The sequence below is a fragment of the Leptospira fletcheri genome, from assembly GCF_004769195.1.
Lineage (GTDB): Bacteria > Spirochaetota > Leptospiria > Leptospirales > Leptospiraceae > Leptospira_B > Leptospira_B fletcheri.
Genome location: NZ_RQET01000007.1, coordinates 57,672 through 173,014 on the forward strand (window position 1 = coordinate 57,672; position 115,343 = coordinate 173,014).

102 protein-coding genes (2 of these 102 cut by a window edge) are annotated in these 115,343 nt (G+C 47.9%); 84 read left to right on the plus strand and 18 right to left on the minus strand.

All coding sequences use genetic code 11. The features are described 5' to 3' along the window. The 7 genes from EHO60_RS10135 to EHO60_RS10165 all read left to right on the plus strand — a co-directional run. Positions 1–198 carry the final stretch of a DUF3341 domain-containing protein gene (locus tag EHO60_RS10135; protein ID WP_135768083.1) on the plus strand. It extends 354 nt beyond the left edge of the window, so only the last 198 of its 552 coding nucleotides appear in the window; its start codon lies off the left edge, out of view; its stop codon occupies positions 196–198. 14 nt (positions 199–212) lie between these two features. Next, on the plus strand, positions 213–812 hold the full coding sequence (locus tag EHO60_RS10140; protein WP_425460288.1) for a c-type cytochrome: 600 nt from the start codon (positions 213–215) through the stop codon (positions 810–812). Then, a complete protein-coding gene (locus EHO60_RS10145) occupies positions 812–2,035 on the plus strand; it encodes a hypothetical protein (RefSeq protein WP_135768084.1) in 1,224 nt (407 codons plus the stop codon). The genes EHO60_RS10140 and EHO60_RS10145 overlap by 1 nt, the downstream gene beginning before the upstream one ends. A gap of 13 nt (positions 2,036–2,048) precedes the next feature. Beyond that, complete coding sequence (locus EHO60_RS10150) at positions 2,049–2,531, plus strand: Lsa16 family lipoprotein adhesin (RefSeq protein ID WP_135768085.1); 483 nt, start codon at positions 2,049–2,051, stop codon at positions 2,529–2,531. A gap of 193 nt (positions 2,532–2,724) precedes the next feature. Continuing rightward, positions 2,725–3,531, plus strand: a complete 807-nt coding sequence (locus EHO60_RS10155) for an Lp29 family lipoprotein (protein WP_135768086.1) — start codon at positions 2,725–2,727, stop codon at positions 3,529–3,531. 130 nt (positions 3,532–3,661) lie between these two features. After that, entirely contained in the window at positions 3,662–4,588 is a 927-nt protein-coding gene (locus EHO60_RS10160; RefSeq protein ID WP_135768087.1) for a hypothetical protein, read from the plus strand. 131 nt (positions 4,589–4,719) lie between these two features. Next, positions 4,720–6,036: a phospholipase C/P1 nuclease family protein gene (locus EHO60_RS10165; protein WP_135768088.1), complete on the plus strand. Its 1,317-nt coding sequence runs from the start codon at positions 4,720–4,722 to the stop codon at positions 6,034–6,036. A 21-nt stretch (positions 6,037–6,057) separates the two neighbouring features. Here EHO60_RS10165 and EHO60_RS10170 read toward each other — a convergent pair whose 3' ends face one another. The 5 genes from EHO60_RS10170 to EHO60_RS10190 all read right to left on the minus strand — a co-directional run bounded on the left by EHO60_RS10170 (position 6,058) and on the right by EHO60_RS10190 (position 10,801). Further along, positions 6,058–8,358, minus strand: coding sequence for a DNA polymerase domain-containing protein (locus EHO60_RS10170; protein ID WP_135768089.1), 2,301 nt, complete (start codon positions 8,356–8,358; stop codon positions 6,058–6,060). Continuing rightward, the gene (locus tag EHO60_RS10175) at positions 8,348–8,623 is read right to left on the minus strand and encodes a DUF8156 family protein (RefSeq protein ID WP_135768090.1); all 276 of its coding nucleotides are present in this window, start codon (positions 8,621–8,623) and stop codon (positions 8,348–8,350) included. The genes EHO60_RS10170 and EHO60_RS10175 overlap by 11 nt, the downstream gene beginning before the upstream one ends. Then, positions 8,616–9,272: a hypothetical protein gene (locus EHO60_RS10180; RefSeq protein ID WP_135768091.1), complete on the minus strand. Its 657-nt coding sequence runs from the start codon at positions 9,270–9,272 to the stop codon at positions 8,616–8,618. The genes EHO60_RS10175 and EHO60_RS10180 overlap by 8 nt, the downstream gene beginning before the upstream one ends. Positions 9,273–9,445: 173 nt before the next feature. Then, a complete protein-coding gene (locus tag EHO60_RS10185; RefSeq protein WP_135768092.1) occupies positions 9,446–9,997 on the minus strand; it encodes a TetR/AcrR family transcriptional regulator in 552 nt (183 codons plus the stop codon). Between the two features lie 3 nt (positions 9,998–10,000). After that, a complete protein-coding gene (locus EHO60_RS10190) occupies positions 10,001–10,801 on the minus strand; it encodes an aldolase/citrate lyase family protein (RefSeq protein ID WP_135768093.1) in 801 nt (266 codons plus the stop codon). An 86-nt stretch (positions 10,802–10,887) separates the two neighbouring features. On the opposite strand from EHO60_RS10190, the gene lepB reads away from it, so the two are divergent. The 14 genes from lepB (at position 10,888) to EHO60_RS10265 (ending at position 26,722) form a co-directional block, all read left to right on the plus strand. Further along, the gene (lepB, locus tag EHO60_RS10195; RefSeq protein WP_135768094.1) at positions 10,888–11,868 is read left to right on the plus strand and encodes a signal peptidase I; all 981 of its coding nucleotides are present in this window, start codon (positions 10,888–10,890) and stop codon (positions 11,866–11,868) included. A gap of 1 nt (position 11,869) precedes the next feature. After that, positions 11,870–12,103: an AtpZ/AtpI family protein gene (locus EHO60_RS10200; protein ID WP_167880203.1), complete on the plus strand. Its 234-nt coding sequence runs from the start codon at positions 11,870–11,872 to the stop codon at positions 12,101–12,103. Between the two features lie 475 nt (positions 12,104–12,578). Beyond that, complete coding sequence (gene atpB / locus EHO60_RS10210) at positions 12,579–13,643, plus strand: F0F1 ATP synthase subunit A (RefSeq protein ID WP_135768096.1); 1,065 nt, start codon at positions 12,579–12,581, stop codon at positions 13,641–13,643. A gap of 42 nt (positions 13,644–13,685) precedes the next feature. Continuing rightward, positions 13,686–13,979, plus strand: a complete 294-nt coding sequence (gene atpE / locus EHO60_RS10215) for an ATP synthase F0 subunit C (RefSeq protein ID WP_135768097.1) — start codon at positions 13,686–13,688, stop codon at positions 13,977–13,979. A 2-nt stretch (positions 13,980–13,981) separates the two neighbouring features. After that, positions 13,982–14,506, plus strand: coding sequence for a F0F1 ATP synthase subunit B (locus tag EHO60_RS10220; protein ID WP_135768098.1), 525 nt, complete (start codon positions 13,982–13,984; stop codon positions 14,504–14,506). Between the two features lies 1 nt (position 14,507). Then, positions 14,508–15,068 carry an ATP synthase F1 subunit delta gene (atpH, locus tag EHO60_RS10225; RefSeq protein WP_135768099.1) on the plus strand — a complete coding sequence of 187 codons (561 nt, stop codon included), beginning with the start codon at positions 14,508–14,510 and terminating at the stop codon, positions 15,066–15,068. Next, positions 15,058–16,572, plus strand: coding sequence for a F0F1 ATP synthase subunit alpha (atpA, locus tag EHO60_RS10230; RefSeq protein WP_135768100.1), 1,515 nt, complete (start codon positions 15,058–15,060; stop codon positions 16,570–16,572). Before atpH ends, atpA begins: the two co-directional genes overlap by 11 nt. Before the next feature lie 13 nt (positions 16,573–16,585). Then, the gene (atpG, locus tag EHO60_RS10235; protein ID WP_135768101.1) at positions 16,586–17,446 is read left to right on the plus strand and encodes an ATP synthase F1 subunit gamma; all 861 of its coding nucleotides are present in this window, start codon (positions 16,586–16,588) and stop codon (positions 17,444–17,446) included. Between the two features lie 27 nt (positions 17,447–17,473). Beyond that, a complete protein-coding gene (atpD, locus tag EHO60_RS10240) occupies positions 17,474–18,877 on the plus strand; it encodes a F0F1 ATP synthase subunit beta (protein WP_135768102.1) in 1,404 nt (467 codons plus the stop codon). Beyond that, positions 18,877–19,260 carry an ATP synthase F1 subunit epsilon gene (gene atpC, locus EHO60_RS10245; RefSeq protein WP_135768103.1) on the plus strand — a complete coding sequence of 128 codons (384 nt, stop codon included), beginning with the start codon at positions 18,877–18,879 and terminating at the stop codon, positions 19,258–19,260. Before atpD ends, atpC begins: the two co-directional genes overlap by 1 nt. A 180-nt stretch (positions 19,261–19,440) precedes the next feature. Beyond that, positions 19,441–22,026: a hypothetical protein gene (locus EHO60_RS10250; RefSeq protein ID WP_135768104.1), complete on the plus strand. Its 2,586-nt coding sequence runs from the start codon at positions 19,441–19,443 to the stop codon at positions 22,024–22,026. Between the two features lie 5 nt (positions 22,027–22,031). Beyond that, positions 22,032–24,191 (plus strand): GAF domain-containing protein, encoded by a 2,160-nt coding sequence (locus EHO60_RS10255; RefSeq protein WP_135768105.1) that lies wholly within the window; start codon positions 22,032–22,034, stop codon positions 24,189–24,191. 7 nt (positions 24,192–24,198) lie between these two features. Continuing rightward, on the plus strand, positions 24,199–25,623 hold the full coding sequence (locus tag EHO60_RS10260) for an MBOAT family O-acyltransferase (RefSeq protein WP_135768106.1): 1,425 nt from the start codon (positions 24,199–24,201) through the stop codon (positions 25,621–25,623). Then, positions 25,589–26,722, plus strand: a complete 1,134-nt coding sequence (locus tag EHO60_RS10265; protein ID WP_246028256.1) for a hypothetical protein — start codon at positions 25,589–25,591, stop codon at positions 26,720–26,722. Before EHO60_RS10260 ends, EHO60_RS10265 begins: the two co-directional genes overlap by 35 nt. A 7-nt stretch (positions 26,723–26,729) precedes the next feature. Here the strand turns inward: EHO60_RS10265 and carA are convergent, their stop codons facing one another. Next, positions 26,730–27,839 carry a glutamine-hydrolyzing carbamoyl-phosphate synthase small subunit gene (gene carA / locus EHO60_RS10270; RefSeq protein ID WP_135768108.1) on the minus strand — a complete coding sequence of 370 codons (1,110 nt, stop codon included), beginning with the start codon at positions 27,837–27,839 and terminating at the stop codon, positions 26,730–26,732. 117 nt (positions 27,840–27,956) lie between these two features. On the opposite strand from carA, the gene thrS reads away from it, so the two are divergent. The 28 genes from thrS to EHO60_RS10410 all read left to right on the plus strand — a co-directional run bounded on the left by thrS (position 27,957) and on the right by EHO60_RS10410 (position 53,497). Continuing rightward, on the plus strand, positions 27,957–29,882 hold the full coding sequence (gene thrS / locus EHO60_RS10275) for a threonine--tRNA ligase (RefSeq protein ID WP_135768109.1): 1,926 nt from the start codon (positions 27,957–27,959) through the stop codon (positions 29,880–29,882). Between the two features lie 327 nt (positions 29,883–30,209). Continuing rightward, positions 30,210–30,755, plus strand: a complete 546-nt coding sequence (infC, locus tag EHO60_RS10280; RefSeq protein WP_135768110.1) for a translation initiation factor IF-3 — start codon at positions 30,210–30,212, stop codon at positions 30,753–30,755. Positions 30,756–30,789: 34 nt separating this feature from the next. Further along, positions 30,790–30,993, plus strand: a complete 204-nt coding sequence (gene rpmI, locus EHO60_RS10285) for a 50S ribosomal protein L35 (protein ID WP_135768111.1) — start codon at positions 30,790–30,792, stop codon at positions 30,991–30,993. After that, positions 30,993–31,346, plus strand: coding sequence for a 50S ribosomal protein L20 (gene rplT, locus EHO60_RS10290; protein WP_016547697.1), 354 nt, complete (start codon positions 30,993–30,995; stop codon positions 31,344–31,346). The genes rpmI and rplT overlap by 1 nt, the downstream gene beginning before the upstream one ends. 267 nt (positions 31,347–31,613) lie before the next feature. After that, positions 31,614–32,366 (plus strand): cell division protein ZapB, encoded by a 753-nt coding sequence (locus tag EHO60_RS10295; protein WP_135768112.1) that lies wholly within the window; start codon positions 31,614–31,616, stop codon positions 32,364–32,366. Next, positions 32,363–32,665: a cell division protein ZapA gene (locus tag EHO60_RS10300; RefSeq protein ID WP_135768113.1), complete on the plus strand. Its 303-nt coding sequence runs from the start codon at positions 32,363–32,365 to the stop codon at positions 32,663–32,665. The genes EHO60_RS10295 and EHO60_RS10300 overlap by 4 nt, the downstream gene beginning before the upstream one ends. Positions 32,666–32,667: 2 nt before the next feature. Further along, positions 32,668–33,246 carry a 5-formyltetrahydrofolate cyclo-ligase gene (locus EHO60_RS10305; protein ID WP_135768114.1) on the plus strand — a complete coding sequence of 193 codons (579 nt, stop codon included), beginning with the start codon at positions 32,668–32,670 and terminating at the stop codon, positions 33,244–33,246. A gap of 114 nt (positions 33,247–33,360) precedes the next feature. Next, positions 33,361–33,855 carry a chemotaxis protein CheW gene (locus EHO60_RS10310; protein WP_135768115.1) on the plus strand — a complete coding sequence of 165 codons (495 nt, stop codon included), beginning with the start codon at positions 33,361–33,363 and terminating at the stop codon, positions 33,853–33,855. Next, positions 33,856–37,047 (plus strand): chemotaxis protein CheW, encoded by a 3,192-nt coding sequence (locus EHO60_RS10315; RefSeq protein ID WP_135768116.1) that lies wholly within the window; start codon positions 33,856–33,858, stop codon positions 37,045–37,047. A gap of 30 nt (positions 37,048–37,077) precedes the next feature. Next, positions 37,078–38,151, plus strand: a complete 1,074-nt coding sequence (locus EHO60_RS10320; protein ID WP_135768117.1) for a protein-glutamate methylesterase/protein-glutamine glutaminase — start codon at positions 37,078–37,080, stop codon at positions 38,149–38,151. A gap of 3 nt (positions 38,152–38,154) precedes the next feature. After that, the gene (locus EHO60_RS10325; protein ID WP_135768118.1) at positions 38,155–38,517 is read left to right on the plus strand and encodes a response regulator; all 363 of its coding nucleotides are present in this window, start codon (positions 38,155–38,157) and stop codon (positions 38,515–38,517) included. A gap of 12 nt (positions 38,518–38,529) precedes the next feature. After that, the gene (locus EHO60_RS10330; RefSeq protein WP_135768119.1) at positions 38,530–39,306 is read left to right on the plus strand and encodes a segregation and condensation protein A; all 777 of its coding nucleotides are present in this window, start codon (positions 38,530–38,532) and stop codon (positions 39,304–39,306) included. After that, positions 39,282–39,851, plus strand: a complete 570-nt coding sequence (scpB, locus tag EHO60_RS10335) for an SMC-Scp complex subunit ScpB (protein ID WP_135768120.1) — start codon at positions 39,282–39,284, stop codon at positions 39,849–39,851. Before EHO60_RS10330 ends, scpB begins: the two co-directional genes overlap by 25 nt. Beyond that, on the plus strand, positions 39,838–40,929 hold the full coding sequence (gene pheA, locus EHO60_RS10340) for a prephenate dehydratase (protein ID WP_135768121.1): 1,092 nt from the start codon (positions 39,838–39,840) through the stop codon (positions 40,927–40,929). Before scpB ends, pheA begins: the two co-directional genes overlap by 14 nt. Next, a complete protein-coding gene (locus EHO60_RS10345; RefSeq protein ID WP_167880204.1) occupies positions 40,926–41,843 on the plus strand; it encodes a prephenate dehydrogenase in 918 nt (305 codons plus the stop codon). Before pheA ends, EHO60_RS10345 begins: the two co-directional genes overlap by 4 nt. Further along, the gene (gene aroA / locus EHO60_RS10350) at positions 41,824–43,140 is read left to right on the plus strand and encodes a 3-phosphoshikimate 1-carboxyvinyltransferase (protein WP_135768122.1); all 1,317 of its coding nucleotides are present in this window, start codon (positions 41,824–41,826) and stop codon (positions 43,138–43,140) included. Before EHO60_RS10345 ends, aroA begins: the two co-directional genes overlap by 20 nt. Next, positions 43,137–43,835, plus strand: coding sequence for a (d)CMP kinase (gene cmk / locus EHO60_RS10355; RefSeq protein ID WP_135768123.1), 699 nt, complete (start codon positions 43,137–43,139; stop codon positions 43,833–43,835). The genes aroA and cmk overlap by 4 nt, the downstream gene beginning before the upstream one ends. Positions 43,836–43,880: 45 nt before the next feature. After that, positions 43,881–45,563, plus strand: a complete 1,683-nt coding sequence (locus EHO60_RS10360) for a 30S ribosomal protein S1 (RefSeq protein ID WP_135768124.1) — start codon at positions 43,881–43,883, stop codon at positions 45,561–45,563. 19 nt (positions 45,564–45,582) lie between these two features. After that, positions 45,583–46,326 carry a YfgM family protein gene (locus tag EHO60_RS10365; protein ID WP_135768125.1) on the plus strand — a complete coding sequence of 248 codons (744 nt, stop codon included), beginning with the start codon at positions 45,583–45,585 and terminating at the stop codon, positions 46,324–46,326. 1 nt (position 46,327) lies between these two features. Further along, positions 46,328–46,957: an ATP phosphoribosyltransferase gene (hisG, locus tag EHO60_RS10370; protein ID WP_135768126.1), complete on the plus strand. Its 630-nt coding sequence runs from the start codon at positions 46,328–46,330 to the stop codon at positions 46,955–46,957. A gap of 57 nt (positions 46,958–47,014) precedes the next feature. Beyond that, a complete protein-coding gene (gene rpmF, locus EHO60_RS10375; protein ID WP_135768127.1) occupies positions 47,015–47,215 on the plus strand; it encodes a 50S ribosomal protein L32 in 201 nt (66 codons plus the stop codon). Between the two features lie 138 nt (positions 47,216–47,353). Next, positions 47,354–48,361: a phosphate acyltransferase PlsX gene (plsX, locus tag EHO60_RS10380; RefSeq protein WP_135768128.1), complete on the plus strand. Its 1,008-nt coding sequence runs from the start codon at positions 47,354–47,356 to the stop codon at positions 48,359–48,361. 374 nt (positions 48,362–48,735) lie between these two features. After that, entirely contained in the window at positions 48,736–49,500 is a 765-nt protein-coding gene (gene fabG, locus EHO60_RS10385) for a 3-oxoacyl-[acyl-carrier-protein] reductase (protein WP_135768129.1), read from the plus strand. Between the two features lie 452 nt (positions 49,501–49,952). Further along, the gene (acpP, locus tag EHO60_RS10390; RefSeq protein WP_010412054.1) at positions 49,953–50,186 is read left to right on the plus strand and encodes an acyl carrier protein; all 234 of its coding nucleotides are present in this window, start codon (positions 49,953–49,955) and stop codon (positions 50,184–50,186) included. A 71-nt stretch (positions 50,187–50,257) separates the two neighbouring features. After that, positions 50,258–50,998, plus strand: coding sequence for a ribonuclease III (rnc, locus tag EHO60_RS10395; RefSeq protein ID WP_167880205.1), 741 nt, complete (start codon positions 50,258–50,260; stop codon positions 50,996–50,998). Between the two features lie 9 nt (positions 50,999–51,007). After that, positions 51,008–51,469 (plus strand): NUDIX domain-containing protein, encoded by a 462-nt coding sequence (locus EHO60_RS10400; protein ID WP_135768130.1) that lies wholly within the window; start codon positions 51,008–51,010, stop codon positions 51,467–51,469. Next, complete coding sequence (gene aroB, locus EHO60_RS10405) at positions 51,466–52,557, plus strand: 3-dehydroquinate synthase (RefSeq protein WP_135768131.1); 1,092 nt, start codon at positions 51,466–51,468, stop codon at positions 52,555–52,557. Before EHO60_RS10400 ends, aroB begins: the two co-directional genes overlap by 4 nt. Before the next feature lie 70 nt (positions 52,558–52,627). Continuing rightward, on the plus strand, positions 52,628–53,497 hold the full coding sequence (locus EHO60_RS10410; RefSeq protein ID WP_135768132.1) for a mechanosensitive ion channel family protein: 870 nt from the start codon (positions 52,628–52,630) through the stop codon (positions 53,495–53,497). 4 nt (positions 53,498–53,501) lie between these two features. Here EHO60_RS10410 and pyk read toward each other — a convergent pair whose 3' ends face one another. Next, positions 53,502–54,926 carry a pyruvate kinase gene (gene pyk, locus EHO60_RS10415; protein WP_135768133.1) on the minus strand — a complete coding sequence of 475 codons (1,425 nt, stop codon included), beginning with the start codon at positions 54,924–54,926 and terminating at the stop codon, positions 53,502–53,504. 152 nt (positions 54,927–55,078) lie between these two features. On the opposite strand from pyk, the gene EHO60_RS10420 reads away from it, so the two are divergent. The 3 genes from EHO60_RS10420 to EHO60_RS10430 are packed head-to-tail and all read left to right on the plus strand — an operon-like array spanning position 55,079 to position 57,857. Then, positions 55,079–55,936: a histone deacetylase family protein gene (locus EHO60_RS10420; RefSeq protein ID WP_167880208.1), complete on the plus strand. Its 858-nt coding sequence runs from the start codon at positions 55,079–55,081 to the stop codon at positions 55,934–55,936. Between the two features lie 2 nt (positions 55,937–55,938). Continuing rightward, complete coding sequence (locus EHO60_RS10425; protein ID WP_135768135.1) at positions 55,939–56,757, plus strand: hypothetical protein; 819 nt, start codon at positions 55,939–55,941, stop codon at positions 56,755–56,757. Next, positions 56,754–57,857, plus strand: a complete 1,104-nt coding sequence (locus EHO60_RS10430; protein WP_135768136.1) for a PP2C family protein-serine/threonine phosphatase — start codon at positions 56,754–56,756, stop codon at positions 57,855–57,857. Before EHO60_RS10425 ends, EHO60_RS10430 begins: the two co-directional genes overlap by 4 nt. Here EHO60_RS10430 and EHO60_RS10435 read toward each other — a convergent pair. The 3 genes from EHO60_RS10435 to EHO60_RS10445 all read right to left on the minus strand — a co-directional run bounded on the left by EHO60_RS10435 (position 57,854) and on the right by EHO60_RS10445 (position 62,244). Then, on the minus strand, positions 57,854–59,740 hold the full coding sequence (locus tag EHO60_RS10435; protein WP_135768137.1) for a hypothetical protein: 1,887 nt from the start codon (positions 59,738–59,740) through the stop codon (positions 57,854–57,856). The genes EHO60_RS10430 and EHO60_RS10435 overlap by 4 nt on opposite strands. A gap of 2 nt (positions 59,741–59,742) precedes the next feature. Continuing rightward, positions 59,743–60,216, minus strand: a complete 474-nt coding sequence (locus EHO60_RS10440; RefSeq protein WP_135768138.1) for a putative lipoprotein — start codon at positions 60,214–60,216, stop codon at positions 59,743–59,745. A 93-nt stretch (positions 60,217–60,309) separates the two neighbouring features. Further along, a complete protein-coding gene (locus EHO60_RS10445; RefSeq protein ID WP_135768139.1) occupies positions 60,310–62,244 on the minus strand; it encodes a glycoside hydrolase family 36 protein in 1,935 nt (644 codons plus the stop codon). 184 nt (positions 62,245–62,428) lie between these two features. Here EHO60_RS10445 and EHO60_RS10450 point away from each other — a divergent pair, with 184 nt between their 5' ends. From EHO60_RS10450 to greA, 8 genes are all read left to right on the plus strand, one after another. Beyond that, the gene (locus EHO60_RS10450) at positions 62,429–63,067 is read left to right on the plus strand and encodes a ribonuclease D (RefSeq protein WP_135768140.1); all 639 of its coding nucleotides are present in this window, start codon (positions 62,429–62,431) and stop codon (positions 63,065–63,067) included. Next, positions 63,064–64,428, plus strand: a complete 1,365-nt coding sequence (gene radA, locus EHO60_RS10455) for a DNA repair protein RadA (RefSeq protein WP_135768141.1) — start codon at positions 63,064–63,066, stop codon at positions 64,426–64,428. The genes EHO60_RS10450 and radA overlap by 4 nt, the downstream gene beginning before the upstream one ends. Further along, positions 64,425–65,510, plus strand: a complete 1,086-nt coding sequence (locus EHO60_RS10460) for an LIC10775 family protein (protein WP_246028257.1) — start codon at positions 64,425–64,427, stop codon at positions 65,508–65,510. The genes radA and EHO60_RS10460 overlap by 4 nt, the downstream gene beginning before the upstream one ends. A 40-nt stretch (positions 65,511–65,550) precedes the next feature. After that, positions 65,551–66,363, plus strand: coding sequence for a hypothetical protein (locus tag EHO60_RS10465; RefSeq protein WP_210409354.1), 813 nt, complete (start codon positions 65,551–65,553; stop codon positions 66,361–66,363). 313 nt (positions 66,364–66,676) lie between these two features. Next, a complete protein-coding gene (locus tag EHO60_RS10470) occupies positions 66,677–66,916 on the plus strand; it encodes a DNA-binding protein (RefSeq protein WP_135768142.1) in 240 nt (79 codons plus the stop codon). A gap of 35 nt (positions 66,917–66,951) precedes the next feature. Beyond that, on the plus strand, positions 66,952–67,671 hold the full coding sequence (flaA2, locus tag EHO60_RS10475; RefSeq protein ID WP_135768143.1) for a flagellar filament outer layer protein FlaA2: 720 nt from the start codon (positions 66,952–66,954) through the stop codon (positions 67,669–67,671). 21 nt (positions 67,672–67,692) lie between these two features. Next, positions 67,693–68,643 (plus strand): flagellar filament outer layer protein FlaA1, encoded by a 951-nt coding sequence (gene flaA1, locus EHO60_RS10480; RefSeq protein ID WP_135768144.1) that lies wholly within the window; start codon positions 67,693–67,695, stop codon positions 68,641–68,643. A gap of 447 nt (positions 68,644–69,090) precedes the next feature. Next, positions 69,091–71,871, plus strand: coding sequence for a transcription elongation factor GreA (gene greA, locus EHO60_RS10485; protein WP_135768145.1), 2,781 nt, complete (start codon positions 69,091–69,093; stop codon positions 71,869–71,871). 185 nt (positions 71,872–72,056) lie between these two features. Here the strand turns inward: greA and EHO60_RS10490 are convergent, their stop codons facing one another. The 3 genes from EHO60_RS10490 to EHO60_RS10500 form a co-directional block, all read right to left on the minus strand. Next, positions 72,057–72,350, minus strand: a complete 294-nt coding sequence (locus EHO60_RS10490) for a helix-turn-helix transcriptional regulator (protein WP_135768213.1) — start codon at positions 72,348–72,350, stop codon at positions 72,057–72,059. Next, positions 72,337–72,729 carry a type II toxin-antitoxin system RelE/ParE family toxin gene (locus tag EHO60_RS10495; protein WP_135768146.1) on the minus strand — a complete coding sequence of 131 codons (393 nt, stop codon included), beginning with the start codon at positions 72,727–72,729 and terminating at the stop codon, positions 72,337–72,339. Before EHO60_RS10495 ends, EHO60_RS10490 begins: the two co-directional genes overlap by 14 nt. Positions 72,730–72,827: 98 nt before the next feature. Further along, positions 72,828–74,633, minus strand: coding sequence for a M23 family metallopeptidase (locus EHO60_RS10500; protein ID WP_246028258.1), 1,806 nt, complete (start codon positions 74,631–74,633; stop codon positions 72,828–72,830). Between the two features lie 91 nt (positions 74,634–74,724). Between EHO60_RS10500 and lptE the strand changes: the two genes are divergently transcribed. From lptE to EHO60_RS10545, 9 genes are all read left to right on the plus strand, one after another. Then, positions 74,725–75,279 carry an LPS assembly lipoprotein LptE gene (gene lptE, locus EHO60_RS10505; protein WP_135768147.1) on the plus strand — a complete coding sequence of 185 codons (555 nt, stop codon included), beginning with the start codon at positions 74,725–74,727 and terminating at the stop codon, positions 75,277–75,279. A 482-nt stretch (positions 75,280–75,761) separates the two neighbouring features. Next, positions 75,762–76,250: a Fur family transcriptional regulator gene (locus EHO60_RS10510; RefSeq protein WP_135768148.1), complete on the plus strand. Its 489-nt coding sequence runs from the start codon at positions 75,762–75,764 to the stop codon at positions 76,248–76,250. After that, on the plus strand, positions 76,247–77,371 hold the full coding sequence (gene tgt, locus EHO60_RS10515; RefSeq protein ID WP_135768149.1) for a tRNA guanosine(34) transglycosylase Tgt: 1,125 nt from the start codon (positions 76,247–76,249) through the stop codon (positions 77,369–77,371). The genes EHO60_RS10510 and tgt overlap by 4 nt, the downstream gene beginning before the upstream one ends. Before the next feature lie 69 nt (positions 77,372–77,440). Continuing rightward, positions 77,441–77,776, plus strand: a complete 336-nt coding sequence (locus EHO60_RS10520) for an STAS domain-containing protein (RefSeq protein WP_135647720.1) — start codon at positions 77,441–77,443, stop codon at positions 77,774–77,776. Between the two features lie 48 nt (positions 77,777–77,824). Then, complete coding sequence (locus tag EHO60_RS10525; RefSeq protein WP_135768150.1) at positions 77,825–79,630, plus strand: lipoprotein LipL71; 1,806 nt, start codon at positions 77,825–77,827, stop codon at positions 79,628–79,630. 152 nt (positions 79,631–79,782) lie between these two features. Further along, positions 79,783–80,673 carry a carboxylating nicotinate-nucleotide diphosphorylase gene (gene nadC, locus EHO60_RS10530; RefSeq protein ID WP_135768151.1) on the plus strand — a complete coding sequence of 297 codons (891 nt, stop codon included), beginning with the start codon at positions 79,783–79,785 and terminating at the stop codon, positions 80,671–80,673. Then, positions 80,661–82,685 (plus strand): RelA/SpoT family protein, encoded by a 2,025-nt coding sequence (locus EHO60_RS10535; protein ID WP_135768152.1) that lies wholly within the window; start codon positions 80,661–80,663, stop codon positions 82,683–82,685. The genes nadC and EHO60_RS10535 overlap by 13 nt, the downstream gene beginning before the upstream one ends. A 122-nt stretch (positions 82,686–82,807) precedes the next feature. After that, the gene (locus EHO60_RS10540) at positions 82,808–84,616 is read left to right on the plus strand and encodes an extracellular solute-binding protein (protein WP_246028267.1); all 1,809 of its coding nucleotides are present in this window, start codon (positions 82,808–82,810) and stop codon (positions 84,614–84,616) included. Positions 84,617–84,619: 3 nt separating this feature from the next. Beyond that, positions 84,620–85,687, plus strand: coding sequence for a hypothetical protein (locus EHO60_RS10545; RefSeq protein ID WP_135768154.1), 1,068 nt, complete (start codon positions 84,620–84,622; stop codon positions 85,685–85,687). 50 nt (positions 85,688–85,737) lie between these two features. Here the strand turns inward: EHO60_RS10545 and EHO60_RS10550 are convergent, their stop codons facing one another. Further along, a complete protein-coding gene (locus tag EHO60_RS10550; RefSeq protein WP_246028259.1) occupies positions 85,738–86,391 on the minus strand; it encodes a TetR/AcrR family transcriptional regulator in 654 nt (217 codons plus the stop codon). 119 nt (positions 86,392–86,510) lie between these two features. Here EHO60_RS10550 and EHO60_RS10555 point away from each other — a divergent pair, with 119 nt between their 5' ends. From EHO60_RS10555 to EHO60_RS10575, 5 genes are all read left to right on the plus strand, one after another. Beyond that, positions 86,511–87,920 (plus strand): flavin-containing monooxygenase, encoded by a 1,410-nt coding sequence (locus EHO60_RS10555; protein WP_135768155.1) that lies wholly within the window; start codon positions 86,511–86,513, stop codon positions 87,918–87,920. Between the two features lie 191 nt (positions 87,921–88,111). Beyond that, positions 88,112–89,413, plus strand: coding sequence for an adenylosuccinate lyase (purB, locus tag EHO60_RS10560; RefSeq protein ID WP_135768156.1), 1,302 nt, complete (start codon positions 88,112–88,114; stop codon positions 89,411–89,413). Between the two features lie 5 nt (positions 89,414–89,418). Then, positions 89,419–90,180, plus strand: coding sequence for a Rossmann-fold NAD(P)-binding domain-containing protein (locus tag EHO60_RS10565; protein WP_135768157.1), 762 nt, complete (start codon positions 89,419–89,421; stop codon positions 90,178–90,180). After that, positions 90,177–91,253: a helix-turn-helix transcriptional regulator gene (locus EHO60_RS10570; protein ID WP_135768158.1), complete on the plus strand. Its 1,077-nt coding sequence runs from the start codon at positions 90,177–90,179 to the stop codon at positions 91,251–91,253. Before EHO60_RS10565 ends, EHO60_RS10570 begins: the two co-directional genes overlap by 4 nt. Before the next feature lie 119 nt (positions 91,254–91,372). Further along, positions 91,373–92,191: a sterol desaturase family protein gene (locus EHO60_RS10575; protein WP_135768159.1), complete on the plus strand. Its 819-nt coding sequence runs from the start codon at positions 91,373–91,375 to the stop codon at positions 92,189–92,191. Positions 92,192–92,200: 9 nt separating this feature from the next. On the opposite strand, the gene EHO60_RS10580 is transcribed toward EHO60_RS10575, so the two are convergent. Genes EHO60_RS10580 through EHO60_RS10590 form a run of 3 tightly spaced genes read right to left on the minus strand, consistent with a single transcriptional unit; the run spans position 92,201 to position 97,228 of the window. Then, positions 92,201–94,213, minus strand: a complete 2,013-nt coding sequence (locus tag EHO60_RS10580) for a PAS domain-containing protein (RefSeq protein ID WP_135768160.1) — start codon at positions 94,211–94,213, stop codon at positions 92,201–92,203. A gap of 41 nt (positions 94,214–94,254) precedes the next feature. Further along, a complete protein-coding gene (locus tag EHO60_RS10585) occupies positions 94,255–96,213 on the minus strand; it encodes a hypothetical protein (protein ID WP_135768161.1) in 1,959 nt (652 codons plus the stop codon). Then, positions 96,194–97,228, minus strand: coding sequence for a glycosyltransferase family 2 protein (locus EHO60_RS10590; protein WP_135768162.1), 1,035 nt, complete (start codon positions 97,226–97,228; stop codon positions 96,194–96,196). The genes EHO60_RS10585 and EHO60_RS10590 overlap by 20 nt, the downstream gene beginning before the upstream one ends. A 182-nt stretch (positions 97,229–97,410) precedes the next feature. Between EHO60_RS10590 and EHO60_RS10595 the strand changes: the two genes are divergently transcribed. The 4 genes from EHO60_RS10595 to EHO60_RS10610 are packed head-to-tail and all read left to right on the plus strand — an operon-like array spanning position 97,411 to position 109,080. After that, positions 97,411–97,752 (plus strand): STAS domain-containing protein, encoded by a 342-nt coding sequence (locus tag EHO60_RS10595; RefSeq protein WP_010411951.1) that lies wholly within the window; start codon positions 97,411–97,413, stop codon positions 97,750–97,752. Between the two features lie 16 nt (positions 97,753–97,768). Beyond that, positions 97,769–100,819: an LIC_11026 family protein gene (locus EHO60_RS10600; protein WP_135768163.1), complete on the plus strand. Its 3,051-nt coding sequence runs from the start codon at positions 97,769–97,771 to the stop codon at positions 100,817–100,819. A gap of 2 nt (positions 100,820–100,821) precedes the next feature. Beyond that, positions 100,822–101,448, plus strand: a complete 627-nt coding sequence (locus tag EHO60_RS10605) for a DUF1318 domain-containing protein (protein ID WP_135768164.1) — start codon at positions 100,822–100,824, stop codon at positions 101,446–101,448. 6 nt (positions 101,449–101,454) lie between these two features. Then, complete coding sequence (locus EHO60_RS10610; protein ID WP_135768165.1) at positions 101,455–109,080, plus strand: PD40 domain-containing protein; 7,626 nt, start codon at positions 101,455–101,457, stop codon at positions 109,078–109,080. Between the two features lie 39 nt (positions 109,081–109,119). Here the strand turns inward: EHO60_RS10610 and EHO60_RS10615 are convergent, their stop codons facing one another. Next, positions 109,120–110,205 (minus strand): aminopeptidase, encoded by a 1,086-nt coding sequence (locus EHO60_RS10615; protein WP_135768166.1) that lies wholly within the window; start codon positions 110,203–110,205, stop codon positions 109,120–109,122. On the opposite strand from EHO60_RS10615, the gene EHO60_RS10620 reads away from it, so the two are divergent. The 6 genes from EHO60_RS10620 to EHO60_RS10645 form a co-directional block, all read left to right on the plus strand. Then, the gene (locus EHO60_RS10620) at positions 110,204–111,304 is read left to right on the plus strand and encodes a S1C family serine protease (RefSeq protein ID WP_135768167.1); all 1,101 of its coding nucleotides are present in this window, start codon (positions 110,204–110,206) and stop codon (positions 111,302–111,304) included. The genes EHO60_RS10615 and EHO60_RS10620 overlap by 2 nt on opposite strands. Before the next feature lie 19 nt (positions 111,305–111,323). Beyond that, on the plus strand, positions 111,324–112,628 hold the full coding sequence (locus EHO60_RS10625) for a pyridoxal phosphate-dependent aminotransferase (protein WP_135768168.1): 1,305 nt from the start codon (positions 111,324–111,326) through the stop codon (positions 112,626–112,628). Between the two features lie 5 nt (positions 112,629–112,633). Further along, positions 112,634–113,416, plus strand: coding sequence for a glutamate racemase (locus tag EHO60_RS10630; RefSeq protein ID WP_135768169.1), 783 nt, complete (start codon positions 112,634–112,636; stop codon positions 113,414–113,416). A gap of 77 nt (positions 113,417–113,493) precedes the next feature. Next, a complete protein-coding gene (gene lsa19 / locus EHO60_RS10635; protein ID WP_135768170.1) occupies positions 113,494–114,108 on the plus strand; it encodes an adhesin Lsa19 in 615 nt (204 codons plus the stop codon). A gap of 70 nt (positions 114,109–114,178) precedes the next feature. After that, positions 114,179–115,216 (plus strand): phosphoribosylformylglycinamidine cyclo-ligase, encoded by a 1,038-nt coding sequence (gene purM, locus EHO60_RS10640; RefSeq protein WP_135768171.1) that lies wholly within the window; start codon positions 114,179–114,181, stop codon positions 115,214–115,216. An 8-nt stretch (positions 115,217–115,224) separates the two neighbouring features. Beyond that, positions 115,225–115,343, plus strand: partial view of a chloride channel protein gene (locus EHO60_RS10645; RefSeq protein ID WP_135768172.1) — the beginning only. Its footprint extends 1,138 nt past the window's final position; the window shows 119 of its 1,257 coding nt (coding positions 1–119); it begins with the start codon at positions 115,225–115,227; its stop codon lies off the right edge, out of view.

Below are 115,343 nucleotides of genomic sequence, written 5' to 3' on the forward strand. Positions count from 1 at the left end.
ATGGCGGGGGTTTCCACCGCGGTGGCTATGTTCATTCTGACCAAGCTTCCGAAAACCAATCGTAAGGTTCTGCATCCGGATATCACGACCGACAAGTTCGCGCTTTGGATTCCTTCTCATTCCGCGAATTATTCGGAAAGTTCCGTGACCGAGTTCATTAAGGGGCTCGGCTCTAAATACGTCGAGACCGTGAAATAGGAGAAATGAATTTGATTTCCCTGAAAAAGTTTTTCATCCTTTCTTTCGCAGTGCTCCTAATTTGGAACTGCGAATCTAAGACTCCTCCCATGGAATACATGCCCGATATGGCGGATTCCGTAGCACGGGAAGCGCAGGAAGAGGATTCCTTTTTTGCAAACCGCTCCGCGGTTCGTCTTCCTCCGAAAGGCGCGGTTCCGGTAGGATATTATCCGTACGAATACAGAGGATTGGATATTTCCGTGATTCCGAACAAAGGATTAGCGAATCCGTTCAAAGCGGATTTCGCCAACCTGAAACGCGGCGAAGACAAATACCAAACCTACTGTAGCCCTTGTCACGGAGTCCGTGGAGCCGGAAACGGTTTCGTAGTCGGGCCGAGTCCTAGATTGAACGCGGGACAAGGAGACGGTAGCCGTATGGCAGCCCTGATCTCCGCTTCCGCAAAGGCTTACTCCGACGGACAGATCTATCACGCAATGACGGAAGGAAAAGGACGCATGAACAGCTACGCTTCCCAAATCGCTCCCGAAGACCGTTGGAAGATCGTCCTGTACATCCGTAAGCTCCAGGATTACGACAATAAGACCAATAAGGAAACGGCTAAGAAATAATGGACGTTAAGGTAGAACAAAACCTCATCAACTATAAGCTGGATTCCAAAACCAGGACCGCTCTGATCGGAATGATCGTCGTCGGTCTCGTCAGTCTGGCGATCGCGGCATTCGGATTGGGACACGAGAATCTTCGTCACGAAGGCGGACATTCCAATCCCGCCTGGTCCGCGTATCTGGTCGGAACCTTCTTCATTTTAGGAATTTCCATTTCCGGGATCTTTTTTACGGCTCTAGGTCATATCACCGGAGCTCACTGGCCGGTAACTCTCCGTAGAATTACGGAAGGTTACGGGACATTCCTTCCCGTAGTCGGAGTTCTTTTCCTCATCCTGATCGCAGGCGCTCATGATCTGTACGAATGGACTCATGAGGAAGCCGTGGCTCACGATCATCTTTTGCAACACAAGAAACCGTTATTGAATATAGGACTCTTCAGCGGAATCCTCGTCTTTTTGGCGACGGCTTGGTCCACATTCGGATATCTTTTCTACAAAAGATCCGTCACCCAAGACAAAGATAAGGACGTAAAACATACCAAGTTCAATGCGAGACTCTCGGGCGGGTTCCTGGTTTTCTTTGCGCTTTCCTTCTCTCTGGTTTCTTTCGAGGTGATCATGTCCTTGACTCCTCACTGGTTCTCCACCATGTTCGGGGTCTATTGTTTCGCGGCTGCATATCAGGCGGGTCTTTCCTCCTTCGTCGTGGCGGCGTACTTCCTGAAAAAGAAAGGCTTTTTGGGAAATCTGGTAAACGAAAATCATATCCACGACTTGGGTAAGTTCATGCTCGGCTTCACCGTATTCTGGGCTTATGTGGGCTTCTCCCAATTCATGCTGATTTGGTACGCGAATATTCCGGAGGAAACCTTCTTCTTCGAGCAACGTTTGACCGGAGGTTGGGAATATTTGACTCTCGCCATTCCTGCGATCAAGTTCGCCGTTCCCTTCTTTCTCCTATTGAATCGCCCGAACAAACGGGACATCGACTTCCTTGTCAAGGTAGCACTTTGGATCCTGTTTACCCAAGCCACCGAAATTTTCTGGCTGGTATATCCGGCAAACTTCGTGGATTTCTCCCTGGGCGGTTATATCGTAAGTTTGGGAACCGTGATCGGAATGGTCGGCCTCTTCGGGTTGGTTCTTTTGAAACGTTTGGAAAAAGCTCCGCTGATTCCCGTCGGAGATCCGAGGCTGGAAGAATGCCTCCATCACCACCAATAGAGGAAAAGGATCTATGAAAAAAGCAGTCATCAATATCGCGATCCTAGGAACCTTGGCTCTTTCAGTGGGCGCTTGTTCCAACACGGCCCAAGTCGTAGGCAATTTGAATTGCCCGACTTTGGAAAAAGGACTCTCGCCGAGCGTAGGAATTCTTTCCGACGAAAAACAGAATCCGACGATCGTGGGAACTCTGCCGGTCGGAACCGTGGTTAGAGTGTACGATTATAGAAACCATGCGATTCATCCTAGACCTTTGGTTCGGATCAAGACCGAAAAGACGGAAGGGTGGGTGAGTCCTACCTGTCTGGTGGTGAACCAGAATCCGGAACTTTCCGTCTTTAAATGGGGATACCGTAAGGATTATAAGTATTTTTACGAACCGGAAGATTTGGATCATTATCCGAAAGGATACGAATACGAGGAATACAAGCATCTTCCTAAGGAAAAAATTCCTTTGGCGGAATTGGCTCCGGAATTGAAGGAAAAGAAAAACTAAGGTTTGGATGGCAGCGGCCGATTTTGCCGCAAGATCTTTTATCCGTTTCAAGTATTTCCAAAACCGCCCTGCCGGACGGATCGTTCGGTGGGGCTTTTTTTATTTCGAGCAGGCGCAAAGGATTTTCGTTTTCCGTTTTCTGGTAGCCGGATCCCGGGAATTCCTGTTAGATTAGTTCCGGTCCCGACAATCCATGTTGAAAAAGCTTTTACTCTTCCTCCTTGCGGTTCCGGTTTTTTCCTGTGCCTCCAGGTATTTCGTAGCCGGACCGAAAACCGCTCCGGAGATTCCCAAGGTAAGTAAGAACGTACGGGTCGCTTATTTGGGCTTTCACGTTTTCCGCGTTTCTTCCTTGCGAAATCCGGATGGAACGGTCTCTTTCGAGGTATTACAGATTCCGGAAAAACGCACCCTGAAGAATCCTTCCTTAGGAAGTTTTCCCGAGTTAGTCTGGGCTAAAGCTCCGGAGAACAGGAAGGACGTCCCCCAAGAAAGGGTTCAGTCCTTCGCTAAATTCTATCTCTCTAAGACGGGGGCTTCGGGAGTCAAAGAGCTGGAAAAATTTTTGGAAATCTCTAAGGACAAAGAAACCTATCGTTTTTCTATGAGAAGTCTTCCGTTCGATTATTACGTTGTCGGAATAAACACTCCGTTAGAAGGTTCCGGCAGAATCTTCCGGAATATGGTGACCATATTCTCCAATCTCTTTAGCGTAGTTACGATCGGAATTCTCCCCGCATACGAGTCTTTCGAGGCCTCGACGACGGTGAGGATTTACGATGGAAATCTGAATCTATTAAAGGAATTCGTCTACGATACGGATTATACGGTACTCAGGGCGCTCTGGATCTCTGCCAATCCTCCGGAATGCAAGATCGGAAACTTGGATTGCCTCGGAATGTCCGGTCCCACGATTCGTCCGAATCCTTCCATCGTATTCGAAGGATCGAGCCCGTTGATCAATCGAGACATTGCGGAAACTTTGGGATCCCTCAAATAGAATTCTTTCCGTTTTTTGAGGATGTTTTTTCTGTCTGATCTTTGCGGAGCAGGGGACCTTTTTCCCTCTGTGTTCGCGTTTTAGATCGAATGGTCTTGCCAAATTTCGAGACGGATTTAACTTTTAAAAAATGAGATTCATCCGTAGAATTCTTTCCATATTTCTAATGCTCTCTTTCTCTGCATCTTTGGCGGCCCAATCTTTATGGGATAATCTGAATTCTATGGTTCCGGACGGAAGCGGTTTTATCTACAGTTTCGATCCGAATAAGAAGACGGCGGCCTTTGACAAGACCATGTTCTTCCTTTCCGACTACTTGTATAGGGATTTGTTTTATATCACGGATCTGGATCGTAGGATCGAAGACGAATACAAGTTCAAAATCGTTTCCGCAGTGTTGCACAATCTGACCGAAGATAATCCGCAGGTCCTGATCTTTAAGAATTATCTCGAAGGAAAATCCCTGAATGTCGCGATCCGTTTAGTGACGAACAAGGAAAATCCTTCCGAAAGGGCCATACTTTTCATGACGAACCTCATGCAGGGAGGTAAGTTGGCGGCGAATTCCGCCCAATTGGACGAGTCCTTCGGCAGAATTTTCGTTCTGACTCCGATCGGTAAGTTGGTTCAACTGAACGATTTCGCGGATAAGAGAAAGGACGAAAAGTTGGATCGGAACCAGAAGGCCGACGCTTATCTGTTCGACGAAAAGCCGGAGAACGATTCCGAAATCCTACCTTTATTGACGGAGCATTTAAAGGAGGAAAAAGATCCTTACCGGTTCTTCGTCGGAAATGTGACAATGGCACAATATTATCTTTCTGTAAATCGATTCGAGGAAGCTCGGTCCTGGATCCAGAAAGCGGAAACTCTCAGGCTAAAGACGGAAGGAGCGGACGTGAGTTGGGATGTTCCGCTACGATTAGTGACCTTCAACTACAACTATTTGAACTCTTACGAACCTAATTTGAAGAGAATCTCCTCCGAGGGAAAAGCGGACTCGGGAGATTCCAAAACCGATCCTAAGACAAAGAAAAAGCAAAAGAAAACGGACTGATCGGAGACTCTCGCGCGGAGCCAATGCTCCCATAACGGAACTTCTTAACGAAAGATGTTCGTTTTCCCCTGCGAAGCGACTCTCGCAGTAAACCTACTTGCCTAAATCAGGCACTTCGTAAGTTTGGGGAGATGCGTTTTGCCTCTCTTCTACTTCTCCCGAATTTACTTTTCCTATTTTTCTCTCCTCCTTTGTCCGCCTGGGGGTCGCATTATCTGATTATCGATCGCGTTTTAGAACATCCTTCCGCTGCGTTCGCCGGTCGGGAGGTCGAGGCCGAGGAACTGGAGGATTTCGTTTCGAAGGAAGCGGGGGGACTCAAGGAAGTTTTTGACGGATATTATCGCTGGTTGGAGGCGAAAGGAGCAAAGCGTTTTCAGCCCCAAATTCTGGATCCGAACGCCGCAAAGAAGAGACCGTTGCAGGAATTTCTGAAAGCGGCTAGATTGCGTCCCGCACATAGATTTTATTCCGTGAGACGTCTTCTCCCGAAAGAAACCGCCAAATTCGGATTCGTCGATCGGTTCAAGGTGTATCCGTATTTGGAAAAGCGGGAAATGGATCGTTATTTTTTCGAAAACGTAAAAGGGAGAAAGATCAGTGTTCGTTCGATTTTGACGACGTACGTGGACGAACCGGATTGGGGAATGGACCACGAACTTTGGAGTGTACCGGAATACGGGTATGGAATCCAACCTTTCGGGAATCCGACAGGAGAAAGTAGTAAGGCCCCCTTCCATATGCTTTTTCGACACGAGAATTTTTTCGTCAAAACTTTTGCGCCGGAGATGTCCGCCGGAAGTATGTTACCGGAACGGGTGGAATTGTTCCGGAGGCTTTCAGAATTTGCGGGAAAAACCGGTCATCCGTTTTGGGAATACAGATTCGCGGCTTGGGTATGCCATTATGTACAGGACATAGGACAACCTTATCATTCTAAGGCGGTTCCTTCCGCAGGATATTATTATTATTTAAAGTTTGCCTTGAATTCCGCGCAGAACCGAGCCAAAATCAAAAAGGAAACGACCCAAATCGTAGCGAACCGTCATTTTATCTACGAGGATTTTGTCGGGTACGGACTTTACAAATCCTACACGACGAAAGATCCGATTTTTGAAAATCTGAAAGCGTTTCTGAGTTCCGGGGATCCCTTTTTGACCGGAGTAAATTCCGTGGACGATCTGTTATCGAAAGAAGGGGAACTTGCCGCCGAACATTCTTCTCGGATCGATTCCACCATCGTCAAAGTGTTCGGGAAAAAACGGACCACGGATCCGACGTACGATCTGGAACGGGATCCCGAATACGAAATTTCCGGAGTGATCCGCGGGATCGATTCTGAAAAAGGGGACGAACTTGCTAGGGAAACCGGAAGGGACTTTCGGATCACGGCTCAATCCACTCGAACGGTTTTGATGTTGATCGGAGTGTACGGGAAAAAGAAGTGAATACGGAGTTCCGCATCCGCTTTAGAACGGAAGCATTCCTTGGTCGTCGGTCAAGGAATCGAAATGATCGAAAGAGGCGAACTCGGACCACACTTCCTTGAATGCGGAAACCAATAATTTTCTGTAGAAATTCCGATCGTAAAAGGGTTTTTTATCGGACAATTGCAATTCCTCTTCGGGTATGTATCTCAGTCCTTTTGTCTTTGAGGATTGGTTCGCAACCAAATATCTGATTTTTTCTCCGGCTTGAACTTCTATGCCCAGATCCCTCAGTTTGTGCATGGATAGGGAAGTCGCCCCGTCCACCTCGTACTCGTCCAATTCCTTGGTCGTGGATTTTTTTAACAGTAGGACTTTCCAATCCACCTTGCCTTTTCTCAACAAAAGGTCGTATCTATCATAAATAGATAATATTTCGTTTTCCGAACTCTTTAGGTCGGAGATCGAGATTTTAGTCCGCATCCATTCCAACATCTCCGATTGGGCCTCGCGGATGAAAACCGGGAGATCTTTTCTTCTGGCTCCTATTCCTCTGAATTTCAGATTTCCGGATAGGAATCTTCCCATATAGCGGTTTGCTACCGGCATGAGAGGATCTTGGGAGGAAGGAGGAAATACCAACCACGTATAAATTCCGTCCACCTCTATCTTTATGCGGGTACGTTCGGTGATTTCTTTGCAAAGTTCCTCCAGTTCACCGGAGGAAAACGGAGAAGAATCCTCTTTTCGTATGAATATGCTGTCGGTGATCGCGTGTAGGAACACATAATCCCTTTCTTCCGTGACTTCTTTGGCTGCCAATAGCTTTTCTCTCGCGAACGCGTTGACGCTTTCGTGACTTTCCAAGCGTCCGAATTTCGCATTCCGATATCCGAGATACCCGAAGGAAGTGACTAACATCCATTTCAAGCTGGATTGTTTGGAGTCCAATACGTTTCTTATTTCCGGATCGGATTCCTCCGCTACTCTTTGTTTGTAATAAGCTCTTCTGTCTAGAACATCCTGAAGCGCTTCGGAAACGATTCCGAAACGCTTGTTGCAGATTTTATAACCTATGCCCGGGACGACATCGGCGTTCGGATCCGATTCGCAGCAGGGGCAATTGACGCATTCCGGAGAGATATTATGGTTTACCATGATTCTCGGATACATCTGTGCAAAATCCAATTGGGCTACGTTCTCCGCGGTTTTTCCCAAGGATATATTCGGTTGGAATACCAGACCTCCTTTGTCCGCTTCCAGGAGTTGTATGGCGGTTTTAGGAGCTTCCACTGCGCTTTTTTGCCAGGGAACCAGATAGCCTCTTCGAAGAGCCACATCCGTTTCTATATAAGTCAATGCTTTGCCCGTGGAGGCTCGCGCCATTCTTTGAATAGGGAGTCGGGAGAGTCTGGCTAATTCCACGATTCCGGGAAGATAAGCCTCCTTGTATACGAAGCTGTTTGCGGAGTCTATATGCCATCTTCCGAATAAAGGATAGGAAGGCGCCCGAAAGACTATGTTTCCGTACGTGAAGTAACTCGTCCCTTTGGTGGTGATGTGTCTCCGTATCGGAGCGGTTTTGTCCCGATCGAAGCTCGGAAGGAAGCCTACCTTTTCCGAATAATAAAACAATTTCGGAAAGATGGTATGATCACCGTACATGGAAAAGATGATGTCTGGATCCTCTTTTCGTAGGACGGAATCTATCTCCAAGAGAAGATCCTTGGGTTTGTCCGTTTTTAATCTGTACGTGTTTTGATCCGTTTCCAGGATCAAAGGGTTGGATTGGAATCCGATTCTATGGCTTTTTTCCAGACGCATGTAGAGCTGTCGGAAAGAAGGGATTTTGTATTCCAGATCGGAGACGGAAGAAAGGCATTTGATTTTTCGGATCTTTCTCCCTTCTTCCGTAGGTGTATAAGCCAGTTTTAATTCGCATAACGGGAAGAGACCTTTGTGAAACATATAGCTGGTAGGTACGTCTATATCCGAATGATAGATATCGAATCTTCCGTAAAGCGCGTAGAGTTTCTTGGTGATTTTGGACAATACGGAAGGTTTCGAGATCGTCAGTTTGAGGACGTCCGTAAAGCTGTTTTCGTAAAACAATTTCCGTTTTTCGAACTTGGGATGATCTCCTAATGCGTCCAGTTCGTGGAGTCTCCGGACTAATTTTCCTAGGATCGAAACCGCTCCCTTGGCGTAGATCACGGGCTGGTACGAATCGAAAAATAACAGCGAGTTTCCGGAATCCGTTTTTACCCAAAGATAAATCTTGTCTTCCGTATGGTAGACGTCGAATAAATAGCCTTTGGCGAAGCCTAGGGACTTAAGAGGCATCTCCTTCTTTCCTTGAGGCGAGTTTGTGCAACTCGTACTTCAACGAACTGATTTCCTTTTTTAGGTCTATGATCATGGTGAGAAGCATGGAATCGATAGGATAGGGGGCGGAAGCCATAACCCCCGCCTGCACCTGCATCTTTGCCGTTCGGATCAATTCGTCGAAGATCATTTGGTCCGGCTTACGAAGTCCTCTACGGAATTCATTGAGACTGGACTCCACCTGTTGCATCTGTCTGGAATAGGGGATTACCGTTCTACCCATATCGAATCTCTCCCGGGTCGTCGTTTAAGGGCGCGCTCAGAGTCTTTTGGGGTGAGATGGCTCCTTTTCTGATTTTCATATAGGAATGTCCGCTTTCGACTCTGAGTTCCCATAAATCGTCGGCAGTATCTACGAGCTTGGGAAAAAAACGCTGGAAGGTGGGGTGAGAATATCCGAGGGACTCCACGATCAGCACCGGGAATTCTTCCCGTCGCAGGACTTCCAAAACGGAATGCATTTTATCCAGGAGAAAGCGGCCTTCTTCTTCCTGAACGTCCCCGTCGAAGAATTGTTTGCAAGGCGCTAATAAAAAATACACTGTGTCTTCCTCTCTCCGTTTCAGGATCGCTTGTAAGGAGTCCAAAATCTGGTAGGGAGTAAAAGCTCTTTGGATCCATATGCTCTGCAGAAGTTCCTCCGGTCGTACATTGGCGCTTCTCGTTTCTGCGGTGATTACGAAAGGATTGAATCGGATGGCACAATCCAGATTGAATACTTTGAATCCCGAAATCGCGAACGCGTATTCCCAACGCAGCGCCAGGCGATAGATTCCTTCCCGGCCCGTAAGCATTCCTATGCCTTTTTGGTTCCAGCCTAAAATCGGACGATAGAGTTCGTCCAATTGTCCATGGAGCATATCTACCTGCATGTATACTATATATAAGACGGGTGAATAAAAGTAAAGTAAAAGTTCCGTCCGACGCTTTCCGAAGGCCGGCGATTTTATGTCCCTAGAGAGGCAGAAATACGATTCGTCAAACTTTGAACAAAAGCGTCGGGGCGAAATGCATTCCGAAACGGGACGCTTTTTTCCGCTTCAATTCAGGTATTTTCCAAAGCGTAGATCAGGTACGCCCGAAAATCCTCTAAGCTGAATTCCTTTTTGTTCGTAAGGTAATTGATCATGTATCCGATCGTCGAAGAGGATAGGTTTTTGACTTCGAATTCCGAGTAGTTCGGTTTTACCGCTAAGATCACTTTCTTGGCGTTTTCGTAAAAGATCAAATTCACCAAATGTATGTTCCGTCTCTTCAATCTATGTATCTTAGGCTGAAGCATAAGATTCCAATACAGACGCAGATAATCCTCGTTTTCCTTAACCAACTTTATGATTTGGCCGGCTAAGAACTCGATCAATTCCCTACGATCGTCGGGGGAGGTCAGATGTTCCGGTAGATACTTCTTTAGAATTTTATCATGCGCCTGTATGATACCTTCGAGAATGGATTCTTTGGAATCGAAGTAGCGATATGCCAAGCCCAGAGACAGACCCGACTTCTGGGCGACCTGTCTCATCGTGGTTCCGTGATATCCTTGTTCGGAAAATAACCTAAGGGAGGTCCGTAATATGAGATCCCTAGTATCTTTGGCCATCTTTTATCGGATCGAATAGAGAACCTTGCGAGATCCGATTCTTTCCCGATTCGTTTCCATTCTGTTCTTATAAGCGAAGGCCTTATCCGGCTTTAAGATGGCAAGTAGGTCGTAGAGTTCGATCTCGAATAGGAGCATCGCCTCGGCGACTTCCTCGCTTTTGTTCGCGGATTTTTTTGCGTCCACACAAACGTGTCTGGAATTGATCTTGTCCGGGCCGATCTCCTCCGCGATTTTTCGGAAATTCTGCTTCGTGATGGTTCCTCCGACGGAGGTCTTTTTGCCCCTATCCTTACAGATGGATATGATGGTCTTGGTCACTTTCATGACCTCCTCATCGTCGGGAATGAGTCCCATGGAGGCGGAAAGGTCGGAACGCGCCGCAGTGATTTGGTCCAGTTCCTCGAAAGATTTGGAATCCGCGATTTCCAAAAGGTTTTTGTAACCGGTGACGGTTTCCAGATTGATGGATTTAAATACCTTGCGATAGGCCACAGGGGGGAGCATGCTCTTAAGAGTGGAGATGAAATTCTTGAGAGCGTAAGCCGATTCGATCATAGGGGCCGAAATCCCTTCGATCTCCTCCTTCGCGAGCATCCGGATATCCGTTCTCGCTTCCGGACCTCCGATTTTGACAGTTACCGGGACAATGTCCTTCGCGACCAGATGTAGAACCCGGATTTCCTCCGCGTCCATATCTTCCGTTTCCGTTCCGCCTTTTAGGCCGACGATCGGGATACCCGCCGACATGGATACCAAGGTACGGCGAAGTTCGATGATTTTGCGGTCAATCTGCTCTTTCACGTTTTTAGTATCGTCGTTTTTCTGAAAAGCGTAAGGATTTTTGGTCCTTGATTGACGGGAAATCCCAATCTCCTTTCAATAGACCTATGAGCGAGCCCCAGGGCATTCCATCTAAAAAAAGTCTCCTTTCCGCGATATTCCAGGACGAATCGGTATCCTCCACGTTTTCCTTTGTCGCCATCGTAGTGCTGGTTTTGGCTTTTAAATCTTCGGTACTGGACGCGAATAATATCCCTTCCGGTTCCATGATTCCGACCCTAAAGATCGGGGATTTTCTATTTGTAAATAAAATGCGTTATTCCTTCCGTATGCCATTTACCGAAAAGGAACTATTCCGGTACGACGACCCTAAGCGAGGAGACATAGTGACGTTTATTCCTCCCGAGAGGGCAATGACGGAACCAGGGGATGCGAGGGACGGGCTTTTTCCAAAAAGATACGTGAAGAGGGTCATCGGGCTCCCGGGGGATACGATCCGGATCACTCTCACGAACGTCCACCGGGACGGGCATTATTCCACGTATTCCGCAATCGACTATAAGGAAAAGGGCCAAGCGGAATTTAAAAAGTACAATTACAAAGAGATCTCTCCCGGCGAATTGCTGTACGATCTGGACAATACCCGGGCTCTGAGTGCTTTTCTGTACAAGGAAGAAAAGCCCGGATTCGAACACTATGTTCTGGAAGGAAGCGATTCCCTGTATTACCACGGATCCGATTGTTACAAACAGACAGGATGTACGATTCCGGAAGGGCATTATATGATGGAAGGGGACAATCGACCCGATTCTTCTGATTCCAGATATTGGGGTTTCGTTCCTAGGGAAGATGTGCTCGGTAAGGCCGCGATGATTTACTTTTCCGTAAACTGGAGGGACTCCGTCTGCCAATATAAGAGCGGAAAAGAATTGGCGGAAAAAGGCCCCCAACAAGCGGAACAATACGAGGGACTGGAACTCAGGAATAAATGTGGAGACCCTTCCGCAAATTGGCTACTACGTACGATTCTGTATCGGATTCCTAGAATGGAAATCCGCTGGTCCAGGATTGGAACGATTCTACGGTAAAATGATGCAAGGATCCGAGCCGAAAAAACCGAAAGAAGCCTCCCCCTGGGAACTCGCCGGCTTGGGGATGGAATTTTGTTTTATCATCGTCGGTTCGGTTTTTATCGGAAATTATCTGGATAGCAAGTTCGGGATTTCTCCCCTGGGAATCTTAGGTGGCTCCGCGATCGGGTTTACCTACGGGATTTATTACATTCTGTACCGGGTTTCAAAGCACGAAAAGGGCGAAAAATAAGAGGATATGCGGGAGGAAGGGAGGTTAGACCCTAAAAGATACTTCCTTGGATTCGTTGGATTGCTCTTGCTGATAGCTGGGGAATTTTGGTTCGGACCAAAACTGAATGTTTCCGTTTGGAAGGGGGTCGCAGTCTCTCTGGTTCTCTCTTTTGCCTCATACTCGATCCGTTTTTTTCTATTGAGTAGGAATTTTTCGAATGCAGTCTCCGCTCAACTAGGAACGAACGTTCTATTTTTTTTCATTCAGATGGCCTGTTTGCTGGCATTCTTATCTAGGGGGGAAGGGGAAGGTTTCGTAATCGGTTTTTTTATTGCTCATTTCGCAAACTTATTAATATTGGTATTCGCAAGGTGAAGGAACGAGCGCCGTTTAGATGCGATTCGGCCGACCCGAGCGGAACGTTAGAACTTTCCGGGCATCTTCCCGGACCCCGATTCCTGAAAGGGAAACGATCGCTTCTTTTTTAAAACGTATGTTGAAACGAATCTTAGCCGCCATCTTACTCTTTTCTGCCCTACCTATGTTCGCCTCCGAGGGAGCAACGGAAGGGTTCGATCTGAACGAGGTTCTCGTTCATCACCTGATGGACCATGCCGAGTTTCCGCTGAATATCGGCGGGCATAAGGTGTATGAGGATCAGGAAGGTTTTCAGTCTTCCAACGACAACATATTCTTTGACCACCATAACAACAAACGGTTCCATTTTATAGGCGGATTCGATTTGCATATCACTCGCCGAGTGACCATGATGTGGATCGTTGCTATTCTTCTTTTTGTAATCTTCATTCCCGCTGCCAGGATCATTGCGAGAAATCCTCTCAAGGTCCAGGGACGTTTTGCGAATGCGGTAGAGACCTTCCTCGGCTTCTTAAAAAAGGATGTCGTGGATGCGAACATGGACGGTCACGGACATGGTTACTATCATTATATCTTTTCCCTTTTCTTCTTCATCCTTTTCTGTAATCTTTTAGGCCTCCTTCCTCCGGTGGGAGAAGTCGTGCAAGTCGGTTCGGAAATCGTTCAGCATTATGTGAACGAGGACTCGGTTGCGGAGGCTGCGGAAGAAACCGCTGCTGCCGTTAGCCATCACGAACCGATCTGGCTCGCGAAAGTCTGGAACGGAATCACCGTGACGGGAGATGTTTCCGTAACGATGACTCTGGCCTTAATGACCATGGCGCTGATCTATGCCGCGGGTTTCATTTACCAGGGCCCCAAATTCGTGATTCATTCCGTTCCGAACGGAGTGCCTTGGCCGCTTTATTTCCTAATGTGGCCGCTGGAGTTCATCGTTTCCCCTGCGGCAAAAACCTTCGCATTGACGGTGCGTCTTTTGGCGAACATGACCGCCGGGCACGTCATCATCCTGGCTTTGATGGGATTCATCTTCCAGTTCAAGGCTTGGGGAATCATTCCGGTCTCCATGTTAGGAGCCGGTGTGATCTACGTTCTGGAATTGTTCGTCGCCTTTTTGCAGGCGTACGTTTTTGCGCTTTTGACCTCGCTCTTCGTAGGCTTAAGCATGCATAGGCACTAATTTATAATCATATTGTGAGTTCAAACAGGAGATAGTAGCAAAATGGAATTCGGACTAGGATACATCGGAGTAGGAATCGCAGCTGGAATCGCAATCCTTGGCGCAGGTTTGGGAATCGGAAGGATCGGAGGATCCGCAGCAGAAGGTATCAGCCGTCAACCGGAAGCCAGCGGTAAAATCCAAACCGCGATGATCATTTCCGCGGCTCTGATCGAAGGTGCGGCGTTGTTCGCGCTTGTGATCGCATTCCTCGCGGCCGGAACCCTGAACGACGCAGTAAAAGCAGGCGTTGAAAAGGCAAAAACCGCAGTTTCCGCACCCGCCGAAGGTAAATAATCTTGTTTCTCTTAGCAGCTAAAGGGCTGAACGGTCTTCTCGACGTAAATCCGGGTCTAGTTGTTTGGACCCTGGTTACTTTCGGGATCGTGATCCTAGTCCTGAAGAAATTCGCCTGGGATGTGATTCTCAAAGCCCTGGATGAACGGGCCGAGACCATTCAAAACGATATTCGTAAGGCTGCAGACGTCCGCTCCGAGGCGGAGGCGCTTCTCAAAGACTACGAGACGAAAATTGCCGGAGCACGCGACCAAGCGAACGGAATCGTCGCAGAAGCTAAAACGGACGCCACAAGCGTTCGGAATAAGATGCTGGAAGACGCCTCTAAAGAAGTGAAGCAAATGAAAGACGGTGCCATTAAGGATATAGAATTGGCGAAGTCCAAGGCTTTGGCGGAACTTCAGGAGCAGATCGTAGGCATGACCGTGCAGGTAGCAGGTCTGGTGCTGGAAAAACAGCTCAAGTCGGACGATTATAAATCCTTTATCGAAAACGAGCTGGTCAAGATCAAGAAACTGAGCGCTTAAAATGAGCTATTCCGCGATCCCAAAAACATACGCCGCGGCGTTTGCCGGGGCAAGTTCCTCCCTGGAAGAGGCGGAGCAGGAACTCGATTCCGTACTCCAAATCCTGAATTTAGAACCCCAGTTCGGCGATTTTTTTGAAACGCCTTCCGTCGCGAGAGAAGACAAGGAAAAGGTCCTGGCCAAAACCTTTCAAGGGAAGGTTTCGGAAATCACTTTAAATTTCCTGCAAGTATTACTTGCGAGAGGGAGATTTTCCTTTCTGCCCGAAATCCATGAGGCATTTAAAGAGGAATTGGATCGGAAAGCGGGACGCATTCGCGCCAAAGTGAATAGTTATCCCGCTTTGGACGATTCGCAATTGGCGAAATTGCGGGATCTTCTGAAGGAAAAATTCAAGTCGGATTTCATCTTGGAAGCTAAGGAGGACCCGAGCCTTATCGGTGGTTTTGTGGTCCGTTTCCATGATCTGGCGATCGATTCATCCATGAAAAGCCAGCTTAAAAAAGTAAGGCAAGCCTTGCTGGAAAGAAAACTACCGGTCGGAGTTATGTATGAAAATTAAAACGGACGAAATTGCGTCGGTTCTTAAACAAGAAATCTTAAATTACAAAAAAGATCTAGGCGTCGAGGAAGTCGGAACCGTTCTGGAAGTAGGGGACGGGATCGCGAGAGTCTTCGGTTTGAAAAACGTCATGGCGGGAGAACTCGTAGAATTCCAAAACGGAGTCCGCGGGCAGGCCTTCAACTTGGAAGACAATTCCGTCGGTGTGATCATTTACGGAGATTATAAGAATATCCAAGAAGGATATACCGTAAAGCGCACGAACAAGATTCTGGAAGTTCCCGTAGGCCCCGAATTGCTGGGTCGCGTAGTGAATCCTCTTGGCGAGGCTCTGGACGGAAAAGGCCCGATTCAAACAAAACTGACTCGCCCCGTGGAAAGTTCGGCGCCGGGAATCTCCATGAGACAACCCGTGGAAGAGCCGATGCAAACCGGAATCAAGAGTATAGACGCTATGATTCCGATCGGTCGCGGACAGAGGGAGTTGATCATCGGAGACCGCGGAACGGGAAAAACCTCCATCGCACTCGATACCATCATCAACCAAAAAGGTTCCGGCGTGATTTGCGTATACGTCGCGATCGGTCAAAAAGCCTCTACTGTCGCAACGACGGTGGAAAAGCTGAAGGCTTTCGGAGCTATGGATTACACGATCGTAGTTTCCGCTACCGCCGCGGATCCTGCTCCGATGCAGTACATCGCTCCTTATTCCGGTTGCTCCTTTGCGGAATACTTTATGTATAACGAAAAGAAGGCGACCTTGGTCGTTTATGACGACCTTTCCAAACAGGCGGTCGCATACCGACAAATGTCGTTACTGCTACGTCGTCCTCCGGGCCGTGAAGCGTATCCTGGAGACGTATTCTATCTTCACTCTCGTCTGTTGGAAAGAGCCGCAAAGCTGGATGAAAAATACGGCGCAGGTTCCTTAACCGCTCTTCCGATCATCGAGACTCAGGAAGGCGAAGTTTCCGCATACATCCCCACGAACGTGATTTCGATCACGGACGGACAGATTTATCTTCAGTCCAACTTGTTCGCTTCAGGCGTTCGTCCTGCAGTGGATGTCGGGATTTCGGTTTCTCGGGTCGGTTCCGCCGCTCAAATCAAAGCGATGAAACAAGTTGCGGGAAAAATGAAATTGGAATTGGCCCAGTTCCGCGAACTCGAGGCGTTTGCTCAGTTGGGAACGGAGTTGGATCCGATCACTCAATCCCAGTTGGATCGCGGATATCGTATCGTGGAAGTGCTGAAACAACCGGTCTCGAACCCGTACCCCGTGGAAGAACAGGTCGTGGAGATCTTCGCGGTGACCCGTGGGCATATGGACAAGATTCCCGTTCCAAAAGCTCGCGAATTCGGAATCCATTTGTTGAACACCATCCGCGGGCAACATCCGGAAGTCTTAAACGCGATTCGTACGGAAAAGAAAATTTCCGACGAAGGCAAATTGGGCGAAGTCGTATCTAAAATCGCTGGCGATTTTGTCAGAAACCTGAAGTAATCGGGAGAGGATCTTGGCTACACAAAGGGAAATAAAAAAACGGATCGTATCCGTTAAGAATACCCGGAAAATCACTCGGACAATGGAAATGGTGGCCACCGCCAAATCCAAAAAACTGAGCGATCGGGTAAACGCTTCCCATCCCTTTTCCAATAAGATTAAGGAGATGGTTGGATCTCTTGCTTCCCTTTCCGAAGTGGTCAAGAGTCCTTACTTGCGTAAACCTCAGGCGATCCGTTCCGTTGCACTTTTGGTGATCACGGCGAATCGGGGTCTTTGCGGCGGATACAATTCGAACGCGAACCGTCTGGCAAAAAACCGGATTGGAGAATTAAGAAAAGCGGGCTCCCAAGTCCGTTTGTTCGTAGTCGGCAAAAAAGGAGTGTCTTACTTCAAATTTGCCGGAGAGAAGATCGAAAAAACCTATACGCATATCAACGACAAATCCGGATACAAAGAAGCGGAAGAATTCGCCGAATTCTTTTTGAATCTTTTTGCAAAAGAGGAAGTCGACGCTGTGGAGATCGTTTCGACGGTGTATCATTCTTCCTCTTCGCAAAGAGCGGAAGTCACGAAAATTCTTCCTTTCGAAGCATCAGGCAAGGGAACGGTAGGGGACAGCGTGATCTACGAGCCCAGTCCGGAAAGCATCTTGGAATCACTACTTCCCTTGGTCGTTAAGACTGCTTTTTTGAAAGCGATTTTGGAAGCGAACTGCTCGGAGCAGATCGCACAGAGGATCGCGATGAAGTCCGCCACCGACGCGGCTTCGGAAATGATCAAGGTATTGACCCGAGGATACAACCGTGTTCGTCAGGCAAAGATCACTCAGGAAATCTCGGAAATCGTCGCAGGGGCGGATTCGCTAAACTAGTTTTTATTGGAATTGGAGTTACTTGGAATGAGCAAAGGTAAAATCAAACAAATCATCGGATCGGTTCTGGACATAGAATTCGAATCCGGACATCTTCCCGAAATTTTTAACGCACTCGAAATTCAGTCCTCCGCCGGAGGAAAAAAAGAAAAGATCGTGGCCGAAGTGCAGCAGCACGTAGGTGGCGCGACGGTCCGTGCGATCGCGCTTTCTTCCACCGACGGATTGATCCGCGGACAAGAAGTGGTCGATACCGGAGCTCCGATTTCGGTTCCGGTAGGGGACGTGACTCTGGGAAGGATTTTTAACGTTCTCGGAGACGCGATCGATGAGGGAACTCCGGTTCAGGTAAAGGAAAGAAAACCGATCCACCGTTCCGCTCCGGGATACGAGGATCTTTCTTCTCGCACGGAAGTTTTCGAAACCGGGATCAAAGTGATCGACCTTCTCGCTCCTTATATCAAGGGAGGAAAGACCGGACTCTTCGGAGGAGCCGGGGTTGGAAAAACGGTTTTGATCCAAGAATTGATCAATAACATCGCGAAACAACACGGAGGATTTTCCGTGTTTGCCGGGGTAGGCGAAAGAACCCGAGAAGGGAACGACCTCTGGCGCGAGATGAAGGAATCCGGCGTTATCGATAAGACCGTTCTTTGCTACGGTCAGATGAACGAGCCCCCGGGCGCTCGTCTTCGTGTCGCTTTATCGGCTCTTACTATGGCCGAGCATTTCCGGGATTCCATCGGAACGGACGTGCTTCTCTTCGTGGATAATATTTTCCGCTTTTCCCAAGCAGGTTCCGAAGTATCCGCTCTTTTGGGAAGGATGCCTTCCGCAGTGGGATACCAACCGACCTTATCCACCGAAATGGGCGCTCTTCAGGAAAGGATCACGTCTACCCGTAAGGGATCCATCACTTCGGTTCAGGCGATTTACGTTCCTGCGGACGACTTGACCGACCCGGCTCCTGCGACCGCATTCGCTCACTTGGACGCAACCACGGTTCTTTCTCGTGCGATCTCGGATAAGGGAATTTATCCCGCAGTGGATCCGCTCGACTCCACTTCTCGCGTTATGAATGCGGAAGTTCTGGGCCAAGAGCATTATAGTGTCGCTCGGGAAGTGCAGAGGATTCTACAGCGTTACAAGGACCTCCAGGACATCATTGCGATTCTCGGAATGGATGAACTTTCGGAAGACGATAAGGTCCTCGTGGCTCGGGCCAGAAAAATCGAGAAATTCCTGTCTCAACCTTTCCACGTTGCGGAAGTCTTTACCGGATTTCCTGGTAAATATGTCAAATTGGCAGATACGGTTCGTTCTTTCAAAGAAGTGATTAGTGGAAATTATGACCATCTTCCGGAACAGGCCTTCTACATGGTCGGAACGATCGAAGACGCGATCGAGAAGTCCAAGAACCTGAGGGCATAATGGCTGGCTCCAAATTGACGGTTTCCGTGATTTCTCCGGAAAAAGTACTCTATAGCGGGGACGCAGATAGTCTGGTCGTCCCCGGAAACGAGGGCTTTTTCGGGGTTTTACCGGGACATACCTCTTTGGTTTCTCTTCTCGGGGTCGGGATCTTGGAAATCCGTCAAGGAAACAAGACGAAGATCGTGGTGATCGAGGGCGGGTTCTTCGAAATACGGGATAACAAGGTTACGATTTTAACGGACCACGGCGCCCTAAAGGAAGAGATCGACCTAGACTCGGCCAAGAAAGCGTTGGAAGACGCTGAAACTCTTCCCCTCTCACCGGAGAAAAATCTCCTCCTACAAAAGGCAAAAACCCGAATTTTAGCGGCTTCCCGCTAACTTTTGGGGTCCTCTCTTTCCGAAAATTAAGATAGAAATCTTCCTCCTTGATTGGGGAGGGGGAAAACGGAGCTCCATGCGGGAGCTTCGTCTTCGGTAAATGAAGAGTACGTTTTCGGATTGTTTTTCCCTGGAAATTCAGGGATCTTCCGGTATAAGAGAAGATAGTTTGTAGGAAGCATGGCGGACGAATTTAGGATGAGCGAAGGGGAAGATCTTCCGAAGGGAAACGGCGAGGAATTTGATCCGAATGAAATGAGTTTGGACGACATCGATTCTCTCCTGTCCACCGATGACCCTTCCGCCTTCGATTTTGATTCCATTCCGGTAACCGATTCTTCCGAGGAGGACGGTTTCGAGAAGAAATCCGACTTACTCGGAGGAGAAGATCATGACCCATTCGGAGATCTGGAATCTACGAGTGATTTTACCACCGAAGACCTAAGCATCAATCTGAACGAATTGGACGAAGAGGTCCACCTGGACGAGGATTTCGACTTCGAACTTTCCGATCCTCTCATAGACGCGGAAATCGATAGACTCTTGGACATAGATGAGGAAGAGGAAAGCGGATCCGTCCCAACCTCCGCTGCATCGAGTCCTTCCTGGAAAAGTTCTTCTTCTCCGGCGGAAACTCCGTCCGAAGAGTCGACCGAAGCATTTTCCGATCTCGGTTCCTTGGATTTGGGGGATTTTTCCCAGCCCGGAGAGGTTCCCGCTTCCGCCTTTCACTCCGAGGAGGAACCGTTCGACTCTGAGGATCACGAGACCGGATTCTCCGATCTGGAATTCGAAGACGAATCCCAAATTTCCCTTTCCGATGATGAATTACAAAATATTGATATAAGTTCCAATCTCGCGGATTTCGATATGAGCGAAGAGGAAGCGGGATCGCCGCATGCCGGGGAAGCTGCCGTCGAAGACGATTTTCTTTCCGATGACGAAGGACCGATCTCCCTCTCCGACAACGAATTGAACCATTTATTGGAGGAGGAATCTGCTCCTTCTTCCTCCGACCTATCTCTCGACGAACTCGAACACTTGTTGACCGAGGAGGAAAAAACTTCCGAATTCGATTTTGGATCCGAAGATCTCAAAGTCGAAGAGGAACCCGCAACGGAAGCGTCGGCGGATTTCCTCTCTTCGGACGCATCCGAGGAACCGATCGCTCTTTCCGATGATGAACTCGGAAATCTATTGTCCTCCGGCGAAGATCAGGGACCGGAAGCAATGTCTCTGGAAGATCTCGAAATTTCTGAGGAGCTGAAGCCGGAAGAACTTTCGGACTTCTCCTTCGATCCGGACGCCATCGATTTGCGGGAGAAGTCGGAACCGGCCCCTGTCGATTTCGATTTCGGAGCCGATCTGGACGAACCGGTACTCGGTCACGATTCGAATTCGCACGAAGAACCGATTTCTCTTCCCGTTAACGAATTCGGCGATTTTGACTCCGAAGTTGTTTCGGAGGAAAACGATCCCTTTGCGCCGAGGATGCTGGAGGAAGGAGAGGAAACGATTCCGCCTGCATCCGATTTTCTCTCTTCGGATGATTCCGAGGAACCGATCGCACTTTCCGACGACGAACTCGGAGATCTTCTCTCCTCGGGTGGGGAAGAAGGCGAGCTAGCGCCGCCGAAAGAAGAGTCGGAAGAAGAATTCCTCTCCGACTCCGACGCCGAAGAACCTATCGCACTCTCCGACGAGGAATTGGGCGACCTTCTCTCTTCCGGGGAGGAAGAAACTTCCGAAATCAAAACCCCTGAAACGGGATTCGACGATCTTGCCTTTGCCGACTTGGGACAGTTGGAAGGAGAGGAAACTTCCCCCTCCAAATCGGAGCTATTCTCGGAAGAAGAACCGGAGGAGCCGATCGCACTTTCCGACGATGAACTGGGAGATCTTCTTTCTTCGGGTGGAGAAGGAGAAGAAACTCCCGTTCCCGAAGAGTCCGATTTCTTTGCCGATGCGGAGGAACCGATTGCCTTGTCCGAAGACGAGCTGGGAAATCTTCTTTCCGAAGGCGAGGAAGAATCCGTCACGGATCGGGATGTTTCTCCGGAGGGAGAAGACACTCCGATTTCGATCCCTGTCGACGAACTGGAAGAGTTGGGGGAACCTCTTCCGGAGGTCCAGTCGGATTACGAAGTGGATTGGGACGGTCCGGTTGCGGATTTAAGCGACTTGTCTTCGGAGGAACACGCTGCGCCTTCCGACTGGGATTTGGGCGAAGAAGCGGAAGAGCCGATCACTCTCTCCGATGACGAATTAGGAAATCTATTGGCGGAAGAAGAGGGTGAACCTGCGGGACTCCCTGAGACCGGTGTTTCCGATCTGGAAGAATTGTTATCCGAACCTCCGCCTGCGTCCGATCTGGATGCTTTAGGAGGTTCCGGAGAAGAGGAACTGATTCCGGATTTCCCTTTCCCGGAGGAATCCATTCCCGCAGCGGAACTCAACGAACTCGTTCCGACGATAGAATCCTTCCCACCGGATCCGGATTTACTGATCGTTCTGGACGAGTTTGCGGACGAAGACGAACTTTCTCCGATCGAAGAAATCCGCCAAACCGCGGAACCCGAGGTCGCAGCCTCCTCTTCAGCACTTACGGAAGAAGGAGAGGTTCAGCCTACGCAGGAAGAAATGAAAAGGATCCTGCTTTATCTGGACGAATTGCTTGGAAATCTTCCCGACGATATGATCCGGGAATTTTCCAGATCCGACTATTTCGAACTTTATAAGAAATTAATGAAACAAATCGGCGTTTGACGGCTATGGGTCTTCTGGACAAAGTCAGTCGAATAATCCGTTCCGAATCGACTTCTTCTCCGGAAGCGCTGGCGTCAAGTCCCGTTTCCTCCACGGGAGAGGTCGCGGAAAAGCCTTCTCTTCTGAAAAAATCCATTGCGGCGAGAGCCAGGGGATTGCTTGCTAAGGCGAAGGAATTCGCCGGAAAGAAGGAAAAGGAAAAAGAGGAGTATCGTTCCGCCTTCGGAGATCCGGCCGAATTCGAACCTTCTCCGGCTTCCTCTTCGCAAGAGGAGGAATTCGCTTTCGATTCGCAATCTGCGTCCGACGATTTCGGACATTCCACCGAAGCGCCGGAGAACGCGGAACCGATCGAATCGAGCGAACCGGATTTCGGAGAAATCGATTTTCCGGAATCCGCTTTTGAGAATTTAGGGGAATCTTCGGAAGAAGTTCAGGAATCCCCTTTGGAGGACCTTCCTTCTTTCGAAGAGGAAGAGGAACATCTTGCATCGGAACCGATCTCGCAAGAACCGGCCGGCGAGACCCTTCCTCCTGCGGAGGAAATCGCCGATCCATTTTCCGACTGGCTCCAGGATGCCGAAAGCCAAGCCTCTAAGGAAGCGAATCGGCAGAATAGTCTGAGGCAGTCGGAAACGGAAAAAGCGGATTTCCTGTTCGACGACGATTCGGATCATTCCACCTCTCCGATGGATGTGCAGATCGCTTCGCGTAAGAAGTTGGAGAACTATCTGGCTTTATTCGAAATTTCTAAAGAAATTTCCGGCTCCCGGGATTTCGCCGATTTTTTCGAAAACTTATCCTATTCGATCCTGGGACAGGTCGGGGCGGAGGCGGTATATATCTTCTCCTCGACGAACGGCGACTTCGACGCACTCAGAGTTATGGAGGCCCAAGGAGGAGATGCCGATCCGAATTGGGTACTGGAATCAGGAGACGAGATATACCAAGCCGTTAAAAAGGCTCCTTCCGTAATTTATGCAAAAATGATGCTTAAAATGGGAGTTCCGAAAAAGGAGAAAGAGATTCTGGAAAAGACCTCTTCCGAGATTCTCGTCCCGATCCGTCATAACGAAGAATTCTACGGTATTATATCGCTTACCAAAACCGTCTCAGGAGAGGATTACACCATCGAGGATTTGGAGTTCCTAAAGATGGTGGGAGAGATCGCCGGATCCGTTTTCCGAAGGATTATGGACTCGGAAACGATCCATCAGGAAAACGATCATTTAAAGGAAATCTTAAAGAGCAACGAAAGGATATTGTCCACCGCGAGAGAGTTGACCAGCGTCAGGGATTTGGACGAAATCTACGACAGGCTCATCGATATATTAAGGAAAGAATTGGGTCTGCGTCGCTGGAGTTTTCTTTTATTGGATCGAGCGAATCGAAAAGAATATAAGGTTTTTGGAACCAATCTTCTTACTCCGGAAACCGTCGGAAAATTCAGATTGGCTTTGGACTCCAATCTGGTCGGGATCGTTGCGAATGTTTCCGGAGTATTCCGGATCGCGAATTTCAGAAAGAACCCGGAACTGTCGGCGCAATTAAGCAACGACGAATTGGGTCTGATGCGGGAATTCGATATCCTTCCGTTTTTAAACCTGAATTGGCTTGTAGGTATGTTGATCGTTCACGAGACGGAATTCCCGTGGACGGACCGCGATCGGGAGACCGCGGTCGGGATTGCGGAGACAACGGCGCCGATACTTTCCAATCTTCTAATGTTAGAGGAGAGAGACGCAGTTTTCAGGGATCCGTTCAGTCCGGTGGAATCCAAGATCACCGAAGCCATCGCGCGGGCCTCCAGAGTCGGAGCCCCCTTTAGTTTAACGATTTTTAAAGTTCAAAATCCTACCCGCGTGGTCAAAATGAAAGGCGCCGGTTATTTCGCTTATTATTGCGAAGAGCTTCGGAACGCGATTCAGGATAATTTAGGGGAAAGCGATTATTGCTATCGTGTAGGGCAGGGGAAATACGTCGTAGTTCTTGACGGAAAAGATAGGGAAGAGACCCAGATCGTAGTCCGTAAGATCAGAAATAAGATCGTTGAACTGGATCGGCAGAGCAAGGATTTTCAGACTTCGACCGCAAATCAGACCTTATGCTATCCGGCGGATACGAAAGAGAAAGAAAGATTGCTCGAGCTGATAGAAGAATCCTAAGTTTTCCATGCTTTTCCATTCCCTAGGATTTTTGGTCTTCTTCGGGGTCGTGTTTTGCACGTACGTATACCTAGGAACCAAAGGGCAGAACGTTTTGCTATTAATCGCAGGGCTGGTCTTTTACGGCTCTTGGGGGTGGGAACCCACCTGCATATTGATCTTTTCCGTCCTGGGAAATTTTTTCGGCGGCCTTTGGTTGGCGCGCTCGCAGGAGTCTTCCAAAAATCGGATCGCAGGAATTCTGATCGCACTGAATCTATGTCTATTAGGAATTTTTAAATACAGTTCCTTCGGCGTGCAGATTTGGAACGATCTGATCGGAATGTTCGACGGGAATAGGATCGAAATTCCGAAATTGCTGCTTCCTTTAGGAATTTCCTTTTACACTTTTCATAATATCAGTTATATAGCGGAGATCCGGACCGGAAGAATAACCGCTACCGATGATATCGTTCAGTTTTCCGTTTACGATCTTTTCTTTCCCCTGTTACTGATAGGACCGATCGAAAGGCCGAATTCGCTTTTGCCCCAGATAGCGAACCGGAGAGATCCGGACTTCGAGAATATTTGGGGAGGATTTTGGTTATTCGCTTGGGGGATTTTTAAGAAGACCTTCGTGGGAGACAATCTGGTATTTTTCGTGGAGAAAGTGCTGCAGCCGGGAGTTCAATGGCCGGCCGGGATCGTCTGGTGGTTGGCTTTTACGATGAGCTTGCAGTTGTATGCGGATTTTTCCGGCTATACGGATGCCGCCAGAGGTTTGGCTCGCATGCTCGGTTTTCGTCTTACGAATAATTTCAATTTTCCTTATTTAGCTTCCAACCCCGTAGAGTTCTGGAAGCGATGGCATATTTCTCTTTCTAGTTGGCTTCGGGATTATGTATACATTCCTTTGGGAGGAAATCGCCACGGGTTCCTACGTCAGACTCTGAATATCATCTTCGTCTGGCTTTTAGGCGGTCTTTGGCACGGAGCGGCTTACGGTTACTTGGTCTGGGGCTTATTCTGTGGCCTGCATATCGTAGCCTACGATGTCGGTTCCAAGATCGTATCCGGATACGATTGGAATCTGCCGGGTTGGACCCGAAACTGCATTCGGGTGGGAGGAATCGTTCTGACTTGGGGAATTTTTTCTTTGGGTTTGATCCTTTTTCACGTAGGTAGCGAGAAGGACCTAAGTCCGTATTTTCAAAACGCCATTTCCGGATTTTATTGGTCTCCGATTTTAGCGGCTAAGATCTGTTTTTTCGGAATTCCGCTCCTATTGATGGACGTACTGCAAATGAGGGCGGGCGGGAGTGACGCCTTTTTTTCCCGTTGGGCCAGACCCGAATATTTCGTAAAAATTTCCGGTCTGGCGTTTTGCTACGCTCTCCTGTTCATGGCAGGAGGAGTGTTTGAGAAAAAAGTCTTCTTTTATTTTCAATTCTGAAATGGGAATATTCCGAAAAAATAAAATTCTTTTTTACGGAGCGATTTTTCTGCTCTTTCTGATTGCGGGGAGCGGTTTCCTTTTCGACTCTCTGCTTCCGTACCAGGAAAAGAACGCGTATCTCTACGATTATTTTGGAAAAAGATTCGAGAAGGTTCTAAGAGACGAAAAGATACGGGGGACTTCGAACCTCTGGCTTTTTTTAGGGGATAGCCAATTGATAAGCGGGCTTAAACCTGCGGATCTGGAGAAGATTTCCGGTAAGAAAATCCTATTTTTGCCCAGACCTTCGGAACAGCCGGAAGGAATGTTAACGGAATTGGAAGAGCTTTTGAAAGCTCGGATCCGGCCGGAAAAGATTTTTTTGGACGCTTCTTACTTTAACACGGCGGATGTGGACGTCGTTCCCGTTCATAGATCCTTGGTGTTGAATTTCGATTCTTTTCGGTGGGATTTTTATTCGGATCCGATCAAACGCAAATTCTATTTTAGAAGTCTCGGCGACGGAGTTTTCTTCGCCCTTTCCAGAATATTTCCTCTGCTAAAGTTGAATTCCAACTTGTCCGCGGAATTAAGACCGATCCCTAGGACGGAGCAGTTTTCGGAAATCGATCCCAGGTTGGCGAATGTCTTGGAGTTGGATCCGATCCGAAGGTGGAAATTCAATCGGATTCGAAACGAAGGTTTGGGGAAGGAACTGGACCGAAACGAGGGTTTTATGGAATGGAATCGCGACGAACCGTATACGGGAGAGTGCATCCCGAACCGGGATCCGAAACCTCTGCCTCAAGTCGGATGGGAACGAAGTTATTCCAAGGTTCGCGCTTCTTCCCTGGATGCTTGGAAAAGGATTTTCGATACGCTGGAGAAGGAAAAGATTCCGTATCGTATACTAGTGATCCCTTCGCGTCCCGATTTTGTCGCTGCGTTGGGAAAAGATACCGCATTGGCGGGATTTCTCGAGCTCGTAAAGGCAAGAGGGATAACGGTTCTCAGGCCGGAAGAGGAATTTCCCTCCTCGGACTTCGGCGACTATACCCACTTGAACGCATGCGGAAATCTGAAACTGACCCGCTGGTTCGCTAAGACGCGATTTTAGATTTGAATCAAAGAATCCCTGTTAATCGAAGTCCGTTTTTGGTGGAATGCACGAGTTCGTAGAATTTTTCGAATAAGTATCTGCTGTCATTCGGTCCGGGGGAGCTTTCCGGGTGATACTGCACGGAAAGGAGAGGATAGCCGGATTTTAGGATTCCTTCGACGGTATGATCGTTCAGATTCAGGAAGGAAATCGGTTCTTTTTCGGAAGTTTCCGCTACCACGGCAAATCCGTGGTTTTGCGAGGTGATTTCCACCTTACCGGTCTGCATGTTTTTCACCGGCTGGTTGCCTCCTCGATGACCGAATTTCATTTTCTCCGTTTTTTTACCGAGAGTAAGCCCTATAATTTGATGGCCCAGGCAGATCCCGAATAATGGATACCCTTTTTGTAATATACTTTTCGTGGATTCGATCGCATAAGTGCAGGCTGCGGGATCTCCCGGACCGTTGGAGAGAAAAAACGCGTCCACTCCATCCTTCATCGCTTCCTCCGCCGGGGTCTGGGCGGGATAAACCGTGACCGCGAAGCCGGCAGAATCCAAGAGTCTTAGGATATTGGTTTTTACTCCGTAATCGTACACGGCCAATTTGTATTTTTTCCCCGTCGGATTTCCGAATTCGTATTTATGATCGGTGGAGACCACCTTTGCCAGGTCGGCGTTGGCGATCCCGGGAAAGCGTTTTACCTCTTGTAGAAACGAGTCGGAATATTTCTCTGCCACGAAGATCCCTCCGTTCGGAGATCCATTCGTACGGATAAAGCGAGTCAGTTTACGTGTGTCGATCCCTTGGATTCCGGGGATCTTATATTCCTTTAAGAATTCGGATAAGGTCTTTTGGGATTTGAAATTCGAAGGTCGGTCTACGTATTCCTTTACGATCATTCCGCTCGCTTGGATTTTGGAGGATTCCATATTCTCCGGATGGACGCCGTAGTTTCCGATCATCGGATAGGTAAAAGTGACGATTTGGTTCGCGTAAGAGGGGTCCGTCAGAATTTCCTGATACCCTGCCAGCGAGGTGTTGAAGACGATTTCTCCGACGGAACGGGTTTCGTAGCCGAAGGATTCTCCTTCGTACACGTCCCCATTTTCTAAAACCAAGAACGCTTTCATAGTTAAGGACAGGGTGTTCGAGAGAAGTATAGGGTCAAGGGGTTTTAGATAGGGAGCGAAATGGTTGTGAAAAATCCCTTGTGTTGGCGTTATGGAAGTAGGGCTCGGTAATATACATTGGAAGTCAGCAATAAAGTAGTAAAATTCGTTCTCCCTGACGGAAGCCAAAAAGAGGCGACGTTAGGTTCTACCTATAAGGAATTCATAGAATCGAATCTTCCGTTCTTAAAGAACAAGGCATTGGCTGTTCGTTTAAACGGAAACAGAATTTTGGATCTGAGTAGAACGATCGATACTGACGCCGGATTGGAAGTGCTCACTTTTCAGGACAAGGAAGGCTGGGAAACCTTTCAGCATTCCGCCGCTCACTTGCTCGGAATGGCCGTACAGAATCTTTACAAACAGGCCAAGTTGACCGTGGGGCCGGTGATCGAAAACGGTCCCGGATTTTTTTATTACGACATCGATTTCGGAGACGCGGTCATCACTCCGGAAGATTTTCCGAAAATAGAAGCGGAAATGAAGAAAGTCGTGGAAAGCGATTTCGAGGTTTTCCGCAAGGTTTGGGATAAGAAGGAAGCGATCCATACCTTCGAAAAGATGGGCGAGAATTATAAAATTGAAATCATCGGCCAAATTCCGGAAGAGCAGGTATCCATTTACGGGATGGGGGAATGGTTCGATTTGTGCCGAGGTCCTCATATTCCGAGATCGGGACTCCTGAAGGCCTTTAAACTCACCGCCTTGTCCGGCGCTTATTGGAAAGCGAATAAGGAAAATCGAATGCTTACCCGCATTTACGGCGTCGCTTTTCCTTCCAAAAAGGAGTTGGACGAGTATTTCTTCCGTATGGAAGAGGCCAAAAAACGGGACCATCGTAAGCTGGGAAAGGAAATGGATCTTTTTTCCTTCCAACCCGAGGCTCCCGGCTTTCCGTTTTGGCATCCGAAAGGAACGGTTCTCTGGAATTCGTTGGCGGATTATATCCGGAAGGAATGCGCCAAAAGAGGTTACCAGGAAATCAGGACTCCTGCGGTACTATCTTCGGACTTATGGAGAAAAAGTGGTCACTGGGATAATTTCAGCGAAAACATGTACTTCGTTTCGATAGACGAGGAAGAATTCGCCATCAAACCGATGAATTGTCCCGGATGCAGTCTGATTTATAGACATCATCTTCATTCCTACAAGGAACTTCCTTTACGCTTTGCGGAACTCGGGAGCGTGCACCGGCATGAATTGCACGGGGTTCTTCACGGTCTTTTTCGAGTCCGCGCCTTCACCCAGGATGACGCTCATATCTATGCCCCGCTGGATTTTCTGGAATCCGAGGTGGTGGACATTATCGACTTCACGTTTCAAGTGTACAAGAAGTTCGGGTTCACCGAATTCAAAACCTATATCGCTACTCGTCCGGAGAAATCCCAGGGAAAGGACGAGGATTGGGAATTCGCTACCAAGGCCCTGAAGTTGGCTTTGGATAAGAAAGGAATCCCTTTCGAGATCAAGGAAGGAGAAGGCGCTTTTTACGGTCCTAAAATCGAATTCAACATCAAGGACTCGATCGGAAGAATGTGGCAATGCGGTACGATCCAGATCGATTTTTCCATGCCCGATCGTTTTGAATTGGATTATACCGATTCTGACGGAGCAAAAAAAAGGCCCGTCATGATCCACCGAGCGATTTACGGATCCTTGGAAAGGTTCATCGGAATTCTGATCGAACATTTCGAAGGAAAATTTCCGTTGTGGATTTCACCGAACCAAGTTCGAATTCTGACAGTCACCGATTCCGTGCAACCTTACGGCGAGAAGGTGCTAAAGCAACTGATCGACTCGGGCTATCGTGTGGAAGGGGACTTCCGCAACGAAAAGATCGGGGCGAAGATCCGCGACTCTATTTTAAAAAAGACCAATTATCTTCTCGTGCTCGGGGAAAAGGAAAAAGAATCCGAATCACTCGCAGTCCGGAAGAGAGGCTCGGAAGAGACCATAAGCATGACCTTGGCCGAATTTATGAAGCTTCTGCAAGAAGAGAATTGAGGTCGGGACTAGGAATTCGAGCCGATAGGGCATTCCCATGAAGCCCCCGTCGTAAAACGTCGTTTCGGCAACTTCTTTTCGTATTACGAGCCTGTATGACCTCCTACAAAGAATTTTCCAAAAAGAACTTTACGTAAGAGAAATTGCATGCTACGCGCGTCGGAATGTCTCCGGCGGGGTACCACCGCACCGGCCCCCACCCAGAGCAGGGTGGGGCCTGCCCCGAAATTCTACTTGAATCCACTCCCGCTCCCGACGTATGCTGGGAGAAAATCGCTTGAACGCGTACCCAAGAGCCAAAAAATGGGAAAAATAGCCGGAGACTGAATGCAGAGGAAGCCCCAACCTAAACCAACGGATAAACTGTTTAGCCATAGAATTAACGAAAAAATTACCGGGGTATCCCAGGTAAGATTGGTAACAGATGACGGTGTAATGATCGTCGGTTTCGAAGAAGCCCTCCGGAAGGCGAAGGAAGAAAACCTGGACTTGGTCGAAGTCTCGGGGGACCAGGAAATTCATGTTTGCAAGCTGATCGACTACGGTAAGTACAAGTTCGAACTGCTCAAAAAAAGCAAGGAAGCGAAGAAAAAACAACACGTAATCAACGTAAAAGAAGTGAAGATTCGTCCTCGAATCGACCAACATGATTACGAAATTAAAAAACGTCACGCTGTCGAATTCCTTCAAAAAGGGGATAAGGTGAAAGTAAGTCTCCGCTTCCGTGGTAGAGAAATGATGCACTCGGAATTGGGGATGAACGTCGTAAACCGTATGGTGGAGGACCTGAAAGGTCATGGTACTCCGGAACGGGAACCTGTTTTGGACGGGCGCCAGATCGTTGTTGTAATCAGCCCCGCTGTCGCGAAATAGAGAGCAGAACTTTAGGAATAATTGAGGTAGGAAAATGCCTAAGCTGAAGACAAACAGGGCCGCAGCAAAACGGTTCAAGTTTTCCAAAAATAACAAAATCAAACGGAAGAGCATGAACACCCGTCATATTCTTACCAAAAAAGGACCCAAAAGACGCCGTCGTCTACGGGGAATGACTTTGGTCGTGGATGCCGATTGGAAATCCGTCGTTAGATTAATGCCCTACGGAGTGCGATAATGCCAAGAGCTACAAACGGAACCATTCACAAGAATCGTCGCAAAAAAATCCTGAAACAGGCCAAAGGTTTTAGGGGCGCGCGCTCTAAACTGTACAGAACAGCCAAGTCCGCCGTAATGAAGGCCGGACAATGGGCTTATCGCGATCGCCGGGCCAAAAAACGCGATTTTCGCAAACTTTGGATCATACGGATCAACGCGGCGGCTCGCGAAGCAGGACTTTCCTATTCTCAGTTCATGTATGGTTTGAAAAAAGCCAGCATCGATCTGGATAGAAAGGCATTGGCCGAACTCGCGTTTAACGACAAAGAGACTTTTAACGCTCTGGTCGAGAAAATCAAGGTAGCCGGTTAAAATTCCCCGGTAAAAGGTTTCTCCTTTTCTAAGTGAGAAAACCGGGCCGAAAACGATGGATTTTCGGATTCCAGCCTCAAAAGAGCCCGGATTTCACCCGGGCTCTTTTTTGTTTTTCTAAAAAAAGGTTTTTCTCTTTTGCCGAAAGTAGAAAAATAGGATGGATTTTGCCGGTTTGGCGGTCCAAAAAGATCCAGGTTTGTCCTATCGGAAACCCTGTATGCGTCCTATTAAAAAATCACGTAGCGGAAGGATGAGGTTCTCATTATGCTAACAATGGAGACCATCGAAGAACTCGAAAGTAAGGTCATTAAGGCCCTCGAACTGATCAGCGATCTCCGCGCGGAAAACGGTCGCCTTGAATCGGAAAATGAAACTCTCCGTGCGGAAAATGACCAGATGAAACTGGCCATGGAGGAAAAGGAAAAGGAACTCGCGTCCGTAAGAGAGCAACTCCAAAAAACGACGAAAGAATTGGAAGAGCTGAAGGAACGCGAAAGGGCACTGGAAGGCAAGATCAACCAGCTTTTGGGTCGATTGGATGGTCTTCCCACTTCTCCTGTTTCTTCGAGCTCTAGTTCTCATACGCCTTCAAGCGCGCCGAGTGTCGGGAGTGCTTCTCCCGCTAGTTCTTCCGTCCCTTCCGCTTCCTCTTTTGCGGGAGGATCTGCTTCTCCGGCGGCGGAAATGCCTCCGATCATTCCTCCTGCTCCAGCAGTGGAAAGAGACACCTCCGAAGAGGATTTTAACGAAGACGATGAAATCATTCTTTTGGACGACGAGGACGATGATATCGCAGTGATTTCCGAATCTTCCGAAAGTTCGGGAGACGACGAAGAAATCATTATCACGGACGAACCGATCGAGGAATTCAGCCCGGTTTCCGTGGGAGACGACGATATCATTATCGAAGATGACGACGATGCGATCAGCGTTTTTGACGCAGACGAAGACGATGATTTCCTCGTTATAGAAGACGACCCGAAAGATCATACCAAAGATCATAAGCCGGAGAAATGAGCGAAAAAGTAAGTGCTCGCATTTTAGGCGACGATTACACGATCGTCGGCGACGCGGATCCGGAGTATATCCAAGGATTGGCGGACATTGTGGATCGAAAGATCCGAGAGCTGAGTTTGGGGATGTCTTCCGCCCCCAAACTCAAGCTTGCGGTATTGGCGGCATTGAATTTTGCGGACGAACTGGAGCAGCTCCGAAATTCCGGAAAGAATTCCGGAGGGCCTGCTTCTCCCCAGGCGGAAGAAAAAACCCGAAAATTGATTACTCTCTTGGAAGAAGGCCTGATCGGAGACTTATAATTTTGGAGTCGAAACGGGAACTCCGGAAAAAAGTGAAGGAAGCTCTCCTTTCGATTTCGCTTAGAAAAGAAAAAGAGAATCGAATTCAAAACGCTCTGAAAGAAATTATTGTCGCATCCCTTCGGGAAAATTCGAAACCAAAGATTATTACCTACTTTCCGGACCGTTACGAGATCCCGCCGTTCGCCGAAGATTTCGTGATCGGGGAAAAAATCCGTTGCTATTATCCGAAAATCATAGGAACAAAACTGGTCTTTTTGAAGCCGGATCGAATCCAATCGGGTGCTTTCGGAATTTTCGAGCCGGTAGGAGAAGAGGAGATTTTGCCCGACCAAGCGGATTGGATTTTGGTGCCTGCATTGGGCTGGAATTCGGAAGGAGCGAGGCTAGGTAGGGGAAAAGGATTTTACGACCGGACTCTTGCGGAAATTCCAAAATCGAAACTCATCGGTCTGACTTTCGAGTCCCTATTCCCATGCGAATTCGTTGCGGAAGAGCACGATATTCGCGTCGGAACGTTGATAAGCGAAAAAAAAAACCATTGCTTTCCCAAGAAAAGCGGTGAAAATTCAGTCCCATAAATTGAAAAAGCTGCGAATTCCTCGTTTCCTAGAACCGATTTTAATCTTGGAGACGTCAGTGTCGGTAAGCAGGGATTCCCGTCTCTTATCGAAAGTAACGTGTTTGGAGGGCAGGTGAAAGCCATCGAAAAACTGAATTCCGTAGAAGAGAATGAAATCGGAAAAGAATCGGAAGGGTTGCAGGAGTTCCTCACATTCGAGGTGGATCGCGAACTCTTCGGCATAGATATCCTCCATATCCACGAAATTTTAAAACCGGTTCCGATCACTCGGATTCCGAACGTGGAATCCTCCATCATGGGTGTAATCAATCTTCGGGGAGAAATCATTCCGATCATGGACCTCAAGGAACTTTTCGGTATAGGTTACTCCGACGTTCTCCCGACGACTAGAATCATCGTAGTGGTTAACGGTGAAAAAAGAGCAGGTCTGCTCGTGGATTCCGTCAAGCAGGTCGTGAAGATTCATAAAGAGAAAATCAGCGAAGCGGATTCCGAATTGACCGTAAGTTATAGCGAATTGATCGAATCCGTCAGCCAATTCGAAGAGACTCTCGTGTTGAACCTCGATCTCTCTAGACTGATCGATTTTACGACGGAGGAAAACTAAGTGGCGGGAGTATTAGGGGAATATACTGAACTCTTTTTGGAAGAGTCCGAAGACCAAATCGAAGAGTTGAACGCGAATTTATTGAAGCTGGAAAGAGACCAATCCAATCCTGCTATCATCAACGACATATTTCGAGCCGCTCACTCCTTAAAAAGTTCCGCAGCCTTCGTAGGTCTATATAACCTTTCCGATCTGGCTCACAAAATGGAGAATCTTCTCCAAAGTATCCGGGACGGAAAACTTTCCGTCAAACTTTCGTTAGTGAACCTCCTGTTTCACTGCTTCGACCTGATCAAGAACGTCATCGTCAACGTAGCGGAAGGAAAGAAAGTCGATACTCCCTATACCGATATGATCCGGAAACTGGAAGCCTACGAGAACGATCCCGAATCTTTCCAACCCGGCGCCGCCATCGGCAAGAAAACTCAAGGTTCCGAACTTTCCCGAAAAGAGGAGGCCTCCTTCTCCAGCGAATTGCAATTGGATGCCGACGACCAAAAGGAACTGGAAGAAGCGTTGAAAGAGGGTAAGGGCGGTTTGTGGATCCTAAAAGTGGGGCTGAAGCCGGACGCTCCCATGAAGGGATTGCGCTATTCTCTAATATTACAAAATTTGAAAACTTTGGGAATCGTCCATAAAACTAGCCCTTCTTTGGAGGAGCTGGAGAAAGGAACGGAATCTCTCGCTCTTCATATTCTGCTCCAGAGCGATAAGCCCAAAGACGAACTGACCAAGGCCGCGAATGTGGACATGGTAGAGAATCTGACTGTCGAGAATTTCCAACCTTCTTCCGAATACAGGTACGAAAAATCTTCCGATTCCGCATCTTCTTCCGGAAACTACCAACTCGAAGACGAGGAAAAGTCGACGGATGCAAAGATCACGTTAAAGAGTATCAAGGTATCTTCGGATAAATTGGACCAATTGATGAATAACGTCGGAGAATTGGTCATTACCAATTCCGGATTTCAAAAAATATACGACGACCTGCTTCGTACTTTCGGCGAAGACCAGCTTTTCAACGAATTGAAGGGTCGGATCGATCTGATCAATCGGATCTCCAAAGAGTTGCAGTCCGGAATCATGAACATCCGGATGGTTCCTATTTCGACCGTTTTCCGCCGCTTTTCCCGGTTGGTCCGAGACCTGTCTTTGGAGACCGGTAAGAAAGTGGAATTGGTGCTAAACGGAGAATCCACGGAATTGGATAAGAAGGTGATCGACGCTCTCGGCGAACCAATGCTTCATCTCATCCGCAATTCCGTGGACCACGGGATCGAAACTCCGGAGGAAAGAAGAAAGGCCGGAAAGTCGGAAGTCGGAATCGTGGAACTGAACGCTTATCAGGGCGGCAGCAATATCATGGTTGAAATACGCGACGACGGTAAGGGGCTCGACGTGGACCGTATCCGTATGAAAGCCGTCGAGAAGGGATTGGTTTCCGAAGCAAACGCGGCGGAACTTTCCGAAAACGAAATATATCAGTTTATTTTCGCCCCCGGATTTTCCACCGCCGAAAAGATCACCGATATCTCCGGTCGCGGAGTCGGTATGAACGTGGTCAATAACCTGATTCAGGAATTCAAAGGAAAGATATTGATCCAATCCCAAAAAGGGGTCGGGACTTCCTTCGTTCTTTCTTTCCCTCAAGCTCTTGCGATCATACCTTCCATTTTGATCATGATGGAAGAGGAGGTCTATGCCTTCCCGCTTTCGGAAGTCAACGAGACGATCAAGGTCAACAACGAACAAATCACCACGCTGGAAGGCAACGAAATCATCAATCTCCGCGGCGAGGTTCTGCCGATTTATCGGTTGAACCGGATTCTCGGTCTCCAGGATAAAACGGACAGGGACGAAGCTCCCGTTGTCATCGTGCAATTCAAGGGAAGAAAGCTGGGTTTCATGGTGGACGAACTCGTAGGAAAACACGAGACCGTGATCAAATCTTTGGAGAAGAACTTCAAGAATATCAAAGGATTGACCGGTGCCTCCATCATGGGTGACGGAACCATCATCATGGTCTTGGACATTCCGGGTCTCGTCGAGATTTCTTCTCGTTTGGATGAAAGCGGTAAATACGTCAACTTCAACCTCGAGACCATGAAGCGGATCAGTACGATTCGCACGATCGAGACGGAAGAGGAGATGTACATCCAGAAGACGGCTAATCCTACGAACGTCTACAATCATAAACTGCACGAGATCACCGCTCGCGAACGTGCTAAACGAAAGAAATCCGAACGCAAGCGGGAAGATGATTCCAAAAAGATCGTCGCGGAAAAAGAGGACTTGCACCGCGAAAACGGCGGAGGGACCGAATCGGGATTTTCCGTGGAGTTCAAGGTTCCCGAGGACCGCCTTCTCGCGAATTCCGGAAGCACGATCGAATCCTCTTCCTCCGGCAACTCTAACACTGCAATTCTGGAAAAGGAAACTACGGTTCCTAAGAAGCAAGGAATGGAAGAAGAATACCGTTCTCACATATCCGAACTCGTGTCCGACACGGTCCAAACGGACGAGGAAAAGAAAAGGGCGGACCGGATCATCGAGGGATTCTTAGAGCAGAAAAAGGAAAGAATGATGTCGGTCTCCCATACGAAGGACTTTACCGGCAACCTGACTCGAGAACAGATCAAAAAAATAGAAGCGGTCGTCAACACCGGAATGATGAACGCCGGAATGGTACTTTCCCAGATTCTAAACCGGAATGTGGACCTATTTATTCCGGAAATCATCATGAACGATAAGGAAGGCTTGGCATCCGAAATCAGGTTTTCGGACGATAAGTTTTACGGAATGAAAGTCAGGATGAACGGCGACCTGAACGGAAACCTTCTCATGATGTTTTCGAGGGAAAACGCCAAAAATTTGGCCAAGGAACTCTTGGATTCGGTTTCTTCAGGAGACGTTTTGGACGACGATACTAAGAGCGTATTGTCGGAGATTTCCAACATCGTTTGCGCGTCCGTCTTGAACTCCATCTCCAACAAGGCGAAGGTGAGCGTCATGCCGGACGTCCCCGAATTGGTGGAAGGTACTTTTCTGGAAGTTTTGGAAGTAGTCAAACCGGAACGTACGAAATTTCTAAGTATGTTGACCGAATTCAATCATGAAGGAAATAACCTTCTCGGAGTTCTTCTGTTTCTGCCGGACTTCGACGAACTCATGGCCATCCTTCCCAAGTTCTAAGACCGAAACGATTTCAAAGGCTCAGTAAGAATGAATTCCAGCTCGCCCATTCGGGTCGTGATCATCGACGATTCGCTTCTCGTACGGAATATAATTTCGGACCAAATCCAAAGGGACGAAAAGATCCAAGTCATAGCCACGGGAAAAACCGGGGTGGACTGCATCGAATTAACCGAAAAATTGAAGCCGGATATGGTCATTTTGGATGTGGAAATGCCCGTATTGGACGGACTTTCCGCGCTGCAGGAACTCCGGAAAAAAAGGTTGGGAGTTCCGGTGATGATGCTTTCCGTTTTGACCCAGCACGGCGCCGAAGCTACATTCAAAGCCTTGGAATACGGAGCGATCGATTTTATTCCGAAGCCTTCCAGCACCAATCATTTTAATCCCGAAGAGCTGGGAGCGGTATTACGAAACAGAATCATTTCGTACTTCGATAGTATCCGCGGGATTCGTCCTCTTTTCGATCCTCATAAGGTTTCTCCCGCCGGGAAGATTCCGGTTTTCAAGTCGGAAAGGAAACCTGTCGAGGCGATCTGTATCGGTACTTCCACCGGCGGCCCCAAAGCGCTGCAGACCGTTTTTTCCGAATTTCCAGAAAGATTTTATTTACCGATTTTCGTCGTACAGCACATGCCGGTGGGTTTTACCAAAGCGTTTGCTGCGAGATTAAACGAACACTCCAAAATTACTGTAAAAGAAGCGGAAGATGGGGAACCGGTGGAAGCCGGAGTAGGATACGTCGCTCCCGGTGACGCTCATTTGTCTATTGTGACGAGGGGCGGACGGAAATGGATTGCACTCGATAAGGAAGGGCTTGTAAATGGACACAAGCCCTCAGTAGAAGTTCTTTTTGATAGTGCAATCCGAGAATACGGTAGCGCCTCAATCGGCGTGATCATGACCGGAATGGGAAAGGACGGTTCCGCTGCCACTCTCCGAATGAGAGAGGCCGGAGCGGCAACGATCGCTCAGGATGAGGCAAGTTCCGTTATTTTCGGCATGAACCGCCAAGCCGTGGAGATGGGTGGAGTTCAGTTCGTGGAACCTTTAAGCGCAATTACAACTAGGATACTTTCTATTCTTAAGGAAAGGGGAAATTAAAACATGGCCAGAATTCTCGTAGTGGACGATGCAAAGTTTATGAGGACCATGGTGAAAGACGCCTTGGTAGCGGGAGGCCACGAGATCGTAGGCGAGGCTGAAAACGGCAATATCGCCGTCGATCAGTACAAAGCGATCAAACCGGATCTCGTTACTATGGATATCACCATGAGGGAAAAGGACGGAATCGAAGCCGCCCAGGAAATTTTCAAAATCGATCCGAAGGCTCGGATCATCATGGTGACTGCGCTCGGACAGGAGGAGCTTCTCGCAAAAGCGATCAAGATGGGCGTAAAGGATTTCGTGGTAAAACCTTTCTCACCGGAAAGATTGCAGCAAGCGGCGGACAAAGCTCTAAGTTCGTAAAAGGTTCTATCGATGGAAAGGGAGGATGGTGGAAAGACCTTCGTGGTCCAATGGAATAACGCGGAGGGGGGAATCACGGAGGGGCCTTTAAGTTTACTCTGGTCTCTCATAGAAAGTTACAAGATAGATATATTCGAAGTTTCCTTGTCCCGCATTACGGAGGACTTTCTCCGTTTTTTGAAAATTTCCGAAAGTATCCAGATCGATTTCGGCGCGGAGTACGCGCTGATGGCCGCCAACCTAGTATATTTAAAATCCAAAGCGCTTCTTCCGGATCCCGGTTTCGAGGAGGAAGACTACGATCCTCCTCTGCCTCCGGAGCTCGTGGAGAAGTTATTGGAGCATAAGAAATTCCAACTCACGGCGCAAAAACTGTCTGAAATCGATAAGGTCCAATCCAGCGTTTTTGCCAGAGAAACCAACCAAGTGATCGATGAGGAAGAAAATTGGTTGGATTTAAGTCTTCTGGACCTCATTTCCGCCTTCAATACGATCCTGGAAAAACGGGAGGAAGAAGGCGAGATTCCCGCTTTACTTACCGCGCCCCACCGGTATTCTGTCGAGGAAAAGATGGAGACGATCTCCGCTCTCCTCGTCCAAAGATCGGATATCTCTTTCGAGGAATTATTTTCGTCGGTTCAACCTGAGAAAGCCGAAGTTGTCGCCGTCTTTTTGGCAATGCTGGAACTCTGTAAACAGAGAATCCTAGCGATTCGCCAGCATAAAACCTTCGGCGAAATCCGTATTTTCTTGGTGGGAGAACCGTGGAACGCGAAAAATCCGGCTTAAAAGGACTGATCGAGGCCCTTCTTTTCCTTTCCGGGGAACCGCTAAAACTGGCTAGCATCGCCAAATCGGTGGAATGCGAAAAACACGAAGCCAGGGAAATATTGGACGAACTGATTCTGGACTACCAGGAAAGGGACGGAGGTTTCGTTTTACGGGAAATCGCGGGCGCCTATCAGTTCTTCACGAACGAAAAATTCTCCGAGATTTTAGCGCAATTATTCAAAGAAAAGAAACGGGACCAGCTTTCCCGTTCCAGCCTGGACACTCTGGCGATTATCGCTTATAAGCAACCCATCACCCTATCCGAAATAGACGATATTCGGGGAGTTTCTTCTCGCGCGATGGTGACCTCTTTGATTTCCAAGAAGTTGGTCAAACCGGTGGGGAACAAGGAAGTCCCGGGCCGTCCGGCTTTGTACGGGACCACGAAGGAATTCCTTCTCCATTTCGGTTTGAATAAACTCTCCGATCTGCCGGCGCCTGTGGAAGTAAAGGAACTGAAATTCGAAAACCTGGACGATCTGATCGAAAATGAGCAAGAATAACGATAAACTCAAGGAATACCGGGATAAGATAGATTCCTTGGACAAGGAAATCGTACGGGCCATCCAGGCCCGCGCGGAGATCGCGTCTTCCATCGGGGAGATAAAAAGGGAAAACAAAGAACCGATTTATCGTCCCGACAGAGAAAAGGATGTATATGAGAAAATTTTAAACATAAACGGCGGACCTCTGCCGGATAAAGTATTGCTCGCGATTTATCGCGAGATCATGTCCGGGTCCTTCTCCGTGGAAAAAGGACTTTCCGTGGGGTATTTAGGACCGGAAGGATCCTTTTCCCACCAGGCCGTCCGAGCCAGATTCGGAGCTTCCGTCGAAGCGAGCGAATTCTCTTCCATTCCGGAAGTTTTTCGCGCGGTGGAAACGGACAAGGCGGATTACGGAGTGGTTCCCGTGGAGAATTCCTCCGAAGGATTGGTCAACTCCACTTTGGACCAATTCCTAGTCTCCGATCTGAATATCTATTCGGAGATTTACCTGAGGATCACTTTGAACTTACTAGGGTCCGAACACGATCTGCAGAAGATCAAAACCTTGTACGGAATCAAAATCGCGAACGCACAATGTAGGAATTGGATCGCGGCGAACTTGGCTCATGTACAGATTTCGGAAACTCCTTCCACTTCCAGAGCGGCGAGTATTGTCGCGGAAAAAAAGGAAGGTTGCGCCGCCATCGCCTCCACCATCGCCGCCGAGATTTACGGCTTGGATGTGATCCGGGAATCCATCGAGGATATGCCGGGCAATTCCACCCGCTTCCTGATCATCGGAAAGAACCAATGTCCTCCGACGGGGAACGACAAGACTTCCATCGTTTTTTCCGTTCCGGATAAACCTGGCTCTTTGTATTCCGTACTCAAACCCTTCTTCGATCGTGGGATCAACCTTTCCAAGGTCGAGACTCGTCCGACAAGAAGAACTTCCTGGGAATACAATTTCTTCATCGATTTTCAAGGACACAGAAAGGATCCGATCATAGAGGAAGTCCTCGGTGTTCTTCGAGAAAATACAATCTATCTGAGGATATTGGGTTCTTATCCGATATCTCCGCCGAGCCCGTGAATCTTCCGTTTCGAAACATTCTGATTTACGGCTTAGGTCTCATGGGCGCTTCGCTTTCTCTCGCACTGAAGAAGAAAGGGGCCGACGCGAAAGTGACGGGAGTGGTCGGTTCCCGAAAAAGCAAGGAAAAAGGAATCTCTCTCGGCTCTGCGGATCGGATCCTTACCTCGGAGGAGTTCGGAGAAAATCCGAATTGGAACGATTTCGATCTGATCGTATTCGGAGTTCCTGTCAACACCATCGTGGAACTCATTCCTTCTCTTCCCGAGGATTGGCCCGGATTGATGACGGACATGGGATCCACCAAACGGGACATCGTATCCGCAGTGGAATCTTCCCATTCCTCTTCGCATCGATACGTTTCTTCCCACCCTATGTGCGGTTCCGAGGAATCGGGATTGGAATTCGCGAATGCGGATCTTTATGAAGGTCGACTTTGTATCTTGACCCGCCCCAAGGGCGCGACCGAAAAAGCGTTTTCGGATCTAGAATCTTTCTGGAGATTTCTCGGCATGGAAACCGTGGAGATCCCCGCACTCGAGCACGACAGAATTCTATCCTACGTCTCGCATTCCCCTCATATCGTCGCATCGATTATGACGGATTGGGTTTGGGAAAACGAATGCGTTCAGAAGTTTACGGACCGTTCTCCCTTACCTCTAACTGGAGGAGGGTTTCGGGACATGACTCGGATCGCGGGTTCGAATCCTAAAATGTGGGCTCCGATTTTCTCCTCGAATCGGGACGAAATTCTCTCCTCTCTACTGGATTTTAGAGGTCATTTGGACCGGATCATTTCCGAGTTGGGACCGGAAAAGCCGCTCGACCTGGACCATTGGAAGTCCTTCATGGAAAAATCCCGGGACCACCGGGACGGAATCTTAAAGAAGAAGAATGATCCCAAGAAACTCTAGATCTTCCGGTAGAGAAATCTTTGTTCCGGGAGACAAATCCCTCTCCCACCGCTCCGTTTTGTTTTCCGTTTTGTCCAAAGGAACGACGTATGTTTCCGGATTTTTGGAAGCGGAGGATCCTCTGAATACCATGCATGCTTTTTCTCGAATGGGATTGAAAGTGGATAAGAAGGGGAACGGGGAATATCTTTTTACAAGTCCCGGAAAATCCGATTTGCGCTCTCCTTCGGAAGATTTGGATTTCGGAAACGCAGGCACGGGAATCCGACTTTCCGCAGGATTGCTCTGTGGAATTCCGGGGATCCGTGCGATCCTAACCGGAGACGCATCTTTGCGGAAACGACCCATGTCTCGGATCATGAAACCTTTAGCGGCCATGGGTGCTTCCATCTTGGGAGAGGGAGATAAGGCTCCTTTGAAAATCGAAGGAAGAAAGCTGAATCCCTTTTCCTACAAAAGTCCGATCGCTTCCGCACAAGTAAAATCCTGTCTGATGCTCGCGGCCATGGCCTCAGAAACGCCGTTGGATTACGAAGAGGAGATTCTTTCCCGAGACCATACCGAAAACATGTTTCGTTATTTGGGAAATCGGATCGAATACGAAAACCCTACGCACTTTAAGATCTCTCCGCCTTATCGTTTCGAACCGGCCGAATTCAGAGTACCGGGAGATATCTCTTCCGCAGCTTTTTTTCTTGTCCTAGGATTGTTGTTAAAGGAAGGCTCGATCCTGGTTCGGAACGTGGGACTGAATCCGTCTAGGACCGGAATTCTGAAGGCGCTGGAAGCGATGGGGGGAAGGATCCGAATCCACAACCGAAGAGTGGAGTGCGGAGAACCCGTAGGAGATTTGGAGGCGATTTCGTCTAACTTACATTTTGCGGAGATCCCGGAGAGTTGGCTGCCTTCTCTGATAGACGAGGTTCCCATCCTAACGATCGCCGGACTTTTTGCGGAAGGCGGATTTAAAATACGTCATGCAAAAGAACTCCGGGCAAAAGAATCGGATCGGATTTCAGCCATGGTGGAAAATCTGAGGTCTCTCGGTGTAGAAGTTTGGGAATACGAGGACGGCTATGAATTTTCGGAGCCGACGAAAAATGGAATTTCATCGGAATTGGATTCCTGGTTAAAAGGGAAGGGCGGGAATATCCTAACGAAGATGGACCATCGGATCGCGATGAGTTTTATGATTCTGAGAGCGGCGACGGGATTGCCTTTGGATCTGGACGAAACTTCCTGGATAGAGACTTCCTTTCCCGGCTTCGAAAAAAAAATGGAATCCGTCCTGCTATGAATGATAACGTAATCGCCTTAGACGGTCCCGCTGGTTCCGGAAAAAGCACTGTGGCCAGAGAGCTGGCGACCAAATTGGGATACGAGTATCTGGATTCGGGAGCTTTTTACCGGGCGCTTACCCTTTATATTTTTCGAAAATACGAGAAAGAAAATCCCTCGGATCATTTCCAAAGTTGGTTGGAAAAGAACGATCCCGAAAGTCTTTATTCGGGCGCGGTAGTCGTATGCGAATTTTCGAAACTGGGAGAGAATCGGATTTTATTAAACGGAGAAGACGTCTCAGCGGAGATTCGAACTCCGGGAATCACGAGAGAAATCAAACATATCGCAAGCAAGGGTCCATATCGGGATTACGTGAACGTGCAACTCAGAAATTTGGCTCTTACCCATAAATTGGTCATGGACGGTAGAGACATAGGTACGGCGGTTTTTCCGGACGCACGCTACAAATTTTACCTGACGGCATCTTCCAGAGTTCGGGCAGAGAGAAGGCATTCTCAATTAAAAGACCAAGGAATCGATTCGGATCTGGGAGAAATCGAAAGAGAGATCATTTCTCGAGACCGATCCGATACGGAGCGTGAAATCGCCCCTCTGAAACAGGCAAAAGACGCAATCCTCATTGACACAGATAACTTGCCAAAAAATAGTGTTATTGGTAAGATTCTTGAATGCCTGGACACGGCACTTTAGGCGATCCGCACTATTCCCAAATTAATAATCGAGTAATCCACCCCAATGAATAGCCAACAAGACAAGTCCACTTTTGCAGAAGTCTTCAAACAGTGGGAAGAAAAGAAAAACGATGAAGCCGAGGTCCGGAAAGACCAGGTCGTAGACGGAAAAGTCGTTTCGGTTGATACCGATTTTGTCTATGTAGCTATCGAGGGATTGAAGCAGGAAGGTAGAATTTCTCGCTCAGAATTTGACGAAAAGCCCGAGTTGGGCAGTGTAGTGACCGCACTCGTAAAACGCAAAGAGTCCACCGATTCCGGATGCATACTTTCCAAAAAAGAAGCTGACCAGAGAAAAGGCTGGGAAGTTGTCAAAGACGCATTTAAAAATAATTACCAAGTAACCGGCCGGCTCGTAAACGAGATCAAAGGCAAAGGTTATATCGTAAATGTGGAAGGATCCGAATTGTTCCTTCCCGCTTCTCAACTTAGCTACAAGTTCGGAGAAGGAGAAAATTACAAAGGCGTCGAGCTGGATTTTAAGATCATCGAAGTCAACGAGCGGACTCGCTCGGGCGTTGTTTCCCGCAAAAAATTATTGGACGAAGTCAATAATGAGAAGTGGGACGCGCTGGTTCAAAAGGTCAAGGTCGGAGACAAGGTTCAGGCCGTGGTTTCCAAGATCGCGAGCTTCGGAGTCTTTTGCGATTTGGAAGGAGTCGTCGGACTCCTTCGCCAAAAGGATATCTCCTACAAAAAATTCGCACCGTTTAAGCAATATTTTACGATCGGCCAAGAAGTGGAACTCCAAGTCCTGGAAATGGATAAGGAGAACAACAAACTTGCCCTCGGCCTCAAGCAACTGTACGAAGATCCCTGGATCTGGGCACAACGCTCTTTGGAAAAAGAAATGGTCGTTCGCGGAACGGTTACTTCTCTTACCAATTTCGGTGCATTCGTAGAATTGAAAGAAGGTTTGGAAGGCTTGATTCATACTTCCGAATTGACCTGGTCCAAAAAACCTCCTCATCCGAAGGATCTTCTCAAAAAAGGACAGGAAGTCGAAGCTTTGATTCTGGACATCGATTTCGATAACAGAAGACTTTCTCTAGGCTTAAAACAACTGCAACCGAATCCTTGGGATACCTTAGGACCGGAAGTTCGCGTAGGAAATACCTTGTCCGGAAAGATCACCGGAATCACCAAATACGGTGCATTCGTAGAAGTGGAAAACGGGATCGAAGGTCTGATTCATATCAGCGATATCACCTGGGACGAAAAACAGAAAAACCCGACTTCTCTTTTGAAAAAAGGAGAGGAAGTCAAGTATGTGATTCTGGACATCAATTTCGACGCTCAAAGAATTTCCTGCGGATTGAAGCAATTGCAGGAGCATCCGTACGAAGCTTTACGGAACCGTTATCCTGTAGGCTGTGTGGTCGAAGGTAAGATCAAAAGCATCGTGGATTTCGGAATGTTCGTTGAGATAGAGCCGGGATTCGAAGGCTTGGTTCACATTTCGGAAATCCCCGGCGGAAAGGACGTCAATCTTCAGGAAACGTACAAACCCGGAGAGATCGTGAAGTGTGCCGTGGTTAAGATCGATTCCAAGAACAAGAAGATTTCCCTTTCCATTAAGGACTTCGACAAGGCGTTGGAAAGAGAAGAGATGGCGAAATATCTCAAAACCTCCGACACACCTTCCCGAGAAAGTCTGGGAAGTTTTATCAATTCCTCCCTGAAGTAAGGGAGGCCCGAAAGTCCAAATGAAGAGGTTCGAGCAAAACTCCGCCAATTCCTCCGTGCAGGTGAATGTGGATCCGTACGCGGACCTGAAAGGCGCGGAGCGGGCCTTTACGATCTTTTTTGCCAAGGTCGGAGAATATCGCAAACAAGTTCTCATCGGGGTCGCGATTCTTCTTGTGACGACGGTTGCCGTAGTCGGTTGGAACGAATACAGGGCGGACCAATTCCGAAAGGGAACTGTGGCGGTAGAAGCGCTGGAAAAAAAATTTCTACTGAATCCGAGCATCGACATTGCTGAAAAAATCAAGCAGTACGAAGAGCTTTCTTCTAATTATCATTCCGAGTCCCTTCGAATCCGTATTTCCAAAACCTTAGGCGACTTGTATGCTCGTAACGGAGAGTTCGCAAAAGCGGGCGAAAAACTGGAGTGGGCGGGGAAGAAAATCGACGAACTCCCCGAAATCAAGGCGTATTATTTTTATATTGCGGGAAGTTACCGGGAAAGCGGCGGGCAATTCCCCCAAGCGGAATCCGATTTCGATACCGCTGTTTCTCTTTTGAACAACCGAAGAAATGTTTCCGGCTTTTATGCATGGAGTCTTTACCAATCGGGTAGATTGAAGGCCAAGAACGGTAAAAAAGCGGAGGCAAAAGAAAACCTGCGTAAAGTATTGGAGCAGGAACTTTCCTCTCCCTCGGATGAGTACAAATCAGTCCGAGAATTGGCCACGTATCTCCTAGTAAAGCTCAACCAAGGAAGTTGACATGCTGACTCTGGCGCTTCCGAAAGGACGGCTTGCGGAGGAGAGTATAGAACTTATGGTCTCCAAAGGTTGGCTGGAAGGCAAACCTGATCCGGATTCTAAAGAACTAATTTATCGTGACCCGAAGGGAAGGGTGCGCATCCTACTCGTTCGTTCCCAGGATGTGGCGACTTACGTAGAACAGAATGCGGCGGATGCCGGTATCGTGGGTTGGGACGTGCTAAAGGAAGGGGGATACGATTTGCTACTTCCTTTGGACTTGGGGATCGGGAAATGCAGACTTTCCGTAGCCGCTCCTAACGGTTGGAATTTAAGTTCCGGAAAGAGAAAAGTGCGCGTAGCTACGAAATATCCGAATTTAGCACGTGAATTTTTTCTCTCCAAAGGGATTAGCTGCGAGGTGATCAAGCTCTACGGAAGTATCGAATTGGCCCCTTTGGTGGGTTTGTCCGACTGCATCGTAGATCTGGTATCCACAGGAAGCACTTTGCGAGCGAATCATCTGAAGGAAATTGAAACGATTTTAGAATCCACAGCCAGGCTCGTATTCAATCGGTCTTCCTTGTATTCTAAAAGACAGGAATCGGGAGAATTTCTGGATTCCTTCGTAGCTTTTGAAAAACGGTTGTGAAATCACGGCCAAAAAAAAACATAGTCGTAAAAAACGATCTTATCATAGAGAAGAACAATGGCAGTTCCTAAGAGACGAAAATCCAAATCCAAAGTAAGGATGAAGCGCGCACACCACGCGATCGGTAAACCGAACCTGGTTCCTTGCCCGAACTGCAATTCTTTCCGCCCTCCTCACAGAATTTGTCCCGTATGCGGCTTTTACAAAGACCGCGTCGTTCTGGAGCCTAAAGCCAGGAAGTCGAACGAAGAGACCTAATCTCAGTATGGCGCCTTTTTCCCTCGGCGACCGGACCGGAGCCAATCTCCACATCCCTTTTTTCCTCCTCGGGAAGTCCTACAACCGACTGCTTTCGGTATTCTCCGGCAGTCTCCTTAGCGGCATCTAAAGGCCTCTATGTGGGTCGCCGTCGACGGAATGAGCGGCGATTACGGTCCGGATCGGATCGTGGAAGGTGTCGTCGCAGCCGTTAACGAAGACAAACGAAACGTCGTTCTTGTCGGCAAAGAGGAAGAAATCAGCGAAATTCTTCTGAAATACGAGTACGATCCCGAACGTATACGTATCGTTCATGCCGGGGAAATCATAGAAATGAATGATTCCCCTTCGATCGCCGTAAGAGCGATGCAGGATTCTTCTGTGGTCCAATCGGCTCAACTAGTAGCGGACAAAACTTGTGTAGGAATGTTTTCTCCGGGAAATACCGGGGCAACGATGGCGGCTTCTCTCCTGTATTTAGGAAGAATTCCCGGCGTTCTTAGACCTCCGATCGCCGCTCCGATTCCGAGAGAAAAAGGCCCCCCCGCTCTTTTGATCGATGCAGGCGCAAACGTGGATTGCAAACCGGAATATCTGGCACAGTTCGCGGTCATGGGGGAAATCTATTCCAAAATGATTTTCGAGATCGAAAGACCCAAAGTAGGTCTGCTTTCCAACGGAGAAGAAGACAAGAAAGGAAATTCAGTCACCTTGAAAGCCTTCGAGTTATTGAGAAAGCTGCCGATCGAATTTGTCGGAAACGTGGAGGGCAGGGACCTATACGGCGGAGGGCGCGATGTGGACGTGGTGGTGTGCGACGGTTTTATCGGAAACATTGTCCTGAAGGCGACAGAGGGATTATCCAAATCCATCTTTAACGTTTTAAGAGAGAGCATCGCGCAGTCGAGTTTGGCGCAGACAGGCGCTCTTCTCCTGAAACCTACGTTCACCGCGATCAAGAAACGTTTGGATTATGCGGAATACGGGGGAGCCCTCCTGCTTGGGGTCGACGGAATCTGCCTGATCGGGCATGGTTCCTCCAGTGCTCATGCGGTTCGCAGTGCGATCCGAGTCGTGACGGAGTGCGCAGAACGGAATGTTAACTGGAGAATTACGGAAAGTATTAAGGAATATGGAATTGGGTAAGCCCCACCCTGCTTTGGGTGGGGGCCGGTGCGGTGGTACCCCAACGCGCATAACATACAATTTTTCTTACGTAAAGTTCTTTTTGGAAAATTCTCTGTAGGAGTTCATACAGGTTCGGAATAGAAAAAGAAGTCGCCGAAAAGACGTTTTTCCGATAGGGACTTTGGGGGAATGGCCCGCGAGCCCACCTCTCCCGCTCGAACCTGGGTGGGGGCCGTCTTCTCTCCCTTTGTACCACACTCTAACCCCAATCCTTCTAGCGCACTCGCCTCAATCACCGGTCGCGCTCACCCGACTCCTTCCCCCTTAAAACCCCTTGACCCCTAGGAAGGTAAAAATAGGCTAACCGCAGAATCTGGTGAGGAAAGAAACCGATGATTGATTTGAAAGGCAAAAACGCCATTATTACCGGGTCGGCACGCGGAATCGGAAAAGCTACTGCTTTAAAATTAGCACAGGCCGGTGCGAACGTCGTAATTGCAGACTTGAACGAGGAGGCCAGTAAGGCTACGGCAGCGGAAATTGCCAAGGCGACTGGCGTGAAAGCGATCGGAATTTCCGTAAACGTGGCCAATGCGGATTCGGCTCATGCCGGAATCCAGGCGACTGTGGACGCTTTCGGTTCCGTGGACGTTCTCGTGAACAACGCAGGAATTACGAAAGACACTTTGTTACTTAGAATGAAACCGGAACAATGGGACGCAGTGATTGCGGTAAATTTGACCGGTACCTTCAACTGCACCCAAGCCGCCGTCAAATTCATGGCAAAAAATCCGAACGGAGGATCGATTATTAATCTTTCCTCGATTGCGGGTGTGAACGGAAACATTGGACAAACGAACTATTCCGCGTCCAAAGCGGGTGTAATCGGTTTTACTAAAGCTGTGGCTTTGGAAATGGCTTCTCGTAAGGTCCGCTGCAACGCGATCGCACCGGGATTTATCCACACGGAAATGACGGATGCGATTCCTGAAAAATTACGTCTGGCGATGGTAGCGGCGATTCCTTTGAAAAGAGCGGGACAGCCCGAGGATATCGCGAATACGATCGCTTTCCTGGCTTCCGATCTAGCTTCTTTTATCACTGGTCAAGTGATAGAAGTGAACGGCGGTGGATTCTTGCCGGGAGTTCAAGCGTAATCGTTCGCACTCCCAAGTGATCCTTCACTAGAAAAGGCCCGATTTTTATCGGGCTTTTTCATGTTTATTTTGATTTAGGTCCGAACGCCGTTCGAATCTTTCGAAAGAAAGGCTCTTTTTCTCCTAGCGTTCGTTCGAAAGAGAAGCTGGGTCGCATAACTGGAAGGAATCTAAAGTTGAATTCTTCTCTTTTTTTTGCGCCGGAAAGTTACAATTCTGGAATAAAAAAACTTACTGATCTCATAAAAGAAAAACTGATTCAATGCGACTTTTCACTTACGAAAAATTTTCTTCGGTTTTTTCTTTTCTAATAGGTTTTTTTCCGAATCTCGCCCGTTAACGCTTGCCAAAACTTTCCGGATAAAAATGTTTAAAAATCGGTGGATGAATTCATCCCCGATTCTAAACCTAACTAAAACTTACATACCACTTCGCTGGTACGGAGGAAACAAATGGCAGATTTCGAAAAGATAAAGTCCATCATAGTTGAGCAACTCGGAGTCGACGAATCCGAAGTTACTCCTGAAGCGCACTTCATCGACGACCTTGGAGCAGACTCCCTTGACACCGTTGAGCTAGTAATGGCTCTCGAAGAGGAGTTCGGTGTTGAAATTTCCGACGAGGATGCTGAAAAGATCCAAACCGTCGGAGACGTTATCAAATTCATCGACGCTCTTAAGTCCTAATTAGACTGGATTTCCGGGTTCTTTTAGGGGAACTCGGAACTCTCTTTTCTTACTTCTTTTATCAAAATCCTTTGATAAAAAAAAATCCCCTCCAAGCAAACGAATCTAAGAAAGCCGTAAGGCCGAAAGACCTTAAAATATTAACCGAATCGCTCGGGATTCGCTTTAAGAAAATCGAACTTTTAGAACTGGCTTTCGTACACAGTTCCTACCAAAACGAACACTCCGAGTTCGAAGAGGACAACGAAAGATTGGAATTTTTGGGCGATTCCGTTTTAGGTTTGGTTGTGGCAAGATACCTCTACGGTAAATATCCGAAGGCGAGCGAAGGAGAACTTTCACGCCTAAAGTCGAAACTCGTATCGACGGCCGTACTCAATTCGATCAGCGATCAACTCGGACTCAGTGCTTATGTTCTTCTCGGCCGCGGAGAGGGAAGCGGCTCCGGTCAAAAGAAATTAGGAGCGAACCTGTTCGAAGCTTTGATAGGCGCTGTCTTTCTGGACCAAGGAATGGAAGCCGCGGAAAAGATCATTCTCAAGAATCTGATCGAATTCGCGGAGAATTCGGAAAAACTGGAATCGGTTAAGGATTTTAAAACCCTTTTGCAGGAAGTTTGCCAGAGAAAATTCAAGACACTTCCCACATACCGCTTGCTTCGGGAATCCGGTCCGGACCATGCGAAAACCTTCCAAGTTTCGGTTAAAATCAGGGATAAGTATGAAACCGAAGGTGTCGGAAAAAATAAGAAGTTTGCCGAACAGGATGCCGCCCGGAATATGCTACGTATTCTAGGTATCAAGAACGGATAGCGAATTTGAATGGAATTTTTCTTTAAGAAAAAAGGACTTCGTGTTCGGGTTGCGGCCCTGATTCGGAACCGAAAAGGCGAAATTCTACTCTTGCAACAAAGAAAGAAGGACTCCTATTATTGGTTATTGCCCGGAGGAGGAATCGAATTCGGCGAAAACGCGGAAGACGCCCTCCGCAGAGAGCTAAAGGAAGAACTATCTCTGGACGTAACTTCTGCTTCTTTTCTATTCTTGAACGAATCCATAGATCCGAAAGGGAACCGTCATCTGATACAATTGGTGTTCTTAACGAACGTAAGAAAGCAGGACCCGGAAATGAATCTGAAGGAAAAAGCGATCACCGGATTCGGATATTTTCCGATCGCAGCCATCAAGGAGATGGACATACGGCCGGATATAAAATCCTATCTTTCCGCGGGAAAATTCAAACCTTCTCCCTATCTGAAAAGCCAATGGGTGTACGATAAATGAATCCGATCCGGGAAATAAAAGTAAACACCGTATCCAAAGAATATTCAGTAATCTTAAATCAAGATTTTCAAGGTTTGAAGGAAGTCGTGGAATCCGTCCGGGATATATCCTCGATTTTTATCCTAACCGAAAAGAAATTGTCGAAATTGTTTTCCGGACAATACGCGTCCGAGTTGAAAGGTCTGGAACAACAGGTTCACGAGATCCATATCCGTAGCGGAGAAAAAAACAAACATATAGGTCGTACCGCGGAAGTCTATAACCGTCTGATTCGGTTGGGTGCGGATCGCAAGAGTCTGATCCTCGCCCTCGGCGGCGGAGTCGTCGGTGATTTTGCCGGATTTATCGCTTCTACTTTTTTGCGAGGAATCAGATTCGCGCAGATCCCGACGACACTATTGGCCTGCGTGGATTCTTCCGTGGGCGGAAAGGTGGCAGTAAACGCGGATCTGGGCAAGAATATGATCGGTTCCTTCTACCAGCCTGAGTTCGTATTCGCACCTTTATCCACACTCGCAAGTCTTCCAAGAAAGGAATGGCGTTGTGGAATGGCGGAGATCGTGAAACATTCCATTTTGGAAGGTGGGGAATATTTCGAGAAAATCGAATCGCATGGATCGGAGATTTACGACCAACGATCGGATGTGCTTCACGATTTCATCGCGGAATCGGTACGTTTCAAAGCCAAAATCGTCGGTCAGGATGAAAGGGAGGCGGGACTCCGGAAAACCTTAAATCTGGGACATACTACCGCGCATGCGATCGAGTCCCTGACGAAATATCGCAAGTATTCTCACGGAGAAGCCGTCTCGATCGGACTCGTTACTGCTGCGATTCTTTCTTCCGAAAAAGAAGGACTCGATCCGGACTTCATCGATTCTTTGAGAGAAATCCTGAAAAAATACGATTTGCCTTATCAGGACGACAGCAAATCGAAGGAGGTCGCGCAGCACGCGCTTCACGACAAGAAAAATGTAGGTTCTTCCGTGCGTTTCGTGTTATTGAGATCGTTGGGAAACGCGGTCTGGGACGTCCCTGTATCTTTAGAGGAAATTGCGGACGTTTTTAGACGTCAAAAGCGGCTTTAAAAGCCGGAACCTCGCCAGGAATAGCCTTGATTGTAGGAAGGCGGACCGGTTAGATTGTTCCTTCTGACCTATGCTGGAAATAGTAGAATTATTAAATCCCTTATACCTGCTCGGTTTAAAAGAAAGGTCCTTTACCCAGGATTTCGTTCTTGTAATCTATTTCATTCTTTCGCTTATCGTAATATACAAAAGTTTCATTTTTTTATTGGATCGCCTGATCCCTCCGGCAGACACTTCCACACAGTACAATAGGAGAAGACTGACCCGGATCTCCTTCGTCTTAGTCGGCGTGATTTCCCTGCTACCCGTCGTTTTTTCGGGACTTTCCTATCTTCCTACCGTTATGGGGTTGGCCGGGGCCGGTATCGTGATCTCCCTCAAGGATGTAACGTTGAATTATGTGGGCTGGTTTCTCATCCATGGAAGCAACGGTTTCGAAGTCGGGGACAGGATAGAAATCGAAGGGGTTAAAGGAGACGTGGTCAATATAGGGATCAACCGATTTACGCTCATGGAAGTGAGTATAGATCCCAAATCCGAGCAATCGACCAACCGTTTGATACACCTTCCGAACCATTCCGTGATTCTGAATAAAGTATACGTAATCAAGGAAAGAATGGGATTTGTTTGGGATGAGTTCAAGGTTAAGATTCCTCATTCCGCGGATTGGAAAAGGGCCGAGGAGATCCTGAATTCCATTATAAAAAACGAATCCGTGATCGATAGGCCTCAGATCGACTATACCGCCCGAGAACTCTCCAAGAACTATCTGGTCCGCCTCGGAATCACCACACCGATCGTTTACATTCTTACCGAAGAAGGCGGTGTCCTTTTTTCGCTAAGATACCTAACTCATATCAAGGAAAAGAGAAACCAAAGAGCGAATATCTCCAAGGTAATACTGAAGGAATTCGACGAAGCTCGGATTCCTTTATTATGAAAGTTTATTTTATCCTGTAGATCTGTAGAAAATCCACGGACTTCGCCTGTCCTCCGGGGGCGCCCGATAAAATCACGATGATGTCTCCGGTTGTAAGCGTTTGATCCTCGGCAAGTTTCGTTTCCATGTAGCGTATCATATCCTGAAACGTGTCCATAAAAGGCATTACGTAAGGCTGGACTCCCCGATACAATTTCATCTTTCTCGCGGTCGCAAGGTAAGGTGTAAAGGAAAGGATCGGTACCTTGGGTCTCATTTCGGAAGTGATTAACGCGGAGTAACCGCTTCTTGTAAAATTGACGATGGCTCGCGCTCCTATGTCGTGGGCGATTTCCCTCGCTGCAGAACCGAGGGCCGCTCTTTCCACTTCCAATTCCGATTTTTTGAGATTCCAATGGATTTCGTAGATCCGATCTATATTTTCCGTTTCTCTTAATATTTTCGCCATCATCTCCGCGGATTCCACCGGATACTTTCCGCTCGCGGATTCCCCCGAAAGCATCACTGCATCGGTCCCGTCCATGACCGCGTTCGCGACGTCGCTCGCTTCGGCTCGGGTTGGTCTGGGGTTTTCTACCATGGATTCGAGCATTTGCGTCGCAGTGATCACAGGCTTTCCCGCTCGATTGGCCTTAAAAATCAGTTCCTTTTGGAGTACGGGAACTTTTTCCGTTTCGACTTCCACCCCCAGATCTCCTCGAGCGATCATGATTCCGTCTGCGGATTCTATGATTTCGTCGATATTCCGGATCGCTTCCGGGCGTTCGATCTTTGCGATCAATCCTATCTGCGATCCTCGCATCATCTCTCGGGCAAGTTCCAAGTCGCTCGCGCGACGGACGAAACTCAATGCGACGTAATCCACTCCTAAGGTTAATGCGAATTTCAGATCGGATAGATCCTTTTCGGAAAGGGCAGGAGCGGAGATTGGAGTTCCGGGGAGGTTGATTCCTTTGTTACTTTTTAATATTCCTCCGATCAAAATCCTTAAAACCGCTTCCTTTTCTGTTTTGGAATCCACCTCTAACAGCAATTTACCGTCGTCGATAAGAAGTTTGTCGCCAGTTCTTAGGTCTTCGATTAAAGTGGGAAAGGTAGTGCCGATCGCTTCCGAATCGCCTAGGTAATCGGGATCCGCAAGAAGTCGTATCGTTTTGCCCTTTTCGAGTTCGATTTGGGGAATGCGAAGTTTTCCGGTTCGGATTTTTGGCCCTTGTAGGTCGGCGATGATTCCTAGGGGAGTTCCGGATTCGGATTCGCATTTACGTAATTTTTCAAAGACTCTTTTGTGATCTTCATGGGTGCCGTGTGAAAAATTCATCCGCGCGATGTCCATTCCCGCCCTTAAAAGAGCGGTGATGATCGACTCTTCCGAGGAGGATGGACCTATGGTACAGACGATTTTTGTTTTCTTTTCAGGACTAAACATGAATTGGAGCCTCCGGGATGTTGGACGTATATAAGACCGCGATTTCGTTCTTTACGGGGCAAAACGAAAGGGTAAGCTTGGGAAAAAAAAGGCACGCTCCTTTGCGACAGAAGTTAGATCGGATCGCTCTTGTTTACCATCCGGAATATAATATGGACTTGGGCGCGCATGTGTTTCCCGCACGCAAGTACGGGATGATATATAACCAAGTCAAGGAAGATTCTAGGCTTTCGACTCTTCCTGCATTGCAACCTTCGCCGGTCGGACCTGAGGAATTGTCCTTGGTCCATACTCCCGAATTTCTCTCCGACTTCATGAATCTTCGTTATACGGACAGGACCATGTATTCCGAATTGCCTCTGAACCGGGAAATCGTACGCAGTTTCTGCCTTGGGGTAGGAGGAACCATTCTCGCCACCGAGACGACCGAGAACTACAAATACGTGTATCATATAGGCGGCGGCTTTCACCATAGTATGCCGGACCGTGCGGAAGGTTTTTGTTATCTGAACGACGCGGCGGTCGCCACCAAATTATATCTCCAAAAACATCCCGATCGCAAAGTGCTGTACGTCGATTTGGACCTACACCAAGGAAATGGAAACGCGAAAGTCTTCAAGGGGGATCCTTCTGTCTGGACTTTTTCCATGCACCAAGAGCATTTGTACCCGAAAAAGGAGCAGTCCAGTTTGGATGTGCCCTTGGAAAACGGTACGAACGATAAGACATATTTGAAAGCGCTGGAAACCGGATTGGCTCAAACAAGAGCCAATTTCAAGCCGGATCTGATCTATTATTTCGCGGGCGCGGATCCTTTTGAGGACGATTCTTTGGGGGATCTAAAATTGACCTTCGACGGATTGAAAAGAAGAGATAAGATGGTCAAAGAATTTGCCGATTCTTTGGATGTGCCCGTGGTCGTGTTGCCTGCCGGCGGATATGCCAGAAATTTTCACGATACGGTCAGGATTCATTTCAATACGATACGAGTGTTTGCGTCGCTGATTTAAGAATGAGCATTTTTTCCAATTCCGACAAATCCGGCAACGGACAAAATTATATAGACCCGGACGCTCTCGGTTTAATCGACATCAATCGAGAGTTTAAAACGCACTTAGGGATCGAGGATACCTTATTCAACCGCTTCTCGAAGGAGGACGTAAACGATCTCCTGGTACAAAGCGGGATGTTCGAGATGTTGGCGTTGCGCGGATTTTACGAGACGAAATTGGAGATCCAAGGGATTTCGGAAGTGGATAACCGGATCTTCATTAAAACTCCGAACGGGGCCGTTTTAGTTCACATGAGGCTGAAATTTTCGGACTTCAGTTTCAAAAAAATCGGGGAATCCTTCCCGATGATCTACATAGACTGGCTATTAAGTCAGAACGTTCGTCTCGGAAAATTGAAGGAAAAAAAAAGATTATTCGAAGGCCAAGAATATCCGGGATTGAACGTGATGAATGAGATTACGATTTTTATCCGTCTATTGGCTAGTAAAATCGGTGCCGCGGGGGCCTTTAATATTCCGGAATACTTTCATGACGCAGTCCTTTTCCATAAGAATTTTCGATTTTTAAGTCCTGAAAAAGAGGGCGAATTTAGGGCACTTTTGCGTTCTTTCCGAAAGGAAAATCTCCGCTCCCTTTCCGGGGCAATTCATTCCGGACAGGTAGTCGAGGCGGAAACCTCGAAAGTATACAACTGGACCTATGGCGAAATGGTCTCTTGTATAAATAACTATTTGGAAAAATCCTTGTTCGACCACGAATACAATTCTACCGTTGCAAAAATTTCCAACACGAAGGAATTCTCCAGGATCAAAAAATGACCTCACTTTCGATAAAACCCGAAATTCTGATCATCGATGACGATCGCGACGTAGGGGAAGCACTCGAAATTCTGTTGGTAAAGCTAGGATACAATTCGACTTTTTTCGATTCCGTGGACAGGGGAAAGGAATACTTCGAAAAGGAAGCTAATCCGATCGTATTTCTGGACATTCACATGCCCCGTACCAGCGGGTTGGACGTACTGCCCTATTTCAAAAATCTAAGTCCTTCCACCCAAGTGATCATGATGACGGGCGAAAGGGACATCAACGACGTGATGACTTCCCTGACCCACAAGGCCTCGGATTTCCTTTTAAAACCTTTTTCGCTCCAGACTGTGAGGATCGCCGTCCAAAGGGCCCTGGATTATTATACTCTGGTGAAGGAAAAGGAGGCTCGGGAGGAAAGTATACTAAGAGACCTGCGATTGGCCTCCAAAATACAGAGGAAAATCCTTTCCGTCCCGGATTTATCTCCATACAAGGTGCTGGTCGATAATATTCCCGCTTCCTTTGTCAGCGGGGATTTTTACGTATTGTCCAGGTCGAACGGTTCGGTGATGGCCATGTTAGGCGACATAGAGGATCATGGTGTCACTTCCGGGTTAATCGGTCTCCTGATGACAAGCGTGGCCCGTGAAGCGTTCCGCGAAAAGGAGGATCCCTCGCACGTATTACGTAAAATGAATATGGAACTTTCCTCCGAGATCGGCACTCACAGTCTGACCGCTGCGGCGGCGGTGATTCGACCCGACCAAAAAAAAATACGCTATGCCCGAGGGGGGCATCCGTTTCCCGTTCTATATAGGCAGGAAGGAATGGAATTATTGAACAAAAAATCGGGCCAATTGCTCGGGATCATGGACGACTTGGATTTCGAGGCCCACGAGATTTCTTTTCAGACCGGGGACATTCTGTTTTTATACAGCGACGGCCTTTTGAATAATCTCTCCAGTCCTTTATTTGCCGAGCTGGAACAACTGAGAAAGAAGGATAGACCGATCGAGGAACTGCAGGCAGCTATCCAGATCTACTCCAAGGCCACATTGCCTACACGGGAATTTCGGGACGACTCGAGTTATATTCTCATCCAACTTTAAGGACCGACGGACTTCTCCCCGTTCGACGATTCCTGCGATTCGCGGGGAGAAGCTTTGGGAAAGGAACCTTTCCGAATATTGAAGAAAATAAGTTCGGGCAGAGAAAAAAACGCGGACTGTAGGCCGCTTTTGACTCTCGCGCCCCGATCGAAAGGAAGGGTGAAGATTCCAACGAATCCGTTTCCCAACCCGAATCCTAAATTGATCAGCCCGTAGACCGGCCGGATCCAGATCACGTCGTCCGTAAAAAACAAGAAGTCCGAATCCTCTTCGTTGCTTTCGTAAATCGTCGAAGTCCGCGTATTGGATTCCCTCAGGGAAACTTTCCAAGAGGATTCCGCTTTTCGCATGGATTCCAATTTTCTCTTACGAAAGGATAGAACGGTCTCCTCCGACATCGGTTTCCAATCGGCTTTGATCTTGTCGTATGCCGCAAATGGAATAAAGGCCAGAGAGGTCCGCGGATCAATTTTTCTTCCTAACCATAATTCGTATTCTTTTTCGTTTAGAATATCATCGAAGGAGTCGAAGATTTCCGTAGTGCAGTTCCTGCGGATCAGGCGGAAATCGTAGAGAATTTTTAGATTATTATAATATTCCTTTTCCCTTTTGTCGCTCAAGTCCAGCCAGAAGGACAATTTCTCTCTGGGGGGAAGCGGAAAGGAGTAGGGTATAACGGCGGGCAGGGAAGGGTGCAGGATTTCGAAAGTATTACGCACGGATATTCCGCGTGCGAGTCCGGTGCGAAGTTCGAATGCACGATTCTCGAGATCCTCCCAGGTCCGATACTTTTCCTCGTTCCATTCCGACGCCGCATTCAAACTTTTCCTGTATTCTGTCGAGGCGGCGAACAATTCCCCCGAAGCTCGATCCGTCGTTTCTTTCTGCTCCGCCAACCGATCGAAAGGAACGGAATCGGATCCTTGAGGAAAGGTGATTAGAAAAACGAGTCTGCCCGATCGAAGCGACTCCTCCATTGCCAGTATTCTTGCCAAGGAAACAAGGGCGCTCGGGCCCCAGTCCGACGGATCCTCTTCGAGACTCGCCGATAGGGAATTCATAAGGTCGTTCCGCAATATCGATAGTTTCGATTTTTCTAATTCATTAATATGGTAAGAAGCCGGCGAAAAGATCGTTTCCTTTGAAAGAACTTTCCTCTTTTCTAGCGTTTCCAGAAATGCCAACTTGGATAATCTGGAAAGGAACCATTTCGCCGGTCCTCCCTTAAAAAACGGATACTCCCTTCTTGTCGTGGGAGGAAGGTCCGGAAAATCGGAGAATCTTCCTTGTTCTACCGCTTCGAAAAGTTCCTGCTTCAGACGGGATCTCGTTTTGCCCAACCAATCTGCACCCAGCCTTTCCCGCAAAAATCCGTGTACGGAAGAAACGTCTTCTAAGCCGGATTCCTCGCCGAAATAGCCAAGACTCGGAATGGAAACTTTCGGATCCGGGGAATGCAACCCACGGAAAAAATCCGAGTCGGAACGAAGTCCCTCCAAGTTGTTTAGATGTTTAAATTGTTGTAAACTATATCGTTCCAGCCCGTCCCGAATTTTTTCCAGACCGCTTTCGGGAAGAGAAAGGCTTACGATTCGACTCGTGCGGTTCGAATAAGTATTGTACGAATAGGAAAAATTTTCATAAGGTTCCCGGACGATGCGGAAGATTTCGTCGGGATAGTATTGGAAATGATAGACGGTGTCTTGGAATCTTAAAGCGGAATGTCCTCCGCTGGACTGGCCGGTATTCGCGTCCACATAAATGAAATCCAGTAGAACGTCTTTGGCTCCGGTCGGGTAGGAGGAGGCGAAAAAAAGGATCGGAAGAAGAAGAAAGGAAAAGCGGCCTCGAAAAGGCCGCTCGTTGATAAACGAACCGGACACCCTTAGATGGAGGCGTATCCTTTGCGTAAAGCGTTTGCAACTTTCGGACGGGTCAGAGCAAATTCATCCGCAAAAATGTTGAATCTACCGGTATCTACACCCGCTTTTCTCATTCCTTTACCGATGGAGACATACGTATCCTCAAGGGATTTCCAATTGTTGACTCCGTTTTTTCGCGCGATGGAAGCCAGATCCGATTCGAACTCTTCGGAAACCAAGCCTCTGTTCAGATGGATGGCGGTGAGAGTTTCCACATCCTTGCGGTACGATTTTCTTTCGTCCTTATCGCTGGAGGAAGAGGAGAAAATCGAGGCCGAGATGGATACGACGGACTTGGATAAGCTTTGGACGGAGTCCGAGGATTTAGATACGGACTGGGATACGGAAGCGATAAAATCCAGTATGAAGCAATTTTGAAGCGCAAAAAGTGTGAAGACGACCGCTAGGATCCCTACGCTCTTTCTCAATGAATTCATTCGTTAATACCTCAATTATTTCCTTCGAACGAAAAATCCGAAAAAGGACGTTCCGATTCGCAGGGCCAATTCTGTTTTTTTTTCAATCGATCGTCAACTGAGTTTTCCGGAGGATAGAACTACGGACTCCCACGGTTCCAGTCTGATCCTAAGGGATTTCCTTTTCGGGTCGATTTCGATATTCTCCACAAGTTGGCCCGACCAATAATCGATCCTGTAATTTTTCTCCCAGGGGAAACTCAAATCCAATCGGATTTCCTTCGAAGTTTCGCTAGGATTCCAAACTCCGAGAAAACCTGCGGGATTGTACATCGCCGCCGGAAAGAATTCGGAACCGATGCCGATGGGAATCGGAGTCTTATTTCTACATTTAGATTGCAGGAAGAGAGTTTTTTTCAACAGATCTTCCCGTTCGGGGGAAAGCAGCGCGAGCTCATCCGAGACGAAAAGCATTCCTCCCGACAACCCCATGACGCTTGCCATGATTCTGGTTTGGGCAGGGGTCATCTTGTTCTTTTTATCTCTGACAAGAAGGCAGTCCGGATCGTTCAGCCAGAAGTTCCTGTGCATCGATGCCCTCGTAATATCGTTTATCAATGCGCGTTCTGTGCAGAGCGCGTTTCTATCCCTTGCGAAGATTCGCTTCTTTTCCCGAAACCAAAACGGCGCTACGTCGCAGGAGATCCGCATTGCATCGAATAGGCCGATCGAAGGAAGCATCGGAGCTCCGCAGCCGAGCAGAAAAGTCTCCTTTCCTGCGACTTTCCGAATCAATTGTATCGCTTTGATATAGCGCGTATGAGGAGAATCGTTTCTATCGTAAGTCCAGCCCGGGAGCAGCGCGGAATACAAAAAGTCCAACTTCAGGTATTCGAAACCGTATTCTTTCACCATTGTCCGGATCACATGGGCCAGAAACTCCTTGGAGGCCGGATGGGAAACGTCGAGCGTGTAGGTGGAATCGAATCCCCAAAGAGGATTCCAGAGAGCAGGGACCGGGTTTCCTTCCCTATCCTTCAATACGGCTTCCGGGTATTTTTGAAAGAATTTGGATCGTTTCCGGACCAAAAAAGGTGCCAACCAGATTCCGGGGACGAATTTTTGGGAACGGATCGCGTCCGCCATAAGTTTCATGCCGCCCGGAAAACGGTCGTTCGTTTCCAGCCAATCTCCGATCTCGGACTGATAGCCGTCGTCTATCTGAAAGACTTTCAATCCAAGATTTCTGGTCCTAAGTTCTTTCAGATTTCTTAATATTATTTTTTCGGAAATCTTAGTGTAGTAATGATACCAGGAACACCATCCCGTAGGAGCCGGAGTTTGGGGAAGTTTCACTTTGAACGCTCTCCCTAATTCCGCGAAGTAGTTCTTTAGGAATAAGGATTCGTCCCCTTTGAACCTGGAGATACGGATCGGAGTCAAGTGGAGTTTGTTCGTTTTAAAATCCTCGAATCTATGGATATCGTAAACGACGCTGACTTCCGTACTAGACGAATCCTTTCCGGCGGATTCTCGAGCGACTTCGGAGGAACGGACCCTGAATTTAACCCCTTCTTCTCCCTTTCCGATCGCTCCCGCGAAATAATTCTGCTCTTTTGCGGAGGAGGGAAATAAAAGAACGAACATTTCGGATGTCCAATCCCCCTTTTTTCCGGAATGGGGAGTGTACACGTTCTCCTGAGAATACTGCAGGAAGGAGAGTTTGGGAGATTCGTCGATATCCTGCCAATCCTGGCTGGCGGAAAGGCTCCAAGATTGGTACCCGTGACGGAAAAAACGCCCCTGAGAAATTCCGTGCTTGGGCAATTCCAACTCCAAGGTCAGGATTTCCAGACCGGCTTGGGGACGTTTGCCCGAGACCCATTCCAATTCGGGAAAAAGCGTGGTTCTCCCACCGGATCTCACGGACTTCAGAGTCAATCGATAGTTCCCGCAATCGCTGAGAGTTGTTTCTTTGGAATCTTCGGAAAATCGGAATCTTGAAATGGAATGTTTTTCGTAGATTCTCGTGCGTATATAAGCGTTCATTTCCGTCTCTCCATCCTTTTTTTTGTCCGATGGCAATGTTAGCGTTTCCCCGTTCCGCTCCTGGGCCCGCGAAAAATGGCCTCGGGGCGGAAACAAAGACGATAGTTTCCAAAAGTGGGAGGCGGAAAAGGAAAAAAAAGGAAGTTTACTGGCTTTGGGCGGGACGGAGCGGTACCTTGGTTTTATGGCATTGAATCGTCCCTCATTAAAACCGGATCTATTTCCGGGTGATCTTTCCGAAGAAAGACTGAACGAATATCTTACCGATGACCGTCTTGCGGTCGATTGCGAAATGATGGGATTGAATCCTCGTAGGGATCGGCTTTGCGTGGTTCAAATCTGCGATTCCAGAAATAGAGTCAGCCTTGTACAGATTCTTCCGGAGCAAACGGAGGCTCCGCGGCTGAAACGTTTATTCGAAAAATCGGATATTATTAAGGTTTTTCATTTTGCACGGATGGATACCCTATTTTTGCGTTACCGCCTCGGAATAGAGACGAAAGGGATCTTCTGTACCAAGATCGCTTCGAAACTCGCAAGAACGTACACGGATCGACACGGACTCAAAGACATTATCCGGGAATTTTTCGACGAAGTGTTGGATAAAAAGAACCAATCCTCCGACTGGGGAGCAAAAATCCTCTCCAAAGATCAGATCGATTACGCTTCCGGAGACGTGATTTTTTTGATCGCTTTGGAGCAGAAATTGACGGGAATTCTGTTACGGGAAGGTAGATTCGAACTTGCCCAAGAATGTTTCCGATGCTTGCCCGTCTTCAATCAGTTGGATTGGTTGGAAATGGAAAATTTATTCGAACATTGAAGAAGAAATCGGGCAAAGTCTTTCTCTGTCAGGCTTGCGGACAGGAATTTTCCCGCTGGGCCGGAAAATGCGATTCCTGCGGTAAGTGGAATACCATCCAGGAGGAGTCGACGGGGGATCGTTTTACTTCCTCCTCTCTCCGAAAAAACGCCAGTTACAAACAACCGATTCCGGTGGATTCCGTTCCGGAAGAGGATACGGAGAGAATCGAGAGCGGACTCTCCGAACTGGATTTGGTGTTAGGCGGAGGTTTTGTTCCCGGAAGTCTGATTTTGATCGGAGGGGAACCAGGGGTAGGAAAATCCACTTTGGTTCTTGAAATCAGCAGACGCTTGATTTCCCGGGGGAAAAAGCTGCTTTATATTTCCGGAGAAGAATCGGCCTCTCAAGTAGGATTGCGAGCGGCCCGTATGGAAGTACTTTCTCCGAATCTGCTGCTTTCTTCCGAAACATACGTGGAAAACGCTGGCGCAATGATCGAGGATCTGGAGCCAGACCTGGTTTTCGTGGATTCCATACAAACGATGACTCGGGAAGCGTTGCCGAACCAGGCCGGAACAGTCACTCAGCTCCGCGAATGCACTCAGCATTTATTGGAAACGGCTAAACGAACCGGAATTCCGATCCTCATGACGGGCCATATCACTAAGGACGGAGCGATTGCGGGGCCGAAAATCCTGGAGCACTTAGTGGATACCGTGCTTTATTTCGAAGGCGACAGACTGAATTATTTTCGTTTATTGCGAGCGGTTAAAAATCGCTTTGGCGCGGTCGGAGATCTGGCGGTTTTCGAAATGCACGGAAAAGGATTGAGAGAAGTAAAGGATAGACACCGAGTCTTTATCAGTTCCCTTACGGAAGGAAAGAGCGGTTCCGTGATCAGCGCAGTCCTGGAAGGAAGTCGCTCCCTCAGCGTGGAGGTGCAGGCTCTGGTCAGTCGAACGAATTATGCTCAAGCTAGACGCATGGCGGAAGGACCGGACACTAGAAGACTCATCCTTCTCGCCGCAGTAATCGAAAAATACCTGGGCCACAAACTCTCCGAAAGCGATATTTTCGGAAATTTGGCCGGGGGATTGCAGGTCGATGAACCCGCTTTGGACTTGGCGATCTGCGCCTCGATTCTTTCCAGCTACACGGATCGTCCGATAAAAGGACGGATCGCAGTCTTGGGCGAAGTGGGACTTTCGGGAGAGGTCCGATCCGTCGGACAGATCTCCCTTCGTTTAAAGGAATTGAAGGGGATCGGAATGGAAAAGGTTTATCTACCTTCGGGAAATCTTTCCGAGACGGAACCGATCCAAGGTTTGGAATTGGTCGGGATCCAATCCCTTTCGGAATTAGAAGGATTATTCCGGTGAATTCCCATCCGGCAAGAGCGGTCATGCTCCTTTGGCTGCTCTTCGCTTTCGCGATTTCTAATATCGCTGCCCAGGAAGCGGAAAAAGAAATCGACCCGTTGTTGAGGCAGCCTTGGTTTAGCGATCAGGAAAAAAAAGAAGAACTTCTTCACAATCGCCTGCAAAGCGCTTTCCGAACCAGCGCGCATTTTGTCTGGAAAACCGATTCTCGGGGTCGGAATTATCGTTTTTACAAGGACGGGAGAGCGGAATTCGTACTGGATCGGGACTTTCACGAAGTCTTTCCGAAAACGGAAGAGTTAGACGTTCATTATAGTGAGGCGACAGCGCTCGAAAAGCACGGGAACCCTTCCGCTGCAATTCGCTTATTAAAAGGAATGTCCGTCTGCTATCTTTTGCGATACGGAAAAATGACTACGGAAGGGAGCCGGAAAACTTCCAAACTTCTTAGCGCCTACATGGACCGGTATTCCCATAAGGAAAAGGAGATTTCCAGATTGACGGATCCGTTCGGTTGCATTCACGGCGGGGTGTTGCGCGTGCGGAGCACGGATTTCGCGTTTTCCTTGGATTTGGATCCGGATCTAAAATATCTTTTTCCCGACGAAGATCGGAATTTTTCGGGAGAGGATTCGGATCTGGTCTGGCAAGTGCATCGATTTTATCGAAATCTTCCGACGGAAAATCTCCCGGAAAATTGGGAGAGAGAATATCGGAAAAACCGAGAAGGCCTTCTTTTTTTTCGACCGGATAGAATCCTTTTCTCGATCGGAACGACTCTGCACTATCATCCGCTCGCATTCGATGCAAAAAATTATTACCTAGTGTGGGACGCTCTTCGCGGAATCAATTCCCGAACCATGCAGGAATGGGAATACAGACGTAAAAAGGAAGGAGAAGTCTATAGAACCACTTTGACCGTGACGACTCCCGATGGGAGAAAGATTCCGACCGTACTCCTGGAAAGGTTCTATCTTAGGGGAAGAAGGGGAATTCTCTTTTGCTTGTCATTTCCGGAGCGTTATGAAGCCGAAGCGAGAAAAATCTGGGATGGATTTTCCGACACTGTTGTCGTAGAATGATCGGAATTCCGCGCAGTCGGGCCCCAGGAAGTGATTTCGGATGATCTTTGCGCTCGTAAAAACTTGGGACAAAAGCCGGGGACCTAAGCCGGAGCCCCCCTGGCGCCTCCTCGGTCTGGGACTTCTGTTTGTAAACGGAATGGCGGCCTTTTTTTTACCCGTAGGCATTTTCAGCGATTTCTCTTCCACGGTCGCACTTTTAGTTTTCCTTTTTCTTCCGTTTTTCTTTTTGGCGCTGAAGCTGACGAAAATCTACGGAAACGCGGTTTTCTTTGCCTTATTTTTAGGATTCTTGGCGGGACCCATCTCGGCTTTGTATTTAAGCCATGCTTTCGGTTATTTTCTAGGATTGCATTTCGGAGGAGTACGGGAACCGGGATCTTTGGCGGAGTTTCCCGGCGTTCGGATTTTTAGGATCGCGGATGCTCGCTTTCTCTACAAATACCAAGCGAAAAAAACCTCACTGATCCGACCTAAGGCGCCGGGTTCCATTTTAAAACCTTTGAATTTTCATGTTGTTCCCTGGGTTTCTTCCAGTTGGAAGGAGGGAGACCCGATAGAAGTCTGGGCAGCCTGTCCGAATTTGGCGGAACAAGTTTGCGATTGGGAAATCCAAAATACGGGAGTAGGGGAGTCCCTTTCCCGTTCCTCTCTGTATCCTTATTATCTGGAAGCCGTAGAGGAGGCCGGCCGCCTGCACGGCCTAAAAATTTCTCCCAAGCCGAAAATCCTCATCCCTCTTTCCGATCCGGAGGCAGCATTGGTTCGAACCGGAATTTACGGGATGTCCGTACTGGTCGTTTTGAATTATCTCTGGGTGGTGGGCGTGGTGGTATGGAGGAGGAGGTGTTAGGTCCCCACCCTTCCTGGGCGGGGGCCGGTGCGGTGGTACCCCTGCGACAGTTATCAGAATTCTACGGTTTCTACAAGAACGTTTTTAGAGAATTGTTGTAGGAGGTCCTGCAAAGAATTTGCATCTAAAAAGGAGTTTCGAAACGGGCTTTTTGCGATAGAGAATCGGCTCATGGACCCTCGATCCTGTGATTATGTATCCTTTCTCGTTTCTGCGGATTTTTTAAAGAAAGGGCTAAAAAACTTTTTAGTTGGCTAATTTTGGAACTTCGACTACCGATATTTATTCACAGAGACGGGAGGAGAATCGGATTTTGGACTCGGAAATCCTGACCGAAAAAGTCGCCACGCAGAGTAAAAAATTTCTCGTGGACTTGAAGCGGAATGAAAACGGATACTACCTGAAAGTTTCCGAGTGGTCCAATAGTAAAAAATCCTCTATATTTATTCCGGCCGAAGGAGTCGGTCGAATGATAGAAGTACTTCGAAAGTTCCAAACTCTCATCGAGGAAGGATCCGTCGAGGAAATGGATTTTCCGTCGTCTCGGAATTAGTTAGGATTGCACTAAATCGTTTAGGAGAATTTCTCATGGGGAAAAAGACGTACCTTCTCGCCACAGTTCTCTTTTTCTTGGCCCTGACCGGAACTTCCGGACAGCAGACCGGGGGAAACCAGAACCAAGGCCAAAACCAACAGGCGGGAGCTCCGGATCCCCTCGAGAAGATCATACTCGAGAACTTCGAGGAAGCGGAAGACTGGAGAGCTAAAGCCACGACTCCGCTGGGAGAGACCAAGACCTTGAAAATGGTCCAACGCGGATTGATCCGTGACGTATTCGACGAGAATACGGTACCGGACAATGGCGGGGAACAGATCGATAAAAATCATATCCTCGGAATCAAGACGTATTTTAACGATCGCGGTTTTGATCGGGTCGAAGTGTTTCCTCCACACGAATATGTGATCAAAGGAAAGGCCCGTCAGGTCTCTATTTGGAGTCTCGGGAGAAAGTTCCGACACACGCTTTTCGTGAAACTCCGGGACTATAAGGGCAAAACCCATAATATTCGTCTGGGCCGGTTGGATTACTTCGGCTGGAGAAAACTCACCGCAACGGTTCCGGGTTTCGTCCCCCAAAGCACCCGCTTTGCACTTTTGGATAAGAATCTTCGCTTTGTATCCTTGTTTGTTACCAGCGACATCCATGAAGTAGGCGGTTCTTTTTACTTTTACGTTGATGATTTGGAAGTTCGTGCCGATAAATCTGATACGAAGTATCCCGGTTCCGAGATCAAAGACAACTGGTAATCTTCCCGTAGGAATTTACTCATGAGAAATTTCAGCAAAACTTTCAAAGCGACTGCTACGATCACTTTCGCAGCTTGCACGGTCCTTCTCTTGGGTACCGTTAGCGCCCAGTTCATCAAGAAAAAGAAGGGCGGAATCGAAACCCCGACCGGTATGGATGTGAGCAGCATGGAGTTGCGCTCCATCACCGTCGAATCTTGGGATAATCCTGCAAACGGAGTCCCGTACGGCTGGGAAGTCACTACGGACAAGGATACTCAGGTCCCCCAAGGACAGGCAGCCCAGTACCAACCGACGGCTTCTAACGCTCAGGCGCTCCGGGAAGTGAAACTTCTCCCGGGAAAACCCGGCGATATCAAAAACGTGGATGCGACCACCTCCAAGGTTTTGGGTGTGAAATTTGCGTTCACTTATCCGGGAGACAATAGCGTAACCATTCGTCCTCCAAAAACTCCGGAATACGAAGTGATACGTAAGATGGCATACCTGGATGCGAACAACAAACGCAAGGAATTCAAAATCTACGGAGTGGAATTCCCCGGGGTGGCTAAGGCCGTTTCGATCTGGGTTTGCGGTCGCGGAAACGAGTATGATTTAGAGGGCTGGTTAGAGGATTGGAAAGGAGATTCCCATATCCTCCAATTCGGATCTCTGGACTTTATCGGATGGAGACCCTTGACTTTCGAAATTCCTCCGTACGTTCCTCAGGACGTAAATTCTTATCCGCAAGTCAAAACTCTGGTATTCAAACAGTTCAAGATCCGTTCCCGTCCTGATACCAGCGGAGAAACCGTATATCTGTTCTTCGACGAGTTGCGAGTTCTGTCCGACGTGTTCGAAGTCCATTTCGACGGAGCTTCCATCGATTTCGACGGGGACGACTGCCGTTCGAAACGCAAGCTGGATAAAATGTTGAAGGTAAAAGCCGAGAAAGAATGCGAAGGCGGAACTGCTCAAAACAATAAGCAGTAAAATTTCCTTCAGACCTTTCCCGGATCAGTCCGGAAAAATAGCGGCGCGGATTCTTCTTCGGAAGGTCCGCGTTTTTATTTTCCCGGATGATTTTCGCAGGAAACTCCTGTAAAATGGATAAAAAAAGCTTGAGCTATTTCGGCACTTATGGTAATCGAATCTCCGAAACAGAGTGCCGCCACCATCCCCCGCCTAAAAAGGGTGGGAACCGACTCGAGGTTCTAACCTTCTCGGAGGTGAATTGATGGAAAAAGAACGGCTGAAACCCTAAATTGAAAACTTGGAGAAATTCCAAGTTCGGCTTTGCCTACTCCCACCTTTTGCCGAGGAAATTCTAGTTTACGGATAATCGTTCTCCGTTATAATTGATTTAAAAGGGCCGAAACATCAAAAAAACAGGCCTATCCATACTATTTTCGAGCCGACTCCATCGGCGGAGTAAATCCTATGTCTAACGAAACTGCGACAACCGCGGAAACAAAGCCTGCCAACGATTTGGACAAGCTAACCTCGCTCTTTAACGAGGAGATTTACGTTCGGTCGGATGCCAATTCTATTCCGGCGTCCAAATTTAAAATCTATGACGACCTAATTGAATCTTTTACCTCCGCCGGTTTGACGGATTCCGCCAAAGTGAAGCTCGAAGAGCATCTTACGGAGCATCCGGAAAGCATTTCCGCCAGATATTTGTTGGGGATCTTGGGACTCCAAAAAGGAAGCATCGATGCGGCGTCTTATTTTAAGAGCCTTCTCGACGCCTTCAAGCAGTCGGGAAAGTGGACAATCATCGAGCATATTACCGATAATATCTTAAAATACGGCGAAGATCGCTACGCACTCCGTTTCAAAGCGGAAGCACTGGAAAAACTCAAAAAAAACAAAGAGCTGAAGCCTGTTCTCGAAAAGCTCGCCAAGCAAGACCGGAAAAACCCGGAAATCGCGAAGAAATACGCCCTTGCAATCCTGGATGAAAACCGAGAAAGAGCGGTTGCATATCTAAAACAAGCCATCGAAACTTTCGCCAAAACCAAGGATTACGAACAATTCGAGGAAATCTGGCCGATTTTCGTTTCGAATAGCTACGATGACATCCAGTTCGTCGAAAAAATCGAAAGAATTCTACTCGGACACCGCGAAAAGACCCGTCTCGCAGGTTACCTTTATCCTCTAGTGGAGCCTCATAAGGCGGTCGAGGATTGGGATCGAGTGATCTATCTTCTGAAAAAGATCCTGGATCATGAACCTATTTCCAACAAGGCGCGTAACGAATTGATCCGCGTTTATAAATTGAAATACGCGAATCATAGCCTTTTGGAAGATTTTCTTAAAATGTCCGAACTGGGCAATAACCGCAAACCGGTGAAAATCTGTATTTCGAATTTCGAAAGAAACATCGTTTTCGACACGGACAACTACGTTCTTCATAGAAATTGGGGAGTCGGAAAAATCGTTTCCATTTCCCCGAACGGAGATTCCATTTTCGTAGACTTTAAGGATAAGAAGAATCACAAACTTTCGATCCAGATGGCGATCACAAGCCTCAAGCCCTTGAAAGGGGATCATATCTGGGTCAAGTTTTATGAAAACAAAGAATCCGTTACCGATCTTTTCGAAAAGGACATTCCAGGGTTCTTTAAGGAATTATTAACTTCTTTTGAAGGCCACATGTTGGTCGCCGAAATCAAAAACGAAGTCGCAGGAAAGTTCCTTCCCGCCACCGAATGGTCCAAATGGTGGAATAAGGCCAAGAATATCATCAAGAAAGAACCGAAGCTCGGATTCAATCCCAAGAAAAAAGACGAGCTATGGTATCGGGAAAAGCCGATCACTTTTGCGGAAGAGCTGACCGAAAAATTCAGCGCGACTGCGGATCTTTCCAAAAAGCTGGACATCGCGATAGAAGCGCTTCGCAACAAAGAAGAAGCGGAAGGCGCGATCGATACGTTTGCCCATCATTATTTCGAGGAAGAGGAAGCGCACGAACCGTTCCGTAGAATCGTGGCGTATCTTTACTTGGAGGAAGTCGCCGCTACCATGGAAAGCGAAGATGGAACTCCTTACGACTTCCAACGACGCCAGAAAGAGGAGGACGTTGCCCAACTGACCAAAACTCAGGGAAGGGACGAACTCCTGGATATTTCCGCTAGAATCACGAACCTAGATATCAAAAAATCCTTCGTGGATCTGGTCAAAAAATTCCACAAAGACTGGGTCAACGTATTGGTCGGTCTTTTGTTTGAAGTGCCGGTCAAAAACAATAAATACGTGGTGTCGGTACTTGAAAACGATCAAAAACACGCAGAACTGAATCTTTTCATCGAGACAGCCGCGAACCGAGCAAAAGAGAATCCGGAAGTTTTCCTATGGGTCGCGAAATCCATCCTTTGGCATACTTGGGAAGAGGATTGGATGAACGTTTCCCGTCAGGATCTGATCTTACGGGTTCTTCGTCTCTTGAAGCCTCTGAATAAAATCGAGGAAAAGGGAACCAAGCTCAAGAATACCTGTCACGAAATTCTCTTCGGCAACGATGCGGCAATCATTACGGAGGCCATCCAAAACGGGGACTCGGAATACATCCGTAAGGTATACGCTCTCTACCGTGAAGTTCCGTACATAGAAGAGACGGAAAAGGATAAGCTACTAAGTTTGATCCAATCTCTGAAGCCCGATTTGATTTGGGAAGAAGAGGAAGAAGAGGACGAGGAAGACGACGTCCTAGCAAGGATTCCGGAGAATGCGGTTCTCGTAACTCGCTGGGCATTGAACCAGAAAAAGGCCGACTTCGAACACCTGGTCAACGTGGAAATGTTGGAAAACTCTCGCGATATCGGAGAGGCTCAGGAAAGAGGGGACTTGCGGGAAAACGCGGAATACAAGGCGGCTATGGAACGTCAGGTTCAATTGCAGGCTCAGATCAAGAAGCTGGAATCGGAGCTGAAAACCGCAGTCGTTCTGGATCTGTCCAACGTAAAGACCGATCGGATCAACATAGGCACCACCGTAAAACTGAAGAACGAATCCAGCGGCGAAAACCAGACCTATTCGATATTAGGAGCCTGGGATGCGGATACGGAAAAGAATATCATTTCCTACCAATCTCCTTTGGCCAAATCCTTGTTGGGAAAACGCATCGGGGATACGGCGGCTTTGAATCTGGGTGGAGCCGAGACCAAATTCAAGGTCTTGGATATCAGCCGCTTTTCTCTCCAAAGCCAGGAAAGCTGATCTTCCGGAGAAATTTTGATGAAAAAAAGGGGACCTCCAAGGTCCCCTTTTTTGTTTTCTTTCCTATCGATCGGAAAGGCGAATCCAGTCCGTAAACCAACCGGAATCGTTGCCGGCGCGATTCGGCGAGCTACGAAGATGCGTTCCCTTCTTTCTGATCTTACATCCTTTAAAATCAGAAAGTTTCATTTATACTGAGGCTTTCGTTTTTTAACTGTATTTAAAGATAAATCTAAATCCAAGGCATGGCAAACTTTAAGAAAAGTACTTACATTTGTGTTCGTCCCTGTTTCCAATCTGCTTACTTGCTGTTGAGTTACGTGTGCTCGTTTTGCAAGGTCTGCTTGGCTTAGACCTTTCTTACTTCGATACTCTTGAATTTTTAAAGCCAATTCTAACAACTGCTTCTCTTGATCAAATACTTCTAAAAATTTTGGATTCGATAATTTATTCGCCAAATGTGACTTAAAACTCTTCATCATCTAATTTCCTTTTTAATTTCTCTTCCGTAAAACGTTTCAGAAAATCTTCTCTATATTTCCGCGCTTTTTTGATCTCACTTACGGGAACTTTTTGGATGTTCTTTATAAATGCATGCGTAATTATTATATAATTTTTAAAAGTAAAGAAGTATAGAAACCTAGATTGATCTCCTGACAGCTTGATTCTGAGTTCATGAATACCGTCTGTCAAAAAATCAGCGTATGGTCTCGGTAAATTTGGACCTTGTACTTCCAATAAATTGATCAAAGCCATTATTTTGGCTTGGTTATTGAGTGATCGATCTTCAATAAATTCAAGAGTTGGACAATTGCCTTTTTCATCTTCATAATATACGACAGTCCATTTCTGGCTCACAAGTCATCTTACGCCATATATGATGTATTTTCAATCTCAAAATTCTTTGGTAAAGGCATTTGATAGATTGAGTAAAAAGAGCGCTTGAAAATGCCCTTTTATCGATCGGAAAGGCGAATCCAGTCCGTGAACCAACCGGAATCGTTGCCGGCGCGATCTTTGATTCTCATTTGTAAGAGGGTTCTTTTTTTCCAAGAAAACAAGGATTTGGGAATTCGTAGTACCAGCATTTTGCGGTCTCCGTCGAATTCGCTCGGATACGGTTCTCCTTCCAAAAGGATTTCGGCTCCTCCCGCATAACCGGAGCCTACGTCGCTTAAAACGTAGAGCCTTTCCTCCCATTCTTCCTCCGAGGCTTCTGGGACTCTTCTATGACGGGAGATCAGATAAGGATGAGTGATGGTAGGCTTTGCATTGTCTTCCAATACGGCTAAGATTCCCAGCTTGGAAAGATACGCGAGTCCGCCCGTTTGCTTCAGGCCGGACCATCTCTTTGTACCGGGATCGTACAGGTAGATCCCGTCTTTTTTTCCCAATTTCAGCCCTTGCCAATTCAGTTCCGCTTCCCCTACCCAGGATAGGTCGGAGGACTCCAGTTCGTAGGCCTGGCTTTTTAAAACGAGTCCTTCAGGCAGAGGGGCGATCTCCGAAAGATTCGATACTTTTTGAAACGTGAGTTGTCCCGCACCGTACGTGGTTTTAGCAGGAGTCTTGATTCTTAAGATTCCGTCTTTGGACGTAAAATCCGTCTTTTTTTGCTGGGTTTCTTTCCGTTTTGCGCTCGCTAGGACGTAGATCGGGATCCTGATTTTGGATTCGTTGCCTGCATGGTCGGACGCAGAGACTAGAATGTCCAAGGAAGTTCCGGCCGGGTACGAGGACAAGTCCGCGCTAGGTCCGTGAGAAGGGAATAAATTGTAAACGTAGACCGCCGGATTCAGAGAGGAACGATTCGAATCGAAGATATCTTGGTGGTTTCTGGCTTCTTCATAGCTCATTCCTCTGAAAGATCTTTCATACATGGTTGTCTGGCCCGAGTACACTCCTACAAAGAATAAGTTATTTTTATTCCGGGACGTCATGAGGTCGTAAGCTCCCAACCGAAAGCGAACGGCACCGCTTAGAGATAGCCTCGTATCGGAAGGCAATTCGAAGAGTCCTTCCTCCTTTTTTTGCAGAGGGAATCGGAGCCGGGTTCCGTCGTCCGAGTCCACGTATAGGAATAGAAGTTCGGGAGGTTTTCTGTCTTTTCCTCGAAGAGGAAGATACGGGAGAGGATTTAAGGTTCCGCCGGGCAAGTGCAATTCGAAATGCAAATGACTGACTCCGGTACCGGATTCCCCCAAGCGAGCTACGGAATCACCTTGCTTCGCATAATAACTCGGTTGAGAGAATTTGATTTGGAATTCTCCGCCGCTTAAAAGAGAAAGTGCTTCCCGCAAAAGCTCCAAATCCTTTCGAATTCCATTGAAATCCAAGAGGTGCGCTAATTTCGCTTTCAGAGGAGAAGAGGAGGATTTCAACACAAGATTCACTCCGTATCCTTTGGCGGATTGAGCGATGGATTCCACATATCCGGAAAACGGAGCCTTGGCATACAATCCGTTCGTATGGAACGTTTTAAAATCGCAACCCATGTGCAGATGGTGGATCCGATACTCCGCATAAGAACCCGAGATCGGTGTTTCCAGTTCCATGGGGAAACTTAAATTTCCTAGGTCGGCCAATACGTCCGGGGACAGTTGCTTCCAGATGGGAAGTACATTCCCGTTCGGAGTCCCGAGACGGTTTTTTGTAGGAAGGTTCTGTCCGAAGGAGGCGTCCGGGAAAAACCAACAGACGACCAAACAGAGGGCGAAGGCTTTGCGGAAGCTTGTCGGTTTGGCGCGAAATCCTTTCTTCATTTGCGAATTCTTAGTTTCTCTCCTTCGAAATGTAAAGCAGGAATCCGGGAATCTTCTTGCCCTAGAAGAGGACGGAATCAGCCTGAAAGATATGCGTTTTCTTATTTTTACTTTGCTGCTCGGATTTTTTTTATCGGGCTGCTCTGTCTTTCATCGAGAGCCGGGGAACCCTCCGAAAATAGATGGAATTCCTATTCCGGATTCGCAACGCACCGTTTATGTGCAGAATTTTAGAAACAATTCCTACGGAATCGCTTTGCAAACCCAGCTCACGGATCTAGTGAAGCAGGAGATCAACAACCGGGGGAGATTTATCCAAACTCGGGACAAATCGCAGGCAGCATATAGAATCTATGGAGAAATTTCCCACTACCAACAAGTGGGGGTGCTCCTGGACCAAGGCGGTCAGTTGCTCAGCAAAGAGATGCTCATTATTTGCAAAGTAGAATTGCAAAAGGCAGGAGGGGAAAGGATCCGTCTGGAGAGGGATGAAATTCCTGCGAGGGTGATTTACTCCGACCAAGTCGGATACCTGGAGACGGAAACGCAGGCGCAGTCGAGGGCGCTTCGGATTCTTTCCATTCGGATTTCCGAAGAGTTAGAGAGAGCTTGGTATTATTCGATTTCGGGGAAGATCGATGATTGATATGTGGTCCCCGCCCTCCCTGGGTGGGGGCCGGAGTGGTGGTACCCCGGAGGCCGCTTTGGGACAGATATCAGAATTTTCTTGTTTCTACAAGAATGTTTTTTTAGCGAATTCTCTGTAGGAGTTCCTACAGGATCCAGTTTCTAAAAGAGGATGCGCGGAAGGCATTTTTGTGATGGAGGGACTGGCAGCAATTTGTCCGCGAGCCCACCACCTCACCTCCACCAAGGCCGGGTTCACCCAAATCTTATTTCGTCTTGCCGAAACTGCATTCCATCGAAATTGACTCTCATCAATTCCTTCCTCCAAAAGAGGCGCTGCATCGGAAGGATCTCTTCCCTGCACTTAACAAAGCTCAACGTATCTGGTATCTAAAATGCTTGCCGGATATTCCATGTCTGTTTTAATACGGAAAGACCGGAAGTGACTCGCATTTTCGAACCCAGCTTAAAGAACCTTTGATCGATACGATCCATTAAGAGATGAATAAGGATAAGGAAGCCGAAATTCTAAAAACCGTGGATGAATCCGTCCGCATGGAGATCAAAACTTTCTCGGATTATCTCCAAAAGAAAGGATTGAAAATAACGAACCAGCGTATGCTTGTCGCGGAACGTATTTTTTCCTTACACAATCACTTCACTGCGGAAAGTCTTTTAGAAGAATTTAAAGATCAAAGGGATAAAATCTCCAAGGCCACGATCTATCGGATCCTTTCGATTATGGTGGAAGCCAAACTCCTACAGGAACACAATTTCGGTCAGGACTATAAGTATTACGAGCATATTATCGGCCATAGTCATCATGATCACATCATCTGCGTCGATTGCGGAAGGATCGTGGAATTCATGGATGAAAGAATCGAACAATTGCAGGAACAAGCCGCGGCGGCAAACGGTTTTAAAATCACCGGGCATAGCCTAAATATCTACGGAAATTGCCTGGATCCGAATTGTCCTCGGAGAAAATGATTTTTCGGGAAAAGACCCGAGACCCTCACTCCCAAGCCAGAACCGGAACCCTGATCCTAAACGGGATGGAAATCGAAACTCCGGTTTTCATGCCTGTAGGAACAAGGGGTGCAGTGAAATCTCTGGATTCCGGAGATATCGACGAACTCGGTTTCGACCTCATTCTGGGAAATACCTACCATCTCTACCTTCGCCCCGGAACGGAAGTTCTAGAACGTTTCGGAGGATTGAAAAATTTTATCTCGTACAATAGGGCATTGCTTACCGACAGCGGCGGATTTCAGGTTTTCAGTCTAAATTCCCTTTTCAAATTCGAAAAAGACGGAGTGCAATTTCGTTCCCACATAGACGGGAGTCCCCATACGTTTACTCCGGAAAAGGTCATCGATATCCAGCGGGTCATAGGCTCGGATATCATGATGGTGCTGGATGATTGTCCTCCCGGAGACGCGAGTCCGATTCGAATCCGGGAATCATTGGAACGGACCCACCGCTGGGCGGAAATGGCCGTAAATCATTGGCAAAAGCGTACAAACGGACAGCATTTGTTCGGAATCGTACAGGGCGGGACGAATTTGGATCTGAGATTGGAAAGTTTAGGGGTCCTGAACTCGCTTCCTTTTTCTGGAATCGCGATCGGCGGACTTTCTGTAGGTGAGCCGAGGCCCGATTTTATCCGGACTCTCGAAGGAATTTCCCGTTTTACGGATCGAAATCGACCTCTTTATCTCATGGGTGTGGGTACGGTTCCGGATATTTTGGAAGGTGTACGGAACGGCGTGGATATGTTCGATTGCGTTCTGCCTACTCGGAACGCGAGAAACGGCCAGGTCTTCACTTCGAAGGGAAAAATCAATTTACGAAACGAAAAGTGGAAGTTTTCGGATGAACCTTTGGATCTTGAGTGTAAATGTAAAGTCTGCAAACGATACAGCATCGGCTACTTGAGGCACCTCCATCATGTGAAAGAGCTGACCGCCTTTTCGCTTAGCACGTTTCATAATCTAAGTTTTATGAAAAAATTCATGTTCGAGCTGAGAAGCTCGATCCAAGTCGGGAAATTCGACGAGTTTTTCTCTAAATGGAAAATTTTGTATGAAAGACCGGAAATTTCTCGTTGACTATATAGAGTTTGGCCCCCCTATAGTAGGTTGGTTCAAAAAGAGACAATAAGGAGTTGCTGATTTTTTATGGAAATCACCAGAAGGGAAAGCGGTAACATCGTAATTCTGGACATCAACGGCGAAATCGATCTATACAATGCCCCCGAAATCAAGGATGTGATCGCTAAGCTCATTGAGGAGCAGAAATATTACACGATCATCAACTTGGAAAAAGTCTCCTATATCGACTCCTCCGGAATTGGTGCTTTGATTTCTAGCCTCTCAAACCTCAAGAAATATCAGGGCGGACTTAAGATCATCAACGTTGCGGGATCCGTTCGTAAGGTTTTCGAACTTACGAAATTGACATCCTTCTTCGAGATTTTCGATAACGAAGCCGACGCTGTCAGCGCTTTTAAATAAGCCCTTAGATAGATAAAAACCGAATTCTTCCTGGCTGGTGCAAAATACATGAAATTCTTTCGAGTTCGATCTTTTCGATTCCTGATCCCGCTTGGGATTCTAGGTTTTTTAGTCGCCTGCGGCTCCGAGCTTCCGGTGCGAGAACTTGCGGAAGCAAAGTCTGCGATTACGAAGGCGAGAGAGGCGGGTGCTGAAAAATATGCTTCCGGCGAATACGAAGAAGCGAAAAAAAGTCTCTTTGCTGCGCATGAAAAAGCTTCTAACGAAGATTTAGGAGAAACCAAGAAAAGCGCAGTGTATGCCAGAGCGAAGGCATTAGATGCGCAGGAAAAATCCTTTCCTTCCTTGACTGAAGAATCCAAAAAACAGGCTTCTTCCGCAATCGAAGAGGCGGATGAAGCTTTTGCTTCCCAGTTGGCAAGCGAGCCTTACAATAATGCGATCGAACTCAGGAAAGAGGGCGATAGTCTGAGAGACAATGCGGATCGTGCTCTCGAATCTTATCCTAAAGAATCCGGGGATGATACAAAGCTCAAGACGAGATTGGCCGCTTTCGAACAATTCGAACAGAGCAACAAGAAGTATCTAGATTCCAAAAAATCCGCTCAGGATGCGAAGTCATTAGCGCTTTCCCAAAAGCAGCAACTGATCGATTCGCTTTCCGATATCGAAAAAAATCTGAACGAAGCGGATCGTTATGCAGGTGGCCAGGACCCAGAGGTCGGGCAGACAAGAGATCGTCTCAATGCTGCGAAATCGAAAATCGATGAAGGCAAGATCAAAGAAGGATACGCCGACGTCGAAGAGCTTCGTAAAAAATCCAATGAACTCGTAGCAAAAAACATCCAATCCTATGCTTCCAAGAAAAAAGAAGAAGCGAAGGAAAGTATCGCGAAAGCGAAGGATAAACTTGCCGGAATCGACCAGTCGAAAGTAAGTTCCAGCAAGGATATCCAGACTTCCTACCAAAGAGCGGATGAAAATTTAAAAGCAGCGGATGAGTCTTTCGCCGCCGCAGAAGAATTCTATACTTCCGAAAAATATGAGGATTCCATCAGCCGTTCCGAGGAAGCGATCCGTCTTTCCCGAATCGTGGTGGACCAATCCGATGATATCGCAGAGAGGATTCGTTCCGGAGCGGCTGTTGCTGGTAGGACAGGATCTGCCGACGGAGAAACTTCACCCGAAGGAACGGCTGGCAAAACGGATAAAACCAGAACGAAGTCCGGCGACAAGACCACGACTTCTTCCTCTTCGGGATCTTCCGGTTCAGGCGAACTTCCGGAAGGTTGGAAAAAATATGTCGTACGAAAAAGAGTACCGGCAGATTGTCTTTGGAGAATTTCCTCCTACAAACAACATTACGGAACGGGCCGTCTCTGGAAAAGAATCTACGACGCCAACCGTGGCAAAATCAAAAATCCGAGCTTGATTTATCCCAAACAAGTTCTTTTGATCCCGCCGAAAAAAGGATCTACGAAATTCGATCCGAAAAAGGTGAAAAAGAAACCTACCGGCAGTGAAGAAGTAGAAGCTGATACCGGCGATAAGAAGAAAAAAGAAGAAGAGCCTGCTCATACGGATGAGCCACAACAGCAGTCGAATCCACCGGAAGAGCACACTGCTCCGCAACAACAGACTGCACCGGAAGAACAGCACCAGCAACAGCCTTCTACCGAAGGCCAACAGGCGCCGGCTCCCCAACAGGAAGAACATGCGCAACCTTCTCCTCAGCACGAAGAAGGACAGCAAGCGCCTGCTCCTTCCGAAGAATCGGAAACGGAACCGACGGGAGAAGGAGAGCATACGACTCAACCTCCCGCTTCCGGGGAAGAGTCTAAACAAGGTAAATAGTCTTAGGTTTTAGCAAACTCCTATTTCGATTCCTATCAATGGAATAGCCCGAACCGGTTTGGATCGGGCTTTTCTTTTTAGAGAAGACAAAACCAGGAATTCCGCTTGATTCGATCCGAAGAGGAGTCAGACTTTTTAGCAATGGTGTCACTGTGAAGAGGGCTTACACAACGCCTGTTTCTCAGCTTCTTACCGAGGATTATTATCCTTTGGCTAAAATGGCCTGGGAAGAGGATTGTCCCGAAGAAGATATCACTTCGGTTTCTCTTTTTCCCCCCGATAAAAAAACCGTCGCTTATCTGAATGCCCGAGAAGAAGGGATTCTATGCGGAAGCGGAGTCTTGGAAGTCCTTCGTTCCTTATCGCAAGAGGATCTTAGCTCCAAATTTTTTTTCCAAGATGGGGAACGATTTAAAGCCGGTGATACGATCGCCGAATTGCAAGGTAGTTTACTCGTCTTACTCAGAATCGAACGGATTCTTCTGAATTTTCTCCAATACCTTTCCGGGATCGCAACGGAGACGGCTAAGGTCGTGGACCGTTTCGGTAGCCGCGGTTTGATGATCTTGGACACGCGCAAAACGCTTCCCGGTTACAGAAAGCTAGCCAAATACGCGGTGTATTGCGGGGGCGGCTCCAATCACAGATTGAATTTGTCCGAAATGGCCATGATCAAGGACAACCACCTTGTACTGTTCGAGCACGCATCTATTCCGGTGAAAAAGATCAGAGAACGCTTTCCGGGACGGTTAGTGGAACTGGAAATAGATTCTCTAGACCAGTTGGATGACGCTTTAAAGGCGGACCCTGACGTTCTCCTGTTGGATAATTTCAATTTGGAAGATACGAAGAAGGCGATCGAAATCGCTCGAAGCGAAAAACCTCGAACACGTATCGAATGCTCGGGAAGAATTACTCCCGAAAAATTGGAGGCTTTGTCCGGATTTAACGGAGTAGGCGTTAGCATGGGTTATTTGACTCATACGACTCGCTTTCTGGATTTAGGTTTGGACATACGGACGGATCATTCATGGGATTTATAAAAGCTCCCGCTACCAAGGAAATGTTATTCGAAGCGGTCCGAGATCGCTTAGGTCCGGAAGCTCTCGAACAGGTGGAAAGAGCCTACAAAATTTCCGACGACGCGCACCAGGGGCAATTTCGTTTATCGGGTGAACCCTATGTCGTACACCCTTTGCAAGTGGGTTATATTCTCTTCGAATTGGGATTGGACGAGAAAGTGATTTCGGCAGGTCTCCTTCATGACGTGATCGAGGATACGGTTTATTCCCGCTCGGACATGGTCCGGGATTTCGGTACGGAGATCACCCAATTGGTGGAGGGTGTCACGAAGATATCCGAAATCAAAAGCCAGTCTAGAGAAACGGAAGCTGCGGAAAATATCAGGAAAATCATTATCGCCACCATCCAGGATATACGGGTCATATTGATCAAATTGGCGGATAAGACCCACAATATGAGGACTCTTTCCTTCCAGCCTCCCGAAAAGCAGAGAAGGATCGCCAATGAGACGTTGTCCTTATACGCCCCGATCGCAGGAAGATTAGGTATTTATAAAGTAAAATCGGAATTGGAGGATCTCGCCTTCCAAGTCATATATCCTGAAGAATACCAGGATATTAAAAAGAGAATCAACGTAAAGAAGTCGGAGCGGGAGGAATACATAGATAAACTCCAGCTCATTCTGAAACAACGATTGGCGGAGATCAGCATCGATGCTCAAGTAGAGGGTAGAGCGAAACATTTCTTTTCCATCTACAGGAAAATGAAGACTAAGGAGAAGACGTTCGACGAAATCTTCGATTTGCGCGCGATCCGTATCATTACCGACGAGATCAAGGATTGTTACGGGGTTTTAGGAATCGTCCATACTCTTTGGACTCCCGTTCCGGGTAGGTTTAAGGATTATATCGCCACACCCAAGACGAATATGTACCAATCCCTGCATACGACCGTTATCGGTCCGGATGGAAAACCCTTGGAAGTGCAGATTCGGACGACGGAGATGAATGCGATCGCGGAGTTCGGTATCGCGGCGCATTGGGTGTACAAGGAAGGAAAGGCACATGCGAACGAGCGTCACCTAACCGTAAAATGGTTGGAGGTTCTTCAATCGTGGCAGGACTCCGCCTTGGATCCGAAGGAATTTTTAGAGGAGCTGAAATACGATCTCCACGAAGACGAAGTATTCGTTTTTACCCCGAAAGGAGAAATCATTCAACTTCCGAAAGGCGCGACCGTATTGGATTTCGCTTTTCGGATTCACACGGACGTAGGCCTGCATTGCAAGGGGGCGAAAATCAACAGCAGGATGATTCCTTTGCGAACGGAGTTGAGGAGCGGGGATCAAGTCGAAGTCGTCGTGGACAAACGTTCCAAACCTTCTCCGATCTGGTTACGGATCGTGAGAACGACTTCCGCAAGGCAAAAGCTGAGAGCCTACTTCCGCAAGCTGAGGGAAGAAACCCGTAAAGATCTGGAACAGGGAGCGGAAAGCGCGGCGGAGCTTACGTTAAACGCGGAAGTCCTCGAGGAGTTAAAGCGTAAGCCTTCTCAAGATAAAAACCAAAAACAGGGCCAAGCCGTTCAGGGAAGGGTGCTCGTTGCCGGGCTCCGGGATATTCCCGTCAGGCTTTCCGGATGCTGTTCTCCCTTGCCCGGAGACCAGATCATAGGATTCGTCACACGCGGACGGGGAGTCTCCGTTCATAAGAAAAATTGTAATGTAGCGATGAAACAAAGAGAGGAAGAACAGCTTCGGATGATCTCCGTGGATTGGGATTACGGCCAAACCGAGCCCGTACCCGTTCGTGTGGAAGTCAAGGCCCGGGATCGTCAGGGAATTTATTTGGAAATGGTAAAAAGCATTTCCGGAACCCAGACGAATATTCTGGAAGCGGGAGCCTCCACCGTCCAAAAGGACACTCTTATGGCGAGATTTATGATCGAAGTCGAGCACTTGGATCAATTAAAGGAAATTCTCGGAAACCTGAAACGAATCCCCGACGTGGTATTTGCGCACAGGGTAAAATAGGTTTTCTAAGACCCGAAAAATCCCTCCAAAATTTCCGGATTGGGTTTGCCCGAAATGACCTTTTCGGAAATTCTTTTAGGACGAGGTGCACATTGAAACAGGAAAGGAAAGGCGGCAAAAAAATCCGGAATACGATCTTATTCTTGGCGGTCCTGGTTTGTATCGGTAGCCTTCTGGGCTGCGGGGAAAAAGAGGAATCCGACAACGGAACGGTAGTGAAGGACCAACCTTGGGAAGGTGCTCTCGGCTCCATTCCCGAGTCCCTGAGAACTCCGAATCCTATGGTTTCGTCTAACGCGAAGAAGGGCGGCACTTTGCGGATCTATAGCCACCAATTCCCGAAATCTCTCAATTATTATCTGGAACAGTTTTCCACCACTGCGGAAATTTTCCAGACCATGTACGAGCCCTTATTGGATTACCACCCGATCTCGTTGGAGCCGATTCCCCACTTGGCTAGTTCCTGGAAAATTTCTCCGGACAAGAAAAAGTTCACTTTCAAGATAGATAGAAACGCGAAATGGTCCGACGGGAAGCCGGTTACCGCAAAGGACGTGGTCTTTACCTACGACACCTTAATGAGCAAGGAAAATAACACCGCAGTTTTCAGGATCGGCCTCGCCCGTTTCGAGAAGCCGAAAGTGATCGGAGAATTCGAGGTCGAGTTCACTCAGAAGGAGATTCACTGGTCCAACTTCGAGACGGTCGCGCATTCCTTATTTATTCTTCCGGAGCACCATTTCCAGGGAAAAGACTTCAACAAGGAGAATTTCGAATTTCCCGTCGTTTCGGGGCCGTACGAACTTCTTTCCGCTAAGAAGGGAAGATACATTCGCCTGAAAAGACGAGGGGATTATTGGATGCGTGCTTATCCTTTTTATAAGGGCAGCGACAATTTCGACGTCTTGCTGTTCAAGGTATATACCGAGGAAGCCGTCGCTTTTCAAGCATTCAAAAAAGGGGATATAGATATTTATCCTGTATATAAGGCGTATACTTGGGTAAAAGAAGCCATAGGTGAAACCTTCGATAAGAATTATATAGTTAAGCAGAAGGTCTATAACGACAAGCCCATCGGTTTTCAAGGATGGGTATTTAATATGCGAAGACCTCCTTTCGACGATGTCAGAGTGCGTAAGGCGATAGCTCACCTCGTAGATCGCAAGCTCTTGGTCGAAAAACTCGCGTTCAACGAGTACGATCTTACCGATGCCTATTACACAGGAGTATGGCCTTCCAATACCTCTCCGAATCCTCCTATCGAATACGATCCGGCAAAAGCGCGCAAATTGTTATCCGACGCGGGCTGGAAACCCAATGCGAAGGGAATTTTGGAAAAGAACGGTAAGGAGTTCAAGTTTTCCATATTGGACCGAGACAAAGGAACCGAAAAATATTTCACGGTCTTTATCGAAAGGGCCAAGGAACTGGGCATACAAGCGGCGATCGATTTCACGGATCTTGCCGAATGGAGTTCCCGGATGGACAAATACGATTTCGATATGACTTGGGCGGCCTGGGGAGGCGGTCTGTTTCCGGATCCGGAACCGATGTGGTTCTCTGCTTATGCCGACGAGAACGGTCAAAATAATCTCGCGGGATTCAAAAGCCAGGAAGTGGATCAATTGATCCGAGAGCAAAAAACCGAGTTCGACGTCAAAAGACGCAGCGAGATTCTCAGAAAAATCGACAAGGCTCTGACCAAGGAGGTGCCGTACGTTCTCCTCTGGAATACCAAGTCGACACGATTGCTGTACTGGAACCGATTCGGTTCTCCGACAAATTCACTCGGAAAATACAGCGGGGAAAATGGAGCCAATCATTTGTGGTGGTTGGAGGAAAACAAGTTGGAACTTTTGACCGCGAGTAAGAAAACGAAAACCGCGCTTCCGGCTTATTCCCCTGTGCTGAAATATTCTCCGCTGAACTGAAACATGGCAAAGAAAGGAAGGTTCTCGGAATTCGGGGATGCGATTCGGAATTTTTGGAATTCCCCCGGAATCCCGAATTTCATAGAAATCCTGGAAAAGGGCCTTGATAAGGAACTTTTCTTTGATCCCGAAAAAGCAGGAGAGCGCATACCGCTCGAAGACCTTCCCGTAGATTTCCGGCTGAGACAGTCCGGTTTTTTGCGGAAGTTTTACGAGCGGGTTTTTCCGGTTTCCCATCTATTTCGCATAACGCATAGATACGAGAGGGAATTCCTGGACGGTTTCATGCCCTTGGCGGCGGAAAATTATATCGGTAGGGGTTCCTATAAATTCGTATACGCGCTTCCTTGGAACCAAGTCGTGAAAATAGGTAAATCCAAACTTCCTTCCGATCCGATCTTCGGTTCCTTGTACAAAGAAGTCCAAAAAAATCTGGGAAAATACCTGAAACCGGAGGAGATCCGACTGATGGAATTCCTACAGCAAGGAATCTGGAGGGAATCTCTTCGCGACGAGATCCGATTCAAATTCGCCCGTTTAGGATTGGAAAGGCTGCACTATTGGAAACTCAAAAGCCTGATTCCGGATCTCGTCCTGCCCACTCGTTTTTTTATGGGATTGCGCTTTCGAAAGAGCCCTTTCGGAATCCCGGTGATCACATTGACTCCTTGCGATAATCAGAATCTACTTCCGGGAAAACACCTGAAGGAGTTCATCCGCTTGAACGAAAAGATCCGGCAGAATCCCATCCAGGACGCCCTCTTTCCCAAGTGGAAACTGAACTTCGACACTCATCGTTTCGGCGTGGTCAGTAAGGCGAAGCTGAAAAAAATCGCTCTGGATTTTCATCGGGTCATAGAGGTTACCCGTCACCTCGCCAATGAGGAAAAGTTGATTTTCGATATCCATTCGGAGAATATCATCATCACGATTCCCGATTTCGAATTGAAGATCTTCGATTATCACGTTTTTGACGAACACCTGTACGAACCGAGTAAGGAAAATCCTTCTCCGGAGGTGGATCACATCAATCTGATCAAGGAGTTCGTTCGTTCTTTCGAATTAGGTTGATTCTATTCGGATTTTGGTTATCAAGGAAGAGAGTGCATTTTTTCCGAGAATCATTTTTTCTTTCGTCTGGATTTGGAAAGATCCGCCAAGGATTTTAATCTCAATCGAAGTATCTGGCGGCACTCTTCCAACACGGCTTTTCCTTGTTGCGAGTCCAATTCGTTCGCAAACCGAACCAGGGTTCCCATGGTATGGCAAGTATAGAGCGCGAAGGGCCGTAAATCATTTTCCTTCAATCCTGGAAGACAGCGCAGTCCCGTTTTTACGATGAGTTCCGCGTTTCGGTGCGTGTCCAAATTATCCTCGGTGATCAGTTCGGGAACTGCTCTTGCTCCCGCCCAAAGATTTGCCAGGGCCGGATCTTTTTGGAAAAACTCCGCAAATTGTATGAGCGCTTTTTCTCCTAGGGATTCGAATTCCTCCGCATTTCGAACGGATTCCAATAAGGTCTTTGTGCCTTCGTTGATCCGGTCGTAATATTCCCGCATGATGGCAAGTAGCAGAGAGTTTTTTCCGGGAAAATATTGGTATAAGGAGCCGATCTGTATACCGGCCGACTGGGCGATCTCTCTCATACTCACCGCGTCGATTCCCCGTTTCCCGATCAGATCCCTAGCAGTTTTCAGGATCATATCCACTCTTTCCCTACTTCTGGATTGTACCGGGGTGCGAGGCTCCTGTTTCATACAGAAGCACGGTATCATTTTATCCCCTTCCTAGACTACTTTTTTCTTCCATTGGAGTTTTTTGTTTGACTCTCATTTTTAATGCGATCATTGATCATGTTTAAAATGAGAACAATGCTCATTTTAAGAGGAAAGGTATGAATGAGAAAATTGCAGTTCGACCGAATTCGAAAGAGTCCGGAGTTTATTGTATCGTAGGAGCGGGGCCGGCCGGATTGTCCATGGCAAGGTCCTTGGAGTCGAAAGGAATTCCGTTTCATATCTTCGAAAAGCATTCGAATGTCGGAGGCATTTGGGACATCGACAATCCCGGATCGCCGATGTACGAAAGCGCTCATTTTATCTCTTCCAAGTATCTTTCCAATTATGTGGATTTTCCGATGCCGGAGGATTATCCGGATTATCCTTCCAATCGTCAGATCCTGGCCTACCACCGTGCTTTTGCGAAGGAATACGATTTGTACAAGCATATTCGATTTAACACCTCGGTTCGTTCGATAGAAAAGAAAGGATCCAAATGGTCGGTCACTTTGGAGAATGGGGAAACTGCATTGTACGAAGGAGTGATCTGCGCGAGCGGAATTACCTGGTCTCCGAATGTGCCCAAGTTTCCCGGGCAAGACACTTTTAGGGGAGAGATCCTCCATAGTGTAAAATACAAAGAGCTATCCTTGTTCCGGGGAAAACGGGTATTGATCGTCGGGGCGGGAAACTCCGGTTGCGATATCGCCTGCGATGCCGGGGTCGCAGCGGATCAGGCTTTTATCAGCGTTAGACGAGGATATTATTTTATACCTAAACATATCTTGGGAATGCCTGCGGACGTTTTCGGCGACGGAGCCCATTGGATTCCGAATTGGTTCTCGCAATGGGTATTCGGAATCATCTTGAAATTCCTTGTGGGAGATCTGACGAAGTTGGGGCTTCGCGCACCCGATCATAAAATTTTCGAAACCCATCCGATCCTGAACGATCAACTCATACACAATCTGCGTCACGGAGACGTGATCGCAAAAGGGGACATCGCGCGTTTGGACGAAGAATACGTGGAGTTTCAGGACGGATCCAGAGAGAAGATCGATCTTATCGTTCTCGCAACCGGCTACCATTGGTCCATTCCGTACATGAACGAAACGTATTTCGAATGGAAGAACGGTCGGCCGGAACTCTATCTGACGCTTTTTAATCGCAACTATGAGAATCTCTACGCTTTGGGTTACATGGAGACCGACGGAGGGGCGTATAAGATGTTCGACGAAATGGCGAATCTGATCTCCTCTTATATAGAGGCGAAACGGAACGGGGACGCTTCCGCGGAAAAATTCGAACGTTTGATCCGAAGCGACCGGCCGTTATTGAACGGTGGAATCAAATACCTGAATACGGGACGCCATTCCGTTTACGTCAATCAGGTCGCGTTTAAAAAATACCGTTCCAAAATACAAAAGAAAATGGGTTGGCCGGAACTGAAAACCGGCCAATTTGAATCATTAAAAAAACGGAATGAATTTACGAAACCCGGCGAGCTCGTAGGAGCTAAGGTATAAGTTCACGTAGTTTTTCGGGTTCCTGGATTGCCAGGATTGCCCTGAGAGGAGGGAGGGATCGGAGAGTCATCCGGACAAATCTGGATACAAACTCGTTCTTCTGTGCTTCCCTCCCATCTTCAAAAACCGTTTACGGATCGACCTCGGATAAAAATCCTATCAATGGGGATATTTCCCCGGGGAAATCGGGAATGATAGATCGATATTCGAATCCGGAAATCGCTAAGATTTGGGAATTGGAGAATAAATTCGAAATCTGGAAGGAGATCGAAATCCTGGCCACCGAGGCAAGGATGAAAAAAGGAGAGGTCCCGAAAGAGGATTTCGAGGAAATCCGATCCAAGGCCAAATTCAAGGTGGATGAAATTTTGGAGATAGAATCCAAGGTCCATCATGACGTGATTGCCTTCTTAACGAATATGAATTCCTATATAGGTCCGGCCGGACGTCATGTACATTACGGACTAACGTCCTCGGATATAGGGGACACCGCTCTTTGTGTGCAGATGGTCCAAGCCATGGATCTGATTCTGAAAAAGACGGAAGAGCTCATTCTTGCCATTCGTGAAAAGGCGATCCAGTTCAAGGACCTTCCTTGCATCGGAAGATCCCACGGCATTCATGCTGAGCCCATGACCTTAGGTCTGAAGTTCGCCCTTTTTTACGAAGAGATGAAACGGAACCGGGATCGTTTGAAGGCCGCCAAAGAGGAGATTTCCGTAGGAAAACTTTCCGGAGCCGTCGGCACATACTCCAATATAGAACCTGACATAGAGGAGTATGTCTGCGGAAAGCTAGGCCTCAAGCCGGATCCGATCGCAACTCAAGTAGTATCACGCGATAGACATGCTGCCTATATGTCCGCGTTAGGAGTCACTGCGGCTAGTTTGGACCGCTTTGCAACGGAGATCCGTCTTTTGCAAAAAACGGAGGGAAGGGAAGTGGAGGAACCGTTCGCTGCGGGACAAAAAGGATCTTCAGCCATGCCTCACAAACGGAACCCGGTGATCTGCGAGAGAATTTCCGGAATTTCAAGAGTGATCCGGTCCAATGTTCAGACCGCATTGCAAAACGTCCCGCTTTGGCATGAAAGGGATATTTCCCATTCTTCCGCAGAAAGAATCGTGATCCCGGACTCTACGATCGCGTTGGAATATATTTTGGATAAGATGCTCTTTGTGGTCAGGAACCTCCATGTTTACCCTGACGCGATCGCGAGAACTTTAGGAATCACAAGGGGTTTGATTTTTTCCCAGAAGGTGCTTTTACATCTTATAGAAAAAGGCGGAATCACCAGAGAGGACGCTTATGTGATCGTACAAGGACACGCGATGGAAGTTTGGGCGGATCCGGGTAAAAATCTGAAGGATTGTCTCGCCGCCGATCCCAAGGTCCAAAATGCGTTAAGCAAAGCGGACTTGGAGGAGATTTTCAGGATCGAACCTTACCTATCAAAGGTGGGATTGATTTATAAGAGACTTGGCCTAGATTGAGTCTTATGCCCAAGCACGCGATTTTAGGTTTAGGTTATACCGGTCTGCGAGTACTGGAATCGTTACAGGAAGAGTTTCAGATATCCTCTTTTTCCCGTGAGACGACGGTCGCCGACTCCGAAATTTATGATTTCGGCAACGCGGAAACCGTCCGAAAGTTCGTCGGCGAATACGAAAATTCCCCTTTCGATTCCTTGATTATTACGTTTCCCTTACATTCCATTCCTACGAAATACGTTTTGCCGAAGGCTTTCTCGAAAGTCTCCCGTCGGAAATGGCTTTTGGGAACTACTAGCATCTACAGGAGAGAGGGGGAAATTCGGGAAAGCACGCCTAAGAATCCGGAGCACGAACGATTCGAAATCGAAGAGAAATTTCTGGAATCGGGGGGAAAAATACTTCGCCTGAGCGGAATCTACGGACCTTCTCGGAATCCGGCGGATTGGATCCGCAAGGGATTGGTTCGGAAATCCAAGAGGCAATTGAACCTATGTCATATCTCGGATATCACCGAAGTCATAAAGGGAATTCTATCGGATTCGCAGGACATACTCCCCCCCGAATTGGTTTTTTCGGACAACCAATGGCATACTTGGTGGGAAATCTTCCAATTTTTAGAGGAAAAAGGTCGTATATCCAACTATCCCGAAGTCGAGCCCGATCGAGAAGACGCGTTCGTAGATAGCGATCTGATTCGGAAATTTCTTCCTGGTTTACAAACAAAGGACTTTTGGAGAGAGTTGGAAAAACTGGAAGAGTCCCCTTGATCTCCGAGATCACAAATATCCTTCATTATTTTTGTCTCTCCAACCTGATTTTCCTGATAGGGTTGTTCGCTTGGAAATACAATTACGATCTCAGGATCCGCATTGCGGCCGGATTTTCATTCGGAATCGTTTCCTACATTATCCTCAGTCTGGATCCGGATCTGAGGATTTCCTTTCCGCTCCGTATCGTATTGTTTGCTGGGTTGCTCAGTTTGCCGTTCTTTTTTTGGATCCTGAGTTCGGCGATTTTTAAGGACCATTTCCGGCTCAAAGCCTGGCATTGGCTTTTGCTTTTCGGGAAGATTGCCGTTTCCGCCTTACTCGTCTATCCGGTTTTGGACCAGATCAGCATGAGGGGACCCATAGAGTCGGAAACGGTTTTGGCTCATATCATCGTTCCCACTTTGATCTCTCTGGCTTTCGTTTTATTCGCGATCTTTCAGACATACTCGGGTCGTAAGGACGATTTGGTGGAAACACGCAGGAGATTACGCGAAGTACATATACTGATGACAGGGAGCGTGATCACGTTCGGAATCTTTTCCCACTTGATCCTGAGGGGAAAAACGCTGTCGGAAGTTTTGGATTTGATCAACGTCCTGCTCGCATGGGGATTGATCCTTGCGTTCATGTATTTGGTACTGGAATTGAAGGATGGTCTTGTCGATCCGGAACCCTCGATAGAAGCGGACGAAGAAGAAAGGACCGTCCAAGCGGATCCGATCCTCAAGAAGAAACTGGTGCTGGCCTTCGAAGAGGAAAAACTCTATCGCAAGGAAGGACTGACCATCGGTCAATTGGCGGAGGATCTGGAAGTGCAGGAATACAAGTTAAGACGACTGATCAACCAAGCCATGGGTTTCCGCAACTTTCCGGATTTCTTAAACCGGTACAGAATCCAGGAAGCTTGCGAAATCCTGCTGGATCCGGAAAAAGACGAATTGCCCATCATTCGGATCGCCATGGATTTGGGCTATCAATCCCTGGGCCCCTTCAATCGCGCATTTAAGGAACTCACCGGGGTGACCCCTACGGAGTTTCGTAAAAATCGAGAAAGACAATTGCAGACCTAATTTCCGCCTGAAATCCTCTCCGATTTCGGAATCGGCTAGAGTTTTTCAGGATTGTCTGGCCTCGGAAAGGTCTCATCGTATAGAATCAAAGGACGAAAAACCTGAACTCGAGGTGAACCATGACGGAATTAGTGCAGAAATACGGATTGGACGGTTATTATCTTTTTTCCCTTGTCACCCTTTGGGTGAGATACTTGATCATGGCGGGGTTGGCATACGTTTTCGTCTGGCTGCTCTTCCGTGATAAATTGAAACATAGGATCATCCAATCCAAACTTCCGGAAGCGGACAAGATCTGGCACGAACTCAAATATTCCGCGCTAACTTTGTTCATCTTTGCTGCCTCGGGAGTGCTGGTGTATCTGATGAAAGAGCAGGGATGGACTTTATTGTACGATAAGGTTTCCGATTACGGGGTCCCGTATCTGGTCTTCAGCATCGTGGCCCTGATACTCTTGCACGACACGTATTTTTATTGGACTCACCGTCTTATGCACCATCCTGTTCTATTCAAAAGAATGCATTTGGTGCACCATAAATCCACCAATCCTTCCCCCTGGGCCGCTTTTTCCTTTCATCCATACGAAGCCGTTATAGAGGCGGGAATCGTTCCCCTAGCGGCGCTGATTCTGCCCTTGCATTCCGCGGCTCTGCTCGTCTTCTTTTTTTACAGCAATTTTCTGAACGTGTTAGGACACCTTTCTTTCGAGCTGTTTCCGAAAGGGTTTTTAGACAACAGGTTCCTGAGCTGGCACAACACTACGACGCATCATAACATGCATCATAAATACTTTAACTGCAATTACGGACTTTATTTCAACATTTGGGATAGGTTGATGGGAACGAATCACGTCAAATACAAAGAGACGTTCCGAGAAGTGACGAATCGGCTTCCTGAAGAAGCGCCGGATGCGAGACCGCAGGGAGCCGGAGTATAAACCGGTACTTTAGCTTAACATAGGAAATCTGACTCGAGTGGCGGTTCCTTTCGGACAAGGGATATCGGTGACGGTTCCTTTCAACTGCTTTGCCAACAGATCCACCAGCTCGAGTCCCATGGTATCCAGAGCGTCTTTCCGATTCTCTTTTCCTCCTCCGTTGTCGCTGACTTCCAAGTGGATCCAGGAATCTTCCCTGTAAAAGGAGATTCCCAGGCGCTTCGGTTCGGAGGAAGATCTGTCCGCGAACGCGTGCTTAAGAGTATTCGTAACCAATTCGTTTAATATGAGTCCGATGGGGATAAAGGCATTCTGTTTCACAGGAATGGATTCGCATCTTAGGTCTATACCTATATCGTTATGATCGAAACCGTAGGATCGTAGGAGACTCTCCACCAATTTACTGACATATTCCGGAAAAAATTCGTCGCTTACCGACATCCTCCCGTATAGGGATTCGTGCACGTAAGCCATAGACTGTATTCGGTTTTGGCTTTCGAGCAACACGGATTTCGGTTCGAGGTTTTCGCTCTTATCCAATTGGAGGGAAAGAAGACTGGAGAGGACTTGAAGATAGTTTTTGACTCTGTGATGTACCTCCTTCAACAAAAGTTCTTTTTCCTTCAAGGTTTCCGTCATGATCTCCTCGGCGGCTTTCACCTGACTGAAATCGTTGATAAAACCTTCGAGAGCCACGATTTCTCCGTTTTCGCCTTTTACCGCGGAGCCTTGTTCCCAAAACCATCGGATTTCTCCGTTGCGATGATGGATTCTATAAATCAATCGATAAGCCTTATTCGCGTTGATCGCTTCGACAACGTCGTCGTAGACTTTCTGAGCGTCTTCCGGATGGATGATGCTTCCGAACGACACCGTCCGATTGTAAACGAAATCGGAGGGAGAATACCCCGTCAGTTCGAAGCAGCCTTCGCTCATGAACTCCATGGTCCAGTCCATATCCACTTGGCATCGATACGCGATTCCTGGAAGATTTTTCATTAAGGTGGAAAGTTGGCGTTCCCGTTCTTTAAGCGTTCCCTCCGCTTTTTTGAACGGGGTGATGTCGGTGCTCATGGCCAGAGCGCCTTCGTAATTCCCGTGGATATCGAATATGGGACTGCTGGACATGAGGAGCCATACCGACTCTCCCATTTTGTTCTTAAAATGGAATTCGTGGATTTCGCTGATTCCTAGTTTTCGATCCTTAAGTCGCCTGTCCAACAGGGATCGATTTTCGGGAGCGACAAAGTCGTACAAGGATTTTCCCAAGAAATTGCGCTGAGGGATTTCCAGGAATTCGCACATTTTTTGATTCACAAAGGAGGTATTGGCGTCCTTGTCGATCATCCAAATCCCTTCCTGTGTCGTCTCTATGATCTTTTTATAATTGTTCTGGGTCTGTAGAAGGGCCTCTTTGAGTTCCTCGAAAAAAGCCAGTAAGATCGCGATCGCGGAAGCCATTCGGAAAAAAGTTCCTAAGAGAAAGCCGAAATGTGCGAATTTGACGGAACTCCGGAGGAAGGGGTAGTTCAATACGTGGAATCCCCAGAGCAGGAAGATCCATCCCGCGATTTTCTTGCCTAGGTTATCATGACTGTTCCTCAGGAACACGTAGCCGGTATAGCCCATCGAGATCCCGACCAAAAAATAAATCGGGGATATGAATAGATCGCTCCTATCGTTGACGAGGTCCAGATAGATTGCCCAAGTTCCCACCGTAGCGAATATCCCGATCACGAATCCCGGGGTTTTACGTTTCAGGAAATTCATGCAACCGGCCAGTTGAAAACACGCCTGAAGAAAATCCACGGTCACGTTCGGATAATATCTATAGATCGTTTCCGCTTCCGTGATCCTGAGGATATTGCCTACATAAAAAAGAATGTGGAAGAACCAACAGATCGCCCAGAGCAAAAGCGCCCTTTGCTTTTCCTTATAATATAGATAAAGATAGATCGCGAATAAGAGGAATCCCGCCGGAAGAGAGGCTAGGATTGTCGGCAATAGCCAGGGATGCGACACGACTTAGTCTCCCGAATCGAAATTTTCCGAAAGAAAGGAAATTACATTTTGATTAGACGATATTCTTTTATGCAATATTGCCCGCTCTCATGTCTATGTTCCGAAATAAGAGTTGCGGAATACCCCAAAGACTCGGTTCTTTTCCGGTTCTTTGTCGGTAATTCGCAATTCGGTCCGATATAAACCAATGTATCAAATTCTTCCCAATTCCTCCAACGATATTTGTTATCGTTTCGGAATTTCCCTTTTTCCAGCGTTTTCAAACGCATTAAAAGATCGAACTCTGAGGCGAGGAGTCTTCCCGGAGTCTGGAAATTTTCCTCTTCGTGAAAAGCGTTGAAGGCGATGTATCGACCTTTCGGATCCAAAAATGCGGCAAAGTCTCTTGCGGGTTGAAAGGCTTTTTCTTCGAAACCTTTCAGACAAAAGGCATGAGCGGAGCCGTAAGAGTCTCGGAGAAGTCCGCCGGGGCGGAAAAATAACGAAATCCCCCATCCGAATGTAACGAGAGAAATCATTAGCGCGACGTATTTCGTTCTAGCCTCTTTTGCGTCGCGGATCGCACGAAAGAACCATAGGCTCAGAATCCAAATGAGGGCAGGCAAGGGATAGAACACGTGTCTCAATTGCTTGTTTCCCGTGCTCAGATCGATGACGATGTACTGCAAAAAAACCACGGCAGTCACCGCGAAAAGGGGATCGCGGAGGGCTCTCGGCCAGGACAATTTTTCCAATTTTTCTAATATGCCGTTCGATCCCTCGGTACGCTCGGCCGATTTCGTTCCGTCGGAAGTTCCCTTTTGTCGCTTTTTCCAGATTTCAGAATAAGACCAGTAAAGGATCCATGCAAGTGCGAGGACGAAAAACGTCCGGAAAATCCAGGGGTGGTCGAAGACGTGGCTGGCCGGAACCTTATCGCTCTGAGATTCGAAAAGGCTGAGTATAAAACTCCGCACGAATTTGTTCACGATCATCTGGGCGTTCACCAGGCTCATGACCCGATCCAGGTTCGCGAACAGCCAGACGAAGCAGGGGAAAATCGCGTAAATATAAAGAATTCTTAATGAAGGAGGGGCGACCGTTTTTACAGTCTTTCTGTTGGCGAATAGGAAATAATTGAAATCCAGGAACAGGATTACTGTCAGAAAATATAAGATCTTCTTGAAGTTCTTTTGGTCTAGATTCCAATCCGTGACCACTCTTAAAAGGGGAAGGGAAAAAACCATTCCCACGACTAGGATCAAAAAAACGAGTCTGAATCCCTTGTAATGCGTCCGGATCGAAAAGCGTAGAAATCCGACAAGCTCCGGAAAACGGGACAAGGCTTCGTATGCGAACAAGGAAATGAAAAGAAGAAGTCCGTACGGGTATTTGGTAAAAAAAAGCGCCAACAAGGAAACGGAGATTCCGATCCGAACCGATGTATTTTGCGGATCCAACTCGGAACCTGCAGGCAGGTCCTGTACGGAATCGTAAAGTCTGTACAGAGAAAAATACACCCAGAGCAGAACGAACATCCCTTGGGTTTCCAACATGGAAGAGAGACTATAGGCCGGGGTCTCCGTTGTATGTAGGGTCATCGCCAGAACGAAGGCGGAAGCGATTCCTGAAAATAAGAGAGAGCCAGTGACCCGAAAGCTGATAAAGACGAGTGTCGGAAAGCAGAGAGCGTAAAATACCAGCCCTAAAAAAGAATCCTTCCAAGTGATCGGCCAATCTCCCGGTCCCCAAAGTAAAAATAAGGAGAGGATGGAACGCAAAGGGGGCCAAGTGGAGGCCTCCAGGAAAGGAAAAAATCCCCTCCAGTACCTGCCGTCCCGGAAGTCCTGGTACTGGTCCAGCAATTGACTCAATCTGATATTTTCGTCCCAAGTGAGGAGGTCCTTCATCGGACAAAGATCTAGGAAAAAGGTCCAATGTTTCCAGACCATTGTTCCCGTTAGGATAAGAGCCGCAGATATCGCGAACGCTCCTAGGACTCTATCCGCGAGACGATTCATTCTTCCTCCGTGCGTTTTCACGATCAACGCGGGAGTGTTTCCTTTGCTCTAGCGTTTCGACGGAGTAGATCTTTTCGATCACATAGAGTGGGCGGTTTTTGGTCTGGTCATTGACGCGACTCAGGTATTCTCCGATCATTCCCAAGGCTAATAGCTGGACTCCTCCCAGCAGCAGGACTACGACCATGACGGAAGTCCAGCCTTGGATCGTATTGTTCGTGAACAATTTCAGATACAGTATATAGATCGAATACAAGGAACCCGCAAACGCGGCGGAAAAGCCCAAATAAGAGGATAATTTCAAGGGAGCGGAAGAAAAAGATGTGATCCCGTCCAAAGCGAATTTCAGCATCTTTCCGACGGAGAACTTTGTTTCTCCGTCGAACCTCTCGTCCCGATCGTATTCCAGTCCCGTTTGCCGAAAACCGATCCAGGCGATCAAGCCTCGGATGTACCTATGCTGTTCTCTCATAGAGACCAACACGTCCGTTACCCGCCTGCTCATGATCCGAAAATCTCCCGTATCGATCGGAATATCGAATCTAGTAAGTTTCTTTAAAGTTCGGTAAAAAAGATGGGCGGTCAGAAGTTTGAAAATGGATTCTCCGTCGCGCGTCCTACGTCGGGCGTAAACCACGTCGTATCCGTCCTTCATTTTTTCGAATAGATCCGCTACGAATTCCGGAGGGTCCTGCAAATCCCCGTCCATAACCGCCACGTTTTCCCCCCTTGCGACATCTATCCCGGCGGTGATCGCAAGCTGGTGCCCGTAGTTTCTGGACAGGTTGATTAAAAAGAAGCCTGGGGTGGATCCGCAGAACTTTTTCAAAATCTCGGCGCTATCGTCCCGTGACCCGTCGTTGACGAAAAGGATCTCTGCGTCTTCCGGCCGGAAGGAGAATCTTTTTTTTAAAATATATAACAGAGAGTTCAGACGTTTGACGAGTTCGGGAATCGTTTTTTCCTCGTTGTAAATCGGAATCACTACGGAGAGGAGGGGTGGTTTGGAAGCCATCTTGACGTTGGTACGATGTTGCATTCCGGCCAAAATGTCGACCATAATTCAAGGGGACGAAAATCTGCGGATTGCTTTTCCCTGTCAGTAGGACCGGATTTGGGAGGGAATCCGTAAAAAAGGACTTTACAAGACGACTAGAATGCAGATCCTATATTTGCACAAAAATCCAAGAAAGGGTTATGAAAATCAAAGTCACCACGAAAAACGACGTCCACATCATCAAGATCGAAGGACCCATCAAAGCAGGTAACGAATTCGAGCTTGGACAAAAAATCGAGGAGTACATCTCGAAAGGTGACGTCCCCAAATTTATCATCGATCTGAAAAAAGTGCCTTTCATCAACTCCGCCGGATTGGGAATGTTCTTGAACATTTACAAACACATCGACGGGCTCAAAGGAAGAATGGTTTTTACGAATCTGAATTCGGACATTGAGAATTTGATGGAGATTACCAAACTTGCTAGCATTTTTGAGATTTATAAAACCTTAGAAGAGGCTATCGAGTCTTTCGAATATTGATCCTTTAGAAAACCAGGTGTTCCCATCGGTTTTTCAGATTCTGTTAAAGCGAAAAATTCTATTATCCGTACTCTTCGTACTCTTTCTTATCTACCATTCCATCTTCAATTCCTTTACCGGACAGATTCTCTTCGATAGGGTTTTTGTGCCGATGGTCCGGGGGGAATTGAGGGGAAAGATCCGAAAGTTCTCTCCCTTATACGGTATACGGATCGAGGATTTGGCTCTCGGAACTCGACCCGAATGGGGCCCCGACCCGGTTTTGCAGGCAAAGGGTCTGGAATTCAGTTACAATCTTCCTTATATTCTCTTCGGACGTTTGAAGATCTCCCGGATTTCTCTCGAGAATGCGACCGTCCGACTGAAAAAAAAGAAGGGAATCTGGAACGTAGCAACCTTGCTTTCCGGTTCGGATTCCGGAGGGAAAGAGAAAGCGAGCCCGCCTCCGGCAAAAGAATCACCAATCTCCGTCATCCGCACGTATCTCCCGGTCAGCGCCTTTGCAAGGTTGGAGTTGAAGAATCTAGACTTCGGCATTTCTTCGGAGGAGGGAGGCAAGTCAACCGAAGTAGGGATGGCGGGACTGGATTTGGATCTGGAAATAGATACCGAAAGATTTTCCTCCGTTCCTTTGAATCTTTCCGCCCTAGGGCTCATCGACGATTTCAAGCTCTCTCTGAATCCCGAAAAACCGATTCGAATCCGCTTCCGAGATCCTCTCCGACAGATGGACCATCCGTTTCGGTTGACTTGGATCTGGGAACGCTCGGACACAAGGCACCCGTTCCGTTCTAAAATGGACATAGGTGCGGACAAGATACGATTGAAAATCGCGGATCGTTTGGCGGAACCTTTCGGATTTTCTTTCCGGTACGACCTGGACTATTCTCCCGTCTCCAAAGAAATCGTTTTAAAAAATCTGAAACTGGCAGTGAACGAAGATGAATGGTTGGAGGGGGGAGGCAGGATTTCCGGAATCGGGTCCGAACTCCAAAATGTACATTTCGCTTTGCAAAAGTCCTCGATTCGATTGGCTCCGATTTCCGGATTCCTGACGGACCTAGGGATTCGGGGAATCTCTCTCCAGGGAAATGCGTCTCTGGCTCCTCTTTTGCTCGAGGGTACCTCCAAAGAACTGCGTGCAACGGGAGAGGTGAAAGCCTCCGGTCTGGATCTTAGGATCGGTGCCAAGGCGCACAGTATCCAGGAGTTGGATCTGGATTGGGACGGAAGATTCCGTCCGCAGCCGACGGAGGAAGCGACAGCGGAGAAACCTTTGCCTTGGATCTCTCTTCTGGAGATCAAACGTCTGAAAGCCCTATATAACGGTTCAAGTCTGGCGGGAACCTTTTTCTATTCGGGCGATTCTTCCCTCGCTGCGCCAGCTCTCGATTTAAAGCTGAAACTGGACCGCTTCTCCTTGGCTCCTTATGTTTCCGGACTGTCCGGTCTGCTGTCCGTCGATTTGAACGTAAAGGGAAGGGATTTTTCCGATCTAAATGCGGGTTTGTCGCTGAAACTATCCGATTTTCGTTTTCCTTACGGGCGGGGAAATTCCGGAAATATCGGGTTAAATGCAAAAGGAAATTATACATTCCTTTTTTTTAAAAAACCTTGGGCCTTGGAAAGGATCAAGGCGACTCCGGTTTCGGTTTCGGTTTTTTCTCCGGACGGGGAACGTGCACTCTTTCTGGAAAGTTTCGTCGAGATTGGGATCCGGGATTCCTTGGCTTTGAGTGTGGGTGGATTGAAGATCGAAGCGGATTTGGATGAGCTGATTCCCCCTCTACCCCTGGCATTGCGGGAATCCTTGATTCCCTTACGGTCGCAGATCGGTTCCCGCTTATCTCTTGGCGGAAATTTGAACTATGTTAAGAAGGAAAAGAAGCAGGGAATCGACGGAAATATACGTCTGAATCTTCCCGCTTTGGAAATCAAAGACGGGAAACTGAATCTTTCCGCAAAGGTGGAAGGAACTCCCCCGGATAAGATCTTCCTGGATCGGATGGATTTGACTGCCTTTTCCGGGAAGCTGGCGCTTTCCTCCCAAGGGATTTTGACTCGGGCCAAGCCGGGAGAAACCGCTGCCCTGGGAGATTTTTCCCCCGACTTAAAGGGAAGTCTTAAACTTATCTCGGCGGAGGACGCCTATCTGATTAAAGGTCTTACGTTCCGAGGAGATTTGCGCTTGGGTTTCGGGTGGCAAGGATCGGATTTGAGCGGAACACTTACTTCCAAGGATTCCAGTCTGTACGTGAGCAACCGTCTCTGCCCGAGCCCGGAATGCAAGCTCTATCGGATCGACGGGTTAAACGCAACCGTACCGTTTCAACACGATCTTTCCGTCAAGGAAACCCGGAATCTGATCGAAGGGAACAAGAGAAAATTCGTGCTGAATTACGGACGAATGCCGGAACCGAACTTTACGATCCGCGAAATCGTAGGGACTCATCCGTCTTTGAAAGGGGTTCCCTTCGAATACATTAAGCCGAAAACGGACTCACCCGGTCTTTCGGCGAACCTAAGTTATTCAGAAAATTATTTACGAATGGATTTCCTGAAGATACATACTCTTGACGGGGAAGTACTGGGAAAAGACGTGATCGTGAACGTCGGCTCGGGAGATCCGGAAAGAATGGAATATTCGATGGAATTAAGGGTCAAGGACATAGATTTAAAACAGCTTCTTCCGGGGAGAAGCCGAGGGAAGATCGACGACGGGAAAATCAAGGCCGACCTGAATCTTTGGGGCCGAAATCTGGGGGACCCTATCCCGAACCTGAATCTGTTTTTCAGCGTATATCAGATAGGACGCGACTTCGGAAAGAGCGCGATCAATATATTCGCACCTTCGAATTTATTGACGGACTTTATCTATACCAGTTACGCGGTGGATAAGATAGAACTGGAACTTTCCAAAGGTCTCGTGTACGCGGTGATCCTTTTTAAACGGTCCGTCCTGGGAACCCTTGTAAATCTTGAGAACAACCAGGTTTCTCAACAGAGAATGCCTTTGGCCAATTTTCTGAACCGGGCGCAGAGCGAGATTGAAACCTATAACAAATGACTATGGCTCGAGAAACTTCAAATATTCTTAAAATTCTTACGATCTGCTCGCTTTTTTGCCAAACGTGCACGATCAAAGCTCCTTTGATCACTTTCACTCAGACCCAAACCGCTTCCGAAAAACAAATGTTAGGCGAGGATCGGAGTTTGGAAAAGGACGGATGGCTGATCGCTTCGATTAAGACTTCCTCCTCCGGTTCCGAGATTTGGGAACGGGATCTTGTCCAAGAGGAGTTTTCCGATCCTTCGGACCGGACGTTTTATATCGCGTTGCGTACCTTGGCATACTTGGCGAGGGAAACCAAGGAATATCTATCGGCGGGACTTCTTGCCGAGGGCCTGGACGGAAAGATCCGGATGAATCCAAGATCCAAGGAGGCGGGCGTGGACAAGGCTTTGGCCAAGGAGGAATTCAGAATGAGACTTTCCGAATTGATCAAAATTACGAATGAAAATCGGGAATTGGTCGTTCAGTCCAAATTCCGCAAAGATTTTTCCCGTCGCGAGAAACCTCTTAACGAAAAGGAGAAAGCTTTGCTGAAGCAGTCCCTCGTTCTTACTTGGTACAAATCCGTCGCCTCCGGGGAATATTATGAATCTTCTTCCGGCGTCTGGAAAAAGAAGGATTAGATTTCCATGCGCCGTTTCGGACTCGCGCTCGCATTTTCCGCCTTGGTTCCCGTCTTTGATTGCGCTTTACTTAGTTCCGTCGAAAAAATCAAACCGATAGAATTCGATTATGGACCGATTTCCCGAAATTATTTCCGACCTGCGAACGACAAACCTTTCCCTCTCACGGTTCAAAGGGGGAATAACTTATACAATTCGACCACGAAAGACGGACGCTATCTCTTCTATACGACCGGTCAAAAAGGGAATTTCGACATTTGGTTCCGCGACCTAAAGAGTTCCGTGGTCGTTCCCGTCACGGATCATCCCTCTTCGGAATACAAGCCCGCCATCAGTCCCGACGGAACGAAGCTGGTTTTCGTATCGGAGCAGTACGATTCCTCCGGCGACCTAGTCCTATTGAAGATGAAGCCCTCCGAATGGGCGATCAAGATTCTAGACGGGAAACGTTTTTTAAACACGGATTTCAAGTTCTTAACGAATCCTGAATATGATACTCCGGGAAAGTCCGATCGCTTTCTGGACACGGATCCGAATTGGAGCCCAGACAATCGGCACATCGTCTTTTCTTCCGATAGGCTCAGCCCGGGAATTCCGAATTTGGTTCTGATGGATTCGGAAGGAAAGGAGAAGCCTAGGAGATTGACCGAAAAAGGCGCCGCCAGTCCTTTTTGGTCGGAGGATGGAAAGTCCATTACGTTTATCTCCTATTCCGATTCGGAAAGAGGCGAGGTCTATCTCTTCGATACCGTCTCTTCCAGGACCAAGAGGATCACAAAGGACGATTATCTCGACTTTTCGCCGAGTCTGTCTCCGGACGGGCGGTATCTTTACTATACTTCCATTCGGAGCGATTCGGATAGAAACGGCAAAGTCGACGAACGCGACAATAGCGTGATCGTCCGGCTGGACCGAACGAACGGAAAGGAGAAGAGGTTGACTTCCGGAAATTTCTCCCTTTTCGATACGAAGTTCTCCAGGTTTAACGGAGGAAGCGTTCTCTTTACGGCTTCCTTTTACGATACGATGAACGTATATTTTTTGCCTGCGGACGGTTCCGTTCCTAAGGCTGCTGACATAGGCGCTCAGTACGAGTTGGCTCTGGAATATAAAAAGAAGCAGAGTTTCGAGGACTTTCTACTCGCCCTCGATTCCATAGAAACGTATTTCGCAGAAGACCCTCTGCTTCCCGTCTTTAAAGCCAAGGCCCGTCTCGAAAAATACCGGGAATCCAAAAGGAAGGGTCGGATCGTAGTTTTGAATGAGATCCGTAAAGAGATGCTCTCGTCCAAGATGCATCCTACGGAAGGCTTAGGCTATGCGTATCTGCTCGAAGCCGAGGGCTCGAAACCGAGCGAATTACGGGACTATTCAACTTCGCTGCGCGGAGTTTCCGGAACGGATAAGCAATCGCTTGCCGCGCTGGAGGAGCATATCGGGACGATCTACGAAGAGCAAGGGGACGAGAAGTCTGCATTGGAACGTTATGAACTTCTTTCCAAGTCCTTTCCCGAATTTTATAATATTCGACAAATCCGAAAAAGGATCGGAGCGATCCGTTTTTCCTCTTCGGAAGAATCCGGCTGGAAGCTCCCCGAAGTTCTGATTTTCGCGGCGAACGACCCTAAAAGTTCCCTGGAGGATCTTCGAAACATATACGAACTTTTGGAATCCAGGACGTTTTTAGATCGTCCCGATGCGGAAAAAATACAGATCGCGGACGCCGCAGAGACGGTAAATTCGTTAAAAACGAAATCCCCTTTTTTAAGCCGTTACTTCGCCTATTTGAAGGCCGCCGGGTTGAAGGGGCAGGGGGAATATAAAAAGAGTAATGCGGTTTTGGATTCCTTCGTCGAGCAATTGAAGCCGGAGGATCCTCTATTCTTAAAATCTCATATACTGAAATCCGAAAATTTTCGGGGAGTGGGGGATACTCGGAATTCCCTGGCCGAATTGAGGATCTTTTTGGAGAATTACGATTCTAATTCCGGAGTTCCCATCGACGAAAGCGAAATGGAGCGATCCTTTCTGTATTTCGAGAATCTCGCCCGGAATTACGAGAATAGATCCGATTTTTTACAGGCCTCTTTTCATTATTTTTTCAACGCCGAAAATATGTTTTTGGCCAAGAGTAAGAATCTCTTCCTGGATAGCTTATATAAGGACTACGCGATTTATTATCAAAAATTGATGGTCGATACGTCCTTTAAATTGGCCAAATCGATCAGCGAAAAGAATTCTAAGGGACTCCTAGGGGCCTTAAATCCGGTCGAATTCGATCCTTTGGACAAAAAGGAAGGGTTGCTTTACGTTACGCAATATTACGAAAAAGAGAAAATCCTTCCTAGGGCCAGGACCTTTCTGGATCTTGCGACTTTGTACGGATACGCCTATTATCTGATCAACAGATCCGTGATACGAGAGACGTATTATTATGCCGCCGGCACCATGGACGCGAATAAAAAGGAGATCGCGCTTAGGGATTACAAGCAGGCGGAATACGAGTTGCGATGGATCATCTTCGCGGACCCGACCTACCACGACGCTTATCAACTTTTGGGATGGTTGTACCAATACGTGGATATCATGAAGTCCCGGAAAATTTCGGAGGAAGAACCGTCGGACGAGGAAAATTATAAGAATGTCTACGGAAAATATTTCCCGGAAAAGAATTTCGAAGAGAACGTCGAACTTTATAGCCAAATCCTGGAATTGCTGGGGGAGAAATTCCCGAATAAGAAAGCCCTTTCCGATCTACGGTTGAATCTCGCGAATAATTACTTTTTACTGAAGAATTATCCGAAAGCGGACGAGCAATACGCGTTGGTCGAATCCTATTCCAAGGTCATTCTTTTCAAAGCACAGTTCGAGGATTACCGCCAAAAAGCCGTCTTTCTTTTTAACTCCGCAAGATCGTCCATATACATGTCCCGGTATTCCGAGGCCATCCGAAAATTGAAGGATGCCGCCGCGCTCTATTCCGAAAACGAATTCCCGAAATTGTTCTCTCAATCGGATTTTACGGGCCAGTTCGGAAGTTACAGAGAGAAACTGGCGCTCATATATACGCTGATCGGGCTTTCTTCCATGGAGTCCGGAGATTTCGGCACTTCGATCGCCTATTACCGGGATGCATTAAAGCTGAACGAAAGTTCGAAGCTGGTGGATCCGGTCAATCTCTACAATGCGTTGGCTCTGAGTTTGCAGAAGATCGGGAATCTTTCTGAGTCGGAAGAGAATCTGAAAAAAGCCGAGGAATCGGCCCGCGAACGAGGAATCAATTGGTTTCCCAAGAAAGTTAAGATCACCGTCTGGGATTATTTTTGGGATTTCGTATTCGATGCGGTCCTCCCGGATTCCACCCGAGTCTCGGGTTCCGGACGATTTCCCGAGGCGATTCCTGTCGCTTATCAACCTTTGCTTTCCTCAGGGATCCGATTGAACAACCTACTCCTGGAGCATAATTACAGTTTATCCGCGGAAGAAATCGATAAACGACTGGAATACGTGAGCCGTAAAGGTTTAGGCGGACACTTCGCAGGCAAGCTGATCCAATCCCAATCTTGGAACGATCTGGGATTCGTTCGGTACAAAAGAGGGGAATTCGGAGGCGCTAAGCAGGCGTTCCGCCTCCAGAAGGATTACGAGACATCGACCAGCGAACTCGGTTCCCGTTCCTTTTCTTCCTTTAGGAGATCATTATATTCTCTTTTTGCCGAAATCGAGGCCGACGATTCGGGGATCGCGGGCAAGTATGAGAAAGAACTCGCCGATTCATCCGAATATTTGGAGTCCATAAAGCGGAGATATCTGGTTTCCTGCATATCCTTCTTCGAGGATGAGGATAAAATTTCGGTCAGAAAAAGATGCGCCGATAATTTCTACCGGGAAAATTACGATTTCGACGTACTCTCCGCGAACGTACTCTATTATTCGGGTGAAGAAAAACTGAAAAAGAAGGCTTGGATCGAAGCCTTCGAAAATCTGGGGAAGGCCGCAAGTCTGCTGGAGAATCCCTCCGGCCTTCCTAAGGAAGTGGTGGGCCTGAATCAGGATCCGTTTAGCAAAAAGGAACGTGTGACTCATGCGCTAAGTCGAGCGAGTATTTTTTACCGTCTCGGAGATTCCGAGAGAGCCTATCTTTGTTTGAATTTTGCGGAAGAGATGGCGAACGAATTCTTTTACGGCATCGAGCTGATACAGACATGGGTCCTACAGGCTCGTCTGGATCTGGCCTCCGGAAAATCCGCCCAAGCGGAAACGAAAATCGGTAAGGCGGAAGATCTTCTCCGGAATCAAGCGCACATCATAGCCGATTCCAAGGGTTTTCTATTAAGGGATTTGTACGAAACCAAGGCGCGTATCGAAGCGGAGTCGGGTGATTTACGGTCCGCCTTCCGGACTTGGAAACGGTATCGAACCTTGCTCTTGTTCCGAAATTTCCAAAAGGGAATTTGGGAGTTGGAGGAGGGCAAAAAAGAATACTCCGAGTTTGAGACCGCCTGGAGGAATTTTCGGACGTCGTATCTGAAATACCAATCCTCTCTAGAAAGGAGAAGCGACGTCAAAGAAGCGGAAGCGAATCTGACCAAATCCTCTTCTATGGCCTGGGAATCCCTTGCAAAACTAAGGAATTCTCTTCCGGGAAGGAGAAATTTTCTAAACCCGTTCGGCAATCCGGAAGACCGCCCTCTCGACTCTTCGGAATCCGAATTTAAGATTCTCAAAATATTCGGGAAAAATTATATACGAATCGCATCCTCGAACGGGGTTCGATTTTCAACCGTCCCAGGAGGAGAGAAGGAGGTTTTGGCCGAACTTTCCCGACAGCCGGAATGGCTTCGCTCTAAAACGATTGATCCCGGAAATACGAGCTACGCAGCCGCTATACTTGGATCCGCGCGAGACGCGATTTTCAAAGCGGACCTGGAACCGATTAGAACCGATGACCCGGGAAGTTTTTCCTCTAAGACAGTGGCTACGTTTGTCCCTCTTCCCGACGAGCCCCGAGTTCGAGAAATCAAAAGCGGGAATCTGGGGCCGCTCTTGGAGGATACGGACGTAGTCGTTTCTCCCTTGCCGGAATTGGAAAGCGATTTTCTTTTCGGAGAAAGAAAGCCGGACAGGCTGGATTTAAAAGAGATCTTTTCCAAAAATCATAAAATTTCGACCGCGATTTTTTGGGAAAAGGGTGTTCCTTCCTGGAGGAAAGTGCTGAAAGCCGCAACGGTCTCTATCGGATCCGGAATCGATCGGGTGTATATTTGTTCTGTCGGAGATAGTTGTTTAAACGAAGTGTTTCGGGAATTGCGAGGGGAAACCTCCGCAGCAAACGTTTACCGTTTCGGTAAATTGTCCGGCTTGCGGGCGCCGGACACGAAACGGGCGGGAGAACTTCTCGTCGATTCCAGAAATTTTGAGATGGTCGGAAACGATTCCAAGGCATACGATTCCCTTTTTCTTGCCCGCAATTATACGAAAGCCGGGTCCGATTTTGCGCTCAGGATCGAGGAAAATCTACTCAGGGTCCTGAGGAAAAAACACGGAAACGGCTCGGTAAAAGAGATCTTAGCTCTGGCATACGAACCTAGGGCCGAGACCCAGATGGAGGATCTTCATTTCGCAATTTGCCTTTCCGCATTACTGGAGCATTCCGATCAGAATTGCGATTGGGCCGATTTCTCTCCGGAAAAAAAAGAAATCATCTCCGCGGTCGTATCTCTAAAAGCGGGCAACGGAAAAATCTCTCCCGACCTTTCCGTCGATCCGAAAGTCTATGATCCGTTTTTATTGCGGATCCGATTGGCCGAAATCGCTTTGGAAACCTATTCGCCGGAAGTGGTGCGGTTACAATTGGCAAAAGCGGCGAAGATCCTTCCGCCTAAGGGAGGGAAGGAGCGTATTGCGCGCCTTGAGGCCGACCTCGCGAGACAAATTTCCTTGTTAGAGGAATCATCGGAACCTGGCGGAGTGCCCGCGGAACTCGGCGATCGGGATACCGGTTCCGCCGGGGAGAAGGAATATAGAATTCACTTGGGCTTTCTTGCCAAAAAGAAATCCTCCGGAAAAAGAATTTCCCCCGTTACCCTGCACTCGGAAATTTTCGGAGCTTCCCCCGAATTGTTTGCGGGCCTAGATTCCTCGGAGCGAGGACTTCTGGTGGATCTTTTGAGATATTCGTTAAGCGAAGAGTCCGCCGAGGAAATGTCCGGCTTTCAGAATTCTTATCTGGACTTCGAATTGAAAAAGGGGAATCTTCCCCGGGCTTGCCGTGTCGCGATGGAGATCTCCCGCGCGTATTACACGAGAGGAAATTACGAAAAGGCGAAAGCATGGCTCGCCAAAGCGGAAGGGATCTCGGACGATTCTTCGAATCCCGAGATTTTCTATTTAAAATATAAATTAAACGCGATCGGTGGAAAAGTCGCTGAGACTTCTTCCGATTCGCCTTTTGTCGATTCCATGAAATTCTATCGGGAAGCATTTTCTAAGAACTCCAAGGATTTGTTGAACGTAGCGAATCGCTGGGTGAACTCCCGGAAAAAAATCCCTTTTTCTCCCCGGGAAAAAAGGGAATTGGACGATTTTTTGGTCTACCTGCAGCACCTCGCGTTTCAGAAGAACGATTCGGAATCGTTCTTCGATCTTGCCGTCGCAAAGGATCGGATTTCGGCGGTTCGGAAAAGCGTCTTGGGCAGAACTCCTTTCTTTTCGGACATTCCGAAATTCGAATCCGTCTCGTTCCGTTTGGAGGAAAAATTGCCCCCCGACCAGGAATTGCTTGCTGTGGTCGATCTGGGATTGACTTCCTTTTACATCAAGTTTTCACGCGGGAAATCCAACGGGGATATCGCCTACAAGGACAATCGCAGGCTTAAGTCGTCTATATTCAAATATCATGAAGAAGCGGAAAAAGGAGGCGCGGAAATTCTGCTCCGGGAATCGCTGGAAACGGAATACCGTCAGAGTATCCGGATTGCGAAAAATAAGATCACGTATCTATATTTATCCTCCTATCATTTTCTAGTTCCTCTCAGTCCCCGCTCCGAGGAGGAAGTCTATTACGTAACGGATCCGGCAGTTTTGCTCGACAATCCTCCGCATCGGGAAAAGGACGAGTTTTTGCCGGGATTCGGTATCCTGTTCAAGGAAAGTTCCTCCACTCCCGATTGGTTAAAGCGCCTATTCAAGTTGGATACATTCGAAATCGGGAATATGGGAACGTCTCGAATATCCCCGTTTTTGCTGATCCGGGAACCTTTGGAGCTGGATGAAAATAAAGGAGTTTTGCTCGGCGGCAAAAACGTATCTGAAATTTCAGGGTTGAAGGCGGACGGACCTTGGATGCTATCCGCCTCCCTCCTGGAGGATTTTTTTTCAGGATCGAATCATTTCCGCGATTCCTTATATTTTCTTCAAAAAGGAATTCGCGGATCCGGAATCGTAAATTTAGGCTTCCAGACGGATACTCATAACTCGCGATTTTTACGGGAACTGACTCGAAGGGAAAGCGTAAGCATCCCTTTACGGAACCGATTTTTGAAGGCAATGGATGCGATGAAGGAGTTGTATCCTTTCGATAAATATTGGAACGGATATAGGCTTTTTACCACTTCTTTTGTGGTGCGTTAGTTTTCTCCGGAAGTGCGGATGGACTTTCGGAGGAATGGTCTAAGGGGCCTCCTCCCGTAATAGGTTCCGTCGTTCCGATTCGGAAAGTTTTCCCAATTTTTTCATTTCCTCGTTGAACTTGGCAAAGTCGCCGTTCCATTCGGAGAATTTCCTTCGAAAAAAGGTCGTTCCGGAATGGTAACGGAGCATGCCTACGAAATCCTCGTTGTTCCATTCCCGCTCGGATAGTCTGGCGGATTCGATATGGGTCCATTTTTGGCTTTTTAATTCCTTTTTGAATTCGGCGAGGAGCCCCTTTTTTCTACTTTTCAAGTCTTCGTCGGATCCTCCTTTGGAATATTCTTCGTTTAACAGAATTGCCGTCTTCTTCAAAAGATTCAGGTATTCCTTCCTCTCCTTGTCCGCTTTTTCTCTGGATTCGAGCCGGCGTCTTCCCCCCACCGAAAGTAGATAAGCGCGGCTTCCTTCCTCTTCGATAAAACTCGCATAACTTTCGTTAAATGTGGAATCTCCCGGAAAATAAACCGTAGAATGTGCCATTTCATGGAGCACTAAGGATGCGAGTTCCCCTTCATCCTCGTACAGTTGCGAGGAAAAGAGCGGATCTTCAAACCATCCCAACGTGGAATAACCTGCCGTAATCCGAAGACGAGTGTCCCAACCTTCCCGTCTCAATCGGATTTCCTCCTCCTTCGCTTTTTCCACGGAGAAATATCCCTTGTAGGGAACGGAGCCCAGGATCGGAAACCACCAAGTATAGGACTCAAACCTCAAAGGATGGCAGGCGCTGACATGCCAACCGATCGCGTCCCGATCCAGTGCGAAATAACTTTTGAATCCTCCTTTCGAAGAGAGGGCCAGGGAGGAGATTCCGTATTGCCGGATTCTTTCCACTTCTCTCAATTTTTCCTTGGTTTTTTCCGGAACGTTCGGATCCGAAAATACCTCTTCGAAAGGTCGCTTGTAGATCATGAATTTCGCCTGTTCTTTTCCCAAATGAAACAGATAGGGAAGGCAACCTTGGGAGGCGACCCAGATTAGGAAAAAGAAAGGACTCAGCTTTATGGAGAATCGGAGTCGACGATTTGTCGATGGAAAGACAGGATGGGTAGAGGTAGTTTCCATGCGATTCTCTCTTCCTCCGGTAGTGGCGGTGAACGCCGGATTGGCCATACTTTTAATTCTGATCCTAATTCTTCCCGGGGAAGGCGGATTGTCTTCCTTTTTCCGAGGGGACAAACCTCTGCAATATAGGGAGCAGAAAGCCGGGATCGAACTGCAGAACGCTTTTCGAAACGTCTATCGTTCGACGAAGGATTCGGTCGTTTCCATCCGTACCAAAAAATCCGATCCTATCGTAAGTCCGTACCATTATTTCGATTATCGGAACGAGCGCTTGGCCACGTTCGGCAGCGGGTTCTTGATCCATGAAAAAGGGTACATCGTCACGAATTATCATGTGATCGAAGGGGCCGAAAGCATAGAGGTCATCACTTCGGACGGCGGGGTATTTCCGGCTAAGTTCGTTGGAAGTCACGAACGTGCGGATATTTCCCTCCTGAAAATCAGGGAAGGTTCCGGGTTGAAACCCGTCTCCTTCGGAAATTCGGACGAAATCGAGGTCGGGGATTGGGCCATCGCCATCGGTTCTCCTTTCGGCCTGGAACGTTCCTTTTCGGTCGGCGTGGTCTCCGCCAAGTATCGAGAAGATCTGGATGAAACCGGGCAGACCCATATCCAAATCGACAGCATGATCAATCCGGGTTCCAGCGGCGGACCTCTCCTGAATATCTACGGCGAGGTGATCGGTATCAACCGCTTGATCCGAAGCGACACGGGAAGGAACAGCGGAATCGGTTTTGCGATTCCGATGAATTACGCTAGGAAAATCATTCAACTGATCCAGGAAAATAAGGGGAGAACCATTCGTCCGGCGACTTTGGGAGTGATGGCTACAGTCCCTCTTTCGGACCATAGAAAGGCTTTGGGAATTCCGAACGGCTGGACCGGCGTGCTGGTCTACGATATAGAAGCCGGTTCTTCGGCGGAAACTTCCGGAATCAAAAGATACGATTTCATTTTGGAAGCGAACGGATTGCCCGTGAAAAATATTAATGATCTTCGTGGGCAGGTCGGAATAGTGGGATTAGGAGGGAAACTCAAACTCCGGATTTATCGGGATAAGACTCTCCAAGAACTCGTGGTTCGATTGGTCCAAAAATAAGTACGAACCCAGGCGGGATATGAGAAGAAATATCGTTCATAGCGGTGCGGATGCTCTCATTTACGAGATTCGCCAGATCGTAGCGGTGGCAAAGAAATTGGAGGCTCTAGGCGTCCAAATCACGTACGAGAATATCGGAGATCCGATCCAAAAAGGGGAAAAGGTCGCTCCTTGGATGAAGAAGATCGTTTCCGATCTGATTTTACAGGACGGATCCTGGGCCTATACGGCTACCCAAGGATATGAAAAAACCCGTAAGTTCCTGGCTGCGAAAGTGAACGAGAGAGGAGGAGCCCAGATCTCCTCCGACGATTTATTATTCTTTAATGGACTCGGGGATGCGGTAGCGAAAATTTTCGGTTTCATGAGAAGGGAGGCCAGGGTCTTAGGACCGAGCCCTGCCTATTCCACGCTTTCCTCCGCAGAGGCAGCGCATTCCGGATACGAACACCTAACGTACAACCTTCTTCCGGAAAGGGGTTGGATGCCGGACCTTGAGGATCTAGAGAATAAGGTAAAATACAACGACTCGATCACCGGAATTCTGATGATCAATCCGGACAATCCTACGGGGGCGGTTTACGGAAAGGACGTCATGAGAAAGATCGTCGGGATCGCCGAAAAATACGACCTGATGGTGATCTGCGACGAGACCTACGCGCATATCAATTATTCCGAGACGGGGACCATCCATCTTTCCGAAGTGATCGGAGATAAGGTCTGCGGGATCGCTCTACGTTCCATATCCAAGGAATTCCCCTGGCCAGGAGGACGTTGCGGTTGGTTAGAGATTTTTAATAAAGAGAAGGATCCGGTTTTCGCCAGATATATAAAATCCTTATTGGATGCAAAAATGTTGGAAGTCTGTTCCACGGCTCTTCCCCAGATGGCAATTCCGGAAGTCTATTCCCATCCGGAATTCATTCCTCACCTGAAATTCAGGAACGAAAAATTCAGAAAAAAAGCCCAGAGTGCCGTGAAGTATTTCGACGGATTGAAAGGAGTTCGCGTCGTAGAACCCAAGGGCGCATTTTATCTGACGGTGGCCTTTGACGAAGGGACACTGAAAGGGAATATGTCTTTGCCGATCCGGAATTCCGACGCGGAAAATTTCATCAGACCTCTCCTGGAGAAATGCGCGAACGATCGGAGATTCGTGTACTATCTTCTCGCTTCCACCGGAATCTGCGTCGTGCCTCTCACTTCCTTCTGTACGGATAGACACGGATTTCGTGTGACCTTATTGGAAGAAGACGAGGAAAAATTCCACTGGATCTATTCCACGCTCCGGTCCAGCATCGAGGAATACGTCCGCTCGGCCTAGCACAGATGGAAAGGAAGGATGGAGTTCCTTTTAAGATCGGGGTTATGGACTCCGGAATGGGAGGGTTGTCGGTGCTCCGACAACTTTGCACTCTTCCTTTCGAGGTGGAATACCTGTATTACGGGGATCTCGCAAATTCTCCGTATGGGGAAAAGAGCACCGAGGAGGTGCTCCGGCTTACTCTTTCCGTCTGTCGTTCCTTGCTCGAAGAAGGAGCGAACGCGATTTTGATCGCCTGCAATACCGCGACCTCGGCCGCCGCTGCGGACCTTAGAAAAGAATTGTCCGTGCCGGTTTTCGGAATGGAACCTGCGATCAAACCGGCTCTACTCGCCCATCCAGGGGAAAAAATCGCGTTATTGGCGACTTCAGTGACCCACCGCGAGGAGAAACTCCGAAATCTGAAATCTTCTTTGGATGCGGAGGAGAGGATCCTACATCTGGAATGCGACGGTCTGGCTTCCGCAGTGGACCGAGGGGACGCGGCACTCACATTGGATTTTGTCCGAACCGTCCTGGAGGTCCCTAAAAAAGAGGGGGTTCGAGGGCTGGTCCTGGGCTGCACACATTACGTTTTTTTAAAAAAACAGATACTTTCCATTTATCCGGAGGCGGACCTTTACGACGGAAACGAGGGTACGGTCCGCCATCTGATTGCCAGTCTCGGACTGGAACGTTTTCCAGGGACTCCGACGAGTCGGATCCACTTTTCCGGGGTTTCGGATGGGGATATCTCGTATTCGTTTGCGAAGAAACTGTTGGATTTTGCGGAAGAGACTTTCCGTTAGACTGGATAAAATTTTTTTCCAGACCTTCTTTTTTTAGTTCCCACTGTCCGCTCGGAGATCTAAAGTATGGAAACCTTATGAATCGGCCGATCAAAATTCTTTTCATTGTAAATATTCTAGCCTTCTCGGTGATTGCATCCGCCTGCAAACCGAAGGAAGAAGGCGGGGTAAAGGCGGTAGTTACGTTTCTTTCCGGTAAGGCCACCGCTTTGAAATCCGGAAAGGACTTGAAATATAACGATCTCGTTCCGGAAGAAGAAACGATTCATACGGCAAAAGACGGGCTTGTAGACCTAACGACTCCTTTGGGAACCATCCGGCTTTTGGGTGGGACCGAAACTTCCCTCGCCGCATTGAAACAGGACCAAGCCTATCTGAAGGTCAACGACGGGAACATCCTGGTAAAAGTGGTAAAACTCTCCAAAAACCAATCCATTTCCGTGGATACCCCTGCGGTGGTGGCTGCAGTGAGGGGAACCCAATTTTGGGGACAGGTCAATCGCTCCGCAGAAACAGGAACCTTTGCAGTACGGGAAGGAAGCGTTTTGATCACTCGGAAAACGGACGAGGCAAGGGTTCTCGTCAAGGCGGGAGAAGCGGTGGATCTGAAGCCCGGTATGGCCCCCTTAGCCACCCGTCCAGCCTTGGATGCGGAACTTTCCGCCATGGACCAGATCGACCAAATGAAATAGCCCGGACTCCGGAGCCTTTTTTTTCTGTCCAGAAGACTCCGTTCGGGAATTCTGTTCTCGAGCGGGTCAAATGGAAGAAAAAATCACCTACAAAAGCGCCGGCGTAAACACGGAAGCCGGTCAGGACTTTGTAAAAAGAATCAAGGAAAATGTGGAATCGACTCACGGCGCGAGGGTTGTGGGGGGATTGGGGGGATTTTCCGGAGGATTCGACGTTTCCTTCCTGAAAAATTATAGAAATCCGATTCTACTTTCCGGCACGGACGGGGTCGGCACCAAACTGGAATTGGCTCGTCTTTTAGGAATTTATGATACTGTAGGGATAGACCTGGTCGCGATGTGCGTAAACGACATTCTGGTCAGCGGAGGAGAGCCTCTTTTCTTCCTGGACTATATCGCTTGCGGAAAATTGGATCCTGCGAAAATGGAAAAGATCGTATCCGGAATCGTAAAAGGGTGCCGTCTGTCCGGTGCCGCCTTGTTGGGAGGAGAAACCGCGGAGCATCCCGGAACCATGGAAGAGGACGAATACGATCTGGCCGGTTTTACGGTCGGAGCCGTGGAAAAGGAAGATATGATCGACGGTTCGAAGATCCGACCGGGAGACATCGTTTTAGGTTTAGAATCTTCCGGACCTCACAGCAACGGATTTTCTTTTATCAGAAAATTGTACCTCCCCGGAGGTAGGAATCTCCCGAAGGATTCCGAAGTTACGGAATTTCTGCGGGAATACGCTTTGCGGCCCACTAGAATTTACGTGCAGAGTATCCTTTCTTTGGTAAAGAGAGTAGAGGTGAAAGGAATGGTTCACATCACCGGAGGCGGATTTTACGAGAATATTCCGAGAGTCCTTCCGGAGAACTGTGCGGTTTCCTTGGAGAGATCCTCTCTTCCTTCGAGTCCGTTTTTCGAACGTTTAAAAAAGGATTTTCCGAACATAGAAGAGAAGGAATTGTTTTCCACTTTCAATATGGGGATCGGATATATCGTGATCGTTTCCCCCGATGCGGAAGAGACCGCTACGAAGACCCTGGAAGAAAAGGGGGAAATCGTCCGGAAAATCGGAACGGTTATTTCCCGTAAGAACGATTCCGTCCTACTCGTCTAAGCAAAGTAATGGACCGAATCCGATCCTTTTTTAGAAATCCAATCTTCGTACTTTCCAAGAAAAATCCGTTTATGCTCTCCCGTTGGAGCCTTCTTTACGTTTTACTCGGATTATTCGGAGGGTTGTT

Excerpts from the sequence above, each read along its gene's own strand:
- EHO60_RS10145 (WP_135768084.1), top strand. The coding sequence starts at position 812 with ATGGACGTTAAGGTAGAACAAAACCTCATCAACTATAAGCTGGATTCC.
- EHO60_RS10150 (WP_135768085.1), top strand. The coding sequence starts at position 2,049 with ATGAAAAAAGCAGTCATCAATATCGCGATCCTAGGAACCTTGGCTCTT.
- EHO60_RS10155 (WP_135768086.1), top strand. The coding sequence starts at position 2,725 with ATGTTGAAAAAGCTTTTACTCTTCCTCCTTGCGGTTCCGGTTTTTTCC.
- EHO60_RS10160 (WP_135768087.1), top strand. The coding sequence starts at position 3,662 with ATGAGATTCATCCGTAGAATTCTTTCCATATTTCTAATGCTCTCTTTC.
- EHO60_RS10165 (WP_135768088.1), top strand. The coding sequence starts at position 4,720 with ATGCGTTTTGCCTCTCTTCTACTTCTCCCGAATTTACTTTTCCTATTT.
- EHO60_RS10170 (WP_135768089.1), bottom strand. The coding sequence starts at position 8,358 with ATGCCTCTTAAGTCCCTAGGCTTCGCCAAAGGCTATTTATTCGACGTC.
- EHO60_RS10175 (WP_135768090.1), bottom strand. The coding sequence starts at position 8,623 with ATGGGTAGAACGGTAATCCCCTATTCCAGACAGATGCAACAGGTGGAG.
- EHO60_RS10180 (WP_135768091.1), bottom strand. The coding sequence starts at position 9,272 with ATGCAGGTAGATATGCTCCATGGACAATTGGACGAACTCTATCGTCCG.
- EHO60_RS10185 (WP_135768092.1), bottom strand. The coding sequence starts at position 9,997 with ATGGCCAAAGATACTAGGGATCTCATATTACGGACCTCCCTTAGGTTA.
- lepB (WP_135768094.1), top strand. The coding sequence starts at position 10,888 with ATGAGCGAGCCCCAGGGCATTCCATCTAAAAAAAGTCTCCTTTCCGCG.
- EHO60_RS10200 (WP_167880203.1), top strand. The coding sequence starts at position 11,870 with ATGATGCAAGGATCCGAGCCGAAAAAACCGAAAGAAGCCTCCCCCTGG.
- atpB (WP_135768096.1), top strand. The coding sequence starts at position 12,579 with ATGTTGAAACGAATCTTAGCCGCCATCTTACTCTTTTCTGCCCTACCT.
- atpE (WP_135768097.1), top strand. The coding sequence starts at position 13,686 with ATGGAATTCGGACTAGGATACATCGGAGTAGGAATCGCAGCTGGAATC.
- atpH (WP_135768099.1), top strand. The coding sequence starts at position 14,508 with ATGAGCTATTCCGCGATCCCAAAAACATACGCCGCGGCGTTTGCCGGG.
- atpA (WP_135768100.1), top strand. The coding sequence starts at position 15,058 with ATGAAAATTAAAACGGACGAAATTGCGTCGGTTCTTAAACAAGAAATC.
- atpD (WP_135768102.1), top strand. The coding sequence starts at position 17,474 with ATGAGCAAAGGTAAAATCAAACAAATCATCGGATCGGTTCTGGACATA.
- atpC (WP_135768103.1), top strand. The coding sequence starts at position 18,877 with ATGGCTGGCTCCAAATTGACGGTTTCCGTGATTTCTCCGGAAAAAGTA.
- EHO60_RS10250 (WP_135768104.1), top strand. The coding sequence starts at position 19,441 with ATGGCGGACGAATTTAGGATGAGCGAAGGGGAAGATCTTCCGAAGGGA.
- EHO60_RS10255 (WP_135768105.1), top strand. The coding sequence starts at position 22,032 with ATGGGTCTTCTGGACAAAGTCAGTCGAATAATCCGTTCCGAATCGACT.
- EHO60_RS10260 (WP_135768106.1), top strand. The coding sequence starts at position 24,199 with ATGCTTTTCCATTCCCTAGGATTTTTGGTCTTCTTCGGGGTCGTGTTT.
- carA (WP_135768108.1), bottom strand. The coding sequence starts at position 27,839 with ATGAAAGCGTTCTTGGTTTTAGAAAATGGGGACGTGTACGAAGGAGAA.
- infC (WP_135768110.1), top strand. The coding sequence starts at position 30,210 with ATGCAGAGGAAGCCCCAACCTAAACCAACGGATAAACTGTTTAGCCAT.
- rpmI (WP_135768111.1), top strand. The coding sequence starts at position 30,790 with ATGCCTAAGCTGAAGACAAACAGGGCCGCAGCAAAACGGTTCAAGTTT.
- rplT (WP_016547697.1), top strand. The coding sequence starts at position 30,993 with ATGCCAAGAGCTACAAACGGAACCATTCACAAGAATCGTCGCAAAAAA.
- EHO60_RS10295 (WP_135768112.1), top strand. The coding sequence starts at position 31,614 with ATGCTAACAATGGAGACCATCGAAGAACTCGAAAGTAAGGTCATTAAG.
- EHO60_RS10300 (WP_135768113.1), top strand. The coding sequence starts at position 32,363 with ATGAGCGAAAAAGTAAGTGCTCGCATTTTAGGCGACGATTACACGATC.
- EHO60_RS10320 (WP_135768117.1), top strand. The coding sequence starts at position 37,078 with ATGAATTCCAGCTCGCCCATTCGGGTCGTGATCATCGACGATTCGCTT.
- EHO60_RS10325 (WP_135768118.1), top strand. The coding sequence starts at position 38,155 with ATGGCCAGAATTCTCGTAGTGGACGATGCAAAGTTTATGAGGACCATG.
- EHO60_RS10330 (WP_135768119.1), top strand. The coding sequence starts at position 38,530 with ATGGAAAGGGAGGATGGTGGAAAGACCTTCGTGGTCCAATGGAATAAC.
- pheA (WP_135768121.1), top strand. The coding sequence starts at position 39,838 with ATGAGCAAGAATAACGATAAACTCAAGGAATACCGGGATAAGATAGAT.
- aroA (WP_135768122.1), top strand. The coding sequence starts at position 41,824 with ATGATCCCAAGAAACTCTAGATCTTCCGGTAGAGAAATCTTTGTTCCG.
- cmk (WP_135768123.1), top strand. The coding sequence starts at position 43,137 with ATGAATGATAACGTAATCGCCTTAGACGGTCCCGCTGGTTCCGGAAAA.
- EHO60_RS10360 (WP_135768124.1), top strand. The coding sequence starts at position 43,881 with ATGAATAGCCAACAAGACAAGTCCACTTTTGCAGAAGTCTTCAAACAG.
- EHO60_RS10365 (WP_135768125.1), top strand. The coding sequence starts at position 45,583 with ATGAAGAGGTTCGAGCAAAACTCCGCCAATTCCTCCGTGCAGGTGAAT.
- hisG (WP_135768126.1), top strand. The coding sequence starts at position 46,328 with ATGCTGACTCTGGCGCTTCCGAAAGGACGGCTTGCGGAGGAGAGTATA.
- rpmF (WP_135768127.1), top strand. The coding sequence starts at position 47,015 with ATGGCAGTTCCTAAGAGACGAAAATCCAAATCCAAAGTAAGGATGAAG.
- plsX (WP_135768128.1), top strand. The coding sequence starts at position 47,354 with ATGTGGGTCGCCGTCGACGGAATGAGCGGCGATTACGGTCCGGATCGG.
- fabG (WP_135768129.1), top strand. The coding sequence starts at position 48,736 with ATGATTGATTTGAAAGGCAAAAACGCCATTATTACCGGGTCGGCACGC.
- acpP (WP_010412054.1), top strand. The coding sequence starts at position 49,953 with ATGGCAGATTTCGAAAAGATAAAGTCCATCATAGTTGAGCAACTCGGA.
- EHO60_RS10400 (WP_135768130.1), top strand. The coding sequence starts at position 51,008 with ATGGAATTTTTCTTTAAGAAAAAAGGACTTCGTGTTCGGGTTGCGGCC.
- aroB (WP_135768131.1), top strand. The coding sequence starts at position 51,466 with ATGAATCCGATCCGGGAAATAAAAGTAAACACCGTATCCAAAGAATAT.
- EHO60_RS10410 (WP_135768132.1), top strand. The coding sequence starts at position 52,628 with ATGCTGGAAATAGTAGAATTATTAAATCCCTTATACCTGCTCGGTTTA.
- pyk (WP_135768133.1), bottom strand. The coding sequence starts at position 54,926 with ATGTTTAGTCCTGAAAAGAAAACAAAAATCGTCTGTACCATAGGTCCA.
- EHO60_RS10420 (WP_167880208.1), top strand. The coding sequence starts at position 55,079 with ATGGACTTGGGCGCGCATGTGTTTCCCGCACGCAAGTACGGGATGATA.
- EHO60_RS10425 (WP_135768135.1), top strand. The coding sequence starts at position 55,939 with ATGAGCATTTTTTCCAATTCCGACAAATCCGGCAACGGACAAAATTAT.
- EHO60_RS10430 (WP_135768136.1), top strand. The coding sequence starts at position 56,754 with ATGACCTCACTTTCGATAAAACCCGAAATTCTGATCATCGATGACGAT.
- EHO60_RS10440 (WP_135768138.1), bottom strand. The coding sequence starts at position 60,216 with ATGAATTCATTGAGAAAGAGCGTAGGGATCCTAGCGGTCGTCTTCACA.
- EHO60_RS10445 (WP_135768139.1), bottom strand. The coding sequence starts at position 62,244 with ATGAACGCTTATATACGCACGAGAATCTACGAAAAACATTCCATTTCA.
- EHO60_RS10450 (WP_135768140.1), top strand. The coding sequence starts at position 62,429 with ATGGCATTGAATCGTCCCTCATTAAAACCGGATCTATTTCCGGGTGAT.
- EHO60_RS10465 (WP_210409354.1), top strand. The coding sequence starts at position 65,551 with ATGATCTTTGCGCTCGTAAAAACTTGGGACAAAAGCCGGGGACCTAAG.
- flaA2 (WP_135768143.1), top strand. The coding sequence starts at position 66,952 with ATGGGGAAAAAGACGTACCTTCTCGCCACAGTTCTCTTTTTCTTGGCC.
- flaA1 (WP_135768144.1), top strand. The coding sequence starts at position 67,693 with ATGAGAAATTTCAGCAAAACTTTCAAAGCGACTGCTACGATCACTTTC.
- greA (WP_135768145.1), top strand. The coding sequence starts at position 69,091 with ATGTCTAACGAAACTGCGACAACCGCGGAAACAAAGCCTGCCAACGAT.
- EHO60_RS10490 (WP_135768213.1), bottom strand. The coding sequence starts at position 72,350 with ATGAAGAGTTTTAAGTCACATTTGGCGAATAAATTATCGAATCCAAAA.
- EHO60_RS10500 (WP_246028258.1), bottom strand. The coding sequence starts at position 74,633 with ATGAAGAAAGGATTTCGCGCCAAACCGACAAGCTTCCGCAAAGCCTTC.
- lptE (WP_135768147.1), top strand. The coding sequence starts at position 74,725 with ATGCGTTTTCTTATTTTTACTTTGCTGCTCGGATTTTTTTTATCGGGC.
- EHO60_RS10510 (WP_135768148.1), top strand. The coding sequence starts at position 75,762 with ATGAATAAGGATAAGGAAGCCGAAATTCTAAAAACCGTGGATGAATCC.
- tgt (WP_135768149.1), top strand. The coding sequence starts at position 76,247 with ATGATTTTTCGGGAAAAGACCCGAGACCCTCACTCCCAAGCCAGAACC.
- EHO60_RS10520 (WP_135647720.1), top strand. The coding sequence starts at position 77,441 with ATGGAAATCACCAGAAGGGAAAGCGGTAACATCGTAATTCTGGACATC.
- EHO60_RS10525 (WP_135768150.1), top strand. The coding sequence starts at position 77,825 with ATGAAATTCTTTCGAGTTCGATCTTTTCGATTCCTGATCCCGCTTGGG.
- EHO60_RS10535 (WP_135768152.1), top strand. The coding sequence starts at position 80,661 with ATGGGATTTATAAAAGCTCCCGCTACCAAGGAAATGTTATTCGAAGCG.
- EHO60_RS10545 (WP_135768154.1), top strand. The coding sequence starts at position 84,620 with ATGGCAAAGAAAGGAAGGTTCTCGGAATTCGGGGATGCGATTCGGAAT.
- EHO60_RS10550 (WP_246028259.1), bottom strand. The coding sequence starts at position 86,391 with ATGATACCGTGCTTCTGTATGAAACAGGAGCCTCGCACCCCGGTACAA.
- EHO60_RS10555 (WP_135768155.1), top strand. The coding sequence starts at position 86,511 with ATGAATGAGAAAATTGCAGTTCGACCGAATTCGAAAGAGTCCGGAGTT.
- purB (WP_135768156.1), top strand. The coding sequence starts at position 88,112 with ATGATAGATCGATATTCGAATCCGGAAATCGCTAAGATTTGGGAATTG.
- EHO60_RS10565 (WP_135768157.1), top strand. The coding sequence starts at position 89,419 with ATGCCCAAGCACGCGATTTTAGGTTTAGGTTATACCGGTCTGCGAGTA.
- EHO60_RS10575 (WP_135768159.1), top strand. The coding sequence starts at position 91,373 with ATGACGGAATTAGTGCAGAAATACGGATTGGACGGTTATTATCTTTTT.
- EHO60_RS10585 (WP_135768161.1), bottom strand. The coding sequence starts at position 96,213 with ATGAATCGTCTCGCGGATAGAGTCCTAGGAGCGTTCGCGATATCTGCG.
- EHO60_RS10590 (WP_135768162.1), bottom strand. The coding sequence starts at position 97,228 with ATGGCTTCCAAACCACCCCTCCTCTCCGTAGTGATTCCGATTTACAAC.
- EHO60_RS10595 (WP_010411951.1), top strand. The coding sequence starts at position 97,411 with ATGAAAATCAAAGTCACCACGAAAAACGACGTCCACATCATCAAGATC.
- EHO60_RS10605 (WP_135768164.1), top strand. The coding sequence starts at position 100,822 with ATGGCTCGAGAAACTTCAAATATTCTTAAAATTCTTACGATCTGCTCG.
- EHO60_RS10610 (WP_135768165.1), top strand. The coding sequence starts at position 101,455 with ATGCGCCGTTTCGGACTCGCGCTCGCATTTTCCGCCTTGGTTCCCGTC.
- EHO60_RS10620 (WP_135768167.1), top strand. The coding sequence starts at position 110,204 with ATGCGATTCTCTCTTCCTCCGGTAGTGGCGGTGAACGCCGGATTGGCC.
- EHO60_RS10615 (WP_135768166.1), bottom strand. The coding sequence starts at position 110,205 with ATGGAAACTACCTCTACCCATCCTGTCTTTCCATCGACAAATCGTCGA.
- EHO60_RS10625 (WP_135768168.1), top strand. The coding sequence starts at position 111,324 with ATGAGAAGAAATATCGTTCATAGCGGTGCGGATGCTCTCATTTACGAG.
- EHO60_RS10630 (WP_135768169.1), top strand. The coding sequence starts at position 112,634 with ATGGAAAGGAAGGATGGAGTTCCTTTTAAGATCGGGGTTATGGACTCC.
- lsa19 (WP_135768170.1), top strand. The coding sequence starts at position 113,494 with ATGAATCGGCCGATCAAAATTCTTTTCATTGTAAATATTCTAGCCTTC.
- purM (WP_135768171.1), top strand. The coding sequence starts at position 114,179 with ATGGAAGAAAAAATCACCTACAAAAGCGCCGGCGTAAACACGGAAGCC.